General features: G+C 62.9%; 98 protein-coding genes, 1 tRNA gene, 1 other RNA gene and 1 pseudogene (2 of these 101 only partly in view). 28 read left to right on the top strand and 73 right to left on the bottom strand.

Translation table 11 applies throughout. The features are described from left to right. The 29 genes and pseudogenes from pnp to E5X34_RS00890 all read right to left on the bottom strand — a co-directional run. Positions 1 to 899, bottom strand: the beginning of a protein-coding gene (pnp, locus tag E5X34_RS01030) for a polyribonucleotide nucleotidyltransferase (RefSeq protein WP_292559884.1). Its footprint begins 1252 nt before the window's first position; 899 of the gene's 2151 nt are visible here — the first part of the coding sequence; its start codon is at positions 897 to 899; its stop codon lies off the left edge, out of view. Positions 900 to 1263: 364 nt separating this feature from the next. Continuing rightward, the gene (rpsO, locus tag E5X34_RS01025) at positions 1264 to 1575 is read right to left on the bottom strand and encodes a 30S ribosomal protein S15 (protein WP_281035868.1); all 312 of its coding nucleotides are present in this window, start codon (positions 1573 to 1575) and stop codon (positions 1264 to 1266) included. Positions 1576 to 1725: 150 nt separating this feature from the next. Beyond that, a complete protein-coding gene (gene corA / locus E5X34_RS01020; RefSeq protein ID WP_292559882.1) occupies positions 1726 to 2820 on the bottom strand; it encodes a magnesium/cobalt transporter CorA in 1095 nt (364 codons plus the stop codon). 46 nt (positions 2821 to 2866) lie between these two features. Further along, the gene (truB, locus tag E5X34_RS01015; protein WP_292559879.1) at positions 2867 to 3826 is read right to left on the bottom strand and encodes a tRNA pseudouridine(55) synthase TruB; all 960 of its coding nucleotides are present in this window, start codon (positions 3824 to 3826) and stop codon (positions 2867 to 2869) included. Next, complete coding sequence (rbfA, locus tag E5X34_RS01010; protein WP_042647113.1) at positions 3826 to 4242, bottom strand: 30S ribosome-binding factor RbfA; 417 nt, start codon at positions 4240 to 4242, stop codon at positions 3826 to 3828. The genes truB and rbfA overlap by 1 nt, the downstream gene beginning before the upstream one ends. 120 nt (positions 4243 to 4362) lie before the next feature. Beyond that, a complete protein-coding gene (gene infB, locus E5X34_RS01005; RefSeq protein WP_292559876.1) occupies positions 4363 to 6951 on the bottom strand; it encodes a translation initiation factor IF-2 in 2589 nt (862 codons plus the stop codon). Next, positions 6948 to 7598, bottom strand: a complete 651-nt coding sequence (locus tag E5X34_RS01000; RefSeq protein WP_292560743.1) for an RNA-binding protein — start codon at positions 7596 to 7598, stop codon at positions 6948 to 6950. Before E5X34_RS01000 ends, infB begins: the two co-directional genes overlap by 4 nt. A 32-nt stretch (positions 7599 to 7630) precedes the next feature. Further along, the gene (gene nusA, locus E5X34_RS00995; protein ID WP_292559873.1) at positions 7631 to 9226 is read right to left on the bottom strand and encodes a transcription termination factor NusA; all 1596 of its coding nucleotides are present in this window, start codon (positions 9224 to 9226) and stop codon (positions 7631 to 7633) included. A gap of 45 nt (positions 9227 to 9271) precedes the next feature. Continuing rightward, on the bottom strand, positions 9272 to 9898 hold the full coding sequence (gene rimP / locus E5X34_RS00990; protein ID WP_292559870.1) for a ribosome maturation factor RimP: 627 nt from the start codon (positions 9896 to 9898) through the stop codon (positions 9272 to 9274). Between the two features lie 153 nt (positions 9899 to 10051). Next, positions 10052 to 10323, bottom strand: a pseudogene (locus tag E5X34_RS00985) (type II toxin-antitoxin system RelE/ParE family toxin). After that, the gene (locus tag E5X34_RS00980; protein WP_292559868.1) at positions 10320 to 10568 is read right to left on the bottom strand and encodes a CopG family ribbon-helix-helix protein; all 249 of its coding nucleotides are present in this window, start codon (positions 10566 to 10568) and stop codon (positions 10320 to 10322) included. The pseudogene E5X34_RS00985 and the gene E5X34_RS00980 overlap by 4 nt, the downstream one beginning before the upstream one ends. 182 nt (positions 10569 to 10750) lie before the next feature. Then, positions 10751 to 11461 (bottom strand): tRNA (guanosine(46)-N(7))-methyltransferase TrmB, encoded by a 711-nt coding sequence (locus E5X34_RS00975; protein ID WP_292560740.1) that lies wholly within the window; start codon positions 11459 to 11461, stop codon positions 10751 to 10753. Next, positions 11458 to 12723, bottom strand: coding sequence for a methionine adenosyltransferase (gene metK, locus E5X34_RS00970; RefSeq protein WP_292559865.1), 1266 nt, complete (start codon positions 12721 to 12723; stop codon positions 11458 to 11460). Before metK ends, E5X34_RS00975 begins: the two co-directional genes overlap by 4 nt. A 164-nt stretch (positions 12724 to 12887) precedes the next feature. Further along, complete coding sequence (locus tag E5X34_RS00965) at positions 12888 to 13310, bottom strand: helix-turn-helix transcriptional regulator (RefSeq protein WP_095819313.1); 423 nt, start codon at positions 13308 to 13310, stop codon at positions 12888 to 12890. Between the two features lie 139 nt (positions 13311 to 13449). Next, entirely contained in the window at positions 13450 to 15036 is a 1587-nt protein-coding gene (gene lnt, locus E5X34_RS00960; RefSeq protein WP_292559862.1) for an apolipoprotein N-acyltransferase, read from the bottom strand. Positions 15037 to 15132: 96 nt separating this feature from the next. After that, positions 15133 to 15603 (bottom strand): VOC family protein, encoded by a 471-nt coding sequence (locus E5X34_RS00955; protein ID WP_127877350.1) that lies wholly within the window; start codon positions 15601 to 15603, stop codon positions 15133 to 15135. Between the two features lie 73 nt (positions 15604 to 15676). Continuing rightward, the gene (locus E5X34_RS00950; RefSeq protein WP_292559858.1) at positions 15677 to 16753 is read right to left on the bottom strand and encodes a hemolysin family protein; all 1077 of its coding nucleotides are present in this window, start codon (positions 16751 to 16753) and stop codon (positions 15677 to 15679) included. Between the two features lie 27 nt (positions 16754 to 16780). Beyond that, on the bottom strand, positions 16781 to 17278 hold the full coding sequence (ybeY, locus tag E5X34_RS00945; protein ID WP_292559855.1) for an rRNA maturation RNase YbeY: 498 nt from the start codon (positions 17276 to 17278) through the stop codon (positions 16781 to 16783). Positions 17279 to 17290: 12 nt separating this feature from the next. Further along, the gene (locus tag E5X34_RS00940) at positions 17291 to 18283 is read right to left on the bottom strand and encodes a PhoH family protein (protein WP_292560737.1); all 993 of its coding nucleotides are present in this window, start codon (positions 18281 to 18283) and stop codon (positions 17291 to 17293) included. A gap of 136 nt (positions 18284 to 18419) precedes the next feature. After that, positions 18420 to 19829 (bottom strand): tRNA (N6-isopentenyl adenosine(37)-C2)-methylthiotransferase MiaB, encoded by a 1410-nt coding sequence (gene miaB, locus E5X34_RS00935; protein WP_292559852.1) that lies wholly within the window; start codon positions 19827 to 19829, stop codon positions 18420 to 18422. Positions 19830 to 19902: 73 nt separating this feature from the next. Continuing rightward, complete coding sequence (locus tag E5X34_RS00930) at positions 19903 to 20703, bottom strand: 1-acyl-sn-glycerol-3-phosphate acyltransferase (protein WP_292559849.1); 801 nt, start codon at positions 20701 to 20703, stop codon at positions 19903 to 19905. A 26-nt stretch (positions 20704 to 20729) separates the two neighbouring features. Further along, a complete protein-coding gene (locus E5X34_RS00925) occupies positions 20730 to 21224 on the bottom strand; it encodes an N-acetyltransferase (protein ID WP_292559846.1) in 495 nt (164 codons plus the stop codon). Then, positions 21224 to 21913, bottom strand: coding sequence for a tRNA (adenosine(37)-N6)-threonylcarbamoyltransferase complex dimerization subunit type 1 TsaB (gene tsaB, locus E5X34_RS00920; protein ID WP_292559843.1), 690 nt, complete (start codon positions 21911 to 21913; stop codon positions 21224 to 21226). Before tsaB ends, E5X34_RS00925 begins: the two co-directional genes overlap by 1 nt. 135 nt (positions 21914 to 22048) lie before the next feature. Then, a complete protein-coding gene (locus E5X34_RS00915; RefSeq protein ID WP_292559840.1) occupies positions 22049 to 23155 on the bottom strand; it encodes a DUF1513 domain-containing protein in 1107 nt (368 codons plus the stop codon). A 61-nt stretch (positions 23156 to 23216) separates the two neighbouring features. Continuing rightward, positions 23217 to 24311: an imelysin family protein gene (locus tag E5X34_RS00910; RefSeq protein WP_292559837.1), complete on the bottom strand. Its 1095-nt coding sequence runs from the start codon at positions 24309 to 24311 to the stop codon at positions 23217 to 23219. Next, the gene (locus tag E5X34_RS00905) at positions 24311 to 25912 is read right to left on the bottom strand and encodes a di-heme oxidoredictase family protein (protein ID WP_292559834.1); all 1602 of its coding nucleotides are present in this window, start codon (positions 25910 to 25912) and stop codon (positions 24311 to 24313) included. The genes E5X34_RS00910 and E5X34_RS00905 overlap by 1 nt, the downstream gene beginning before the upstream one ends. A gap of 12 nt (positions 25913 to 25924) precedes the next feature. After that, positions 25925 to 26410, bottom strand: coding sequence for a bacterioferritin (gene bfr / locus E5X34_RS00900; RefSeq protein ID WP_292559831.1), 486 nt, complete (start codon positions 26408 to 26410; stop codon positions 25925 to 25927). Next, positions 26376 to 26687, bottom strand: coding sequence for a (2Fe-2S)-binding protein (locus tag E5X34_RS00895; protein ID WP_042639906.1), 312 nt, complete (start codon positions 26685 to 26687; stop codon positions 26376 to 26378). The genes bfr and E5X34_RS00895 overlap by 35 nt, the downstream gene beginning before the upstream one ends. A gap of 62 nt (positions 26688 to 26749) precedes the next feature. Further along, positions 26750 to 28039 (bottom strand): imelysin family protein, encoded by a 1290-nt coding sequence (locus E5X34_RS00890; protein ID WP_292559826.1) that lies wholly within the window; start codon positions 28037 to 28039, stop codon positions 26750 to 26752. A gap of 414 nt (positions 28040 to 28453) precedes the next feature. Between E5X34_RS00890 and E5X34_RS00885 the strand changes: the two genes are divergently transcribed. Continuing rightward, positions 28454 to 29707 carry an FAD-dependent oxidoreductase gene (locus E5X34_RS00885; protein ID WP_292559823.1) on the top strand — a complete coding sequence of 418 codons (1254 nt, stop codon included), beginning with the start codon at positions 28454 to 28456 and terminating at the stop codon, positions 29705 to 29707. 38 nt (positions 29708 to 29745) lie between these two features. Further along, positions 29746 to 29976, top strand: a complete 231-nt coding sequence (locus tag E5X34_RS00880) for a type II toxin-antitoxin system ParD family antitoxin (RefSeq protein WP_292559820.1) — start codon at positions 29746 to 29748, stop codon at positions 29974 to 29976. 56 nt (positions 29977 to 30032) lie between these two features. On the opposite strand, the gene E5X34_RS00875 is transcribed toward E5X34_RS00880, so the two are convergent. Further along, complete coding sequence (locus E5X34_RS00875; RefSeq protein WP_292559817.1) at positions 30033 to 31310, bottom strand: 4-aminobutyrate--2-oxoglutarate transaminase; 1278 nt, start codon at positions 31308 to 31310, stop codon at positions 30033 to 30035. 326 nt (positions 31311 to 31636) lie between these two features. On the opposite strand from E5X34_RS00875, the gene E5X34_RS00870 reads away from it, so the two are divergent. Genes E5X34_RS00870 through E5X34_RS00860 form a run of 3 tightly spaced genes read left to right on the top strand, consistent with a single transcriptional unit; the run spans position 31637 to position 36869 of the window. After that, positions 31637 to 32701, top strand: a complete 1065-nt coding sequence (locus E5X34_RS00870; protein ID WP_292559814.1) for an efflux RND transporter periplasmic adaptor subunit — start codon at positions 31637 to 31639, stop codon at positions 32699 to 32701. Next, positions 32698 to 33771, top strand: coding sequence for an efflux RND transporter periplasmic adaptor subunit (locus E5X34_RS00865; protein ID WP_292559812.1), 1074 nt, complete (start codon positions 32698 to 32700; stop codon positions 33769 to 33771). The genes E5X34_RS00870 and E5X34_RS00865 overlap by 4 nt, the downstream gene beginning before the upstream one ends. Continuing rightward, positions 33771 to 36869 carry an efflux RND transporter permease subunit gene (locus tag E5X34_RS00860; protein ID WP_292559809.1) on the top strand — a complete coding sequence of 1033 codons (3099 nt, stop codon included), beginning with the start codon at positions 33771 to 33773 and terminating at the stop codon, positions 36867 to 36869. The genes E5X34_RS00865 and E5X34_RS00860 overlap by 1 nt, the downstream gene beginning before the upstream one ends. On the opposite strand, the gene E5X34_RS00855 is transcribed toward E5X34_RS00860, so the two are convergent. The 12 genes from E5X34_RS00855 to ffs all read right to left on the bottom strand — a co-directional run bounded on the left by E5X34_RS00855 (position 36866) and on the right by ffs (position 48427). Further along, entirely contained in the window at positions 36866 to 37195 is a 330-nt protein-coding gene (locus E5X34_RS00855; protein ID WP_292559806.1) for a hypothetical protein, read from the bottom strand. The two genes, E5X34_RS00860 and E5X34_RS00855, sit on opposite strands and share 4 nt — an antisense overlap. A 38-nt stretch (positions 37196 to 37233) precedes the next feature. Continuing rightward, positions 37234 to 37983, bottom strand: coding sequence for an ABC transporter ATP-binding protein (locus E5X34_RS00850; RefSeq protein ID WP_292559802.1), 750 nt, complete (start codon positions 37981 to 37983; stop codon positions 37234 to 37236). Continuing rightward, positions 37980 to 38816, bottom strand: a complete 837-nt coding sequence (locus tag E5X34_RS00845) for an ABC transporter ATP-binding protein (protein ID WP_292332542.1) — start codon at positions 38814 to 38816, stop codon at positions 37980 to 37982. The genes E5X34_RS00850 and E5X34_RS00845 overlap by 4 nt, the downstream gene beginning before the upstream one ends. Then, positions 38813 to 39733, bottom strand: coding sequence for a nickel transporter permease (gene nikC, locus E5X34_RS00840; protein WP_292559799.1), 921 nt, complete (start codon positions 39731 to 39733; stop codon positions 38813 to 38815). The genes E5X34_RS00845 and nikC overlap by 4 nt, the downstream gene beginning before the upstream one ends. After that, a complete protein-coding gene (locus tag E5X34_RS00835) occupies positions 39730 to 40797 on the bottom strand; it encodes an ABC transporter permease (protein WP_292559796.1) in 1068 nt (355 codons plus the stop codon). The genes nikC and E5X34_RS00835 overlap by 4 nt, the downstream gene beginning before the upstream one ends. A gap of 18 nt (positions 40798 to 40815) precedes the next feature. Continuing rightward, on the bottom strand, positions 40816 to 42447 hold the full coding sequence (locus tag E5X34_RS00830; RefSeq protein WP_292559793.1) for an ABC transporter substrate-binding protein: 1632 nt from the start codon (positions 42445 to 42447) through the stop codon (positions 40816 to 40818). A gap of 258 nt (positions 42448 to 42705) precedes the next feature. Beyond that, on the bottom strand, positions 42706 to 43980 hold the full coding sequence (locus E5X34_RS00825) for a lytic murein transglycosylase (protein WP_292559788.1): 1275 nt from the start codon (positions 43978 to 43980) through the stop codon (positions 42706 to 42708). A 172-nt stretch (positions 43981 to 44152) separates the two neighbouring features. Beyond that, positions 44153 to 44758, bottom strand: a complete 606-nt coding sequence (gene recR / locus E5X34_RS00820) for a recombination mediator RecR (RefSeq protein ID WP_126079441.1) — start codon at positions 44756 to 44758, stop codon at positions 44153 to 44155. A 99-nt stretch (positions 44759 to 44857) separates the two neighbouring features. Further along, positions 44858 to 45844 (bottom strand): cell wall hydrolase, encoded by a 987-nt coding sequence (locus tag E5X34_RS00815; RefSeq protein ID WP_292559785.1) that lies wholly within the window; start codon positions 45842 to 45844, stop codon positions 44858 to 44860. A 216-nt stretch (positions 45845 to 46060) separates the two neighbouring features. Then, a complete protein-coding gene (locus tag E5X34_RS00810) occupies positions 46061 to 46384 on the bottom strand; it encodes a YbaB/EbfC family nucleoid-associated protein (protein ID WP_112127993.1) in 324 nt (107 codons plus the stop codon). Positions 46385 to 46406: 22 nt separating this feature from the next. Then, positions 46407 to 48224: a DNA polymerase III subunit gamma/tau gene (locus tag E5X34_RS00805; protein ID WP_292559781.1), complete on the bottom strand. Its 1818-nt coding sequence runs from the start codon at positions 48222 to 48224 to the stop codon at positions 46407 to 46409. 106 nt (positions 48225 to 48330) lie between these two features. Beyond that, positions 48331 to 48427, bottom strand: an RNA gene (ffs, locus tag E5X34_RS00800) — signal recognition particle sRNA small type. Between the two features lie 181 nt (positions 48428 to 48608). Here ffs and E5X34_RS00795 point away from each other — a divergent pair. From E5X34_RS00795 to E5X34_RS00780, 4 genes are all read left to right on the top strand, one after another. Beyond that, positions 48609 to 49028 (top strand): HIT family protein, encoded by a 420-nt coding sequence (locus E5X34_RS00795; RefSeq protein WP_112127995.1) that lies wholly within the window; start codon positions 48609 to 48611, stop codon positions 49026 to 49028. 35 nt (positions 49029 to 49063) lie between these two features. Continuing rightward, positions 49064 to 50005 (top strand): NAD(+) diphosphatase, encoded by a 942-nt coding sequence (gene nudC / locus E5X34_RS00790; protein ID WP_126062883.1) that lies wholly within the window; start codon positions 49064 to 49066, stop codon positions 50003 to 50005. 10 nt (positions 50006 to 50015) lie between these two features. Continuing rightward, positions 50016 to 50321, top strand: a complete 306-nt coding sequence (locus tag E5X34_RS00785; RefSeq protein WP_292559777.1) for a Dabb family protein — start codon at positions 50016 to 50018, stop codon at positions 50319 to 50321. Positions 50322 to 50482: 161 nt separating this feature from the next. Continuing rightward, positions 50483 to 50734 carry a type II toxin-antitoxin system Phd/YefM family antitoxin gene (locus tag E5X34_RS00780; protein ID WP_292559774.1) on the top strand — a complete coding sequence of 84 codons (252 nt, stop codon included), beginning with the start codon at positions 50483 to 50485 and terminating at the stop codon, positions 50732 to 50734. A 24-nt stretch (positions 50735 to 50758) separates the two neighbouring features. On the opposite strand, the gene E5X34_RS00775 is transcribed toward E5X34_RS00780, so the two are convergent. After that, a complete protein-coding gene (locus tag E5X34_RS00775) occupies positions 50759 to 51622 on the bottom strand; it encodes a prephenate dehydratase (protein ID WP_292559771.1) in 864 nt (287 codons plus the stop codon). Positions 51623 to 51632: 10 nt separating this feature from the next. Further along, entirely contained in the window at positions 51633 to 52361 is a 729-nt protein-coding gene (locus E5X34_RS00770) for a 3-deoxy-manno-octulosonate cytidylyltransferase (protein ID WP_292559768.1), read from the bottom strand. A 193-nt stretch (positions 52362 to 52554) separates the two neighbouring features. Here E5X34_RS00770 and E5X34_RS00765 point away from each other — a divergent pair, with 193 nt between their 5' ends. The 7 genes from E5X34_RS00765 to E5X34_RS00735 all read left to right on the top strand — a co-directional run bounded on the left by E5X34_RS00765 (position 52555) and on the right by E5X34_RS00735 (position 62002). After that, complete coding sequence (locus tag E5X34_RS00765) at positions 52555 to 53217, top strand: cytochrome c family protein (RefSeq protein ID WP_292559765.1); 663 nt, start codon at positions 52555 to 52557, stop codon at positions 53215 to 53217. A gap of 158 nt (positions 53218 to 53375) precedes the next feature. Next, entirely contained in the window at positions 53376 to 55256 is a 1881-nt protein-coding gene (locus tag E5X34_RS00760) for an extracellular solute-binding protein (protein WP_292559763.1), read from the top strand. Next, complete coding sequence (locus E5X34_RS00755) at positions 55256 to 57133, top strand: extracellular solute-binding protein (protein ID WP_292559760.1); 1878 nt, start codon at positions 55256 to 55258, stop codon at positions 57131 to 57133. The genes E5X34_RS00760 and E5X34_RS00755 overlap by 1 nt, the downstream gene beginning before the upstream one ends. Positions 57134 to 57163: 30 nt before the next feature. Next, entirely contained in the window at positions 57164 to 58258 is a 1095-nt protein-coding gene (locus E5X34_RS00750; RefSeq protein WP_292559757.1) for a microcin C ABC transporter permease YejB, read from the top strand. Continuing rightward, a complete protein-coding gene (locus E5X34_RS00745) occupies positions 58258 to 59397 on the top strand; it encodes an ABC transporter permease (RefSeq protein ID WP_292559754.1) in 1140 nt (379 codons plus the stop codon). The genes E5X34_RS00750 and E5X34_RS00745 overlap by 1 nt, the downstream gene beginning before the upstream one ends. Beyond that, a complete protein-coding gene (locus E5X34_RS00740; RefSeq protein ID WP_292559752.1) occupies positions 59394 to 61022 on the top strand; it encodes an ABC transporter ATP-binding protein in 1629 nt (542 codons plus the stop codon). The genes E5X34_RS00745 and E5X34_RS00740 overlap by 4 nt, the downstream gene beginning before the upstream one ends. A 38-nt stretch (positions 61023 to 61060) precedes the next feature. Continuing rightward, positions 61061 to 62002: a glyoxylate/hydroxypyruvate reductase A gene (locus tag E5X34_RS00735; RefSeq protein ID WP_292559749.1), complete on the top strand. Its 942-nt coding sequence runs from the start codon at positions 61061 to 61063 to the stop codon at positions 62000 to 62002. A 12-nt stretch (positions 62003 to 62014) separates the two neighbouring features. On the opposite strand, the gene E5X34_RS00730 is transcribed toward E5X34_RS00735, so the two are convergent. From E5X34_RS00730 to E5X34_RS00720, 3 genes are all read right to left on the bottom strand, one after another. Then, entirely contained in the window at positions 62015 to 62542 is a 528-nt protein-coding gene (locus E5X34_RS00730; RefSeq protein ID WP_292559746.1) for an AAA family ATPase, read from the bottom strand. A gap of 75 nt (positions 62543 to 62617) precedes the next feature. Continuing rightward, positions 62618 to 63007, bottom strand: coding sequence for a hypothetical protein (locus E5X34_RS00725; RefSeq protein ID WP_292559744.1), 390 nt, complete (start codon positions 63005 to 63007; stop codon positions 62618 to 62620). 74 nt (positions 63008 to 63081) lie between these two features. Continuing rightward, positions 63082 to 64026, bottom strand: a complete 945-nt coding sequence (locus E5X34_RS00720) for a methyltransferase domain-containing protein (protein ID WP_292559741.1) — start codon at positions 64024 to 64026, stop codon at positions 63082 to 63084. 160 nt (positions 64027 to 64186) lie between these two features. Here E5X34_RS00720 and E5X34_RS00715 point away from each other — a divergent pair, with 160 nt between their 5' ends. After that, positions 64187 to 65197, top strand: coding sequence for a ligase-associated DNA damage response exonuclease (locus E5X34_RS00715; protein WP_292560734.1), 1011 nt, complete (start codon positions 64187 to 64189; stop codon positions 65195 to 65197). A gap of 244 nt (positions 65198 to 65441) precedes the next feature. Continuing rightward, positions 65442 to 67040: a cisplatin damage response ATP-dependent DNA ligase gene (locus E5X34_RS00710; RefSeq protein WP_292559738.1), complete on the top strand. Its 1599-nt coding sequence runs from the start codon at positions 65442 to 65444 to the stop codon at positions 67038 to 67040. A 163-nt stretch (positions 67041 to 67203) separates the two neighbouring features. Here E5X34_RS00710 and E5X34_RS00705 read toward each other — a convergent pair whose 3' ends face one another. After that, on the bottom strand, positions 67204 to 68400 hold the full coding sequence (locus E5X34_RS00705; protein WP_292559736.1) for a hypothetical protein: 1197 nt from the start codon (positions 68398 to 68400) through the stop codon (positions 67204 to 67206). Positions 68401 to 68733: 333 nt separating this feature from the next. Here E5X34_RS00705 and E5X34_RS00700 point away from each other — a divergent pair. Next, positions 68734 to 68809: transfer RNA gene (locus tag E5X34_RS00700), tRNA-Thr, on the top strand. A 166-nt stretch (positions 68810 to 68975) separates the two neighbouring features. Here the strand turns inward: E5X34_RS00700 and E5X34_RS00695 are convergent. Together E5X34_RS00695 and E5X34_RS00690 are read right to left on the bottom strand one after the other, a co-directional pair. Further along, positions 68976 to 69656: a redoxin domain-containing protein gene (locus E5X34_RS00695; protein ID WP_292559734.1), complete on the bottom strand. Its 681-nt coding sequence runs from the start codon at positions 69654 to 69656 to the stop codon at positions 68976 to 68978. Between the two features lie 19 nt (positions 69657 to 69675). Beyond that, complete coding sequence (locus tag E5X34_RS00690) at positions 69676 to 72978, bottom strand: adenylate/guanylate cyclase domain-containing protein (protein ID WP_292559731.1); 3303 nt, start codon at positions 72976 to 72978, stop codon at positions 69676 to 69678. A 391-nt stretch (positions 72979 to 73369) separates the two neighbouring features. Here E5X34_RS00690 and E5X34_RS00685 point away from each other — a divergent pair, with 391 nt between their 5' ends. Continuing rightward, positions 73370 to 76276 carry a trifunctional glycosyltransferase/class I SAM-dependent methyltransferase/polysaccharide deacetylase gene (locus E5X34_RS00685; protein WP_292559728.1) on the top strand — a complete coding sequence of 969 codons (2907 nt, stop codon included), beginning with the start codon at positions 73370 to 73372 and terminating at the stop codon, positions 76274 to 76276. A 59-nt stretch (positions 76277 to 76335) separates the two neighbouring features. Here the strand turns inward: E5X34_RS00685 and E5X34_RS00680 are convergent, their stop codons facing one another. From E5X34_RS00680 to E5X34_RS00670, 3 genes are all read right to left on the bottom strand, one after another. Continuing rightward, entirely contained in the window at positions 76336 to 77721 is a 1386-nt protein-coding gene (locus E5X34_RS00680; protein ID WP_292559725.1) for a hypothetical protein, read from the bottom strand. Positions 77722 to 77867: 146 nt separating this feature from the next. Next, positions 77868 to 78386, bottom strand: coding sequence for a GNAT family N-acetyltransferase (locus E5X34_RS00675; protein WP_292559723.1), 519 nt, complete (start codon positions 78384 to 78386; stop codon positions 77868 to 77870). 176 nt (positions 78387 to 78562) lie between these two features. Continuing rightward, positions 78563 to 79558 carry a hypothetical protein gene (locus E5X34_RS00670; RefSeq protein WP_292559720.1) on the bottom strand — a complete coding sequence of 332 codons (996 nt, stop codon included), beginning with the start codon at positions 79556 to 79558 and terminating at the stop codon, positions 78563 to 78565. Between the two features lie 31 nt (positions 79559 to 79589). Between E5X34_RS00670 and E5X34_RS00665 the strand changes: the two genes are divergently transcribed. Continuing rightward, the gene (locus E5X34_RS00665) at positions 79590 to 81005 is read left to right on the top strand and encodes an adenylate/guanylate cyclase domain-containing protein (RefSeq protein WP_292559716.1); all 1416 of its coding nucleotides are present in this window, start codon (positions 79590 to 79592) and stop codon (positions 81003 to 81005) included. A 22-nt stretch (positions 81006 to 81027) separates the two neighbouring features. Here E5X34_RS00665 and E5X34_RS00660 read toward each other — a convergent pair whose 3' ends face one another. The 8 genes from E5X34_RS00660 to E5X34_RS00625 all read right to left on the bottom strand — a co-directional run bounded on the left by E5X34_RS00660 (position 81028) and on the right by E5X34_RS00625 (position 92033). Next, positions 81028 to 81507, bottom strand: a complete 480-nt coding sequence (locus E5X34_RS00660; protein WP_292559713.1) for a class I SAM-dependent methyltransferase — start codon at positions 81505 to 81507, stop codon at positions 81028 to 81030. Between the two features lie 186 nt (positions 81508 to 81693). Then, positions 81694 to 82875: an ABC transporter permease gene (locus E5X34_RS00655; protein ID WP_292559710.1), complete on the bottom strand. Its 1182-nt coding sequence runs from the start codon at positions 82873 to 82875 to the stop codon at positions 81694 to 81696. Next, entirely contained in the window at positions 82872 to 83870 is a 999-nt protein-coding gene (locus E5X34_RS00650) for an ABC transporter permease (RefSeq protein WP_292559708.1), read from the bottom strand. Before E5X34_RS00650 ends, E5X34_RS00655 begins: the two co-directional genes overlap by 4 nt. Positions 83871 to 83872: 2 nt before the next feature. Further along, positions 83873 to 85771, bottom strand: coding sequence for an ABC transporter substrate-binding protein (locus tag E5X34_RS00645; protein ID WP_292559705.1), 1899 nt, complete (start codon positions 85769 to 85771; stop codon positions 83873 to 83875). After that, positions 85768 to 87663 carry an ABC transporter ATP-binding protein gene (locus tag E5X34_RS00640; protein WP_292559703.1) on the bottom strand — a complete coding sequence of 632 codons (1896 nt, stop codon included), beginning with the start codon at positions 87661 to 87663 and terminating at the stop codon, positions 85768 to 85770. The genes E5X34_RS00645 and E5X34_RS00640 overlap by 4 nt, the downstream gene beginning before the upstream one ends. A gap of 148 nt (positions 87664 to 87811) precedes the next feature. Then, a complete protein-coding gene (locus E5X34_RS00635) occupies positions 87812 to 89152 on the bottom strand; it encodes an adenylate/guanylate cyclase domain-containing protein (RefSeq protein ID WP_292559699.1) in 1341 nt (446 codons plus the stop codon). Positions 89153 to 89418: 266 nt separating this feature from the next. Beyond that, on the bottom strand, positions 89419 to 90762 hold the full coding sequence (locus tag E5X34_RS00630; RefSeq protein ID WP_292559696.1) for a nucleotide sugar dehydrogenase: 1344 nt from the start codon (positions 90760 to 90762) through the stop codon (positions 89419 to 89421). Between the two features lie 110 nt (positions 90763 to 90872). Further along, a complete protein-coding gene (locus E5X34_RS00625; RefSeq protein WP_292560731.1) occupies positions 90873 to 92033 on the bottom strand; it encodes a DUF3095 domain-containing protein in 1161 nt (386 codons plus the stop codon). Positions 92034 to 92125: 92 nt separating this feature from the next. On the opposite strand from E5X34_RS00625, the gene E5X34_RS00620 reads away from it, so the two are divergent. Both E5X34_RS00620 and E5X34_RS00615 read left to right on the top strand, forming a co-directional pair. Next, positions 92126 to 93214, top strand: coding sequence for a glycosyltransferase family 4 protein (locus E5X34_RS00620; RefSeq protein ID WP_292559693.1), 1089 nt, complete (start codon positions 92126 to 92128; stop codon positions 93212 to 93214). Further along, the gene (locus E5X34_RS00615; RefSeq protein ID WP_292559691.1) at positions 93211 to 93987 is read left to right on the top strand and encodes a polysaccharide deacetylase family protein; all 777 of its coding nucleotides are present in this window, start codon (positions 93211 to 93213) and stop codon (positions 93985 to 93987) included. Before E5X34_RS00620 ends, E5X34_RS00615 begins: the two co-directional genes overlap by 4 nt. 50 nt (positions 93988 to 94037) lie before the next feature. On the opposite strand, the gene E5X34_RS00610 is transcribed toward E5X34_RS00615, so the two are convergent. The 3 genes from E5X34_RS00610 to E5X34_RS00600 form a co-directional block, all read right to left on the bottom strand. Further along, complete coding sequence (locus E5X34_RS00610; protein ID WP_292559688.1) at positions 94038 to 94892, bottom strand: MBL fold metallo-hydrolase; 855 nt, start codon at positions 94890 to 94892, stop codon at positions 94038 to 94040. 131 nt (positions 94893 to 95023) lie between these two features. Then, positions 95024 to 95476 carry a cyclic nucleotide-binding domain-containing protein gene (locus E5X34_RS00605; RefSeq protein WP_042639150.1) on the bottom strand — a complete coding sequence of 151 codons (453 nt, stop codon included), beginning with the start codon at positions 95474 to 95476 and terminating at the stop codon, positions 95024 to 95026. Positions 95477 to 95663: 187 nt separating this feature from the next. Further along, positions 95664 to 98378 carry an ABC transporter ATP-binding protein gene (locus E5X34_RS00600; RefSeq protein WP_292559685.1) on the bottom strand — a complete coding sequence of 905 codons (2715 nt, stop codon included), beginning with the start codon at positions 98376 to 98378 and terminating at the stop codon, positions 95664 to 95666. A gap of 158 nt (positions 98379 to 98536) precedes the next feature. Between E5X34_RS00600 and E5X34_RS00595 the strand changes: the two genes are divergently transcribed. Next, the gene (locus E5X34_RS00595) at positions 98537 to 99208 is read left to right on the top strand and encodes a class I SAM-dependent methyltransferase (protein ID WP_292560728.1); all 672 of its coding nucleotides are present in this window, start codon (positions 98537 to 98539) and stop codon (positions 99206 to 99208) included. Between the two features lie 151 nt (positions 99209 to 99359). Here the strand turns inward: E5X34_RS00595 and E5X34_RS00590 are convergent, their stop codons facing one another. The 6 genes from E5X34_RS00590 to E5X34_RS00565 all read right to left on the bottom strand — a co-directional run bounded on the left by E5X34_RS00590 (position 99360) and on the right by E5X34_RS00565 (position 107009). Further along, positions 99360 to 100490, bottom strand: a complete 1131-nt coding sequence (locus tag E5X34_RS00590; protein WP_292559683.1) for a glycosyltransferase family protein — start codon at positions 100488 to 100490, stop codon at positions 99360 to 99362. Then, positions 100487 to 101731: a glycosyltransferase family 4 protein gene (locus E5X34_RS00585; protein WP_292559681.1), complete on the bottom strand. Its 1245-nt coding sequence runs from the start codon at positions 101729 to 101731 to the stop codon at positions 100487 to 100489. Before E5X34_RS00585 ends, E5X34_RS00590 begins: the two co-directional genes overlap by 4 nt. A gap of 1 nt (position 101732) precedes the next feature. Then, positions 101733 to 102947: a glycosyltransferase family protein gene (locus E5X34_RS00580; RefSeq protein WP_292559678.1), complete on the bottom strand. Its 1215-nt coding sequence runs from the start codon at positions 102945 to 102947 to the stop codon at positions 101733 to 101735. Positions 102948 to 103274: 327 nt separating this feature from the next. After that, positions 103275 to 104183: a formylglycine-generating enzyme family protein gene (locus tag E5X34_RS00575; RefSeq protein ID WP_292559675.1), complete on the bottom strand. Its 909-nt coding sequence runs from the start codon at positions 104181 to 104183 to the stop codon at positions 103275 to 103277. Between the two features lie 82 nt (positions 104184 to 104265). After that, entirely contained in the window at positions 104266 to 105771 is a 1506-nt protein-coding gene (locus tag E5X34_RS00570) for an arylsulfatase (protein WP_292559672.1), read from the bottom strand. 446 nt (positions 105772 to 106217) lie between these two features. Next, positions 106218 to 107009, bottom strand: coding sequence for a hypothetical protein (locus E5X34_RS00565; protein WP_292559669.1), 792 nt, complete (start codon positions 107007 to 107009; stop codon positions 106218 to 106220). Positions 107010 to 107233: 224 nt separating this feature from the next. Here E5X34_RS00565 and E5X34_RS00560 point away from each other — a divergent pair, with 224 nt between their 5' ends. The 4 genes from E5X34_RS00560 (at position 107234) to E5X34_RS00545 (ending at position 112801) form a co-directional block, all read left to right on the top strand. Further along, positions 107234 to 108208, top strand: a complete 975-nt coding sequence (locus E5X34_RS00560; protein ID WP_292559666.1) for a helix-turn-helix domain-containing protein — start codon at positions 107234 to 107236, stop codon at positions 108206 to 108208. Positions 108209 to 108450: 242 nt separating this feature from the next. Further along, a complete protein-coding gene (locus tag E5X34_RS00555; protein WP_292560725.1) occupies positions 108451 to 108720 on the top strand; it encodes a hypothetical protein in 270 nt (89 codons plus the stop codon). Between the two features lie 263 nt (positions 108721 to 108983). Then, entirely contained in the window at positions 108984 to 111206 is a 2223-nt protein-coding gene (locus tag E5X34_RS00550) for a mechanosensitive ion channel family protein (protein WP_292559663.1), read from the top strand. A 149-nt stretch (positions 111207 to 111355) separates the two neighbouring features. Beyond that, positions 111356 to 112801: an adenylate/guanylate cyclase domain-containing protein gene (locus E5X34_RS00545; RefSeq protein ID WP_292559660.1), complete on the top strand. Its 1446-nt coding sequence runs from the start codon at positions 111356 to 111358 to the stop codon at positions 112799 to 112801. A 35-nt stretch (positions 112802 to 112836) separates the two neighbouring features. Here E5X34_RS00545 and E5X34_RS00540 read toward each other — a convergent pair whose 3' ends face one another. The 3 genes in view from E5X34_RS00540 to E5X34_RS00530 are tightly spaced (at most 13 nt apart) and all read right to left on the bottom strand, a layout consistent with a single transcriptional unit that may run on beyond the window. Next, positions 112837 to 113907, bottom strand: coding sequence for an adenylate/guanylate cyclase domain-containing protein (locus E5X34_RS00540; protein ID WP_292559657.1), 1071 nt, complete (start codon positions 113905 to 113907; stop codon positions 112837 to 112839). Between the two features lie 3 nt (positions 113908 to 113910). Next, the gene (locus tag E5X34_RS00535; RefSeq protein ID WP_292559654.1) at positions 113911 to 114405 is read right to left on the bottom strand and encodes a Rab family GTPase; all 495 of its coding nucleotides are present in this window, start codon (positions 114403 to 114405) and stop codon (positions 113911 to 113913) included. Between the two features lie 13 nt (positions 114406 to 114418). Next, positions 114419 to 115343, bottom strand: the end of a protein-coding gene (locus E5X34_RS00530; RefSeq protein ID WP_292559651.1) for an OmpA family protein. 2123 nt of this gene lie beyond the right edge of the window; 925 of the gene's 3048 nt are visible here — the last part of the coding sequence; its start codon lies beyond the right edge, outside the window — the gene reads right to left on this strand; its stop codon occupies positions 114419 to 114421.

Raw genomic sequence — 115343 nt, 5'->3', positions numbered from 1 at the left:
TTGAAGACGCTGCCGATCTGCTCGGAAGTGTACTTGGCTTCCTCACCCTCGGCCGGAGCGAAGGCCGCCTTGACCTTTGCCTTGACGGCGTCGACCGCGGCATAGCGCGACTGCTTGTCGGTGATCTTGTAGGCCTCGCGAAGCTCGTCGCCGACGACCTTCAGCATCTCGGCTTCAAGCGCGGAATAATCCGGCGCGGTGAAGTCGCGCGGCTCCTTGGCGGCGACCTCGGCCAGCTTGATGATGGCATCGATGACCGGCTGGAAGCTCTTGTGGCCGAAAACGACGGCGCCGAGCATCAGGTCCTCGGAGAGTTCCTTGGCCTCGGATTCGACCATCAGCACGGCGTCGGCGGTGCCGGCGACGACGAGGTCGAGCTTGGATTCCTCCATCTCGTCGATATGCGGGTTGAGCACATATTCGCCGTTGATATAGCCGACGCGGGCGCCGCCTATCGGACCCATGAAGGGCACGCCGGAAAGGGTGAGCGCGGCGGAAGTGGCGACGATCGAGAGGATGTCCGGATCGTTCTCGAGGTCATGCTGCACGACGGTGACGACGATCTGGGTGTCGTTCTTGTAGCCGTCGGCGAAAAGCGGGCGGATCGGGCGGTCGATCAGGCGGGAAACCAGCGTTTCCTTTTCGCTCGGACGGCCCTCGCGCTTGAAATAGCCGCCCGGGATCTTGCCGGCGGCATAAGTCTTTTCCTGGTAGTTGACGGTGAGCGGGAAGAAATCGAGGCCGGGCTTCGGCTCCTTCATCGAGACGACGGTGGCCAGAACCACGGTCTCGCCATAGGTGGCCAGCACCGCGCCGTCAGCCTGGCGCGCGATCTTGCCGGTCTCCAGGATGAGCGGACGGCCGCCCCATTCGATTTCCACTTTGTGATGATTGAACATATCTTGTCCTTCATATGCGGAAAGGGCCGCACCGTCCTAACGGTCGCGGGTTCTCCCTTCCCTGGCTTCCTTCGGGCAGCCACGGGCAAGACAGCGGGAAGCTCGATAGATCCGCCTCAAGGCCGAACGAGCGTCCTGCAATCCTGCCCCATGACCGTCCATGGGCGGTTCCGGATAGCCCTCTGCGGTCCGGAACCCGATTGGCCGGCTTGTCGGCCGGCCTTGCGCATGACGCCGGAAACCCTGTCTCCGGAACGCGCCATGCGCGCAGGCGAATTTCCTTTTCAGCATTGCGGCAGCGGACCATCCGATGCGCCAATGCGCGACCGGCGGGCTCCCCTTGGAGAGCCCGCCGGTCAATTGGTCAGCGACGGAGACCGAGCTTGTCGATCAGCGTCTGGTAGCGCGCGTCATCCTTGCGCTTGAGGTAGTCAAGCAGGCTGCGGCGCTGGGAGACCAGAGCAAGCAGGCCACGGCGGGAATGGTTGTCCTTCTTGTGGTCCTTGAAGTGCTCGGTCAGGTTCTTGATGCGCTCGGAAAGGATGGCAACCTGGACTTCCGGAGATCCGGTGTCGCCCTTGGCGGTTGCAAATTCGGTCATCAATTCCTTCTTGCGATCGGCAGTGATCGACATCGAGCTTTTCCTTATCTGTTGGAGGAAACGGGACGCCCACAGCCGGGATGTCGTCCAGCAGGGGCCAGTGCAAGCGACGCGTCAGGGCGCGAAGCTGCGGCGCATATAGTGCAATTCCGGAAAAAACACCAGCCCAATTGTCAAGCCGGCTTGTCGCAGGTTCAGGTTGCGAAAAAGGGGAGAATTCAAAGGCTACAACCACTTCTTCCATTTGAAGAACGCGATCAAGCCGACCGCGACGATCGCCATGAACACAAGCGAGGCCGGATAACCGTAATAGGCCTTCAGCTCGGGCATGTTCCAAGGCGAGCTTTCCGGATCGAAATTCATGCCCCAGACGCCGACCAGGAAGGTCAGCGGCATGAAGATCACCGAGACGATCGTCAGATAGGAAATGACGTCGTTGGTGCGGGCCTGGGACAGCGAGAGATGCATCTCGATCAGGCCGGTGAGCATGTCGCGCTGGTTCTCGACCAGCTCGATCAGCCGCAGCGAATGGTCGAGCGTGTCGTTGAAGAAGATCTTGGTTTCAGCCGTCACGAAGGGCACGTCGTTGCGGATCAGCGTCGCCAGCGCATCGCGCATCGGCCACAGCACGCCCTTGAGCACGTTGGCGTCACGCCTGAGTTCATGCAGCTGCCGCATCTGATGCTTGTGCGGCTTGTTCAGCATCTCATCCTCGATGCCGTCGACCAGTTCGCTCGCCGCCTCGATCGGCGGGAAATAGCTGTCGACAATGGCATCGATCAGCGCATAGGCAAGATAATCGGCGCCGCGCGAGCGCAGCCGGTTCGGCATCGCGGCTGCGATGCGCTTGCGCACCGGATCGAACGGATCGCCCTCCCGTTCCTGGAAAGTGACGACGAAATTTCGGCCGAAGAACAGCGAGATCTGTTCGTAGCGATGCGAGGTGACATCGTCGATCATGCGCATGACGACGAAAGCATGGTCCTCGAAGAAATCCACCTTGGGCCGCTGTCCAGTGTTGACGACGTCCTCCAGCGCCAGCGGGTGGAGGTTGAAGATACGGCCGATCTCCTCGATCAGCGGAATGTTGGCAAGCCCCGTGCAGTCCAGCCAGACGACAGGCCATTTCTCGCAATGGGTGTTGAGGTCGTCGATCGAGGCATTGTCGATGGTTTCGTATTTCTGCGGCGAGATCAGTGTCAGCCGAAGCTCGCTGCGCCGTGCCGCCGGATCGGCGATCAGCGTGCCGGGCGACGCCCCGACCGGCGGCCGGCGGGTTCTCAGCGGCGCCCTCTTGTTGCCTGTATCAGCCTTGGCCATGAGATCCCTGAAGCGTCGGCACCCAGTGGAGCTTAGACGACCGGATTCACCCGGCAAAGACCCGCTTGGGCTTGAACATGCCCTGCTCGATAGCGCCGATGGCGACGAGCCTGCCGCGCGCGGTGGCGCAGGCCTCCTCCGCCTCGACCGGCGCATCGCGGCCGCGAATGATGACGGGATTGCCGAGGCGGATCTTCGTCGCCGCGTCGTCGCTGACCGCGACCTGCGGCAGGCAATCGAGAGCCGCCGCCGTTTCGACCAGCAGCGCATCGATGGCGCTGAAATCGACCGGGACCTCAGCTTCGTCCGGAACAGCTTCGCCTTTGCCGCCGAAACGGGCCGCTTCCAGTTCGGCTACCGTGACGAAATCGTCCGGCGTGAACGGCTCGACCTCGACGCGGCGCAATTCAGCGATATGGCCGAAGCAGCCGAGATCGCGGCCCATGTCGCGCGCCAGCGAGCGCACATAGGTGCCCTTGCCGCATTCGACCTCGAAGGCGGTCTTGTCGGCACTGTGCTCGATAATATCCAAACGGCCGATTTCAATTTCCCGCGCGGGTATCTCGACCGTCTCGCCGTCGCGGGCGAGATCATAGGCGCGCTCGCCGGCGATCTTGATGGCCGAGAATTGCGGCGGCGTCTGCATGATGATGCCGGTGTATTTCGGCAGCAGCGCCCGCAGCTCGGCCTCGGCCGGGCGCCGATCGGAGCTGTTGGTCACCGGGCCTTCGAGGTCGTCGGTCGAGCGCTCCTCGCCCCAGGCGACGGTGAAGCGGTAGACCTTGGCGCCATCCTGCACGTAGGGAACGGTCTTGGTCGCTTCGCCAAGCGCGATCGGCAGCATGCCGGAAGCGAGCGGATCGAGCGTGCCGGCATGGCCGGCCTTCTCGGCCTGAAACAGCCATTTAATCTTGGAAACGGCCTCGGTCGAGCCCATGCCGACCGGCTTGTCCAGCACCACCCAGCCGGAGACCGGCCGACCCTTCTTCTTGCCGCGCCGCGCCACTATTCCTCGTCCTTGTCGTTGTTCTTGCCGTCGCCGAGATCGCGCGCCACTTCGGGCGATTTCAGCAGTTCATTGATCTTCGCGAAATTGTCGAAGGATGTGTCGAGGCGGAAGCGGAACTCCGGCATATACTTCATCTGCCTCAACGCGCCGGACACACGGCCGCGGATGAACTTCGCGTGCCTGTTGAGCGCCTCGACCACGGCATTGTCGTCAGCCGCGCCAAGCGGCGAGACGAAGGCGGTGGCGATCTTGAGATCGGGCGACATGCGCACCTCGGAGACCGAGACGACGCTGTTCTCGATCACCGGATCGATGATCTCGCCGCGCTGCAGCGTTTCGGAAAGGGCATGACGCACCTGCTCGCCGACGCGCAGCATGCGCTGGGAGGGGCCTGACGTTGTCGAACGTGACATTTTTCGGTCCTGAAATCGTGAAGCGCGGGATGGGACCACGCCACATGTCTCAAATGCATGAGCGGCCTGGGTGGCAGCCTTGCGGCCGCCGCCCGTTTCATTTCGGCGAGTATACCCGAATTAGAGCGTCCTGCTCACCATCTCGACGCGGAAGCATTCGATGACGTCGCCGACGCGCATGTCCTCGTAGTTCTGGAAGGCCATGCCGCATTCCTGGCCGCCCGGCACTTCCGCAACCTCGTCCTTGAAACGCTTGAGCGTCTTCAACGTGCCTTCGTGGACGACAACGTTGTCGCGGATCAGGCGCACGCCCGCACCACGCTCGACCTTGCCTTCGGTGACGCGGCAGCCGGCGATCTTGCCGACCTTGGAGATGTCGAAGATCTCGAGGATCTCGGCATTGCCGATGAAGGTCTCGCGCCGCTCCGGCGAAAGCATGCCGGAAAGGGCCGCCTTCACATCGTCGACGAGGTTGTAGATGATCGAGTAGTAGCGGATCTCGATGCCCGCGGCCGCTGCCGCGGTGCGCGCCTGCGCGTTGGCGCGGACGTTGAAGCCGATGATCGCGGCACCTGACGTCTCGGCCAGCGAGACGTCGCTTTCGGTGATGCCGCCGGCGCCCGAATGGACGATCCGCACCCTGACCTCGTCGTTGCCGAGCTTTTCCAGAGCGGCGTTGATCGCCTCGATGGAGCCCTGCACGTCGCCCTTGATGACCAGCGGGAATTCCTTCAGCCCGCTCGTCTGCAACTGCGACATCATCTGTTCAAGCGAGCCGCGCTGGCCGGCATGCTTGGCCACAGCCTTGTCGCGCGCCAGGCGCTGACGGTATTCGGTGATCTCGCGGGCGCGGGCCTCGTTGTTGACGACGGCGAAACGGTCACCGGCCTGCGGCGTGCCCTGAAGGCCAAGCACCTCGACCGGCATCGCCGGCGGCGCTTCCGGCACATGCTCGCCGCGGTCGTCGACAAGCGCGCGCACACGGCCCCACTCGTTGCCGGCGACAATGATGTCGCCCGGCATCAGCGTGCCGGTCTGCACCAGAACGGTGGCGACCGGACCGCGGCCCTTGTCGAGCTTGGCTTCGATCACCGCGCCTTCGGCGGTGCGGTCAGGATTGGCCTTGAGGTCGAGAACTTCGGCCTGCAGCAGGATCGCTTCGAGCAGCTTGTCGAGATTGGTGCCCTTGGTCGCCGAAACCTCGACGTCCAGCACCTCGCCGCCCATCGATTCCACGAACACCTCGTGGCGCAGCAGTTCGGTCCGCACCTTCTGCGGATCGGCGTCGCGTTTGTCGATCTTGTTGATCGCCACGATGATCGGCACGCCGGCCGCCTTGGCGTGGTTGATCGATTCGATCGTCTGCGGCATCACGCTGTCGTCCGCCGCCACCACCAGCACGGCGATGTCGGTGACCTGGGCGCCGCGGGCGCGCATGGCCGTGAAGGCGGCGTGGCCGGGCGTGTCGATGAAGGTGATCTTCTGACCGTTCTTCTCGATCTGGTAGGCGCCGATATGCTGGGTGATGCCGCCGGCCTCGCCGGAGACGACATTGGCGTTGCGGATGGCGTCGAGCAGCGAGGTCTTGCCGTGATCGACATGGCCCATGATGGTCACGACCGGCGGACGCGACACCAGGTCCTCGGGACGGTCGGCGATGTTGAACAGGCCTTCCTCGATGTCGGACTCCGCAACGCGGCGGACGGTGTGGCCAAACTCGGAAGCGACCAGCTCGGCCGTGTCGGCGTCGATGACGTCGCCCGGCTTCAGGATCTGGCCCTGCTTCATGAAGTACTTGACCACATCCACGGCGCGCTCGGACATGCGTTGCGCCAGTTCCTGGATGGTGATGGTTTCGGGCAGGATCACTTCGCGCATGACTTTCTCGCGCGGCTCATTGTGCATCGCGCGTTTGAATTTTTCCTGGCGGCGGCGCATTGACGACAGTGAACGGCCGCGCGCATCTTCGTCCGACAGCGCGGTGTTCAGCGTCAGCTTGCCGCGGCGGCGATCTTCCTCGCCCTTGGTCGGCTTGGCGGGCCGCGCCACTTCCGGCGTTGCAAGGCGCCGGGCAGGCGCGCTGGCGCCTGCGCCACCGCCCGCACCTGTGCGCCTCGGCTTGGCCTCTTCCTCGTCATCTGCCGTAGCGACATCGGCCGCCTGCGGCGCGCGACGGCGAGCCTCTTCCTCGGCACGACGCCGCGACTCGGCCTCGGCCTGCAGGCGTGCTTCCTCCTCTGCCTGACGGCGCGCGGATTCGTCGCGCTCGCGCTTGCGGCGTTCCTCTTCCTCGGCGCGGCGCTTGGCATCCTCCTGAGCGCGCTGGCGATCCTCGGCCTCGCGGGCCTTGGAGCCTTCCAATGCCCTGCGGCGCGCTTCCATCTCGCCGCGTGACAGTTCGTTCAGGACCATGCCCGAACGTTCCGGCGGCGGAGGCGGCGCCTTCTGCGCTTCCTGCACGACAGGCGCGGCGGCAACAGAAGCGGGCGCGGCGGGCTTCGGCGTGAACACGGACGGCGCCACCGGCTCCGGCTTGTCGCCAGGCAGCGAGAACTTGCGCTTCTTGGTCTCGACGACGACCGACTTGGTGCGGCCATGCGAGAAGTTCTGGCGCACGGTGCCCTGCTCGAGGCCGGGGCGCTTCAGCGTCAAGGTCTTCTTCGGCGTAACGCTCAACGTCTTGTCGTCGCCCGATTTCGTATCGTTCATTCCATATCCTCTGCGGCATCATCTTCGTCGGCAACGGCCGCAAGCATTGCCAGATCGTTCGGGGTACCGCCCCGATATCGGTCGAGCGCAACAACGCGCTTCTCAACCGCCAGTCCCGCGTCCTGCGCGAGGACGGCAGCATGTATCACATTTGTACCCCCCAATGCCAAGCTCAACTCGGCCTCGGAGAAAAGTTTGTAGGCAAGGATGGCAGGACCGCCGAGATGGACGGTCGCCCGCCGCGCCTGACTGATCTTGCGGACGCCGTCGTCCGACGCCTCCGCCGCATGCAGAACGAGCAGGGCCAGCCCGTCGCGCACAGCACCCTCGACCTTGGCGGCGCCAAGAACGACGGCGCCCGCCTTGCGGGCAAGGCCAAGCATACCCAGAGCGTATCTGGAGAGCAGCCCGTCGACCATGCCGCCGAGATCGGACGGGACGGTCACCTGCGCCTTGAATGCGCGGGCAAACAGGTTCTTCGCCGCTGCCTTCTCGATATGTAGGCGATCGGCGGTGACCCAGCAACCGCGGCCGGGCAGATTTCTCTTGATGTCCGGAACGACGGCCGAATCCGGGCCGACGACGAAGCGGATCAGTTCATCCGCTTCGGCCTGCCTGCGCGTAACGATGCAAGTGCGATCGTTCATCTCGTCCACGGGCTTTGCGATTGGTGGTCACCTCACGCACCGACGGTTTCGCCGACCGCTGCCTCTTCGGCGGCGAGTTCTTCCTCGGTGATCCAGCCGGCCCGCCTGCGGGCGGCGAGCACCATCTGCTCGGCCTCGGCGCGCGAGACGCCATGAGAGGCGAGAACGCCCGGATAGACCTTGGTCTCGCCGTCCTTGCGCTCTTTCCAGCCGATCAGGTCGTCGGCGGCATAGCCGGCGAAATCCTCGATCGTCTTCACGCCGTCCTCGCCAAGAGTCACCATCATGGCGGTGGTGACGCCGGGGATCTCGCGCAGCTCGTCCTTGACGCCCAGCGCCTTGCGCTTTTCGTCATGCTCGGCCTCGATCTTCTCCAGATATTCGCGGGCGCGGGTCTGGATTTCCGAAGCGGTGTCCTCGTCGAAGCCGTCGATGGAGGAGATTTCGCCCGAGTCGACATAGGCGACTTCCTCGACGCTGGTGAAGCCTTCGGAAGCGAGCACCTGGCCGACCATCTCGTCGACGTCGAGGGCTTCCATGAACAGCGCCGAACGCTCGACGAATTCCTTCTGGCGGCGCTCGCTCTCTTCCTGTTCGGTCAGGATATCGATGTCCCAGCCGGTGAGCTGCGAGGCCAGGCGCACGTTCTGGCCGCGGCGGCCGATGGCCAGCGAGAGCTGGTCGTCCGGCACCACCACCTCGATGCGCTCGGCATCCTCGTCGAGCACCACCTTGGCGACCTCGGCCGGCTGCAGCGCGTTGACGATGAAGGAAGCGGCCGAAGGCGACCACGGGATGATGTCGATCTTCTCGCCCTGCAATTCGCCGACCACCGCCTGGACGCGGCTGCCGCGCATACCGACGCAGGCGCCGACCGGATCGATCGAGGAATCGCGCGAGATGACGGCGATCTTGGCGCGCGAACCGGGGTCGCGGGCGACCGACTTGATCTCGATGATGCCGTCGTAGATTTCCGGCACTTCCATGGTGAAGAGCTTGGCCATGAACTGCGGATGGGTGCGCGACAGGAAGATCTGCGGGCCGCGCTGCTCGCGGCGCACGTCGTAGACATAGGCCCGCACGCGGTCGCCATACTTATAGTTCTCGCGCGGGATCAGCTCGTCGCGGCGGATGATGGCCTCGCCGCGGCCGAGATCGACGATGACGTTGCCATATTCGACGCGCTTGACGGTGCCGTTGACGATCTCGCCGATGCGATCCTTGTATTCGTCATACTGGCGATCGCGCTCGGCCTCGCGCACCTTCTGCACGATGACCTGCTTGGCCGATTGAGCGGCGATACGGCCGAAATCCATCGGCGGCAGCTGCTCGGCGATGAAGTCGCCGAGCTGGGCGTCGGGGTTGCGCTCGCGCGCCGTGGAAAGCGCGATCTGCGTGGCGTAGTCCTCGACCTTATCGACCACTTCCATCAGCCGCTGCAGCTTCATCTCACCGGTGTTCGGGTTGATGTCGGCGCGGATGTTGGTCTCCTGGCCGTAGCGCGAGCGCGCCGCCTTCTGGATCGCATCGGCCATGGCGGCGATGACGATCGACTTGTCGATCGACTTTTCACGCGCGACCGCATCGGCGATCTGCAGCAGTTCAAGCCTGTTGGCGCTTACAACCATTGTCTTTCTCCCGATTCGCCTCGGACTTGCAGCCCGGCGGCGCTATCAACTTTCCTGTTCGGTTTCGTCTTCCTCGGCGGCGTCTTCCGCTTCGCCGCGGCGTTTCCTGGCTTCCTTGCGCGCCCGGTTGTCCTTCGACAGGGCATCGCGGATGAGATCGTCGGTCAGCACCAGCCGGGCCTCGGCGATAGCGTCATAAGGCACGCGCACCGCCGGTTCCTCGCCATAGGCCGCCTTGTCGCGCTCGATAAGGATGCCATCGGCGTCGGCCTCGGCGATCTTGCCCTTGAAGCGCTTGCGATCGCTGACGAGGAGGGACGTCTCCAGCTTGACCAGGTGACCGGTCCAGGTGGTGAAATCCGACTTGCGCACCAGCGGCCGGTCGATACCGGGCGAGGACACTTCGAGATGATACGCCTTTTCGATCGGATCCTCGACATCGAGGGCCGGCGACACCGCGCGGCTGACCTCTTCGCAATCCTCGACGGTCATGGTGCCGTCCTCGCGCTCGGCCATGATCTGCAGCGTCAGCCCGTTCTGACCGGTCAGTTGCACCCGCACGAGACGAAAGCCGATGGCCTTGAGCACCGGCTGCACGATCAGCGCAATGCGCGCATCGATGCCGCTTTCGCGGATGATACGGTCGTCGGCCTCGCTTGCCGCTGCAGTCATCGGATCCCTGTCGCTTTTGGCTTCCGGCCGGCAGGTAACAAAAAAGAGCGGGACCGGGTGGACCCACTCTTCGTCATACCGACCAAGAATTTGAGGCTGATATAGACGATTGCCGCCGGTGTTTCAAGCCTGCCGGCAAGGCTTCGGCGATGTCTACAATTGTCGCGGCCATCGCTGGGCTGCATGCATCACGGTGAGTATCTCGATCTCGTCGCCGACAACACGGTAGGGAATTATGTATGGGATATCAGCCAAGACCAGCTCTCGTGTCCCTTTTCACCCGCCCGACGCGGCCCATCGCAGGATGTTCGGCAAGATTGTCCACGGCGGAAACAATGCGGGCAACGACCCGTGCCGCGGCTGTTGGATTGTCCAATCTGGTCGAGACGGCGCGCTGCGCGCTCTGCCCGGCGAATCCGCTTCATCGTCCGGAGGCCGGCTTGACGTATTTCGCTATGACGCCGACCAGATTCTTCTCGCTTGCAAATTCCCCTCGATCGGCTTCCTCGAGGCCGGCCTCGATCTCAGCAAGCTGCCATTCCTGCCGGGCGACATAGTCTTCGATCGCCTGGGCCGCCACGTAGGAGCGGGAGCGATCCACCTTTTCGGCCAATTGGTCGAGCTTGGCCACGGTCTCATCGGGAAGCCGCACGGTGAAAGCGCTCATCATCTCGTCTCCCTTAATTCTGGTTCACCATGAATGTGGTGGAACCAAAATCATCGCCGCATCCGCTTCCGGCAGGCGCATCAAGATCCGGTATTCCTTGCGTTCGATCGGGGCGGCCACAGCTGCCTCCTTATCGGCAATGCAGCAGCCTGCAGCGCTAAATGCAATACAGAGACTCGGGCTACCTATTTCCGGATAAAGGTCAGATAAGCCGGCCGCCGTCCTTCGCGGATGGCCTTGGCCTCGTAACGCGTACCGGGCCAACCTTCATAGGGCTGGTGCCAATCCGCAGCCTCTCCAGCCTCCCACGCGAAGGCGCCGTGAGCGCGGCAGGCAAGCAGCGTCCAGTTCACATAGCTGTCGATGTCGGAGGCGAAGCGGAACCTGCCGCCCGGCTTCAGGACGCGAGCGAAGCGGCCGAGATTGGCTGCGCCGACGAAGCGGCGCTTCCAGTGCTTCTTCTTCGGCCACGGATCGGGATAGAGCAGGTCGATGCCGTCGAGCGAGGCCGACGGCAGCCAGTCGAGCAGGCGCGTGGCGTCGTCGTCATAGACCCTGAGATTGCCAAGCGGCGTCTTGCCGAGCGCCGTCATCATCTTGGCCATGCCATTGACGAAGGGCTCGACGCCGATGAAGCCGATCCCCGGCGCTTCCTTGGCGCGGTGCAGGAGATGCTCGCCGCCGCCAAAGCCGATCTCCAGCTGCAGCGCCGAAACCTCGGCTTTGAACAAGGTCCGTAGATCCGCCGGCGCCTCCGCCGTCAGGTCGAGCCGGTATTCGCGCAAGCCGCTTTCCAGGGCGATCGCCTGCTGCGGGCGTATGGTCTTGCCGTGCCGGCGGCCGAAGAATCCTTCGGTCGCACGGCTCGGCCTGTCCTTTGCGTTCGCTGGCGTCAGGCGGCGACGGCGTCCTTGAGCGCCTTGGCGAGATCGGTCTTTTCCCAGGAGAAGGAACCGTCGCGACCGGCCTTGCGGCCGAAATGGCCGTAGGACGAGGTTTTTGCGTAGATCGGCTTGTTGAGATCGAGGTGACGGCGGATGCCCGACGGCGACAGGTCCATCACCTTGCGCAGCGCCTCCTCGAGCTTCGATTCCTCGACCTTGCCGGTGCCGTGCAGGTCGACATAGACCGACAGCGGCTGGGCGACGCCGATAGCGTAGGAGAGCTGGATGGTGCAGCGGTCGGCGAGCTTGGCCGCCACCACGTTCTTGGCAAGGTAGCGCGCCGCATAGGCCGCCGAACGGTCGACCTTGGTGGTGTCCTTGCCCGAGAAGGCGCCGCCGCCATGCGGTGCCGCGCCGCCATAGGTGTCGACGATGATCTTGCGGCCAGTGAGGCCGGCATCGCCGTCAGGCCCGCCGATGACGAACTTGCCGGTCGGGTTGATGTACCAGTTGCAGTCCTCGGCGATCTTCAGGTCACCAAGCGCCTCGCGGATATAGGGCTCGACGACCTTGCGGACCTTTTTGGAGTCCCAGCTGGCATCGAGATGCTGGGTGGAGAGCACGATTTGCGTGACTTCCGCCGCCTTGCCGTCGGCATAGCGCACGGTAACCTGGCTCTTGGCGTCCGGGCCGAGCTTGCCGGCCTCGCCATTGCCTTGATGGCGCGCGGCGGCAAGCAATTCGAGAATCTTGTGGCTGTAATAGATCGGCGCCGGCATCAGGTCGGGCGTCTCGCGGCAGGCGTAGCCGAACATGATGCCCTGGTCGCCGGCACCTTCCTCGCCCTGGCGGTCGGCGGCATTGTCGACGCCCTGGCCGATGTCAGGCGACTGGCCGTGCAGCAGCACGTCGATCTTGGCGGTCTTCCAGTGGAAGCCGGACTGCTCGTAGCCGATCTCTCTGATAGCCTTGCGGGCGACCGACTTGAACTTGGCCGGGTTGACCACGGGGTGGCCGGACGCATCCTTGAGGACGTTGCCCGCCTTGTCCTTCTTCAAAAGCGTGTCGGGGACGCGGACCTCGCCGGCGATGACGACGCGGTTGGTGGTGGCCAGCGTTTCGCAGGCGACGCGGACCTTCCACGGATCCATGCCTGTCTTCTTGGCTTCGCGATAGACCAGATCGACGATTTCGTCGGAGATGCGATCACAAACTTTGTCGGGATGACCCTCGGAGACGGATTCCGAGGTGAAGAGATAATTCTGCCGCGTCACGGGTGTCCCCTCTTGAAAAAAAATCGGCAGGTTGCCGATTTTTGGCGCCACGTGTTAGCGGTGCCGGGCGCCGCTCGTCAAGCGGCGCGACGGATCTGGCATGAATGTAGGCAAGGCAGGCTATGCCACCAGCGGCGGGGCGCCGCCGGCGGCACAGGTAAAAATCAATCGGCGTCCTCGGCGGAGAGCGCCTTCACCAGATCAATGATGCGGCGGCGCACCTTCACGTCGCCGATCTTGACGAAAGCCCGGTTGAGCTGAAGCCCTTCGGGACTGCCGCAGAATTCGATGGCGAAGGCCATCGAGGAGTCTTCGGCAAATCCCCGATTGCCGCCACCGGTCTCCTCGCCCGGGGCATCCTCGAAAAAGAAGGCGACGGGAACGCTCAGGATGGAGGCGATCGCCTGCAGGCGGCTGGCGCCAACCCTGTTCGTGCCCTTCTCATACTTCTGGATCTGCTGAAAGGTGATGCCGAGATTTTCACCCAGCTTTTCCTGGCTCATTCCAAGCATATTGCGACGCAGCCGAATGCGACTCCCGACATGAATGTCGATCGGATTCGGCTTCTTCTTGTTCTCTTCTGTCATTTTTTCCTCGCCGAATTTTTCCGGCTTTTTCTATTTTGTTCCGCCCATATGAAGCCGGAGCCACCTGCCCCAACAGAACCCTCCAACCGACTTCGAAAAATTTTAGGCGTTACAGTATGAGTTTCTAATGTGCCGACTGTCAATTCACCCGTAGCCGCTGCCTTACATTCAAGGTGAAGGCCATCAGCGCAAACAGCAACATGATCAGCAATCCGTTAATGCGCCGCTGTTCGGGGGACAGGAGGGCGCGCCCGGAAACCGGCACATGCGCGTCGATAGCGCCGCGCGCGTTGACGGCAAGCGCATCGATGATGCGGCCGCGCGAATCGACAATTGCGGAGATGCCGTTGTTGGCCGCGCGCAGCAGCGGCAATCCGTTCTCCACCGCGCGAATCTGAGCCTGCCTGAAGTGCTGATACGGGCCCGGCGTGTCGCCAAACCAGGCGTCATTGGTGACGTTCACGATCACGTCAGATGACGCAGCGTCGACGGCGACGAGATCGGGAAAGATCACTTCGTAGCAGATGAACGGCGCGGCACGCAGGCCGCCCGGCAGACTGATCGGATGCCGCTCGTTGCCGGCGGCGAAATTCATCGGTCCGGCAACGAGCTGGCCTATGCCGAAGCGTTGGAAGAGATCGGCGAAGGGCAGGTATTCGCCGAAGGGCACCAGATGCACCTTGTCGACGGCATCGACGATCTCGCCTTTGTCGTTGATCGCCACCACGGAATTGTAATAGCGGCTGCCGGCGCTCGCCGATCCGCCCTCTTCGCGCACGACGCCGGCAATCAGCATCTGGCCGTCGGCCAGCATATCGCCCAAAGCCGTCAGCGCGTCCGGACGCTCGGTGAACAGGAATGGCACCGATGTTTCCGGCCACAGGATGAGCTGCGGCTTGGCATGGCCTTCTTCCGGGGCTTTCCCCGATATCCCCAGCAAAGTCGCGAAGATGCGGTCGCGCACCGAGGCGTCCCACTTTTCGCTGAGATCGACCGACGGCTGGACGATGCGAACGTCGATCGAGCGGGCCGGCTCGACCGGGGCCGCGAGCCGGGCGTAGCCGAAGCCGACATGGCCGGCGACGAGGATGACGAACAAGGCAAGCCCCAGCCTCAGATGCCGGCGCGCCGCGACCAGCGCGGGCAGCGAAAACACGAAAACCGCGAGCGCGTTCATGCCGATCATGCCGGTCACCGACACGCTCTGCATCAGCAGCGGCACCGGCATCGCCGCATAGCCGACGGCGTTCCAGGGAAAGCCGGTGAAGAGGAAATCGCGCAGCCATTCGGTAAGGCCGAAGCCGAACGCAAGCGCGGCGATGCGGCCGATATCGCTGCTCCAGAACAGCCGCGCTACCACGGCGGCGAAGCCATAGAAGAAGGCGAGCGCGAAGGGGATGCCGACAACGGCGAAAGGCAAGGCCCAGGCGAAGCTGTCGGCCTCGACCAGCAATGCCTGGCCGATCCACCACAGGCCGGCGAGGAAGTAGCCGAAGCCGAACCACCAGCCGGTGGCGAAAGCCGGCCTCAGGCGCCGGAACCAGCCATCGGAAGCCTCGCCGGTGGCGCCGTCGAGCAGCCAGACCAAGACCGGGAACGAGACGAAGCAGACCGCGAAGAAATCGTAAGGCGCCTGGGCAAGCACCGCCAGCGCTCCGGCGGCAAAGGCCACCAGCGCCCGCCGCCACCCCCACAGCAGAATTATCCGGCCGGCAAAGCGCTGCATCCAGCTTCCCAAGTCGCGCGAATCAGGAGTTAGAGGTTTAACAGGCCGAGCCGCGCGATCCAAACCCAGATAAGCGCCGCCTGATACACCGTAGCGCTATCTGTGCCAGCCCTCGATCCGCAGGCCGGTCAGTCGCTCGGCCTCGTCCTTCGACACGACGCGTACGGTTCGGGTGAATGTCCAGACATGGCCTTCGGGGTCGCGGGCGCGATATTGGCGCTCGCCGTAGAAATGATCCGCGGGCTCCTCGACGATCTCCGCGCCTGCCGCGCGCGCTTTCTCGCAATGAGCGTCGATATCCTGCTGCAGACGGACATAGACGGCTTGCGTATTCTTGCCGCCGACGGAGACGGGACTGGCGATACGCTCATCCCATTCGGAATCGACGATGATATAGCCGTCGCCGAAGCGCATTTCCGCATGCACGAGCCGACCGTCGGGATCACTCACCAGCATGCTCGGCTCAAAACCAAAGGCCGCCTGCAGAAAGGACAAAGCCGCGCGCGGATCGCGGTAGAAGACGCCTGAGCCCAGGACCGCATGCTTGAACGGATCGTCGGTCGGCATGCCGCTCCACGTTCTTTTTACGCAATTCCGGACGGAAAACCGCTACGCACTTTTCCTGGAATTGCTCAGGGGGTCAGGCCTGTTCGGTGCGGGCGGCGCGGCGGCGCTGCCGCTCGCCCTTCGGGCTCTGCACGATGCGCACACGCTTGACGCGGCGCGGGTCTGCGTCGAGCACGTGGAACTCGAAGCCGGGAATGGCCTGCACGACTTCGCCCCTGGCCGGGACCCGGCCGAGCGTGTTGAAGATCATGCCGCCGATCGTGTCGACATATTCGCCGTGCTCGCCGGCGGCGAAATCCTCGCCGATCATCTTGGCGACCTCGTCGATCTCGGCCTTGCCGTCGACGACGAAGACGCCGTCGCCAGTCTGGGTGATCATCGGCTCGTCGTCGTCATGCTCGTCCTCGATGTCGCCGACCACCATCTCGACGATGTCTTCCAGCGAGGCGAGGCCGTCGGTGCCGCCATATTCGTCGATGACCAGGGCCATCTGCGTGCGCGTCGTCTGCATGCGGCCCATCAGGTCCGAGGCCAGCATCGAGGGCGGCACGAACAGCACCTGGCGGATCAGATTGAGATCGCCGATGGTGCGCGCGAGATCGACCTGCGCAAGGTCGAGCGCGCTCGTCGCCGGCGCCTTCGCCCTGGTGCGGCCCTTCTTGACGCGGGCGACCTTGGTGATGTGGGCGAGCACATCGCGAATGTGGACCATGCCGCGCGGATCGTCCAACGTCTCGGAATAGACCGGCATGCGCGAATGGCCGGACTGCTCGAAAAGGCCGAGCAGGTCGCCAAGCGTGGTGTTGATCTCGACCGCCTCGATATCGGCGCGCGGCACCATGACGTCCTCGACCCGCACTTCGCGCAGGCGCAGGATGTTGTTGAGCATGGCGCGTTCGCCGGGCGAGAAGGATTCCGCATCGGTCGTCGTTTCGGCGAGCGCGCCGGCGATCTCCTCGCGCAGGCTGGTGCCGTTGCGGTGCCGGAACAGGCCGAGCACGCGGTCGAAGAGCGAAGGACCGGCATGCGTCGGCTCAGCGGCCGCGCTGCCGGTGGGAATACTCGGACTCGAGCCCTCTTCCGTCTTTTCGGAAGGCTTGGCAGCACTGCCGGCGTCCGGGCGGGCGGCAGTTTCTGGTGTTTCGTTCATCGCCATCAGGTCAATTGAGCTTTTTTGTTACGCGTAGGGATCGGGAATGGCAAGCCTCGCAAGCGCGGCGCGCTCGATCGCTTCCATCTCCTCCGCCTCGGCGTCGGTCTCGTGATCATGGCCCAGCAAGTGCAGCAGGCCATGGATAACGAGATGGGTGATATGGTTCTCAAGCGGCTTGTCTTCCAGTGCGGCCTCGCTCGCCACCGTCTCGGAAGCCAGCACGATGTCGCCCAGCATCGGCGGCAGCTTGCCGCCTTTCGGAAACGGAAAAGCCGGAAAAGACAAGACGTTGGTGGGCTTGTCCTTGCCGCGCCATTCGGCGTTGAGCGTCCGGATATGAGCATCGTCGGAAAAGACGACGCTGAGCTCGGAGACGCCGGTCGCCGCGGTTTCGGCAAAGGCGGCCGCAACGGCGCGATCGACCAGGCGCGTCAGCTCGGCTTCGGCAGGCCAATCGCCGGCCTCGACGAAAATATCGATATCGACCGGCGTCTCGCCGCTTAATGCTGGATTGTCAGCCATATAGCCTTTTGATCAGCTTTCGGCGCCCAGGCCCCGCGCCAGCTTGCCGTCGCGGTCATAGGCCTTGACGATCTCGGCAACCAGCGGGTGGCGCACCACGTCGCCTTCGTTGAAGCGGACGGTGACGATGCCAGGCACGCCGTCGAGGATGCGCAGCGCCTCGACCAGCCCCGACTTGGTGTTGGGCGGCAGGTCGATCTGGGTCGGGTCGCCGGTGACGATCATGCGCGAGCTCTCGCCGAGACGGGTCAGGAACATCTTCATCTGCATCTGCGTGGTGTTCTGCGCCTCGTCGAGGATCACAGCCGCATGCGCCAGCGTGCGGCCACGCATGAAGGCCAGAGGCGCTATCTCGATCACCTCGGCCGCGATCGCCCGCTCGACCTTGTCGGCCGGCATCATGTCGTAGAGCGCGTCGTAGAGCGGCCGCAAATAGGGGTCCACCTTCTCCTTCATGTCGCCGGGCAGGAAGCCCAGCCGCTCACCGGCCTCGACCGCGGGGCGCGACAGCACGATGCGTTCGACCATGCCGCGCTCCAAGAGCATCGCCGCATGCGCAACCGCCAGATAGGTCTTGCCGGTACCTGCCGGGCCGATGCCGAAGACCATTTCGGAGCGCTCCAGCGCTCGCATATAGGCGTCCTGCGTCAGCGAACGGGCGTAGATCGTCTTCTTGCGCGTCGATATCTGGGCGGCCGAAACCTTGCCCTTGCGCTCCATGGTCGGCAGCGTCAGCTGGTCGTCCGCGGCAATCGCCATGCGCACGGCGCCGTCGACATCCGACTGGCCGATGTCGACGCCCTTCTGCAGGATGCCATAGAGCGTATCCAGCGCGCGGCGCGCCTGTTCGGCGGCCGAAGCCGAGCCCTTGATTGCAAGCTGGTTGCCGCGCGAACGGATATCCACGCCGAGCTTCTGCTCGAGCCGTGCCAGGTTCTCGTCGAACTGGCCGTAGAGGGCGCTGGCAAGCTTGTTGTTGTCGAAGGTCAGTACGATGTGCGCCATGTCGGAAGCCCCGGACGCCTGGTTCTGGGGCGGATTCTTCAGTTCGGCAGCGCTCAACCGTCTCTCCTCATCTGCCGAGGCTTCTGGCTATGCATGTCGTTGTCCCAAAACCGCGGGCACTTTTGGGCGACATGCATCAGACCAACTCGGCGAACAGGCTGTTGGGGCCTGTCTTCGTGATTCGCACATCAATAATGTCACCGATTCCACCGGCCTTGTCGTCAACAATCACCGGGTTCAGCCATGGCGAGCGGCCAAGAATCTGACCGGGGCGGCGACCTGGCTTCTCGATCAGCGTGCTGATGGTTCGGCCGACCACGCTGGCTATGAAATTCTGCTGCTGATCGTTGATCAGCGCCTGCAGGCGCTGCAGCCGTTCGTCCTTCACGGTTTCGGAAAGATGACCGTCCATCTCGGCGCCCGGCGTGCCAGGACGTGGAGAATATTTGAAGGTGAAGGCCGAGGCGTAGCCCACTTCGCGCACCAGTTTCAGCGTCGCCTCGAAATCCTCGTCCGTCTCGCCGGGGAAGCCGACGATGAAGTCGCCCGACATGGCGATGTCGGGACGGGCGGCGCGAATGCGCTCGATGAGGGCCAGATAGTCGCGTGCCGTGTGCCTGCGGTTCATTGCCTTCAAAATCCGGTCGGAGCCCGACTGCACCGGTAAATGCAGATAGGGCATCAAGGCGGGCAGGTCACGATGCGCGGCGATCAATTCGTCGTCCATGTCGCGCGGATGGCTGGTTGTGTATCGCAGCCGCGCCAGTCCGGGGATTTCCGCAAGCCGGAACAGCAGGCGGCCGAGACCCCATTCCTCGCCATTCTCACCAACGCCATGCCAGGCATTGACGTTCTGGCCGAGCAGGGTCACCTCGCGCACGCCGGCCTCGGCCAGCCGCTCAGCCTCGGCGACGATCTGTGCCACCGGGCGCGAGACCTCGGAGCCGCGCGTATAGGGCACTACGCAGAAGGTGCAGAACTTGTCGCAGCCTTCCTGCACCGTCAGGAAAGCGGTGACGCCTCGCCTGGCAAGCTCGGCGTGCTTGGGCTGCGGCAGATGCTCGAACTTGTCCTCGATGGCGTATTCGGTCTCGACGATCTTCTCGCCGCCACGAACCCGCGCCAGCACGTCGGGCAGCCGGTGATAGGTCTGCGGGCCGATGACCAGATCGACCGCCGGCGCGCGGCGGATGATCTCGGCGCCCTCGGCTTGCGCCACGCAGCCGGCGACGCCGATCAGCAATTCACGGCCGGCCTCGGCGCGCTCGGTCTTCATGTCGCGGATGCGGCCAAGCTCGGAATAGACCTTTTCCGCCGCCTTCTCGCGGATATGGCAGGTGTTGAGCAGCACCAGATCGGCGTCCTCGACGGCGTCGGTGGCGACATAGCCGTCGGCGGCCAGCGCATCGGTCATGCGCTGGGAATCGTAGACGTTCATCTGGCAGCCATAGGTCTTGACGAAGACCTTTTTTGCCGTGCGGTCAGTGCCGGCCGAGCGCTCGGCGGCAGCGCCGATGCCGTGGCTTTCAATCGTGTTCAGTTCCATCGGGCGGCTTCTAGCGCCTTTCCGTCACAAAAAACAGACGATTCTGCCCGAAGCGCGCCGCGCAGCCCCGGACTCACCGGCTTTTGGCCGGATCGGCGAGGATGCCTTGCATCATCTCGCGCACGTTGGCTTCCATCAGCCTTGCCGTTTCCTTGCGGTTCGAGCCCTTGGAGAACGGCACCGGCTGGCCGAAATGCACCTCGGCGTCGATCGCGCCTTCCGCAAGCAGGGTTTTGAGATGCGGCATCAGATCCTGGTCGCCGATCCAGGCGGTCATCGGCCGATGGCGGCGGCCCATCGGCATGCCGTGCAGGCGCGTGTAGGCGATCGCCACGGGCTGGATGAAGACTTGTTCCGCAGTGCCCTCCGAGATCGCCATCGAGGCCGCGCCGAACAAGGTGCTCTTGAACGGCAGCACGAGGTTGCCGTCACCGGTCGAGCCTTCGGCGAACAGCACCATGGCATCGCCTTTCGCCATCCTCTTGGCGATCTCGCTGGCCTGGTCGCCGGAGGTGCGCTTGCGCTCGCGCTCGATGAAGACGGTGCGCTGCAGCTTGGACAGCATGCCGATCAGCGGCCAGCCCTCCATGTCAGCCCTGGCGATGAACTTCACATCGACGAAGGAGCCGAGCACCATGATGTCGGTCCAGGAAATGTGGTTGGCCGCCACCAGCAGAGGGCGGTCCTTGCCCAAGCTGCCCGTCACATGCACCCGCATGCCCAGCGCCCGCAGGATCATGCTGTGCCAGATCTTCAGGATGAAGGTCTCGGGCCAGAGCCCCGTCTTCATCGACAGGATCTGCAGCGGCACCAGGACCAGTGAACAGACGACGACGTAGAAGAGCGCCAGGAAAATCCGTGATTTCTTGATCATTCGCTCCGGCCCCAACCGGACTGTGGCTAGCGAAGATCGCGGCGCATGACAAGCGCGCCGGTCGGGCCGTGCTCGGTCGAACGGTAATAGTTCGGGCGATGGCCGACCTGGATGAAGCCGAGCCTGCGGTAAAGCCCGATCGCGGGCGCATTGGTCTCATCGACCTCGAGGAAGAGCGCTTCGGCACGCTGCGCGTGGAGCTCGCGCAGCACGGCGTCCATCAATTGCCAGCCAAGGCCCTGACGGCGATGGCTGCGGGCGACGGCCACGGTCAGGATCTCGCCCTCGCCGGCCGCGAGCCGGGCGAGCACGAAGCCGACCGGCGGCTTGGAGCCCTGACCTGTTTCCCGCGCCGCATAGCCGAAGACCGTGTCCTGTTCGAGGAGTGCCGCAAACTCGCCGTCGGTCCAGGGCCGGACGAAATCCTCGCGATGCAGCACCGAGACAGCGGGGCTGTCGGCGACCGTCAGCGGTTCCAGCGCATAATCCCTGCGGCGCGGCTGAAAGAACGGAATGCGCATCAGGGCTCGGTTCCCTTGTCCTGCCTTGGCAGAATGAAACCCGCCTGCGGCTTGGCGTCGGCGCCGCGCAGATAGAGCGGCTTCGGTTTCTCGCCCGGGTTTTTGGCCGAGGCCAGCCTGGCATAGGTTGCGATGTCGGCCGTGGCAGCGACGGGACCGATGTCAAAGGCACGACCTGCCGACTGGGCAATCTGCGGCGCGGCGGTTCCGACAAGGATCGCGTCGGCGTTGATAGCCATGGTCACTGCCTCAGCAAGCGTGGCTACGGATGGTCCGTAAGTTTCGACTAACGCTTCATCATAGAGCGCCGCATGGATTTCCTCGCGGCCGGCATCGAGCGCGGCAAGCACCGCGCGCCCGGGAAAGGTGCTCGCGCCCTCGGCAGCCAAGGCTTCCAGCGTCGTCACGCCGATCGCCGGGATTTTCAGCGCCAACGCCAGGCCGCGCGCGGTCGAGACGCCGACGCGCAGGCCAGTGAAGGAGCCGGGGCCGATCGAGACGGCAACGGCGTCTAGGTCAGGGTAGCCGGCCCCACTTGCTTCAAGCGCGGTCTCGATGACGGCCATCAGATGCTCGGCATGACCCTTGCCGAGATCGCGCCGCTCGCGGCCAAGCTCCTTCCCCGCGTCTGCGTCATAAAAACAGGCGGCGCAGAGACTGGCGGCGCAGTCGATGGCAAGCAACTTCATACGGGCAGCTTCATAGGCCGGTTAACGAACTGATCGAAACACAATTCCCTCTGCCCGGCATGGGCCGCCGCCGCAAGGGCCAGGGCTGAGAAATGTTAAGCGGCTTTGCTTACCAGCCTCCAGGGGCCTCGGTTATCAAACCGGGGCCGCAATGCGCAGTATGTGGTTGTCCCAGACATAATCCGGCTCGGAACGGATGGCGCCGGTGCCGCCGACGATCTCGCCGGCGCCGGTCGTCGCCATGAAGCCGGCGCCGTCGGGCGCAAGCCCGCAGACTTCGACCAGCGACCTAGTCGCGACCACGCTTCCGCTGGCGGCATCGATGACGGCCAGCGAATTGCCCTCCGGCGAGGTGACGGCGACCGTACCTGTCGCGGCATTGGCGGCGACCGAGCCGATATAGTTGCGGAAGCCGGAGAGCACGTCCTGCGGCATCTCCACGAGCTCGAGCTCCTTGCCGCGCGCGGCACGGCCAACCAGCGCGGGGCGGTCTGTCGCCGGCCCGCGATACTGGCAACCGAACCAGACGGTGCCCGCCTGGTCGCGGTCCATATGGCGGATCGAAAGCTGATGCAGCGCCGGCGGCAATTCGTGCTTTTCGATCAGGTCGCCGGTGATGCGGTCGACCAGCGTGTAGGAGGGCTTCATCGTCGCGATGTTGAGCTCGGCACGGCCGTAGTCGGGATGGGTTTCGATGCCGCCATTGGCGATGGCCAAAGTGCGGCCGTCGCCGAGCAGGAGCAGCTCGTGCGGCCCCATGCCGTAGGTCGGGAACTCGCCGACGCGGCTGAACCTGGCCTTCGCGTCATAGACGCCGACGACACCGGCCGCGTTGTCGAAGTCGTTCTCCGTCGCATAGAGCAGCGCGCCGTCGGGCGAGAACACGCCATGGCCGAAGAAATGCCGGCCGGCAATGCTGGCAATGGTCAAAGGCTTGTCGCGGCCGGCATGGTCGAAGACGACCGCGAAAGTGCCGGGCTGCCGGGCAAAAACGACCGAGCGTTTCGACACCGGATCGAAAGTGACGTCATGGCCGCGATCCGGCAGATCGACCGTGTGCAGGATTTTCCCCGCTTCGGAGAGCACGGCTGCGCCAAAACTGCCGCCGCGCTTGACGAAGGCCGTGGCAAACACAGCGTCGGCGGCCAGCGTTTCGGCCCAGGCGCGCGACGCCATGGCGGCGGCAAAGCCAGCGCCTGCGGCGCGGAGGAAATCGCGGCGGTCGATGAGGGGAGTTCTCACGGGACGATCTCCCTCGGAGCATGACCTTGTCCAAAAAGTCTGCAACTTTTTGGGGTCATGCTCAGTCCCCATCCAGCGACGAGAAGCCGGCGGTCAGGCCGAACTCGGCGGTCATCCTGGTGCCGATCAAGGTCGACAGGCTCGAGGTGATCAGCGCGAAATGTTCGAGCTTGTCGCGCAGCGCGGGGTCGGCGAGCGCCTTGTCGATCGGGCCGGGGATCGATTTCGCTGTTGTCACGCCGTTACTGAGCTGGATGTGGATGGACTCGGCCATCCACTGCGCGTCGGCGGGCAGCGCATCGCCTAGCTTGGAAGCCTGGAACAGCTGGTCGATGCCGGAGAGATTCCCGGCCAGCGAGGCCGCCGTGTTCCGCGAGCGCCAGTAAATCGCCTGCTTTGGCTTGTCGGCGTCCGGCTTGGCGCCAAGGAAGCCCTTTAGCCGCACATCGCGGATCATGTCCAGCTCGTTGATGAAGACGCCGACCAGTTCCGTCACCGCTTCGTTGCCGTCGCGGTAGAGCGGGTTCTTCGGGCCGGGATTGGCCCAGAGCGAAGCGAAGCCATCGGGCTTTTGCCAGGCATCGCGCACCTCGCCGGCCATGGTTTCGACGTTGCCGGCGACCGCCTTGCCATAGGCGCAACGATAGGGCTCGTCCTTCCCTGCAAGCGTTTCGGCGCCGTCGCCATAGAGCACATATTCGAGCGCGCCGAGGCCCTGCATGGCGACGCTCTTTTGCGCCAGTTGCACAGGATCAGTGGCTGACGGATCCTTCGATGCGAGCGTGGCCTGCACTTGCCTCAGGCCGATGCTCTTGCGGTCCGGCCAATAGAGCATGCGTTCCAGCCGGTTGTTTTCCTTGATCGGCCCGAAGGCGATGATCTCGGCCACCGACCAGGCCTCGACCGCGCCGGAAAACGCCGAGCGCGCCGCTTCGAGATTAATTTCGGACGGCGCTTCGCAAAGCTGGCGCATCGCCTTGGTCAAGCCCGCCGCATGCTCGTCAAGACTGGCATAGGCGGGGCGGACGAACCCATCGATCGCGCGTTCGATGACATCGAAAGCCTTGACCGCGGCCGATGCCGGCAAGGCGGCGGCTAGAAATAGCGCAAGAACAAGGACCAGGCATTTCGACATCAGAGCGACGCGTTTCAACATCACAGGGACTCCAGGAATTTGATCAGCGCCTCACGGTCGACCGCGGCCGCCTCGGCAAAGCGGTCGCGCGCCTTCTGCCCCTCGCCGCCATGCCACAAGATCGCCTCGGCGAGCGTTCGGGCGCGGCCGTCATGCAGATAAAAGGCGTTGCCGTTGACTGTCGCGGCGAGCCCAATACCCCAGAGCGGCGGCGTGCGCCACTCGCTCCCCGTGGCTTCTCCAACCCGTTGTCCGTCCGCAAGGCCCTCGCCCATGTCGTGCAGCAGGAAGTCGGAATAGGGCCAGATCAGCTGGAAGGCCTGCGCCTTGTCGGGCGTGCCGCGCATGGTGACGAATTTCGGCGTGTGGCAGGCAATGCAGCCCATGTCGTAGAACTGCTTCTTTCCGGCGAGCACTTGCGGTGTGGCGATGTCGCGCCGCGCCGGCACGGCCAGATTCTGCGAATAGAAGGTGACGAGGTCCATCACCGGCGGCGGGGCTTCGGCCGTGCCCAGCCGCTGCTGCACGCCGTTCGGCATGGCCAGGCAATCCTTCTCGGCCTCCGTGCAGTCGCCCCAAGGCTTCGGCATTTCCGGAGTCGAGATGCCGATATCGCCGGCAAAAGCATCGGCCGCCTGCTGGCGGATCGAGGCGGTCTGCGCCTTCCAGCCGAAGCGGCCCAGGGTCACCGCACCGCTCAGCTCGTCGCGCACGATGTTCGGCCGCCCCGAAAAGCCATCGCCGTCGCGATCGTCCGGATCGGCATGGGCGAGGATATCGGCCGGCGCGATCTGCTCGATCAGGCCGAGCCCGATCATCGGCGGCGTCAGGCGCGGCGACAGCGTGGTGCGCGGATCGAGCGGACCGTAGCCGGGATTTTCGACAGAATAACGCGGCTTGCGCAGCGAAACGACCGCGCCGTCGCCGAGCGTGACCTTCTGCTCCTGGTAATCAACGCGCATCCTGCCTTCGCCCTTGAGGCCCGGGACGGCGAGTTCCTGCAGTTGGGAGCCGTAAACAGGATCAGGAAAGTTCAGCACCTTGTGGTCGGCGAGCGCTGCTTTTTCCTCTGCGCTGCTCGCGTCGCGCGCGAGCCTGAGGAACATCGACGTCGATCCGGCATCACCTTGCGGCGGGCGGCCGCGGCCATCCTTCAGATGGCAATTCTGGCAGGCGCGCTCGTTGAACAGCGGGCCGAGGCCGTCGGAAGCCTGAGTCGACGACGGCGACGACACCCAGTTCTTGCGGAAAAGCGCATTGCCGAGCTTGAAATTGCCCTCTTCCTCGAAAGTGATGTTGGCTGAGGACTGCGAGAAGGCATCGCGGTTGACGTCCTTCTCCGACGTGCCGGCTCCGCCCTGCATCAGCTCGAACGGCTCAGGCCTGGTGAAGTCGGTCGTTGGCCTGGTGACGGCCAGAACCCGCGCCTGGTCCTTCGGCGTCAGGTCGGTGCGGCTCGTCGGCAGAGCGGCCGGCTCGCCGGCCAGCGTGGGTGCGGAAAGCATGATCGCCAGCAAAAGCGACGCCCCGCGACCGGTCCGGTATCGCGGGCTCTTCTGAAGCGGCAAGCCGTCGATTGCGGCCCGCCGGGCGCGGCGCGAAACGTCTACGGGGCGCCGCATTCCCGCATGTCCTTACTCCGCCTCGTTGGCCGAGTCGGCATTGAGCAGGCCGTACTTCTCCTCGCCGATAGAGGCGAGCAGGTCGAGCTGCGTTTCCAGGAAGTCGATATGACCTTCCTCGTCGGTCAAAAGGTCCTCGAACAGTTTCATCGAGACGAAATCGCCTTCGTCGTGGCAGATCTCGCGCGAGCCCTTGTAGGCGGTGCGCGCGTCATATTCGCCGGCCAGATCGGATTCGAGCACTTCCTTGACGTTCTGGCCGATGCGCAGCGGCGCGACGGACTGCAGGTTCGGGTGGCCTTCGAGGAAGATGATGCGCGCGATCAGCCGGTCGGCGTGATGCATTTCCTCGATCGATTCCGCCCGCTCCTTCTTTGCCAGCTTGGTGTAGCCCCAATCCTCGAGCAGACGGTAATGCACCCAATACTGGTTAACGGCCCCAAGCTCCAGAAACAAAGCTTCGTTAAGCCGCTCGATGATCTGCGGTTCGCCTTTCATGGGTTCTGCTCCCGTATTGGCCGCGCAAGCCTCTCACGCGATCCAGGTGTGAAACGATGTCCACGTCCCCCACCTGTGAGCGGGCGTGGTAGTTCTCGGTGACCCGAATGATCGTTTCCACCACATTTGGGAAACAGCCGCAACAGCGGCCGCGCTTGCGCATCGCGTGGTAGACCTTCGCGGGCACGATCAGTTGCCAGGGATCCTCGTCCAGCAGGCCGATGATCGTCTGCTCGATCTCCTTCTCGGTGATGATGTTGCAATGGCAGATCAGCATTTCACTTGCTCTGGCTGACGGCGCCGGTCCGGCGCCGCTTGGCTGGTGGCTACGTTTAAACCTTACTTGAACACCTTGTCAGGCGCGTCGAGGCTGTCGGAACCCTCGAAGGCGATCTGGTTCAGCTTGAGCGAGCCGACGGCGCGCTCGATCGACTTGGTCTGGTCGATCAGCGCGTCGATCGCCGCCTGCACGGTGGCGTTGCCTGCAGTGTTGCCCTCGGCGATCTGCTGGTCATAGGCCTCGCCGGCCAGCGCGCGCGCCTTGATGGCCTCCATCTTGGCGACGGTGGTGTCGAGCTTGCCCGACAGCTCCTTGTCGATCGCCGGATCGGCGGCCTTCACCATGTCGGACACCGACGGACCCGAGACCACGGAGCCGTCGAGCCGGGTGTAGCTGGCATGATAGGCGGCGCGGATGCCGATCGCGTCATAGAGATGCGAGTTGTAGGTGTTGTCGGAGAAGCAGTCGTGCTCCTCTTCCGGATCGTGCAGCAAGAGGCCGAGCTTCATGCGCTCGCCCGCCAGTTCGCCATAGGAGAGCGAGCCCATGCCGGTGAAGATGGTGGAGATGCCGGTATTCGCGTCACCCTCGGTGAGGTTCTTGCGCGCCGCGCCGTCTTCCTTCCAGTTGTTGACCATCTCCTGCAGGTCGGACACCAGAAGGTCGCTCGCCGATTTCAGATATTCGGCGCGGCGGTCGCAATTGCCGCCCGTGCAGTTCTTGAGGTCGTAGTCCGTATAGGGCCGCTCGCCGGCGCCCGGACCGGTGCCGTGCAGGTCTTGGCCCCAGAGCAGGAATTCGATGGCGTGATAGCCGGTCGCGACATTGGCCTCGACGCCCCCGGCTTCCTGCAGCGTGCCGGACAGGAAATCCGGCGTCAGCTTCGAGGCGTCGACCTTCTTGCCGTTGATCTCGATTTCCTTGTTGGCGATGACGTTGGCCGTGTAGAGCGCATTCTCGTCCGACTCGGTGCCGTAGCTCTTGGCGACATAATCGATCAGCCCCTCATCCAGCGGCCAGGAATTCACGCGGCCTTCCCAGTCGTCGACGATCTTGTTGCCGAAGCGATAGACCTCGGTCTGCTGGTAAGGGATGCGCGCCGCCTTCCAGGCTTCGCGCGCGGCGTTCAGCGTGTCGGCGGAGGGGCTGGCGATAAGCGCATCGACAGCCTTGTCCAGCGTCTGCGCCGTGGTCAGCGAATCCTCGTATTTGGCCAGGGCGATGTCGGCATAGGTCTTGATCACCGCCTTCGCGTCGGTCCCGGCTTTCGCCGGCAACACGAACACCGCCGCCGTCAGTGCAGCCGTGGCGCAGATCGCAGCCAGCCTGCCGCCGTTACGTGCCGTCATTATCCTTCTCCAGTTCTTTGGAAATTCAATAGAAGGCGCCCACCCGCGCCGAGGCATGAGCACGCCGGGAAAAATGGTGGCCGCGCCGATGCGCGGTTCGCGATAGAAAGACACCCACTTGCCTCCAATCGAAAGGGTTCAAGGCCCAGACATCAAAGGGATACGCTTTGCGCGCAGCTCTCCATAAAGCGATGGAGAAGCCGGGAGTCAACTGGCACGACAGAAATAATTCAATTGAAACAACAGTTTAGAATTATTCTAAACTACAAATGTCAACTTTTAAACCACGACTGCCTCGCCAACTCGATTGACAGACAGCCATTCTGGGTGCGACCCGATCCTCGGCTCTTGCGGCGGCGGCAGACAATCGCCACCTGGCGCAAGGGCTTAGATTTGCAAACAAAAAGGATTGCGATGACCAACGGGGTTGTGATTGTCGGTGCGGGCCATGCCGGCGTGCAGGCCGCCGCCAGCCTGCGCGAAGAGGGCTATGAAGGGCCCGTCGTCTTGATCGGCGACGAGCGGGAACTGCCTTATCACAAACCGCCGCTGTCCAAGACCTTCATCAAGGATCCCGAGGCCAAGCCGCAGCCCTTGCGTGGCGAGGCCTTCTATACCGGCAACACCATCGATTACCGGCCCGGCGTGCGCATTGACAGCATCGATGCCCGCGCGGGACGGTTGAATGTCGCCGGCGGTGGAACGCTCGGCTTCGACCGGCTGATCCTTGCGACCGGGTCGCGGCCGCGCCTGCTGAAGCTCGATGGCGCCGGCCTTGCCGGCGTGGTTTCGCTGCGCTCGCTGGCCGATGCGCGCCTGATCCGCGAGTTCAGCGCGCAAAGCGAGGACGTGGTCATTCTCGGCGGCGGCTTCATCGGGCTGGAGATCGCGGCGACGCTGAGGGCCGCCGGCCGCAACGTCACCGTCGTCGAGGCCGTCGACCGGTTGCTCGGCCGCGCCGTGGCGCCGGTCATCGCCGCACATGTGCGCCAACGCCTGGAGGCGATCGGCGTGCGCATCCTAACCGGCACCACTGTTGCCCGGCTGGAGGGTGACAGCGGCCGCGTCTCGGCAGCGATCGCCTCAAGTGGCGAACGCCTGCCGGCTCAGATGGTGATCATCGGCATCGGCGTCGTGCCCAATGTCGAACTGGCCGAAGCCGCTGGGCTCGCCATCGGCAACGGCATCCGCGTCAACCAGCATATGCAGAGCACGATCCCCGAAATCCTCGCCATCGGCGACGCGGCCGCCTACCGCCACTGGTTCACCGGCGGCGACGTGCGGCTGGAATCGGTGCAGAACGCCACCGACCAGGCGCGGCTCGCCGCGCGCACCATCCTCGGCCATGCCGAGCCCTTCGCCGCCGTGCCGTGGTTCTGGTCGGATATCGGCGACATGAAGCTGCAGATGGTAGGGCTGACGCAAGGCGGGGACAGCCATGTGGTGCTCGGCGACCTCGCCGAGAACAAATTCTCGATCTACCACTATGCCGGCGACCGGCTGCTCGGCATCGAATCCGTCAACCGCCCGGCCGACCACATGCTTGGCCGCAAGATGCTGGGAGCGGGCTTCTCGCCAACGCCGCAGACGGTCGCGGGTGGGCCGGACGCGCTGAAGGCGGCGCTTGCGGCCTTCAGTCAGGACGAACCGGCCAGGGCCAGCGCGTAGAGATTGCCAATTTTTTCTGCACGCAACAAAATGCCGGCATGGGCACAATCAAAATCTCACTGCCGACAAGCTTGAAGCATTTTGTCGATCAGCAAGTGACGGAACGGGGCTTTGGTACGAGCAGTGAGTATGTGCGTGAATTGATCCGCCACGATCAGGATCGTCACCATTTGCGCAGTCTGCTTCTCAAAGGCGCATCATCCATGCCGACCGTCCCGATTGACGATGACTATTTCGCAGCACTGTGCAGGCGAGCCCGGGGCCGATAGACTGGCATACGGGTGCTGCACGCCAGGGTGATTGTTCAGGAGAATACGGGCCACCCTCAGGCCGCCCGCGCGTCGCGGATCGAGCTTTCCAGAATATCCAGCGCCTCGGTCATGACGCCGTCCTGGATGGTGATCGGCGACAGGAAGCGGATGACGTTGCCGTAAACGCCGCAGGTGAGCAGGATGAGGCCCTTGTCCAGCGCCTTCAGCCGCACCGCGTTGGCGAATTCGGCCGACGGCAGGCCTTTCTTCACATCGTTGAACTCGACCGCGTTCATGAAGCCCGGGCCGCGGATGTCGACGATCTCCGGCGCGTCCTCGCGGATCGATTCCAGCCGTTGCTTCAGCCTGGCGCCCAGCGCATTGGCGCGGTCGCAGAGCTTTTCTTCCTCGATGACGTCGAGCACGGCGTGCGCGGCGGCGACGCCGATCGGGCTGCCGCCATAGGTGCCGCCCAGTCCGCCGGGGCCAGGCGCGTCCATGATCTCGGCGCGGCCGGTGACGGCCGACAGCGGGAAGCCGCCGGCAAGGCTCTTGGCCATTGTGGTGAGATCGGGCGCCACGTCGTGATGGTCCATGGCGAACATCTTGCCGGTGCGGGCAAAGCCGGTCTGCACCTCGTCGGCGACGAGCAGGATGCCATGCTGGTCGCAGATCTTGCGCAGTGCTGCCACGAAATCGCGCGGCGCTTCGTAGAAACCGCCCTCGCCCTGCACCGGCTCGACAATGATGGCGGCAACGCGGTTCGGATCGACATCGGCCTTGAACAGCCTGTCGAGCGCGGCGAGAGAATCGGCGACCGAAACGCCATGCAGCGCGACCGGGAACGGCGCATGGAAGACATCGGCAGGCATCGCGCCGAAGCCGACCTTGTAAGGTACCACCTTGCCGGTCAGTGCCATGCCCATGAAGGTGCGGCCGTGGAAGCCGCCGGAAAAGGCGATGACGGCCTGGCGGCCGGTGGCGCTGCGGGCGATCTTGATGGCGTTCTCGACCGCCTCGGCGCCGGTGGTGACGAAGATCGTCTTCTTGTCGAACTTGCCGGGCAGCATGCCGTTCAGCCGCTCGGCGAGATGAACGTAGCTCTCATAGGGCACGACCTGGTGGCAGGTGTGGGTGAAGCGGTCGAGCTGCGCCTTGACCGCCTCGATCACCTTCGGGTGGCGATGGCCGGTGTTGACCACGGCGATGCCGGAAGAGAAGTCGATGTAGCGGCGGCCTTCGACATCCCAGATTTCCGAATTCTCGGCGCGATCGGCGTAGATCTGCGTCGTCATGCCGACGCCGCGCGAGATCGACTGGTTCTTGCGTTCGGAAATGGCTGAATTCTTCATGTTGTCCCTCATCGGGCCATCCCTCATCGAGATTGGCCCGTTCCCGTTTGATGCCGTTGAAATCCCTTCTGGCCTTATTTCATGTTTTGCTCAAGTCGGCACCATGGCCCAGTCGATTGGGCCTGCGAGAATGCCCTTAACCAGGCTGACGAAACACGCCCCGGAAAGAGTTTCCTTTTGCCGCCGATCGATTAATCTCCTTTCATCCGCGACGTGCCGCCGTCAGCAGCGGCCCCCACGGCTTGAGGGGAACCATGAGCAGGAAAGCGACATCGTCCGCCTTGCCGTCTTCGCCACACCGCCATCCTTTTCGTTCAAAAACGCTGTTGCTGCTCGTTTGCGCCGGCGCTGCGGTTTCGATGTCCGGCTGCCAGAAGCAGCAGGCGGCGGAAAAGAAATTGCCGGTGGTGGTGACGACGCAAACTGTCGCCCTCGCCGACTACGCGCCGCGAACCTCGCTGACCGGGGTGATCGCGGCCCGCACACTCAACAATCTGTCGTTCCGCGTCGGCGGCCGGGTCGCCGAGCGTCTGGTCGATGTCGGCCAGCATGTCGACCAGGGCGCGGTGCTTGCCCGGATCGACCCGCAGGAACAGGAGTCGGACCTGCGCTCGGCCCAAGCCGATCTCGACGCGGCGCAGGCGCAACTCACCCAGGCCGAGGCCACCTACCAACGGCAAAAGACGCTGCTTTCGCAGGGTTTCACAACGAGGCGGGATTTCGACAGCGCGGACCAGGCCCTGAAAGTGGCGCAAGGCAGCGTCGACGCGGCGCTAAGCGCCTTGGCCAATGCCAAGGAAAACCTGTCCTACACCGAACTCAAGGCCGGGGCCCCCGGCGTCATCACGGCGCGCCAGGTCGAGGCCGGACAGGTGGTGCAAGCGGCGCAGACCGTGTTCACCATTGCCGAGGACGGCGACCGCGACGCCGTCTTCAACGTGCACGAGACGCTGGTTGCCCAGACCCCGCCCTCGCCTGCGGTGACGATCACGCTGCTGTCGGACCCGCAGGTGCGCGCGGTGGGCAAGGTGCGCGAGATTTCGCCGGCGGTCGACACCCAGTCCGGATCGATCCGGGTCAAGGTCGGCATCCCTGACACGCCGGCCGGCATGCCGCTTGGCGCAGCCGTGATCGGCACGGTCAGCGCCAAGCCGGTCAGGGCCATCCTTTTGCCATGGCAGGCGCTGACATCCGCCGCCGGCAAGCCCGCCGTCTGGATCGTCGACCCGTCTAGCAAGGCGGTGACGGAGACGCCGGTCGAGGTGCTCGCCTTCGATTCAGGCATCATCGCCGTCGACAAGGGATTGCAGGAAGGACAGAGCGTCGTCACCGCCGGCGGACAGTTGCTCAGCACCGGACAGACGGTCGAGATCGCTGGAGCCAGCCAATGAACCGGTTGCGGCACGTCGCTCCCCTGCTCGTCCTTGCCGCGCTCGCCGCCTGCTCGCGCTCGGAAGAGAAGCCGCCGGAGGTCATCCGGCCGGTGCTTTCGGTGGTGGTCGAGCCGAAGACCGTCGAAGCCTTTGGCTTCGCCGGTTCGGTCGAGCCGCAATACAGTGCCGACCTCGCCTTCCGCCTGCTCGGCCGCGTCGTCTCGCGCGACGTCAAGGTCGGGGACCTCGTCACCAAGGGCACGACGATCGCGGCGCTCGATCCGACGGCGCTGGAGCTTGCCGTCCAGGCCTCGAAAGCCGATCTGTCGAACGCGCAGGCACAGTTCATCAACGCAGCCGCCAGCGAGGATCGCCAGCGCCAGCTGCTGGCCTCGGCCAACACATCGCAAGCCACGTTTGATGCCGCGAAACAGGCGCGGCAGGCCGCGGAAGCCGGGGTCGAGCGCGCCAACGCCGCTTTGGCCAAGTCGCAGGAGCAGCTCGGCTATGCCCGGCTGTTCTCCGATTTCGACGGCGTCGTCACCGCTACCGGCGCCGAGGTCGGCCAGACGGTTTCGGCCGGACAGACCGTCGTCACCGTAGCGCGTACCGACCCGCGCGAGGCGGTGGTCGACATCCCCGATCAGCTGACCGGCGACCTCACCGTCGGCATGCCCTTCGAGGTGGTCCTGCAATCGCTGCCGACGATCAAGACACAGGCGAGGCTGCGTGAGATCGCCCCGCAGTCGGAAGGCGCCACGCGCACACGGCGCGTGAAGCTGACGCTGGTCGATCCACCGACGGCGTTCCGGTTGGGCTCGACAATCACGGCGACGCGCGTGACCAAGGTGGACCCGACGATCGAACTGCCGATATCGGCGCTGCTCGAAAAAGACGGCTCGGAGAAAGTCTGGATCGTCGATCCGCAGTCCTCCAGCGTGAGCACGCGCGAGATCAAGGTCGCGTCGAAGAACGGCGGCAGCTTCACGGTGGCCGGAGGGCTCGAGGCCGGCATGCGCGTCGTCACCGCCGGCGTCCATAGCCTGAGCGAAGGCCAGAAGGTGAAAGTGCCGGAGGGCGGCGTCTGATGAAGGGCTTCAACCTCTCCGACTGGGCGCTCAGTCACCGCTCCATGGTCTGGTATTTCATGCTGGTCTTCGTGGTGGCCGGCATCTTCTCCTATCTCAATCTTGGCCGCGAGGAAGACCCCGCCTTCACCATCAAGACCATGATCATCCAGGCCAACTGGCCGGGCGCTTCGGTCAAGGAGACGGTGCAGCAGGTGACCGACCGCATCGAGAAGAAGCTCGAGGAGCTCGACAGCCTCGACTACACCAAATCGGTCACCACTGCCGGCCAGACGGTCATCTTCGTCAACCTGAAGGACACCACTAAGGCGCGCGACGTCGTGCCGAACTGGCTTCAGGTGCGCAACATGGTCAACGACATCAAGGCGCAGCTTCCGCAGGGCGTGCAGGGACCGTTCTTCAACGACCGCTTCGGCGACGTCTACGGCAACATCTACGCCTTCACCGCCGACGGGCTGACGCCGCGCCAGCTGCGCGACTATGTCGAAGATGTCCGCACCAAGATCCTGACCGTGCCGAATGCCGGCAAGGTCGATCTGGTCGGCGCGCAGGACGAGGCCATCTATCTCGAGTTCTCGACGCGCCAGATCGCGGCCCTCGGCCTCAACCAGCAGCAAATCGTCGCCAGCCTGCAGGCGCAGAACGCGATCACGCCGTCAGGTGTCATCCAGTCCGGGCCCGAGCGGATCAGCGTGCGCGTCGGCGGCCAGTTCACCTCCGAGGAAAGCCTGCGGGCCATCAATTTGCGCGTCAACGATCGCTTCTTCCGGCTGAGCGACGTGGCGACGATCCGGCGCGGCTATGTCGACCCGCCGACGGCCCTGTTCCGCTTCAACGGCCAGGACGCGATCGGGCTTGCCATCGGCATGAAGCCCAACGCCAATCTGCTGAAATTCGGCGAGGCACTGCATGAGGAGATGCAGAAGGTGCTGGCCGACCTGCCGGTCGGCGTCGGCGTGCATCTGGTGGCCGACCAGCCTGTGATCGTCGAAGAGGCGGTCTCGGGCTTCACGCGGGCGCTGTTCGAGGCCGTCGCGATCGTGCTCGCCGTCTCCTTCATCAGCCTGGGGCTACGCGCCGGCTTCGTCGTCGCACTGTCGATCCCGCTGGTGCTGGCCATCACCTTCACAGTGATGGCCTATCTCGGCATCTCGCTGCAGCGCATTTCGCTTGGCGCCCTGATCATCGCACTCGGCCTTTTGGTCGACGACGCAATGATCGCGGTCGAGATGATGGTGGCGCGGCTGGAAGTCGGCGACAATCTGCGCAAGGCGGCAACCTACGTCTACACCTCGACCGCCTTTCCGATGCTGACCGGCACGCTGGTGACGGTCGCCGGCTTCATCCCGATCGGCCTCAACTCCAGCGCCGCGGGCGAGTACACCTTCACGCTGTTCGTCGTCATCGCGGTGTCGCTGCTGGTGTCATGGATCGTGGCGGTGCTGTTCGCGCCGCTGCTCGGCGTCACCATCCTGCCTGCGACGATGAAGGAGAAGCACCACGACCAGCCAGGACGCTTCACCTCGCTGTTCCGGCGCGTGCTTGTCTTCTGCGTGCGCCGGCACTGGCTGACGATCATCGTGACGGTGCTTGTGTTCGCCGCCTCGGTCGCCGGCTTCGGCCTCGTGCAGCAGCAGTTCTTCCCGCCCTCCGACCGGCCGGAGCTGATCGTCGACTGGAACTTGCCGCAGAACTCCTCGATCACCGAGACGCGCGACCAGATGGAGCGCTTCGAGCAGCGGGCGCTGGCCGGCAATCCGGACATCGACCACTTCTCCTCCTATATCGGCGAGGGTGCCGTGCGCTTCGTGCTGGCTTATGACGTGCAGCCTGCCAATCCCTATTTCGGCCAGACCGTCATCGTCACCAAGAACATCGAGGCGCGCAACCGCGTGAAGCCGGCGCTGGAGAAGCTGCTGCGCGAGGAGTTCGTCGGCACCGACGCGTTCGTCAAATTGCTGGAGCTCGGCCCGCCGGTCGGCAGGCCGGTGCAGTACCGCGTCGGCGGTCCCGATATCCAGGCGGTGCGGGAACTGGCGCAGCAATTCGCCGGCGTGATCTCGGCCAATCCGAAGCTGGCCGCCCCCACCTTCGACTGGAACGAACCGCAGCGCGTGCTGAGGGTCGACGTGCTGCAGGACAAGGCGCGCCAGCTCGGCATCACCTCTTCCGACATCGCCAGCGCGCTGAACAGCACGGTGGGCGGCTCGACGATCACGCAGGTGCGCGACGCGACCTATCTCATCGACGTCGTGGCGCGGTCGCGCGCGGCCGAGCGCGGCTCGATCGAGACGCTGCAGAACATGCAGCTGCCGACCGGCAACGGCGAGTCGATCCCGCTCGCCGCCGTCGCCAACTTCCGCTACGACCTCGAACAGCCGACGGTCTGGCGGCGCAACCGCACGCCGACCATCACGGTGCGCGCCGGCCTGGTCGGCGACGTGCTGCCGGCGACCGTCGTCAACGAGCTGAAGCCGTCGGTGGACGCCTTCATCGCCAAGCTGCCGCCCGGCTATTCGGTCGAGACCGCGGGTTCGGTCGAGGAAAGCGCCAAGAGCCAGGGCCCGATCGCGGCCGTGGTGCCGTTGATGCTGTTCATCATGGCGACCATCCTGATGGTGCAGTTGCAGAGCTTCCAACGCCTGTTCCTGGTGGTGGCGGTGGCGCCGCTCGGCCTGATCGGCGTGGTGGCGGCGCTCGTTCCCAGCGGCGCGCCGTTGGGCTTCGTCGCCATCCTCGGAGTCTTGGCGCTGATCGGCATCCTGATCCGCAACTCGGTCATCCTGATCGTGCAGATCGAGGACCTCGTCGCCGAAGGCAAGGACCGCTGGGCGGCGGTGGTCGAAGCGACCGAGCATCGCATGCGGCCGATCGGGCTGACCGCCGCGGCTGCAAGTCTCGCGCTGATCCCAATCGCGCGCGAAGTGTTCTGGGGACCGATGGCCTACGCGATGATGGGCGGCATCATCGCCGGCACGGCGATCACGCTGCTCTTCCTGCCGGCGCTTTACGTGACGTGGTTCAGGATCAAGGAGCCGGAGGATGGGCAGGAGCCGCCGGTTCTCGATGCCGGCGAACCGACAAAAAGCCCAACTTAACTGCCCTCCGGATCATAGTTGTCGTTGAAGCCCACGGGCGGCGATTTTGCACGCTGCCAAGGCGACGATTTCGAGCTGCGCCATGCGTGCCAGCCCTCAGGCAAATCGGCTAGTTCGAGAACACTCTCATCTCGCTCAACCACTTCTTGCAGGCCGACGAGCATTACGTCGCGCTTATCCCAATCTCGATTGTCGCTGCTGTAGAATAGCCAACTCCCATCGTCCGCCTCGTGCGAAACGTATGAGATCCAGTCGCCGCTTCTAAATATGCTTCGGTCAGAAATCACCGCGACGTTGGGCGGGTCGTCGAATTTCCATTCCCCCATAGAACTCCTCAAACATCCTGGGTGTGCTCAAGAGCGACTCACGCCGTCCGCACGAACCCCTCACTCGCCCTGAGCAGATTACGCGTATAATCCTCGCTGACCCGATGGCCGATCAGCTGGCTCGCGGTAAGCGTTTCCACCGCCTCGCCGTTCTGCATCACCATCAGCCGCTCGCACATATGAGTGATGATGGCGAGGTCGTGGCTGACCATCAGGAAGGTGAGCTTGCGCCGCCGCCGCACCTCTTCGAGAAGGTTCAGCACTTCGGCCTGAACGGAGGCGTCGAGCGCCGAGGTCGGCTCGTCGAGCAGAAGGATTGAGGGTTCGAGGATCAGCGCACGCGCGATGGCGACACGCTGGCGTTGGCCGCCGGAAAGCTGGTGCGCATAGCGGAAGCGGAAGCCCTTGCCGAGGCCGACCTCGTCCAGCGCGCGCCCGATGCGCTTCTCGCCGTCGGAAATGCCATGGATCGCCAGCGGCTCCTGCAGCAGGCGGTCGACTGTCTGGCGCGGATGCAGCGAGCCGTAGGGGTCCTGGAACACCATCTGCACTTCGCGGTAGAAGGCCTTGTCGCGGGTTCTGCCGAGGGTCTTGCCGTTGACGGTGATGGTGCCCGAGGCGACAGGCGCAAGGCCGGTGATAGCCTTCAGCAGCGTCGACTTGCCGGAGCCGCTTTCGCCGACCAGGCCGTAGGATTCGCCTTCGCGCACTTCCAGGCTTACGCCCTTCAGCGCGCGAAAACGGTCGAAGACCACTTCCAGCCCTTGGATGGCGATGGCGGCCGTCATGCCGCCCACTCCGGCTTGCGGTCGAGCACCGGCAGCGGATGGCGCTCGAAGCCGATCCTCGGCATGCAGTTGAGCAGGCCGCGCGTGTAGGGGTGCTGGGCATCGCGCAGTTCGGACGCCTTGATCTGCTCGACCACCTTGCCGGCATACATGACGACCACGCGGTCGCAGAAGGACGACACCAGGCGCAGATCATGCGAGATGAAGATCAGCCCCATGCCGCGCTCGGCGACGAGCTTGTCGAGGATCTTGAGCACGTCGAGCTGCACGGTGACGTCCAGCGCCGAGGTCGGCTCGTCGGCGATCATCAGCTCCGGTCCGGTGACCAGCATCATGGCGATCATGGCGCGCTGGCCCATGCCGCCCGAGACCTCGTGCGGGTAAAGGTCGAAGACGCGGGCCGGATCGCGGATCTGCACCGCCTGCAGCATGGCTAAAGCGCGCTCGCGCGCCTCTGCCTTGGAGACCTTTTCGTGGGTGCGCAGCGTCTCAACAATCTGGCGGCCGATGGTCATCACCGGATCCAGCGAATATTTCGGATCCTGCAGGATCATGGCGATGCGGTTTCCCCGCAGCGACCGGCGCTGGCGAGGCGAGATCGAGAGCAGGTCGATGCCGTCGAAGGCGAGCTTCTTGGCCGAGACCTCGGCCTGCGGCGGGGTCAGCCCCATGATGGCGCGGCCGGTCTGCGATTTGCCGGAGCCGCTCTCGCCGACAATGCCGAGACGCTCGCGGCCGAGCGAGAAGGAAACGCCGCGCACGGCCTGCACGAGCCCGGTGCGGGTCGGGAAGGTGACGCGCAGATCGTCGACTTCGAGGAGCGTGTCGCTCATTGGTCCCCACTCCGGGGATCAAGCGCATCGCGCAGGCCATCGCCGAGCAGGTTGAAGCCGAGGCTGACGATGAGGATGGCCGCTCCGGGCGCCGCTGCCACCCACCACTGGTCGAGGATGAAGCGGCGGCCGGACGCGATCATCGCGCCCCATTCGGGCAGCGGCGGCTGCGCGCCGAGACCGAGGAAGCCGAGACCGGCGGCGGTCAGGATGATGCCGGCCATGTCCAGCGTCACCCGGATGATCAGCGAGGAAATGCAGAGCGGCATGATGTGGCGCAGCACGATGCGGAAGGGCGAGGCGCCCATCAGTTGCACCGCCTTGATGTAATCGGAGTTGCGCACCGTTAGCGTTTCAGCGCGGGCGATGCGCGCGTAGGGCGGCCAGGAGGTGATGGCGATCGCCAGCACCGCGTTCTCGATGCCTGGGCCGAGCGCGGCCACGAAGGCGAGCGCCAGCACCAGCTTGGGAAAGGCAAGGAAGATGTCGGTGACGCGCATCAGGATCGTGTCGGTCCAGCCGCCGGCGTAACCGGCGACGGTACCGACCAAAAGGCCGATGGGCGCGGCGATGATGGCGACGAGGATGACCACATAAAGCGTCCAGCGCGCGCCATAGACGATGCGCGAATAGATGTCGCGGCCAAGGTCGTCGGTGCCGAACCAGTGCGCAGCGCTCGGCGCCAGCAGGCGGGCGTTCTTCAGATCGCCGACGGTCGGCGAATAGGGCGCCAGCACGTCGGCAAGCGCGGCGACCGCCACCAGCGCGATGATGATGAGCATGCCGACCAGCGCCAACCGGTTCGCCGAGAAGCGGCGCCAGGCGACATAGGCGCGGCCTAGCCTTGCCTGCAGGCGCGAGGCCGGCCGGTCGCTGAGCAGCCATTCGCGCCTGGATTGGATGGTTTCAGCGCTCATCCGATCTTCGTCCTCGGATCGAGCAGCCGGTAGAGCAGATCGGACAAGAGGTTGATGGCGATGAAGACCGAGCCGATGGCGATGGTGCCGCCAAGCACGGCATTCATGTCGGCGTTCTGCAGCGAGTTGGTGATGTAAAGGCCGATGCCCGGCCAGGAGAAGACGGTCTCGGTCAGCACCGAGCCCTCGAGCAGGTTGGCGTAGGAAAGCGCGATCACCGTCACCATCGGCACCGCGGCGTTGCGCAGCGCATGGCCCCAGATGATGCGCGTCTCCGACAGGCCCTTGGCACGCGCCGCGACGATATATTCCTGCGCCAGCTCGTTCAGCATGAAGGAGCGGGTCATGCGGCTGATATAGGCGAGCGACAGATAGCCGAGCAGCGCGGCCGGCAGGACGATATGACGCCAGGCGTCGTGGAAGACGTCCCACTGCCCCTGGATCGCGGCATCGAGCAGGTAGAAGCCGGTGATCGGCGTGAAGGTGTATTCGTAGACGACGTCGAGCCGCGCCGGGAAAGCGATCCATTGCAGCTTGGCGTAGAACAGCACCAGGCCGAGCAGCCCAAGCCAGAAGATCGGCACGGAATAGCCGATGAGGCCGACGACGCGGGCGATCTGGTCAATCAGGCTGCCGCGCTTGACGGCGGCCAGCACGCCGAGCGGCACGCCGATGACGGCGCCGATGATGGTGCCCAGCGTCGCCAGCTCGATGGTCGCCGGAAAGACGCGGCGGATGTCTGACATCACCGGATTGGTGGTCAGCACCGAGGTGCCGAAGTCGCCCCTCAGCGCTGCTTTGACATAGAGGTAGAACTGCTCGATCCAGGGCAGGTCGAGACCCATCTCGCGGCGCGTGCGTTCGACGACGGCGGTCGGCGCGCGATCGCCGAGGACGGCCAGCACCGGATCGATCGGGATAACGCGCCCGATGAAGAAAGTCACCGCGAGCAGGCCGAGATAGGTCGTCACCGCGACGACCAGGAAGCGGCCGAGCGAGGATAGGATGCCGACGGCACGGGCGCTGCCGCGCCCTGCCGCCGCCTGGTTTTCAGCTACGCTCACGAGGGGCGTCCGAGGACGCTATTCCTTCGAGACCGGACCGACGAAATTGGTGTCGAAGCTGGGGCCGAGAGCGAAGCCCTTGAGGTTCTTGCGCAGGCCCGCCACTTCCAGCTGCTGATGGATGATGACGAAGGGGCTGGTGTCGAGGATCTTCTTCTGCAGATCCTTGTACATGTCGGCGCGCTTGGCCGAATCCTTTTCCAGAAGCGCTGCCTCGGTCTCCTTGGTCAGGTCCGGGATGTCCCAGGCATTGCGCCAGGCCAATGTCTTGATCTTGGCGGCGTCGGAATTATCCGGATTGGAGGCGAAGGTCTGGGCATTGGAGTTCGGATCGAAATAGTCCTGGCCCCAGTTGCCGATATAGATGTCGTGGTTGCGGGCGCGATATTTGGTAAGCGTCTGCTTACCATCGCCTGGGATGATCTCCAGCTGGATGCCGGCCTGGCCGAGCGTCTGCTGGATCGATTCCGCCATGCCGGTGGTCGGCTGGCCGGTGCGAACGTCCATCGTCACCTTGAAACCATCCGCCAGGCCGGCCTTGGCGAGCAACTCCTTGGCCTTGGCGATGTCGAGCTTGAACGGGTTGTCATCGATCGCGCCAAGGTCGCCCTTGGGCAGGAAGGACTGGTGGATCTCGCCGATGCCCTTGAGGATGGTGGTGCTCAGCGCGTCATAGTCGACCAGATATTTGAACGCCTGGCGAACTTCCGGCTTGGCGAGGTTCGGATTCTTCTGGTTGAGGCTGATGTAGTAGACCGTGCCCTTCGGCGCGCTTGTGGTGGTGAGGTCGGCATTCTTGGCGATGGCGTCGAGGTCGTTCGGCTCGAGGTTGCGGGCGACGTCGATATCGCCCGCCTCCAGCGCCAGGCGCTGGGCCGAGCTTTCCTTCATGTTGCGGTAGATGACGCGGGCGAGCTTGGCCTTCTCGCCATTGTAATTGTCGTTGCGCTCCAGAACGACGGCCTCGTTGGCGCGCCATTCGCGCAGCTTGTACTGGCCCGAACCGGCATAGCCGGTCTTCAGCCAGGCATTGCCGAAGTCGTTGTCCCATTTGTAATCGGCGCTCGGCGTGACGGCGGCGACATGCTCCTTCACCAGCTTCGAGTCGACGACGGAGGCCACGGTGGCGGACAGGCAGTTGAGCACGAAGCTCGGCGCGTAAGCCTTGTCGACGACGAACTGGAAGGTGGTGTCGTCGACCGCCTTGGCCTTCTCGGTGACATTGTCGCCGCTGATGCCGAACTGGTTGATGATGAAGGCCGGGCTCTTGTCGAGCTTGATGGCGCGCTCGAAGGAATAGGCGACATCGGCGGCGGTGATCGGATTGCCGGACGCGAACTTCATGCCGGACTTGAGCTTGAAGGTGTAGGTCAGGCCGTCGTCGGACACCGTCCAGCTCTCGGCGAGGTCGGGCTTGACCTTCGAGGTATCGCCGAGGTCGAGGCGGACCAGCAGATCATAGGTGTTGCCGGTGACTTCGGCGGTCGACAGCTCGAACGCCTCGCCCGGATCCATCGAGATGATGTCGTCGATGGCGAAGCCTTCGACCAGCGTGTCGGCGGGCGTGACCGCGAAAGCGGGCGTCGCGAGCAGCGCGGTCATCGCCACACCTGCAAGCAAGCTACGGACGGCAAACTTTTCCAGCATCATGGTGATCGTTCCCTGTTCTTGTTGACCTGAGTTCCCGGCTCAGGGCGTATTGTTCTCAGCAAGGCCGGCAACGGCTTTGACGGCTTACCGTCGTGGTTTTTGTCCAGTTGGTCAACTCCCTATTCGATGCCGTCCGCGTCGCAACAATTGAGATGGCGTATCGGACCAGACGGGCGGCAATGGGTCGACCCATGCGCCGGCTAATTGCAGCCGCCGATCGAGAAAAATCTGCCTGTGTTCGAGCCTTGGAAGTCGCCGCTATTTCAACTGCGTGACCAGGCCTGCATCGGGGAAACAGGTGGCGGGCTTGCCGTTCTTGGCCTGCCAGATGCCGATCGAGCGGCGCGTCTTGAAGCCGGGCAGGCCGTCGGCGCTGCCGACATCATAGCCCTTGGCCTCCAGCGCCCGCTGCAGCGCGGCGATATCCGACCTGTGCAGATCGCCGACCGGCCCCCAACTGCCGGCAAAGCTGGCGTCGCCCTTGGCGATGCGGTCGGCGGCATGGCCGATGAACAGGCCGTAGAGATCGCTGTTGTTGTATTGCTTGATCACATAGAAGTTCGGCGTGACGATGAAGGCAGGTCCGCTGCGCCCGGCCGGCATCAGCAGAAGGCCTTCGGCCTTTAATTCGCTTGCCTGAAACGCCTTGTTGTCGGCGCGCCTGATGCCCATCGCCACCCAGTCGGAAATCTTCTTGCCCTGGTCGGGTCCTTCGAGCGCACAGGAAACGTTTGCCGGCACGATCACCTCGACGCCCCAGCCGCGCCCCCTCACCCAGCCATAGTGGACGAGGTAGTTGGCGATCGAAGCGAGCACGTCGGGCGTCGAATTCCAGATGTCGGGCCGGCCGTCGCCGTCGAAGTCGACGGCATGTTTCAAGAAAGAGGTCGGCATGAATTGCGGCTGGCCGAGCGCGCCGGCCCAGGACGACTTCATCGCGTTGACCGGCGCCAGCCCGCGCTCGACGATCTCGAGCGCCGCCAGCACCTCGGTGCGGAAGAAGTCTTTCTTCGTCGACATGAACGCCTTGGTGCCCAGCACCTCGAAGGCATCGTAGGGCATCTTGGCCGCGCCGAAGCCGGTCTCGCGGCCCCAGATCGCCAGCACGATCTCGCCCGGCACGCCATATCGCTTCTCGATCAGCCCGAGCACTCTTGAATTGGCGCTCTCGCGCGCCCGCCCGCCCGTAGTGACGGCGCGGATGATCTTCTCTGCAAAATAGTTGGCGGGCGGGCCGAACTCGGCCTGATGCTGCTTCTGCGGCGTCGCCGGCTTTTCGCCGGGCAGGACGAGATCGGGCAGCTTGAGGTTCGGCTTCACGCCGAGGAAGGCCTCGTCGAAGGTCTTTTTCGAGATGCCTTTGGATTTGGCTTCGGGCCAGAGATCGGTTTGAAGCCAGGCCTGGAACTGATCGTCGATGGAGGTGGCGTAGGAGGGGATGGTGAAAAGCCCGATCAGTGCGAACAACAGAAATGCGAGAGCAAGCTTGTGAAAGCCGCGTTCTGTCGCGCCCCCCTCTGTCCTGCCGGACATCTCCCCCACTTGGGGGGAGATTAGCTGTTTCGCCGCCGCGCCTCTTCCTGCGACGTTGAAGATTGGCGAAAGCCGGCGTGACATCTGATCTCCCCCCTTGTGGGGGAGATGTCCGGCAGGACAGAGGGGGGCGCGAAGGAATGCTGTCATCTCCAAGTCCCCCAAAATCCCCTCAAAATGCCGTCCTCGATCGCAGCGCCGCGGCCAGCGTGCCTTCGTCGAGGTAATCGAGCTCGCCGCCGACCGGCACGCCATGCGCAAGCCTCGTCACCTTCACATCGAAGCCTGACAACTGATCCGTCAAATAATGCGCGGTCGTCTGCCCCTCGACCGTCGCGTTGACCGCCAGGATGACTTCCTTCACCTCGCCGCCGGCGACGCGGTCGACGAGCGAGCGGATGTTGAGCTGGTCGGGCCCGATGCCGTCGAGCGGCGACAGCGTGCCGCCGAGCACATGGTAGCGCACGTTCATGGCGGCCGCGCGCTCCAGCGCCCAGAGGTCGGAGACGTCCTCAACGACGATCAGCGTGCCTGCGTCGCGGCGCGGATCGGTGCAGATCATGCAAGGGTCGGACGTATCGACATTGCCGCAGGTCGAGCAGATGCGCACCTTGTCGACCGCCTCGCCCATGGCGGCGGCCAAAGGCTCGAGCAGTTGCTCCTTCTTCTTGATGAGATGGAGCGCGGCGCGCCTGGCCGAGCGCGGCCCAAGCCCCGGCACCTTGGCCAGCAGCTGGATCAGGCGTTCGATTTCCGGACCGGCGATTCTCTTCGACATCGCCTTGATCTAGGATTTTTCCGAGCGGTTTGGAACAGCCGCAACGACGCAGGGCCCGCCATGCTGCCATGACGGGCCCTGTGTTGGATGCAATCGGGTTCAGTTGGTTTCGAGCGGCCGGTCCTGGCTGACGATCATCGCGCCGATGGCGTCGGTGTTCTCAGGCGTCGACTGGAAGCCCATCGACGCTTCCTGCGGCGCATTGGGCACCGAGGTGATGTAGCGGCCCTTGAGCGTGCCGCCGAAACGCGAGGCGTCCGGCTCGGCCATCGGCTCCTGCATCGCCACGACCGTCGGCTTCTGCGCGAGGCGGCCGGACTTCTGCGACGGCACAGCAGCGGCCGTCACATAGGTCTGTTCGGCCGGAACGATTGCCGCCTTGGCCGGAAGCGTCGGTTCGGCAGCGTTCATCGCGGCCTGCTTGGCCGGATCCTGCCGCACGATCGTCTTGACCACCGGCTCGGCGGAAGCCACCAGCACGGGAGCGGTCGGGTCGATCTTCTGCTGCTTGTCGGAGGCCATGGCGACCATCGGCTCGTCCGGCAGCGGCTGCCAGTTGCGGCCGCGCTTCTCATAGAAGGCGTTGCCGCCGGCCACCATGGTGTAATGCATGTTCTTGTAGGGGAAACGCAGGCCGGCGGTGTGGAAATACATCGTGTTCTTGAGCTTGGCCTTGCGCTCGCCTCTCAGCACCGCGTCGGCGGCTTCCTCGACATCGGGCAGCGCCCTGGAATTCATCGGCCGCGTCAGCACGCCGGGCGCGAACTGACCTTTCTCGCCGACGACCTCGCAGATGGTGCTGCCATGCTGGCCCGAGCGAAGACGGTTCATCACGACCGTGCCGACGGCGATCATGCCGTCGCGGCTCGACCGGTTGGACTCGAAGAACATCGCCCTTTGCAGGCATTCCTTATCCTTCAGCGAGTGGCTGGAGGAACGCGTGAGGAAGCTCGGCGTCAGCGCGTCGGTCAGTCCCGACACCGACATGCCATGGGAGGAAGTGGTCTGGCTGCAGCCGGCCAGGAGCAAGGGGGAAGTGACGATGCCGATAAGCAGCAGCGGCGTCTTCCATCGCGTCGCGATCACCAAAAAAGCCTCATGTCCAAGATGCCAGCCCGCCCCGAGATGTGGCAAGAATGAGACTCTTTCAGGCAAAAAGATGGCTAGATGGTTAGCGACTTCTGGACTTGGGTAAAACTTTATGAAAGCCGCGAAATGAGCCCGTGAGCATTGCCGGCAAATGGTTAATATTGCCGTACAGGCTCGATTTTCGTTCATAATCAATTAACTGGCGAGGCCGCCTCAGAACGGCAATTTCATTCCGGGGGGAATCGGCAGGCCCGCCGTCAACGCCTTGGTCTTCTCCTGCATGACCTGCTCAACCTTACTTTTGGCGTCATTGTGGGCGGCCAGGATGAGGTCCTCGAGGATCTCGGCTTCATCCGCCTTGATCAGCGAAGGATCGATCTTCAGCGCCTTCATCTCGAATTTGCCGGTGAGCGTGATACTGACCAGGCCGCCGCCAGCCTGGCCGGTGGCTTCAAGCGTGGCGATCTCGTCCTGCATGGCCTGGAACTTGGCCTGCATTTCCTTCGCCTTGCCCATCAGGCCGAGAAGATCTTTCATCGGGTGGTCCTCTAAGATTGTTTCAGATTTCGTCGTCGTCGGACGCGGGCTCGACCGGAACTTCGGCTTCGGCCTCTTCCACGTCCGGAACATCCGGAATGCGCACGTCGATGATCTTGGCGCCCGGGAAGCGGGCGAGGATGGCCGCGACAGTCGGATCCGCCTTGGCGTCGGAGAAGGCATTCTCGCGCTTCGTCGTCTCCATCTCGGCCAGTGTCTGGCCGCCCTCCTCCTTCGACAGCGACACCAGCCAGTTGCGGCCGGTCCAGGCGCGTAGCTTGGAGGTCAGGTCGTTGAGCAGCATCTTCGGCGCGTCGTCGGTCAGGGTGACGTCGAGACGGCCAGGCTCGATGCGCACCGGCCGCACGCAGCGTTTCAACAGCACCTTGAAAGCGATGTCGCGATTGGCGTCGGCGAGCGCGACGATGTCGGCCAGCGACTTCACCGGAACGACAGGCGCTTCGGCAACCGGCGCCGGTTGTGGAACATAGGCCTCCGGCACAGGCTGCGCCTCGACCAGCCGCATGGTCTGGGCGCCGCCATTTGAACTGGGCATCCGCGCCTGCGCCACGGCACTGGCGCCGCCGGCATTGCCTGGACTTGCCGATGCGCCATTGGCGCGCGGCGCGCCATTCGGCAGCGGGCCCGCGCCTTCCAGCGATTTCAGCGCCTCGTCCAGCGTCGGCAGGTCGGCGGCATGCGCCAGCCTGATCAGCACCATCTCGCCGGCGCTGACCGGCCGGTTGGAGGACTGTACCTCGGGAATGCCCTTGAGCAGCATCTGCCAGGTTCGCGACAGCACGCGCACCGAGAGCGTGCCGGCGAATTCGGCGCCGCGCCGGCGCTCGTCCTCGGAAAGCGACGCGTCGTCGGCCGCGGCCGGCACGAAGCGCAGGCGGGTGACGAGGTGGTTGAACTCGGCAAGGTCGGTGAGCACGGCGGCCGGATCGGCGCCGGTGTCGTATTGCGCGCGGAATTCGGCAAGCGCCGCCGCCACATCGCCTTTCATGACATATTCGAACAGGTCGATGATGCGGGCGCGGTCGGCGAGGCCGAGCATGGCGCGCACCGCATCGGCGCTGACGGTGCCGCTGCCATGGGCGATCGCCTGGTCAAGGATGGAGAGCGAATCGCGCGCCGAGCCCTCGGCGGCCCGCGCGATCATCGCGAGCGCATCGTCATCGACCGAAATGCCTTCCTTGGCGGCGATCGAGGACAGATGCCCGACCAGCGCGCCGGCATCGATGCGCCTCAAGTCGAAGCGCTGGCAGCGCGACAGCACCGTGATCGGCACCTTGCGGATCTCGGTGGTGGCGAAGATGAATTTGACGTGCGGCGGCGGCTCTTCCAGCGTCTTCAACAGGCCGTTGAAGGCCTGGGTGGAGAGCATGTGCACTTCGTCGATGATGTAGACCTTGTAGCGGGCCGAGACCGGCGCGTAGCGCACGCGGTCGATGATGTCGCGGATGTCGTCGATGCCGGTATGGGAGGCGGCGTCCATCTCGATGACGTCGACATGGCGGCCTTCCATGATCGCCTGACAATGCTCGCCGGGGACCGAAAGGTCGACGGAGGGCTGGTCGACGGTCGCGGTCTTGTAGTTGAGGGCACGCGCGAGGATGCGCGCTGTCGTCGTCTTGCCGACGCCGCGGACGCCGGTCAGCATCCAGGCCTGGGCGATGCGGCCGGTGGCAAAGGCATTGGTCAGCGTGCGGACCATCGGCTCCTGGCCGATCAGCTCGGAAAAATTCGAAGGACGATATTTACGCGCCAGGACGCGATAGGCTCCGGCCTTGCCGGTCTCCAGGCTTTCCGTCCCCAAGTTTCCGGCTTCGCTCATTCGCCGTCAAAAGCTCCCAGGACCGCGACGGAAGGCGGCCGATTCCTGCGCATAGTCTCGCCCGCACGGCTTGGCGCCGTCAATGTCGCGGGAGAAAGGCGAAGAGGTGGGAGGCTGGAACAATGACCCGTTCCGGGCTCGTTAGGGCTGCTTCCTTCCGGACCTGACCCGGTTGGCGAGTGGATCGTCCACCACCAACCTCCCGCGCTCCATATCGGCAATTCAACGGCGAAATGCAAGGGGAGAGCCGGAACCCGCGGCCATATGGAGACCGGAAAGTCCTTCAAATCGCCAAGAGCGGTCAATGAATCGCTTGCAGCCACCTTGCCGCCGCTCTAGCGTTCGTTGGTTTGAAGAATGCTACAAGGAACAAAGGAAACGCCCATGCTGCCTGGCCTCAAGGCCGGTTTCACGCTGGACGCCCGTCTGGAGGCGGACAGCGAGCAGCTTATGTGGCTTGGCCTTTGCGAACTCAGATTGATGAATGATCGCCGCTGGCCGTGGCTGGTGCTGGTGCCGCAGCGTCCGGGCATCGAGGAGTTGCACGAGATGACGCCGCTCGACCAGGCGATGCTGACCTTCGAGACCAATATGGTGGCGCAGGCGCTGAAGCGGGTGACCGGCTGCACCAAGATAAACACCGGCGCTCTGGGCAACATCGTGCGCCAGCTGCATGTCCATGTCGTCGCCAGATCCGAGGGCGATCCCGGCTGGCCGGGTCCGGTCTGGGGGCATGGCATACGCGAACCCTACCAGCGCTCCGACATCAGGCGGTTTGCCGAAACGATCAAGGCGGCGCTATAAGCTGACCAGTGTCCACCAGCATATCCCGAGTCCCCATGAGCTTCCGCCTGTTTGACGCGCCCTTGCGCGAGCCGAGCCAGTTTGTCGGTTTCGCCGGCAACCGGATCGACCGGCAATCCGAGAACCGCGCCGACGACGCGGTCGAAAAGGCGCTGGCCGACCAGACCACGCGGCTGATGCTTATGCATGCCGGCCGGCTTTACCTCAAACTCGACGACGGCAAATTCGACCCCTGGTTCAACGTGGCCGAGAGCGAGACCTTCGATGTCTCGCTCGACCGTGGCGTGCTGCTCGGCTTCTCCGAGGAAGGCCCGGTGCTGGCCGTGCCGGCGGGGATCGAGCCGGAAAATCTCCCCGAGACGGTCAAGGCGATCGACTATCGTTCCGTCTATATGCAAGGGCTGATCGACGAGGCGGCGGCCGGCGCGCTGGCGCAAGGGGCGGCGCTGCTCGCTTGGCACGCCAGCCACGCCTTCTGCTCGAAATGCGGGAACCGCTCGGAGATGCGCGCCGGCGGCTACAGGCGCCACTGTCCGGCCTGTGGCACCGACCATTTCCCGCGCACCGACCCGGTGGCGATCATGCTGACGGCAACGCGCGAGAAATGCCTGCTGGGGCGCGGCCGGCATTTCGCCCCGGGCATGTATTCAGCGCTTGCCGGCTTCATCGAGCCGGGCGAGACGATCGAGGCGGCGGTGCGGCGCGAGACGCTGGAAGAGGCCGGCATCCGGCTCGGCCGCGTCGTCTACCACGCCAGCCAGCCCTGGCCGTTCCCCTATTCGCTGATGATCGGCTGCTTCGGGGAGCCGCTCAACGAGGATATCCAGGCGGACCTCAACGAGCTCGAGGACTGCCGCTGGTTCTTCCGCGACGAGGTGCGCACGATGCTGGACAGGACGCATGCCGACGGCCTGATCACACCGCCGAAAGGGGCGATCGCCCATCACCTCATCCGCGCCTGGGTCGACAGCGAATAGGAGCGCAAGAATGATCCGTCATACCGTGGTGTTCAGCTTGAAGCACGAGCCGCATTCGCTGGAGACAAAGCGCTTCCTGCACGACGCCAAGAAGATTCTGACCGGGATCAAGGGTGTCACGCATTTCGAGCAGCTGCGGCAGGTGAGCCCGAAAAACGACTACCAGTTCGGCTTCTCGATGGAGTTCGCCGACCAGGCGGCCTACACGCGCTACAACGAGCACCCCGACCACGTCGCCTTCGTGCGCGACCGCTGGGTGCCGGAGGTGGAGAAGTTTTTGGAGATAGACTACGTGCCGCTGGGCGCGGTGATCTAAGCGCAGGTCGTCGTTAGGCAACGGCGGACTGCCATGGCATTCCTAGCCCGGTGGGAGTTCCTGTCACACTCGTGGAGCGGGCTACGATTTGTACACTCAACCTCGCTATTCCTGCTCAAAAGGTTTAGGTGTGGTTGCGCAAGCAAATCTTGCGAATTGGTATGATCACCACGCTTTCAAGTCGCGAACTCAATCAAGATTTTGGCCGTGCAAAACGCGCTGCAAAGGATGGCCCGGTGATCATCACTGACAGAGGGCGGCCAGCGTATGTCCTGATGTCTTTCGATGAGTACAAACGGCTTACCGGTAAAACGCGGTCGCTCGGTGACATGCTGGCTGCTCTGGCCGCAGGCGACTCTGACCTGCCGGTTCCGCCCCGCACGGAATATGCGCCACCAGTAGACTTGTCCTGATGCTGTAGCTCGATATTCGTTACCCTAATCCGCCACCTTCCACTGCTCGCGCGAGGCGCTCGCCGGATAGACGCCGAGGATGCGCATCTCGCGTGAGAAGAAGCGCAGCTCGTCCAGCGCCAGCTTGACCAGCGGATCGTCCGGATGGCCTTCGATGTCGGCGTAGAACAGCGTCGCGGTGAAAGCGCCTAACTGGTAGCTCTCGAGCTTGGTCATGTTGATTCCGTTGGTGGCGAAGCCGCCCATCGCCTTGTAGAGCGCGGCCGGGACGTTGCGGACGCGGAAGATGAAGGTCGTCATCATCTTGGCGTCCGGCGTGGGCCGGTCCACCCATTGCTTGTTCTTGGTCAAGACGACGAAGCGGGTGACGTTGGAATCGGTGTCCTCGACATTCTTCTCGATGATGTCGAGGCCGTAGAGCTCGGCAGCCAGAGCCGGCGCCAGCGAAGCCATGGTGCGGTCCTTGATCTCCGACACCATCTTGGCCGAACCCGCCGTGTCGCCGGCGATCACCGGCTTCCAGCCGTTCTTGCGGATGTATTTGCGGCACTGGCCCAGCGCATGGATGTGGCTGTGCACCGTCTTGATCTCTTCGCGCTTCACCCCGGGCAGCACCATCAGCTGGAAATGGATCGGCAGGAAATACTCGCCGACGATGTGCAGCTTCGATTCCGGCAGAAGGTGATGGATGTCGGCGACGCGCCCAGCGATCGTGTTCTCGATCGGGATCATGGCGAGCTCGGCCTTGCCGGTCTCGACCGCGTTGAAAGCGTCCTCGAAGGTCGGGCACGGCAACGGGTCCATGGTGGGGAACATATTGCGGCACGCCGTGTCGGAATTGGCGCCGGGTTCGCCCTGGAAGGAGATTCTGTTGTTCTTTGCGGTCATGCGGATGGTCTCAGCTTGAAAGGATCTGCCTGGCACGTTCCAAGTCGTGCGGCGTGTCGACGCCAAGCGGCAGCGATTTGACGATCTCGGCGTCGATGCGCATGCCGGCTTCCAGCGCGCGCAATTGCTCCAGCCGCTCGCGGCGCTCCAGCGGCGAGGGCTTGAGCGCCACGAAGCGTTCGAGCGCGGCGCGGCGATAAGCGTAGAGGCCGATATGATGGTAGAGCGGCCCCTCGCCCCAGGGCGCGGTGGCACGGGTGAAATAGAGCGCTTTCAGCCGTGTCGCGGATCGCGGCGAGCCGACGATCTTGACCACATTGGAATTGGTCTTCTCCTCGTCGCGCACGATCTCGACGCCGAGCGTGGCGATATCGACCGATCTGTCCTCAAACGGACGCAGCGACGCGCCGATGATCTCGGGGTCGATTGTCGGCAGATCGCCCTGCACGTTGACGATCGTTTCCACTTGGCTTCCGGGGTCGAGGGCCGTCAGCGCCTCGAAGATGCGGTCGGAGCCAGATTCGTGATCCATGCGGGTCATGACGGCCTCGAAGCCATGCGCCCGCACGGCCTCCGCGACCGCCTGCGTGTCGGTCGCCACCACGACGCGGCCAAGCCCGGCCTCGGCTGCGCGGCGGGCGACATGGACGATCATCGGCGCGCCCGCAATGTCGGCCAGCGGCTTGCCCGGCAGACGCGTGGAGGCCATGCGGGCGGGGATCAGGATCAAGGTTGACATCGGATTTTGGAGCGGTCGAAAAACAGGGATGGAAAAGTGGCAAAAGGTCTCACTGGAAGCGCCCTTATAGGTGTTGCAACGCCAGAGCAAAAGACCTAGTTTCCGCCCGATTTGGCTGGCCTTTCAGGGCAGTTCGCGATACCGACGGACGGAGTGGACGGGACGGTCCGCCGGAAAAGGGAGCAAGGGGCGTATGGATTCCAACGAAGTCAACAAGCTGCTCGGCGGATTTATGGGAACCTGCTTCATCGTCTTTTCGATAGGCCTCGTCTCGGACGGGCTGTTCGCCTCGCCCGCCCCCGAAAAGCCCGGCTTCGCCATCGAGGCGCAGGAGCCGACCGAAGGCGGCGCGGCCGCGCCGGCCGCGGCCGAAAAGCCGATCGCCGATCTGCTCGCCAGCGCCAGCGCCGATGCGGGCGCCGCCATCTTCAAAAAGTGCCAGGCATGCCATTCCGGCGAAAAGGGCGGCCCGAACAAGGTCGGTCCGGATCTCTGGGATATCGTCGACCGCCCCGTCGCCGAGCACGAGGGCTTTGCCTATTCGTCCGGCATGAAGGATTTCTCCAAGGGCGGCCAGGAGCACTGGACGTACGACAACCTCAACCACTTCATCACCTCGCCGAAGAAGTTCGTGAAGGGCACGGCGATGGGCTTCGCCGGCCTGCCGAAGGAAGAAGACCGCGCCAATGTGATCGCCTATCTGCGCACGCTGTCGGACAATCCGAAGCCGCTGCCGCAGCCGGGCGCCGCCGCCGACGCCTCGGCAAAGCCGGCCGAAGCCGCCAAGCCGGCGGATGGCGCCGCCAAGCCGGCCGAGGGAACCGCTCCAGCCAAGCCCGCGGCGCCTGCTCAATAAACAATTTGTAATGGTGATATCCTCAGAAAAGCCGGGTTCGTCCCGGCTTTTCTGTTAGGAAAGCTGCATGGACAGCGACAAAGGCCGTCCCTTGCGGTTTCCACCGCCGTCAAATGATCTAGATTGCGGGTGGTTGGAACTAGCGACGAGGAGAACGCATGAAGGTTGGCCGATTCCGCACGCTTTTCGCATCGGCGCTGGCGCTCGCCTTCGCCTCGAGCCTGCAGGCCAGCTTCGCCGATGAGTGGCACACGACGTCCTCGCTGATCGGACCTTCCAAATACGGCGAGAGCTTCCAGCGCTACGACTACGTCAATCCGGATGCGCCGAAGGGCGGTACTTACAACTCCGTTGTTGTGGGCACCTTCGACAGCTTCAACCCTTACATTGTGCAGGGATCGCCGGCCGCCGGCTTCGCAGAGTTCGGCGGCGGCCTGCTCTATGACACGCTGATGGATCAGGCGACGGATGAGGGTAGCGTCAGCCACCCTCTGATTGCCGAGGCCTACAAATATCCGTCGGATTATTCGTCTGCGACCTATCGGCTCAATGCTCAAGCCAAATGGCATGACGGACAGCCAATCACCGCCGACGACGTGATCTGGTCGTTCCAGGTGCTGAAGGCCAACAGTCCGATGTACAGCCGCTATTTCGAGAACGTGACCGAGGCCGTCGCTATTTCGGACCGGGAGGTCGAGTTCCATTTCAACCAGAAGGGCAATCGGGAACTGCCCAAAATCCTCGGCGACCTCGTCGTCTTGCCGAAGCACTGGTGGGAGAGCACCGACCCCACCGGCAAGAAGCGCGACATAACCAAGTCGACGCTGGAACCGCCGCTCGGCTCCGCCGCCTACAAGATCGCAAGCTTCAAGCCGGGCTCGGAGATCGTCTGGCAACGCGTTCCGGATTATTGGGGCGCCAAGCTGCCGGTGAAGATCGGCCGCGAGAATTTCGACATCCAGCGCTTCACCTACATCCTGGACGACAATGCCGCATGGCAGGCCTTCACCAAGGGCGGATTTCAGGATCTCAAACCGGAGAACAGCTCGAGGCGTTGGGCGACATTCTACAATTTCCCGGCGATCAAGGCTGGCGACGTGATCAAGAAGGAGTTCAAGACCACCTCGCCCGAGCCGATGCAGGCTTTCATGCTGAACGAGCGGCGCCGACTATTCCAGGATCGTCTTGTGCGGGCAGCACTGACATATCCATTCGATTTCGAGACGATGAACCGCACGCTGTTCTACAACTCGAACACGCGTACCCAGAGCTATTTCCAGGGCACGGAACTTGCGTCGAGCGGGCTGCCGCAAGGCAAGGAACTCGAAATTCTGGAGAAATATCGCGACAGGCTGCCGCCGGAACTCTTCACGCAGGAATTCAAGCTGCCGGTCTATGATTCCCCGCAAGCGGAACGGAAATACCTGAAGCAGGCGGTCGATCTCTTCGCCCAGGCAGGCTGGGTAATCAAAGACGGCAAGATGGTGAACGCCAAGACCGGCGAGCCATTCAAATTCGAAGTCCTCGGCGCGGCCGACACGGACCAGGTGATTTCCGGCCCTTGGATCGCTAATCTGCGCAAGATCGGTGTCGATGCGACGCTGCGCATCATCGATCCGACGCAGTACATCAACAGGCGCAACAATTTCGACTACGACGTCATCATCGGCCAGCTTGGCCAGTCGGAATCGCCTGGGAACGAGCAGCGAGACTTCTGGAGTTCGAAGGCGGCGGACACGCCAGGATCGCGCAACTATTCCGGCATCAAGAACCCGGTCGTAGACGCGCTCGTCGACCGCATCATCTTCGCCACCGACCGCGACGATCTCATCGCCACGACCCATGCGCTCGATCGCGTCCTGTTGTGGAACTACTATACCGTGCCGCAATATTACCGCGCAGTGGTTTGGCTTGCCTACTGGAACAAGTTCGGCATGCCTGAGAAGCAGCCCACCTACCGGGGCGCCGACATCGATTCCTGGTGGATCGACCCCGCCAAGGAAAAGGCGCTGGCAGCCAAATATAAGGGGCTCAATTGATGGAGCGGCGGACTTTGCTTCCTCGCCGCGACTTCCTGGCGCTGGGCGCCGCAGCCACTGCCGCAGCGCTGCTGCCGGGCCGTGCCTTTGCCGACACCCCGACCGGCGTCAAGCTGCACGGCCTGTCGGCCTTCGGCGATCTGAAATACAAGCCCGATTTCACGCATTTCGACTATGTCAATGTCGATGCGCCGCAGGGCGGCACCTTCAACTTCTCGCCACCCAATTGGGGCCAAAACCAGAGCCCGCAGACCTTCAACACGCTGAATTCGTTCGTCCCCAAGGGCGATTCCCCGCAGCGCATGGAAATGTGTTTCGATTCCTTGATGGTGCGGGCGATCGACGAGCCGGACGCGGTCTATGGACTGATCGCCGACGGTGTCACGATCTCGGACGACCGTAACGTCTTCACCTTCTCGCTGCGCCCGCAGGCTCGCTTCCATGACGGCACGCCGCTCACCGCCGACGACGTCGCCTTTACCTACAAGCTGCTGAAGGACAAAGGGCATCCGGATTACGCGCTGTCGCTGACGCATCTGGATGACGCGGTGGCGAAGGATACCCATAAGGTCGAGCTCAAATTCTCCGGCAAGCAGTCGGCCCGCACCATCCTCAACGTGGCCGGATTCCCGATCCTTTCGAAGGCCTTCTTCACCGCCAATCCCTTCGACTCCTCCCAGCTCAATCCGCCGCTCGGCTCAAGCGCCTACAAAGTCGGGCGCTGGTCGGCGGGCGCCTGGATCGAATATGAGCGCGTGGCCGACTATTGGGGCAACGGCCTGCCGGTCAACCGCGGCCAGAACAATTTCGGGCGCATCCGCATCGAATTCTACCAGGATCGCACGGCCGGGTTCGAGGCCTTCAAGAAGGGCGAGATCCTCTACCGAGAGGAGTTCACCTCGCGCGTCTGGGCAACGGCCTACGACTTTCCCGCCTTCACCGCCGGCAAGGTGATCAAGCATGAGTTCCCGGCCGAAACCACGCCTTCCATGCAGGCCACCGCGGTCAACCAGCGGCGCGAGCAATTCAAGGACCCACGCGTGCGGCAGGCGATCGCGCTCTGCTTCGATTTCGAATGGACGCGGCGCAACTTTTTCTATGGCTCCTATCAGCGCTCCCAATCCTGCTTCGAGAAATCCGACTTTCGGGCCGCGGGCATGCCGTCGCCGCAAGAGCTGGCGCTGCTGGAACCACTGCGCGACCAGCTGCCGCCGGAGACCTTCGGTGAAGCGGTGACGCAATCGCCATCGGACGGGTCCGGACGAGACCGCAAGCAACTGAGCGCTGCGCTGAAATTGCTCGCACAGGCTGGCTGGAAACGCTCCGGCGATTTCGTGCTCAATGACAAGGGCGGCCGGCTGGCGGCTGAATTTCTGGTCGACGACGAGACCTTCGTGCAGGTCTATTCGCCCTGGGTCGCCAACATGAAGGCCATCGGCATCGATGCCTCGATCCGCCTGGTGGATTCGGCGCAGTACCAGCTCAGGCAATCGACATTCGATTTCGACCTGCTGTCGGCCGCTTTCAATTTCAGCGCCACGCCGACCCGCGACGACCTGGAAATTTTCTTCCACTCACGCAGCGCCACAGTGTCGGGCTCGCGCAACCTGTCGGGCATCGCAAGCCCGGCGGTCGATGCGCTGATCGACGCCGTCGGCGCCGCCAAGGACCGTGAAAGCCTGACCACCGCCATGCGCGCGCTGGACCGGGCCTTGCGCGCGCGGCGCGATTGGATTCCAAGTTGGTATCTGGCGAATCACCGAAGCGCCTATTGGGACATGTTCGGCTTTCCAGAGCAGAAACCCGATTTCGGCTTTCCGGTCGAGACGCTGTGGTGGTTCGACAAGGGCAAGGCGGCAAAGATTGGCAAAGCCTGACATCATCATCCGCGCGGGGCCCGTCGCCTGATGGGCGCCTACATCCTGCGCCGCATTCTTCTCATGATCCCGACGCTGTTCGGCATCATGGCGATCTCCTTCGCGGTCATCCAGTTCGCGCCGGGCGGCCCGGTCGAGCAGGTGATCGCCCGGCTGACCAACCAGGGCGGCAACGACCGCCTCGGCAGCGGTGGTGGCGACGCGGGCGGCGGCAATCTCGACGTGGCCGGCGATGTCGGCTCGAAATATCGCGGCGCGCAGGGACTCGATCCCGAATTCATCAAGAAGCTGGAAAAGCAGTTCGGCTTCGACAAGCCGCCGCTCGAGCGTTTCGGCATGATGCTGTGGAACTATATCCGCTTCGATTTCGGCGACAGCTATTTCCGCGACATTTCGGTGCTGAACCTGATCCTGGAGAAGATGCCGGTCTCCATCTCCATCGGCCTGTGGATCACGCTTTTGTCCTACCTGATCTCGATCCCGCTCGGCATCCGCAAGGCGGTGAAGGATGGCTCGACCTTCGACGTGTGGACCAGCGGCGTCGTCATCGTCGGCTATGCCATTCCCGGCTTCCTGTTCGGCATCCTTCTGATGGTGCTGTTTGCCGGCGGTTCGTTCTGGGACTGGTTCCCACTGCGCGGCATCGTGTCCGACAATTGGGACCAGCTCTCCTGGCCCGCCAAGATCGCCGACTATTTCTGGCACATGACGCTGCCGCTGACGGCGCTGGTGCTGTCGGCCTTCGCCACGACGACGCTGCTGACCAAGAACTCCTTCCTGGAGGAGATCCGCAAGCAATATGTCGTGACGGCGCGCGCCAAGGGCCTGTCGGAACACAAGGTGCTCTATGGCCACATCTTCCGCAACGCCATGCTGATCGTTATCGCCGGCTTCCCCGGCGCCTTCATCTCGGCCTTCTTCACCGGCTCGCTGCTGATCGAGAACATCTTCTCGCTCGACGGCCTCGGCCTGCTCGGCTTCAAGTCGGTGATCGACCGCGACTATCCGGTGGTGTTCGCCACGCTCTACATCTTCTCGCTGCTTGGTCTGTTCGTCGGCCTTCTGTCCGACCTGATCTACACCTGGGTCGATCCGCGCATCGACTTCGAGCGGAGAGACATCTGATGGCCGAGGCTGCGATCGAAAGCGCGCCGCCCAGGCCTCGCAGGCCATTCCTGTCGCCGCTCAACCAGAGGCGGCTGCAGAATTTCAAGGCCAACCGGCGCGGCTACTGGTCGCTCTGGATCTTCCTGTTCCTGTTCGTGCTGTCGCTGTTTTCCGAGCTGATCGCCAATGACAAGCCGATCATCGCCTTCTACAAGGGCGAGATCCTGTTTCCGGTCCTGGTCGCGTATCCGGAAGAGAAGTTCGGTGGTTTCTACGCCGTCACCGACTATCGCGACCCGGTCATCCAGGACGAGATCAATGCCAATGGCTGGATGATCTGGCCGCCGGTCCGTTACTCCTATCAGACCGTCAACAACGCCATTCCAGAGCCGGCGCCGGCAAAACCATCCTGGTTGTACGACAAGAACAAGCGCTGCGGCCAATACCCGAAGGGAGAGGCCGACGAGAACTGCGTGGTCGGCAACTGGAACTGGCTGGGCACCGACGACCAGGCCCGCGACGTGCTGGCGCGGGTGCTCTACGGCTTCCGCATCTCGGTTCTGTTCGGGCTGATCCTGACGCTCGGATCATCGCTGATCGGCGTCGCGGCCGGCGCGGTGCAGGGCTATTTCGGCGGCTGGACCGACCTTCTCTTCCAGCGTTTCATCGAGATCTGGTCGGCGATCCCGGTGCTCTACCTGCTGCTCATCGTCTCGGCCATCCTGCCGCCCGGCTTCTTCATTCTGCTCGGCCTGATGCTGCTGTTCTCGTGGGTCGCCCTGGTCGGCGTGGTGCGGGCCGAATTCCTGCGCGCCCGCAACTTCGAATATGTCAACGCGGCGCGCGCGCTCGGCGTGCCAAACCTCACCATCATGTTCCGGCACCTGTTGCCGAACGCCATGGTGGCGACGCTGACCTTCCTGCCCTTCCTGCTCTCTGGCTCGATCTCGACGCTGACCTCGCTCGACTATCTCGGCTTCGGCCTGCCGCCCGGCTCGGCCTCGCTCGGCGAATTGCTGAAACAGGCGCAACGCAACCTCAACGCGCCCTGGCTCGGCATTTCCGGCTTCATCGTCATCTCGCTGATGCTGTCCCTGCTGGTCTTCATCGGCGAGGCGACGCGCGACGCCTTCGATCCGCGCAAGACGTTCAAATGAGCGAAGCCCTGCTGTCCGTACAAGATCTGAGCGTCGCCTTCGCGCAGGGCGGCAAGCAGTCCATCGCCGTCGACCATGTCTCGTTCGACATCGGCAAGGGCGAAACTATTGCCCTGGTCGGCGAATCCGGCTCGGGCAAATCGGTATCGGCGCTGTCGGTGCTGAAGCTTCTGCCCTATCCCGCCGCCAGCCATCCCTCGGGCAAGATCCTGTTCGGCGGCGCCGACCTGCTCGCCATGAACGAGAAGGCCTTGCGCGGCGTGCGCGGCAACAAGATCACCATGATCTTCCAGGAGCCGATGACCTCGCTCAACCCGCTGCACACGGTCGAGCAGCAGATCGTCGAGGTGCTGCAACTGCATCAAGGCCTGCGCGATGCTCCGGCCAGGGCGCGCACGCTGGAGCTGCTCAACGAGGTCGGCATCCGCGAGCCGGAAAAACGTCTCGATGCCTACCCGCACCAGCTTTCCGGCGGCCAGCGCCAGCGCGTCATGATCGCAATGGCTTTGGCCAACGAGCCGGAGCTTTTGATTGCCGACGAGCCGACGACGGCGCTCGACGTCACCGTGCAGGCGCAGATCCTCCAACTGCTCGCGGAGTTGAAAAGCCGCAAGGGCATGTCGATGCTGTTCATCACGCACGACCTCGGCATCGTCAGGAAGATCGCCGACCGTGTCTGCGTGATGACCAAGGGCAAGATCGTCGAGACCGGACCGACCAAGGAGATCTTCGCCAACCCGCAACATCCTTACACCAAGCATCTCTTGGCCGCCGAGCCGAAGGGCAAGCCGCCTGCGGCAGATCCGGGCGCCAGGGCCGTCATGACGGGCAAGGATATGAAGGTCTGGTTCCCGATCAAAAGGGGCTTCTTCCGCAAGACCGTCGACCATGTGAAGGCCGTGGACGGTATCGACGTCACGGTGCGCGCCGGCCAGACGTTGGGCGTGGTCGGCGAATCCGGCTCGGGCAAGACGACGCTCGGGCTGGCGCTCGCGCGGATGATCTCCTCTACCGGCACGATCAACTTCAACGGACGCGACATCAACCAGCTTTCCTTCGGCGCCATGCGGCCGCTCAGGCGCGAATTGCAGATCGTCTTCCAGGATCCGTTCGGATCCCTCAGCCCGCGCCTTTCGGTTTCCGAGATCATCGAGGAAGGGCTGAAGATCCACGAGCCCAAACTCTCGGCCGACCAGCGCGACGACAAGGTGGTCGCCGTGCTGAACGAGGTCGGCCTCGATCCCGAAACGCGCCATCGCTACCCGCACGAGTTCTCCGGCGGCCAGCGCCAGCGCGTGGCGATCGCGCGCGCCATGGTGCTCAATCCGCGCTTCGTCATGCTCGACGAGCCGACCTCGGCGCTCGACATGAGCGTGCAGGCGCAGGTGGTCGACCTTTTGCGCAACCTGCAGGCCAAGCACAATCTCGCCTATCTCTTCATCAGCCACGACCTCAAGGTCGTCCGCGCCCTTGCCAATGACGTCATCGTCATGCGCAATGGCAAGGTCGTCGAAGCGGGACCTTCCGAACAGATCTTCGGCAGCCCGCAGACCGACTACACGCGCGCGCTGATGGCGGCGGCCTTCAAGATCGAGACGGCGCCGACCGGCGTGGTCAGCGAATAGGCTCGGCTGGATTGACGTAACAAGGACTGAATCCGCAAATGGAAAAAGGCAAAATCCTGCTTGCCGTCACGGCGTTTCATCCGCAGCGCTGGCATCAACTGCTGGCGGCCGAGCGCGAGGTGGTGCTGGAGCCGTCCGGCGCCAACGATCCCTCGATCGCCTACGCGGTGGTGTGGAAGCACAAGCCGAACCTGCTCTCCGGGCTGCCCAACCTGCGAGCCATCTTCTCGGTCGGCGCCGGGGTCGACCATATCTTTGCCGATCCCGGCCTGCCCGACGTGCCGATCGTCAGGGTCGTCGCCGACAATCTCACCCAATACATGACCGAATATGTCGTCTGGCGGGTGCTCGATCACCATCGGCACGGCATGCTCTACCGGGCACAGCAGCCGAAGAAGATCTGGCACGAGCCGCCGCAGCGCCCGGCCGCCGACATTTCCGTCGGCATCATGGGCCTCGGCCATCTCGGCCGCGCGGCGGCATCGGTGCTTATGTCGCTCGGCTTCGCCGTGAACGGCTGGTCGCGCACAGAGCGGCCTATGAAAGGTGTTTCGACCTATGCCGGCGAAGCCGGGCTGATCCCGTTCCTCAACGCCACCGATATCCTTGTCGTACTGTTGCCGCTGACGCCGCAAACGCAGGAGATCATCAACCACGGCCTGCTGAAGGAACTGCGCCGGCGCAACGGGCTTGGCGGCGCCGTGCTGATCAATGCCGGTCGTGGACGCCTGCAGAAGGACGCCGACATCGTACGCGCGCTGGATGACGGCACGCTGAAGGAAGCAAGCCTCGATGTGTTCGAGGTCGAGCCGCTGCCCAAGACAAGCCCGCTGTGGAGCCATCCGAAGGTCTTTATCACGCCGCACGCGGCGGCGACCTCGGACCCGGCCCATCTGGTGCCAGCCATGCTGCGGCAGATGGATGCGTTCGAGCGCGGCGAAAAGCTCGAAAACCTGGTCGACCGCGAGGCCGGGTACTGATTGCCGGTCCCGTTATTTGGTCAAACCCCAGTCGTGGAAGCATTGCTTGATCGCTTTGACGGAGGTGAGTTGCAGCTTCGGCAGGTCGAGCGCATCCAGCATCGCACTGTATCGCTTGCGATTTCGCGGCGTGGTGACGGCGATATGGCGGATCATGTCCCATTTGATGCTGTCGCGGCCGCCTTCTAGCGCGCCGTGCCTGCCGGTCTCGAACAGGGATCGCCGGAAATAACGCAGCAAGCTCATGGGCGTGGAGACGTCCAGCAGGATCAAGCCGGTCGCGCGCCGGAAACGCTGCGGCATGCAAATCGAGTAGTTGCCGTCCATCACCCAGCGCTCACCGGCGATGGCCGCATCGTGCAGGGCGATGAATTCGTCCCTTGGTCGCTGCTGCCAATCCGTATTGGGCAGATTAAAGAGCTGATCGAGGTGAACAGCTTCCAGGCCGCGCTTGCGCGCGATCGCGTTGGCGAGGGTGGACTTGCCGCTGTTGGACGGTCCCAGGATGCAAATGCGGTCGCCGAGGTCTGAGAGGTTCATCGGTTGGTCTTTCAAGCGCGATCAAACGCTCGTCGATGCAGCAGAGCGCCCAAGCGGAATGCGGATATCGAACGCTCAGGAAGGCTGCGAGCCGGGCAATCCGAACGTCTCTTTCTTCTTCGGCTTGCCGCAGTCGCGGCGCTCGATCGAGCGGTTCATGGCGTCGATCTCACCGCTCGCCTTGTTGCTGACGCGCTGCGCCTTGGAGCGCATATCCGGCGTGAACGGGCCAAAGCCCATCGCCGGATTGGAGAAGCTCGGCTTGGCCGTGATCGGCAGATTGTTCTGCTGCGCCAGTTGATTGCGCTGCGCCAGCAATTGATCGCAAGGCACATCGTCATATTGCAGTGAGGATTGGACGTCCTCGTCCTGGCGCTCAGCCATCGAAGTGCCGCCGACACAGCCGGCAATCATCAGGCCGGCAATCATTAGGCAAGACGCCAACGCAGCCATGGTCCAGCGCATGGATTTCTCCTCGTGATGTCTGCCCCGCGCCACCCCGACCATGCCATTCAGGCTTTTTCGCAGCAAGGCCGGGCTCATGAGAGTGCCGGATTGCTCACCCCGGCAGATGCGGCGGGAAAGCCGGCCATAATGGCCAGGCCCTCGACGGGATCATGCCGGTCGTGCCGGATAACCACGCGTTCCAGAGACAGGACCGCAAGCCCGTTGGCCGAGAGCACGCGCCGCGCATAGGCCTCGGAATGGGCGTAACGCCGCGACGGCCGCAGGGCGAAATCATCGCCGCCGGCGAGCGTCTCGAGCGAGAAGGCGAACAGGCCATTCGGGGCAAGTATGTCCGCGACCGCGCCGACCATGCGTTCGAGGGCGCCGAGATAGATGAACACGTCGGCCGCGACCACGAGGTCGGCCCTATCGCCGGTGTGGCAGAAATGCTGTAGATCGGCCTTGGCCAGCAGGTCGTAGATGCCCTTGGCCTTCGCTTTCTTGAGCATGGCGGCCGAGATGTCGTAGCCCTCCAGCCGGTCGACGAACGGGCGCAGCCTTTCGCCCATCAGGCCGGTGCCACAGCCGAGGTCGATGGCCAGCCGGAACCGGCCGGGCCTTGCCTTGCGGATGGCCTGGCCGAGGAAGTCCGGCAGACGATAGCCGAGCTTCCCGACAAGCGACTCCTCGAAACTGTCGGCGTAGTGATCGAACAAGGTCTCGACAAAGGCGCTGGGAGGCGCCGGGGCGGCGGGCGCCTTGCCGATCAGTTGAAGCTTGAGCGCGGCGCCGAGGCGATCCGCGGGGTCCAGCTTCAGCGCCATGGCCCAGGCTTGCCCGGCCTGGTCGAGCAGGCCGGCCGCCTCCTGCATCTCGCCCAGGCGAAACCAGCCGGCGGCCCATCGCGGCGCCAGCTCCAGCGCGCCGAGCAGAAGCTCCGCCGCCTGCGCCGGCTCGCCCGAGGCGAGCAGCATTTCGGCGAAATCGGCGCGACGGTCGGCAGTCAAATCGCCCGACGAGGCCTGGAGCGGTTTCATTCCTGAAGAATCCCACCGTGATGCGGAGCTGGCGGCTGGCTCCAGAGCATGATCCCGAAAAGTGGGTGCCGGTTTTCGGGATCATGCTCCGGTCTAAGATGAGTCAGCAGTCTCTTGCAACGGGCTTCCCGCGCTGAATTTAGCCACTATGTTCAAGACCATGCGCGCCAGCGACCTGCTCAAACCCCGGCCGGAAGGCCTCTATTGCCCGCCCGGCGACTTCTTCATCGATCCGGTGCGGCCCGTCGAGCGGGCGCTGATCACGCATGGCCATTCGGACCATGCGCGCTCCGGCCACCGCTCGGTGCTCGCCACGCGTCAGACGCTCGACATCATGGGACTGCGCTATGGCGAGGATTTCGCCGGAACGACGCAGGCCGCAACGCTTGGCGAAACACTCGACATGAACGGCGTCGCCGTCACCTTCCACCCGGCCGGGCATGTGCTGGGCTCGGCGCAAATCTGCGTCGAGCACCGGGGCATGCGCATCGTCGCTTCCGGGGACTACAAGCGCCAGAAGGACGCCACCTGCCTGCCGTTCGAGCCGATCCGGTGCGATGTCTTCATCACCGAGGCGACCTTCGGCCTGCCGGTGTTCCGGCATCCGCCGGACCATGAGGAGATCGCGCGCGTGCTGAAATCGGCGGCGCAGTTTCCCGAACGCTCGCACCTGATCGGCGCCTATGCGCTCGGCAAGGCGCAGCGTGTGATGCGGCTGTTGCGCGACGCCGGCTACGACAAGCCGATCTATATCCACGGTGCGCTGGCCAGGCTCAGCGAATATTATCAGAGCCAGGGGATCGATCTCGGCCAGCTTGAGCCGGCGACGGTCGAAAGCGGCGCCAAGGCCGATTTCGCCGGCGCGATCGTCGTCAGCCCGCCCTCGGCCTTCGCCGATCGCTGGGCGCGGCGTTTTCCCGACCCGATCTCCTGCTTCGCCTCGGGCTGGATGCGCATACGCCAGCGCGCCAAGCAAGGCGGCGTCGAGCTGCCGCTGATCATTTCCGACCACGCCGACTGGGACGAGCTGATCATCACCATCAAGGAAACGGGTGCTGCGGAAATCTGGGTCACGCATGGCCGCGAAGAGGCGCTGGTGCGCTGGTGCGAGCTGGAGGGCATCGCGGCAAGGCCGTTGCATCTCGTGGGCTATGAGGACGAGGGCGATTGATGGCCGAAGTGGTATCGCCAATCGCTGCCGTCGCGCTCTACGGCGCCCCTCTCTGGCCTGCCGGCCATCTCCCCCACTTGGGGGGAGATCAGATGTCGCGCCGGGTTTCGCCAATCGCCAAAGTCGCGAGAGATGCGCCGGCGCTGAAACTGCCAATCTCCCCCCTTGTGGGGGAGATGTCCGGCAGGACAGAGGGGGGCGCGAAGGAACGCAAACTTCGCCTATTTGCGTGGCGCCCGCTCCCATGAACCGCTTCGCCGAGCTCCTCGACCGTCTCGTGCTGACGCCGTCGCGCAACGGCAAGCTGACGCTGCTCAGAGATTATTTCCACAGCGTCGAGGACCCCGATCGCGGGCTGGCGCTGGCGGCGATCACGGGCGATCTCAACATCGCGGCGGTGAAGCCGGCGATGCTGCGCGCGCTGGTGGTGGAGCGCATGGATCCTGTGCTGTTCGGCTATTCCTACGACTATGTCGGCGATCTCGCCGAGACCGTGTCGCTGGTTTGGCCGCAGCCGCAAGGACACATCCCCAATCACATGCCGACGCTTGCCGAGGTGGTCGGCAGACTGCAGGCGGCAAGCCGCTCCGACGGGCCGAAGGTGCTGGCGCGGCTGCTCGACGACGCCAGCATCTCGGCGCGCTTCGCCATCATCAAGCTGGTGACCGGGGGGTTGCGCATCGGTGTGTCGGCGCGGCTCGCCAAACAGGCGCTGGCCGATCTTGGCAAGGTCGATGTCAGCGAGATCGAGGAGCTCTGGCACGGGCTGACGCCGCCCTACGCCGAGCTGTTCGCCTGGCTGGAAGGCCGGGCGGACAAGCCGAGGAGCGCGGCGCTTGCGCTGTTCCGACCCGTGATGCTCTCCAACGCCGTCGACGACGGCGACCTCGAAAAGCTCGACCACGGCGCTTATGCGGCGGAGTGGAAGTGGGACGGCATCCGTGTGCAGGCGGTGTGCGAGGGCGGCGTGCGCCGGCTCTATTCGCGTACCGGCGACGACGTGTCCGGCGCCTTTCCAGATCTTGCCGCGGCGATGAATTTCGAAGCGGCGCTCGACGGCGAGCTTTTGGTCGGCGACCCTCGCGAGGCGACCGGAACCTTCTCCGACCTGCAGCAGCGGCTCAACCGCAAGAGCGTCTCACCAAAGATCCAGCAGCGCTATCCGGCCTTCATGCGCTGCTACGACGCGCTGCAGATCGACGGCGAGGATTTGCGCTCACTGCCTTTCGCGGAGCGCCGCAAGCGTCTCGAGGCCTTCGTCAAGACGCTCGATCCCAGCCGCTTCGATCTCTCGCCGCTGGTCGAGTTCCCCGACTGGGAGACGCTGGAACGGCTGCGCCAGACGCCGCCGCATCCGATCATCGAAGGGGTGATGCTGAAGCGCTGGGATTCGCCCTACCTTGCCGGCCGGCCGAAGGGCCCGTGGTTCAAATGGAAGCGCGATCCGCACACCATCGACGCGGTGCTGATGTATGCGCAGCGTGGCCACGGCAAGCGTTCCAGCTTCTATTCGGACTACACGTTCGGTGTGTGGTCCGGCCCCGCGGGCTCGGAAGAGCTGGTGCCGGTCGGCAAGGCCTATTTCGGCTTCACCGACGAGGAGCTGAGAGAGATCGACAAATATGTGCGCGACAACACGATCGAGCGTTTCGGCCCAGTGCGCTCGGTGCGCGCCGACCGCAGGAACGGCCTGGTGCTGGAGGTGGCATTCGAAGGACTCAACCGCTCGACCCGGCATAAATCGGGTGTCGCGATGCGCTTTCCCCGCATCTCGCGGCTGCGCTGGGACAAGCCGCCGGCGGAAGCCGACAGCATCGAGACGCTGCAGGCGTTGCTGGACTGACAGCTCGCAAGATTCGACGTCGGCGCTGTCACCCCGCCTGGCGCTTCGGGCCGACCTCCCCATCGAGAGGAGGTAGGGGTGGCGCGACTTTCTACCTCCCCTTGATGGGAGGTCGCGCCTAAGGCGCGGGTGGGGTGGTGCGCCAGCGTCGACTGCTACACAATCACTGCGCGATCGAAACACGTATCTCGTAGATATCGACCGATTTGCCCTTCTGGTCGATGTCGGAGTTGATGGCGATGGTGCCGGCGGCGCCTGGATGCTTGTCCGGGAACTGCACGTCGAACAGATATTCGTTGCGTTCGTGGCCGACGGCGTAGCGCTTGCGGCCGCAATCGCCGAGATCGCCGAAATTGCAGTCGACCGATATCTGCGTCTCCTTGCCCTCTTCCGAGCGGGCGACGACGTCGAACATGGCGTGCTTGCCGACAAGCTTCTCCAGCACGCCCTGGCCGACATCGAAGGCAATGGCCGAACCGGAAGCGCCGGAGCGGATGCGCAGGAACTGGCCGGTGTCGTCCTTCATCACGTCGGCGCCGGCGTCGGACGGCGTGCTGACATGGGTCGGATCTGCGGGCGAGAAGACGTTGATCCAGTTCTTCGACTGGTCCGCCTCGCCCGGCTTCTGAGGCGAGCCGGTGTCGCCCGGCTGCGAGGAGTCCTCGCTGTCAAGGGTCGGCGTCGGTTCCGGCGGGCCGGTGTCGAGCTCGGCCGCCGTCTTGAAGACGCCGGTCTGCTTGGCGAAGTAGAGACCGATGCCGGCAGCGGCGAGCAATGTCGCGACGACGAAGATCGCGGTCAGCGGCAGGCGCCGGCCCCTTACCCGCCGCTCGTCACGATCGGGCGTGACCTCGGCGCCGTTGCCGACGGGGGCACCCGGCGAATCGTCGAGCGACGGCGCATCGGGCAGCGCCGTCTCGTCCGGCATGATGTCGGGCACGCGCGGCAGCACGCGCGAACGCGGCTGGTCCGAGGCATCTGGCTGCACCGGCCCGTCGACGGTGATCGAGGGTGAGCGTGCCGATTGCGACGGCGGCAGCGGCGCGTCAACCGACGGCGCGGCCGAAACGGCCGGGGCCTCGACGCGGGGCGCCGGCGCGCCATTGCCGGCCGGCACGACATTTTCCGGCGGCAACGTCACATCGGGGACGGCCGGCAGGAACTCTGATTCGATCTCGGTGATCTTGGCCTGCACCGCCTTGCGGCGGCCGATTGCGGCCTCGACCGTGATGTTCGGATTGGCCTGCAGGACGCGGTCCAGCGCGGCAAAAGCCGATCGATAGACCTTCTCTCGGAACGCCCGGTCCTCGGCATTGCCTTTCTCGAAGGCATTGCGGATAGCTTTCTCGATGGGGTCCAAGCGAGCTCCCTCTGCGCGTTCGCTCACAGTTCCCTGATCGTTAGCCGCAGGCGGCCAATCGATCAACTGGCGAGCGGCTGCCTTGCCGGCGTATCCAACGCCATTTCGGCGTTTTTTGCTGGAGAATCAACATTTTTCGTCGCGAGCACTCCGGGCGATGGAGCCGTGGAGCAGCCGGCTTGGACGCCACCGCGGGCTGCGGCCGCTGCCGTTGCGCGGTAACCGTAGATGGGAATTGCCGGCAAAGAGGCCGGAATTCGCCGCTGCCCATCTTGAATTAGCGAGCAGTTGAGTCTATCACGCAGCCCATTCTGGAAGCCTGACGCTTCCCGGGCCGCTTTAGCTCAGTTGGTAGAGCACATCATTCGTAATGATGGGGTCGCGTGTTCGAGTCACGCAAGCGGCACCAAAAATTCAAGCACTTAGCCGATCGCCTCGCTCGATTTGTCCGAGTGGTGGCCGTAGTTCTCTCCCAGCATCTGCAGCGACGGCGGGCGCTGCCTTCAACTGCGCCCAAAGACGACAGAAAGCATTGCCGCTTTTTGTTCGGTGTCGTGTTTACCCCGTTCGCAAGTCTATTGGGCGACTTGGGACACGGCTGACATCAGTTCCCGCGGGCTCGGCGCCGCGAACATGTATCGCCCACCCTCCGGAACTTCCGTGAAGCTCCAGCGGACGATCCCCTGCCGGTCCAGTAGGAACTGGCCGATCAGTTGTCCGTGTCCCGTCGCCATCATCTGCTCGTCGGCTTCGGTCACTTCGTAGTGGTCCCTCTTGTCGAGGAATTCGCTGGCCGCAAAAGGATCCATGGGACCGGGCAACTCGCCTGGTATGTCGACCCGCATATCCTTTGCCGCTGCCATCGAGACCTTGTACGGCCAGTTCGTCTCGTCTTGGGTGAATTCGAGATTGGGCAGTCCAAAGGCACGATGCGAAGCGCGTTCTGGGTCGGAGGCCGCAAGCAGATTCGGCATCGGGTGGTAACGGAAATAGAGTCGCGCCCGCTCGATCGGCGTGTTGACCACCGTCAGGCTTCCCACGCCCTTTTTGCGCAGCTCCGGATCGAGCCGCGCCTGGGCGGCGATATGGCGTCGGCAGAACGCGCAATGCAGACCTCGAAACAGGCCGACCAAGACCGGTTTTTGTCCGCGAAAGTCGTCAAGCGCAATCTTGCCGTCCTGGGTGATGGCGTCGAGCACCACGTTCGGCGCACGGTCGCCCGGTTGAAGCGGTATCAAGTCAATGCGCGCTGACATTTCCAACCTCCCACCCCGGCTAGTCGAGAAAAGGCAGCACCACAAGCCCTTCCGGGTCGAGCCCGTGCTGGGCGCATATACCCTGCGCCAAGGAAAAGTAGCGTTCGGCCTCGGCCAGATTGTCGAGGTCGAGATTGAGCGTTGCGAGACCATCATAGCACGGAAACAGCAGTTGCGGTTCGCCCGTTTCGCGAGCTACGTCCAGCGCTTCGTGGAATAAGCCAATCGCGAGTTCCGGACGGCCGTTGCACTGGTGGATCTGCCCAAGCACGATCAACGGCACAGACAGGTGCTCGCGCTGGTCGAGCGCCCGGTCGATCTCGATGGCCTTCTCGGCAGCAGGCACGCCCTCCGTCGGACAGCGATCCGTGAAGGTACAACAGGCGACCGCCAGATTGGTGAGGAGGCGCGCCTGGTATCCCAAATCACCAATACGGCGCGCCACGTCAAGACCGCGCCGACAGACCTCCATCGCCTTTGCCGGGTCGATGGTCGTGTAAAGCACGCCGAGATTGGTGTAGCCGCGGCAAGCCGTACCCAGTAGACCGGCGGCTTCGGCCAATTCGATGCTACGCTCGACCTGGCCAACGGCTTCGCGGTCTCGTCCAAGGCGTGCCAACGCGACAGCCTTGGTATTGAGCGCCTCGGCAGTCACAAGAGTGGCATCACGCCCAATCTCTGAGACATGCTCGGTTGTCAGCGTGCGTACGCAATCCAGCGCCGCGTCCGCCCATTTTGCCGCGAGAGCGTTCTCTCCGCTACGGAACGCCTGTCGGCCACGTTCTTGCCAGAGATGCGCCTGCTCAATCGGGGCATCGGCGCCATCGAGCAGCGCTGCCGCTTCGGCGTAGCGCGATTGCGCGTTGTCCCGCTTGCCGACGTCCCAGAGCAGCCGACCGATCTTGCGCAAAACGCGCGCCGAACCGACGCGATCGGCCGACGCGCGATATGCCTGCAGCACCGTTTCGTAGTGTTGGTGCGCGACGTCGCGACGGCCTAACGGGCCGCTCAAGTCGGCAATGCGCTCTGCGATTGCCAGTTTGAGCGGTGTTTGCCCTGTCTCGCCCAACGCAATCAGTGCTCGCTCGTAGAAACGAAGGGCGTCGTCGTTGGCGTATATCGTGCGGGCGCGATCGCCCGCCGCCTGCAGGTAGTGCGCGCCCCTCTCCCGCTCGGCGCTCTGTGCGAAATGATGACCGAGCGCGGTCAAATCCTCGAGCCGTTCCGGCTTGTCGCCGCATAGTTTCTCCAGGGCAGCACCGACCCGCCCGTGGATGTCGGTCCGGCGTTGCAGGAGAAGGTTCTGGTAGATCACGTCCTGCAGCAATGTTTGCGTAAAGCGGTAGCTTTGCGATGAAACCGAGCCTGATCCGGCAACCTCCTCGATGATTTCCGCATCGCAAAGCAGTTCGGAGCCGGCTTCCAGGCGGCCGGGGTCGGCTGTCACGGCTTTCAGAAGTGCCGCATCGAAGCGCGGGCCGATTACCGCCGCTTCCTGCGCCAACCGGCGCACCTCCTGGGGCAGCCGGTCGACGCGGGCAAGCAACATTGCCTGGATAGTGGCGGGAATGCCGGTTGCGATTTCGCCTGCCACAGTCCGCCATCGCTGGCCCTCGCGCACCAGGACACCGCGATCGATAAGGCCCCGCACGATCTCCTCTATAAAAAGCGGATTGCCGCCCGCACGCTCGAGGATCTGGTCGACAAGGCTGCCTGTGGAGCTTACCCAGTTGTCGCCGAAAAGCGCCGCCAGCAGGCTGTGTCCCTCATCATCACTGTTGAGCGGCGATAGCCTGAGCGCTGTGTGGCTGACCCGACTTGAGTTGAGCTGGTCGCTGTCCGGCGCCGGACGATGCGTGACCAGCAACATCAACCGCGTGCGTTCCAACCTGTCCATCACGAAACGCAGTGCCTCGAGCGACGCGGCGTCAGCCCAGTGCAGGTCTTCGACGACAATCAACAGCGGCGATAAAGCAAGCCGCCGTTCGATGATTGTGCGGACCGCGTAGAGAATTTGCCGACGCAACTGCTCGGGCTCGACATGCTGCAGGGTGGCATCGGGGTCGCCAAGGCCAAGCACAATGTAAAGCAGAGGCATCAGCCGCTGCGCCTCCTCGCCCTGCAGGCCAAGATCGGCGAGCAAGCCTGCAAGCTTGCCCCGCATTTCCTGCCCATTGTCGTTTTGCATCATCCCGGCGGCGCTGCGCACCACCGCGCCCAAGGCGCCAAATGATTGTTCACCCAGCGGTGAGCACGTCGCCTGCCGCACGGCGACGTTGCGAAAACGATCCTCGTCGCCGACGCGGGCGACGAACTCCTTCACCAGCCGCGATTTCCCGATACCGGCTTCTCCGACAAGGCGGACAAGCTGGGCCGAGCCGCCGCACGCCTGGTCAAGGCTGGCCAGCATTCTATTGAGCTCCGCACCGCGGCCTATTATCGGCGCGCTCAGGCCGAGCACCTCGAGCCCACGCGCTGCACGCGGCGTCGCAAGCGGTGCATCCAGTCGATGGACGAGCACGCTGCCAGCCTTGCCGCGAAGCGCGACATCGCCCAGCGACTCATACGAGAACGCATGGCGGGTCAGCCTGTGGGTGAGCTCGCCGACCAGCACCTCACCCGGTGCGGCCAGCGATTGCAGGCGTTGCGCCGTATTCACCGTGTCGCCGGTCACCGAATAGGATTTGGCGGTGCCGATGCCCAATCCTCCAGTAACGACCGGACCAGTGTTTATGCCGATGTGGAGTAACAGAGGCGAGCCGGAGTGGGAGGTGCTTTCGCCGAGCCGCGCCGTCCGGGCGATCATGTCGAGAGCGGCGCGAAGCGCACGCTCCGGATCGTCTTCATGTGCGACCGGCGCACCGAATAAAGCGAGCAGCGCGTCGCCGATGAATTTGTCGACGAAACCACCAAAGTTTCGCACGGCCGCCGTCAATTCCTTGAACAAGTCGTTCTGCAACGCTTGCATGACCTCTGGGTCGAGCTGCTCGCTGAGCGTCGTGAAGCCGCAAAGATCCGCGAACAGGACCGTTACCGTTCGGCGATCGGCGTCAGCGACGGGGTACAGCCCATTTTCGCTATCGACGTTAGCAAGCAGCGACGGAGTTCGAGAAGGCGGCACAATGGTCCGGCTTGGTGTCGGAGCGGGACGCTCGACGGCCTTTGCGGACGCACCGACGGCTGCCCCGCATTTCGGACAGAACTCGAAATCAGGTGCGCAAAGGTAGCCGCAACCGGCGCATGGCACGGGCTGGCGCTTGCCACACTTCGGACAGAAGGCGAAACCGCGCTCAACCTCGAAACCGCAGCCCAAGCAGTCCATGGAACAAGACCTCACTTGCGGCCGTGACGGCGTGATCTCGCTACGCGCTTCACGGCCAGGGTGCTCACAAGGATGGACCGATCGCGGCCGACCAGCAAGCGGTTGCGCAATTTGTCTCGCCCCGGCGTATGATTGCGGCTCTGGGCGGTCGGCATGAGCGCTTGCCATCCAAGCCTGTCTTCAAGTTTCTATTGCCTGCCTCCAATTCACCTCGATCTTGACAGAGCGGTGCTGCCATCCGATGCCGTTATTCCCGTTTTAGACAGTGCCGACCCTCGCCGAAAAGAACGAAAGCTCGATGATTCAGGACAATGCTGCCGCCGCCTATGTTTCGCGACCCTTGTTATACGCTCGAACCAGGCGCGGGTAAGACCGCGTGGCGCATAACCCCTTGATTTCCATTGTCGTTCCCGCGCACAACGCGCAGGCAACCCTGGCACGCGCACTCGATTGCCTTCTCGATCAGGAAATAGCGGATTGGGAAGCGATCATCGTCGACGACGCCTCCACGGACCGCACCCCCACGATCATCGCCGCTTATGTAGAGCGCGATGCCCGGTTTCGGACGTTGGGGTCCTGCGCGTATAGCGCCGCAGGCGCGCGCAATAGCGGGATTTCGACAGCGCGCGGCCAGTGGCTGATGTTTCTGGATGCCGACGATTGGGTGGATGCCAGCTTCCTCGCCAAAATGCTGGCCGCACTGAAAACCGCTCCCGATGCGGTGGCCGCCTATTGCGGTTCCCGGCGCGTGATGCCCGATGGCGAATTCACCCCGTCGAGCATCTCGCCGGAGGTCGCAGTCCAGCCCTTCGAAACATTCGCCCGCCAGTGTCCCATCCGCACGCACGCGGTGCTGGTCGACCGGGAGACTATCGTCAAGTTGGGCGGTTTCGATGCGTCGCTGCGCACCTGTGAGGACTGGGATCTGTGGCAGCGCCTCGCACGTCTCGGCAAAAATTGGGTGATGGTCGACGAGCCGCTCGCTTTCTATCAGATCAGCCCCAACGCGCTCTCCCGCAATTCGACGCAGATGGTGGCAGATGCGGAAATCGTTATCGCCCGCGGCTTTTCTCCTGATCCCAGGGTCAAACACCCGGCATCGGCTCACGCCAATGGGGCGATTGAGGCCAACGGCGGCACAGCTTCCGAAGCCCTCGCATGGTTCGCGTTGTGGAACGCCGCGTCGGATTGCGGCCGCGGCTCGCGCCCGATCCACCCACAGTCCCTGCGCGCGCTCCCGGTAGCACGCAAGTGGATGCGTGAGATCGCCAAAGTGGCCCTTGATGGCCTTATGGAGGGAAGCCTGTCGGTGCCGGCGCAATTGGCAGCCAAGTGGGACAGGTTCGGCAGAGCCCTCACCGAGTTGACCATCGAACTCGGCAAGCTCTGCGGCGACCCCGGACGGGGTCGCCGCATCCAGTACCACCTTGAGCAAATGCTACTCGACGGCGACGACCTTGCCGCGCCGCGCAGACTGGGGCGGACACTCGGAATTCGCGTCGACGCTCGAAATCCGACCTCGACCGAACTTCCGGAAGGAATCGATCAGATCTATGCCTATTTGATGCTCGATGGCAGGATCGAGGCTCGCGCGCAGTTCGGCGTGCTCGGGGAAGTGACAAGACGTCATTGGATCGAATTGATCCTGAATCTCGTGCCCCCTCAGCAGCTTGCACCGCAGAAGGGCGCCGGTGCCGATGCATTTGCAGCCGAAGCATTGTCGTCCACGGCGGAAAGCCGATCCGATCGGGACAGCCATTTCGGCAAACTCGCGCGACTGACCGCGGAGGCGCAGGAACTGGTTCGGTCGAGCGCCGAACCTGCAGAGCCTCTTGCGGCGCCGCGCCGGAAACCGGCCGCGGATGACCACGACAATGATCGCACGTCATTCTGGAACCGCCATTTCGCGAATGAGGATCCCTGGAACTACGGGTCGCCCTATGAGCAGGAAAAATATCAGCGGCAGCTCGAAATTCTGCCTGCTGGTCGCATCGAACGGGCGCTTGAGCTGGCTTGCGCGGAGGGCCACTTCACGCGGCAGCTGGCGCCGCGAGTGGGCCATTTGACCGCAACTGACATCTCTGCCGTAGCCATCGGGCGGGCGCGCGCGCGATGTAGCGATCAGCCGAATGTCGAGTTCGGCGTACTGGATTTCTCTGCGGACGCGCTACCGGGCGAGATGGATCTGATCTTCTGTTCGGAAGTACTCTACTATCTGGATGATCTCGCCGAGTTGCGGCGCATCGCCAAAAAATTCGCTGAGGCGCTGGCGCCTGGCGGCAGTTTCATCAGCGCACACGCATTCGTGCTGCGTGACAATCCTGAAAGGACAGGCTTCGACTGGAACACATTCGGCGCGCAAGCGATCTCAGAGACGTTGGCAGCGGCCGAAGGCCTCGTCCTCGAGCAATCGATCGAGACCGAGCTCTATCGCATAGACCGTTTCCGCCGTCTGTCGCCAGGCGACGTGGCGACGGAACCGGTGATCGAACATGCGCCAATCCGCGCGCCCGTCGGAATAGGAGTCGCGCGAAATGTCGTCTGGGGCGGGGCGCGGGCCTTGCGCCGCGACGTCGCACGCAGCGAGCGGCGGCAGCGCATCCCTGTCCTCATGTATCACAGCGTCGCCGACGATGGTCCCGCCGCCCTCGCCCGTTTTCGGTGCACGCCCGCCGCATTCGCCAGCCAGATGGCATGGCTGCGCGCCAATGGCTTCCACGCGATTAATTCCGAACAGCTTGAACGGTTCATCGCCGACCGCCAGCCTTTCGTTGGCCGCCCGGTGCTCATCACCTTCGATGACGGCTTTCAGAACTTTGCCGACCATGCCTGGCCGATCTTGCGCGCTAACGACCTGACCGCGGAAGTGTTCCTGGTGACGGACTTCGTGGGTGAAAGCGCACTATGGGACGCAGCCAGCGGTCCGCCGACCCCACTTATGGACGCCGGGACGGTGCGACGCCTCGCGGGCGAAGGTGCGTTCTTCGGAAGCCATCTGGCGACGCATCGCGCGATCGATGGTCTGTCTACCTCCGACCTGGCCGGCGAGCTCCTGCGCTCGCGTATGTTCATAGAACGATGGACCGGTCGGCCAACCACGGCGTTCGCGGCACCCTACTCCGTCACCGACCGACGGCTTGGCCGGCTGGCCAAGGAATGCGGCTATCGGATCGGCTTCGGCGGCAGACACGGGCCGGCGGACCTCGATTGCGATCCCATCGACCTTCCGCGCATTGAGATCCGTGGGGATCGCTCGCTCGATGACTTTGTCGCCATTCTCGAGGCGGCGCTCAAGTGAACGGTAAACTTGTCAGTGCCGTCGCTTGCGGTTGCGCGGTAGGAAATTGGCCCTAAGGTTCAGGTCGCCTTGATCGCTGCCTTGCCGATCTTGCGCCATCTAGCGTTTTCGCGAACCAGCTTCAGGTCCTCGGTCGTCTCGGCAAATGTCCGCGAACGGTATTGCCTGAGCAGGTCCGGAAAGAGCGCCCCTTCCGGCAAAACGGCAAGCTGCTCGCGGACCGAAATCTTTTCATCGATGACTCGCATGCCCCAGGCATTTTCGCGCACCTGCAGCTCCGCAGCCAGATCGCGCTCTTCCGGCACGTTTTCGTCCAGCGCTGCCAGCAGGATCGAGTGGAAAAGCGCCACATAGCCAATCTGTCTCAGACCGCCCACGACCCGCACCCGCGGCAATATGGCAAGGACGAGGAACATCAGGAACAGGTTCGGCAACAGGACACCGTCAAGCAGCGCCTGCCTGAGATGCTGCCGCTCGAACGGAACGGAAAGACCATGCGGCCTGTCGGGCTCGATCAGGTGCCCGTTCTGCAGTACGAGCTTGCGCACGCGCTGCTCGCGGATGCCCCAAAAATAGTCCGTGGTGTTGGGCAGGAACCTGCCGAATGGCCCCGATGCCGCCTCTTGCAAGGCATGGTCGAGACGCCGGCGTCTTGCGGGCTGGGTGAGCAGCCTGGAAAGAAGGTTGCCGTCATCGTCCAGATGCCGGGCCATGGCAGAAGCAGCGAGCCGATCATCGATGAAGACGGGAACGGCCATGCCGGAACGATCCCAATTGGCGACCAGATCCTCGTTAAGGGTCGTCAGCGCATCGGCGGCGGTTCCAAACACCTTGTCCTGGCTGGCAAGCAGTATGCCAAGCCAGCGACTGACATCCGTTTCATTGCCCACCGCCTCGAGCGCGTGCTTGTTGAGGGAGACGGGACCGGCCACGCAGGTGCTCTTGCGGCAGAGTTTATGGCGCCCCATGCCGAACAGGTTGACCTTGTCGTCGCCGACATCGAGCCATCCCGGCCCCTCCCGGCCGACTGTCTCCATGGTCATCGTCGTTCCCGTGAAACCGACAAAGGCCGACAGCCCGTTTTCGACCGCGCCGAGCCAGGCAAGCAGGAGGGCATCGAAGGTGATCCGATCCATCAGAAGCAGGCAGTGCAGGCCGGACTGAATCACCGGTCTGTGCTCGAACTGTTCGAGGACCTTGCCGATCTCCTCAGGCGGCATGATCACACGAAGACGCTGATACAGGACTTCGCGCAGGATCGAGCGGGCGGCGATTGCCGGGCCCGATACAGGTCTTGCCACCGGCCGCCACAGATGGCGGGCGTAGTCGGAAACCGGGGCATTCCAGTTCTGCTCGATGTCGCACACGACTTCCGGGCAGAGCAGCGACAGCGCGGCCAGAATTTCCGCCGGAGGCGCGGGGGACGGATCGAACACGGCGGTCATTGATCCCGTCTAGCCGCATGTGGTGCAAACGCCAAGGGAGATCACAGCGGATCCTGAAGCATTCCAGGAAAAGCGTGTAACGGTTTTCCGTCCGGAATTGCTTAAAAACAAAGAGATAGAGCGTTTCCGCGAAACGCTGAAACGCTTTAGAACCGCAGCCGAGCCATGCTCAGCAGGTCGTGATACTGCCCGTCGGTAAAACCGGCCTTCACATGCCGACCTTCGACCTTGAAGCCGTGGCTGGTGTAGAGACGGACGGCCGGTTCGTTGTCGGCATAGACGGTCAATTCGACCCGCTTCAGGGCTCGCCAGTTGTCGGCCACGTCAAGCAGCGCGCCCAGTATGGCAGAGCCGATGCCCTTGCCGACAAAGGCATCGTCAAGGCCGATATTGATCTCGCCAATATGCGAACGGCGCGGCGAGCCCTGCACGACCAGGCTGCCATGGCCGACGACCTTGCCGTCCAGCTCCGCGACGATCCAGGTGGTTTCCTGGCCGGACTTGGCGATGCGCCGCTCCACTTGCTCCACCCTCTCGAAAGGCATCCGGAGCGTGCCCGAGCGGAAGCCCGGCATATTGAAGATGGCGCAAAGCGCCTCTGCATCGCTTGGCCGGACGGGTCGGAGCAGCGGCTGGATCTTCTCGGAGGATGGCGTGCTGGTCATGGCGTTCTCGGCTAGAGCAATTCCAGGAAAAGTGTAAGCGGTTCTCCGTCCGGAATTGCGTCAGAACAAAAAGATAGAGCAGTTCCCCATTTCCTTTGAAACGGTGAAATGCTCCAAGGCAATCGGTCCGGCACGATGCACCGGACGTCACTCGAAAATCCAGTCGTCTCCGTAATCTATGATGCCGGTTGCGAGCTGAAATATCGGGAGGCGGCGTGGAGCTTGAAGACACCACTGATGCCGATCCAGCCGAAAAGGGCGAGCCAGCATAATGTCTTTGTCGCCGTCCAGTCGATCCGGTGCACCGCAGCGTCGGTGATGACCAGGCCAAGGATGGCAAGCAGGCCAACCAGAAACTGCGCCAGGCCGAGCACCAGCAGTTCCTCGCGCGGCGCGTTTTTCCAGAGGAGATATGCACCGCCGGCGCCGGCGAGGAAGATGGCGCTGTAGACCTGGGCGTGGAAGGGATCGACCGGCCATGGCCAGCTGCTGCTGACCACCCGGGGAACCAGCAACATGCCGATGCCGTATAGCCCAAGGATCGCCGTTTCCGCTGACATGTAGCCGCGCCATGCGGGGGTCAAGGTCACGCCTTTTGCCGAAGGACGCGCCCTGGCCCGCCACAGGAACAGCCCGGATACCGCGGCCGAGGCAAGATAGACCAGGAACCAGAGCCAGGCCGCTTTTCGTTCGAAGTTGAAATAGCCGAGATTAATGAACGAAGCCGCCGACACGATGACGGTGAAGATGAAGGCCATGACGAGCACCAGCCTGCCGGGCGACCAGCGATTCCAGAACAAGAGCGCCGCCATCACCGCCATTTCGGCGGTGTAGAAGCCGCCGAGGAAACGGGCGCTGAACGGCGTGACGGGCCAGGGCCAGCGCGGCTTGACCAGCGCGGGCGCGAAAAACAGGCCAGCGCCCACGATCAGGACGACGATGACAGCCGCGGAGAAAAGGCGCAGGGCCGCGGGAAATGGCGGGTTGTCGGATGTCGGCATGGGAGAGAGTCCCCGAGATGGATGCCCGTCGACCATCATAGTGCTGCTTGCGGCCGGTGAAAATCTGCCGAATGGAATTGAACCGTCATCAGGCTTGTCTATTCGAATGGCCGCACGGTCCGTTTCGCAGTAAAATGTAGCGCTCAGACCAAAGGGCGGTCCGGTCAACATGACTCGGGGCGCATTTTCCGGAGCCTGCACAATGAACGAAGCTCAGGATCTGTTCTTGCTTCTGCGGCAATCGGCCGATGTCGATCCACTGGCAATCGATGCGATCAAGCGAACCATCGCGGAAGGCGAGGACCGCGAACTTTGCCGCATCAATGCGCTGGCCTTCGCCGGCAAGCATGGCCTCGACGAGGAGCGCGCCATCGGCGCGTTTCTCCATGCCGCGCGTGTAGGCATCTTCGACATTTCCTGGAATGTTCTGTGCCCCGGCTGTGGCGGCGTGCTCGACACCAACGCCACGCTGAAAACGGTGCAGAAAGACGAATACACCTGCACGCTGTGCGCCGAAGGTTACTCGCCGACCCTCGACGAGATGGTCGAGGTGACATTCACCATCAGTCCACGGATACGCAGGATTGCCGCCCACAATCCGCACGAGCTGCCGTTGGTGGAGTATTTCCGGCAGATCTACTGGGCGTCCGGCGTCGATCTGCCGGACGTAGACTTCGCGAAAACGATGGAAGAGATCTCGCTGGAGGACATCGAGCTGGCGCCCGGCGAAAAAGCGGTTCTGCCCGTACAGCTTCCATCCGAATTCGTCATCGTCTTCGAGCCGGTCACCCATTCGGTGCAGTTCATCGACGTGAAGGGCGAACCGACGAAGGAGCGCCGAAGCCTCTCTCTGGTCTTCGACCGCGACCATGTCCAGAGCCAGACGCTGGAGATGCAACCCGGCCCATTGCGCATTTCGCTGGAAAACAGGACAGACACCCGGGTGCTGCCGACAGTCTTCATCGCCGGCCATGGCTTGCATGATTTGCTGCGCAAACGCCGGCCCTTCCTGACCGCCAAGCGCCTGCTCACCAACCAGACGTTTCGCGATCTCTATCGCACGGATACGCTCGACATCAACCAGCGCCTGAAGATCACCAGCCTGACATTTCTGTTCACCGACCTGCGCGGATCGACCGCGCTCTATGAGCGGGTGGGCGACCTTTCGGCTTTCGATCTCGTGCGCGCGCATTTCCAGGTTCTGAACGAGATCGTGGCGGCGGAGGCAGGCGCGGTGGTGAAGACGATCGGCGATGCAGTGATGGCGACCTTCGCGACGCCTGACCGGGCGATTGCCGCGGCCCTCAGGATTCGCGAAGCCATGAGTGCGCTCAACGAAAAGAGCGGGCGCGAGGATCTGCTGCTCAAGATCGGGGTCCATGCGGGCCCCTGCATTGCCGTGTCCATGAACGAGCGACAGGATTATTTCGGCCAGACGGTCAACATTGCTTCACGGGTCCAGAACCTTGCCAACGCACAGGCGATCTTCGCCACTCGCGCGGTGGTCGACGACAATCTGACCGCCGATCTGTTGCGCAGGAAAGCTCTGAAGCCGGAGCCCCACGAGGTCTCGCTGCGCGGCATTGAGCGAGAAATAGCAGTGTATACGATCCCCTGAAGACTTGGGTCGTCTCAGCCCGTCAAACGCGCCGGCAGATAAAATAACGATCGGCGGGCACTGAACACGGCAACGTGAGGGGTTGCAACAGCGGGTGATCGAGCGGCGTGCCGCTGACTGCGATGCCGCCGACGCGAAGCAGGCGCGCGGTCAGATCGGGAAGCCAGGTAGCGGTCACGGCGTCGCGATCTTCATAGCCGGTGCCGATGTCGGCATGAACAAGAGCGGCCTCGATGCCAATGAACCTGATCGCCGTCTCGCGTATTTCGCCGAGCACGAGGTTTTCAGCTTCGGGAATGGAGCTGGCGTGTGCGGCAAGTGCGCGGTCGAACGCTACGATCCGGCGTCCGGGAAGTCGCTCGCGCAGATGATGAAACGTCCGGCCATTGCCGAGGCCGAGTTCGAGGATGGGGCCTTCGATCTTCGCCACCTCCGCGCAGACTTGATCGAGAATGTCGCGCTGCGCAGTCAGCCTGCGGATGAAACTCTCGAGGCGACTCATAAGCGTTTGTGTGTCCTGAACCAGCTCAAGAGACTGGCAATGCCCGCGACTAGGGTGAAACGCAAGAGTGACGTGTTAGGCCGATCGAGCTTCGCCGCATATAGAGGCGAATGGCGAATACTGCAACGGACAGGCCGCCGACAAGCTGGGTGGAGTCCGCGGCAAGCGCGCGGCGGGTTAGCGATGTCACTTGTAGGGGTCCGCGGCATCCCGTAAGCCGTCGCCGAGAAAGTTGAACGCCAGGATGACGAGAATGACGGGGAGGATCGGCAAAAGCAGCCATGGATAGAACGCGATCACGCTGACGCTGCGCGCCTCGGTGAGCAGGATGCCCCAGCTGGTTATCGGCGCCCGCAGGCCGAGTCCGAGGAAGCTCAGCGCCGTCTCGCCCAGAATCATGCCGGGTATGGAGATCGTCGCCGTCGCGATCAGATGCGACATGAAGCCTGGAATTAAGTGTCGCCGGATAATGCGGCCGCTGCTGGCGCCCATCAATTGCGCGGCCAGAACGTAATCCTCTTCGCGCAAGGCTAGAAGCTTTGAGCGCACGGCCCGCGCCAGTCCGGTCCAGTGGAGCAGCCCGAGGATGACGGTGATGCCGAAATAAATCAGGATCGGACTCCAGGTTATCGGCATGATCGCCGCCAGAGCCAGCCACAGCGGAATGCTGGGGATCGATTGCAGAACCTCGATTATCCGCTGAACGATCAGGTCGAAGATACCGCCATGATAGCCGGCCAGCCCCCCGATGACGATGCCAAGGAGGAAGCTGAAAGCGATGCCGACGAGGCCGATCGTCAGTGAAATGCGCGCGCCGTAGATGATGCGCGAGAGCACATCGCGCCCCAGCCTGTCGGTGCCGGCCAGAAAGAGCTGGCCGTTCTCGGCAGGGCAGACAAGATGCCTGTCACCTTCGATCAGGCCCCAGAACCGGTAACTGTCGCCCTTGCAGAAGAAACGGATCCGCTGAACATCATCCTGATTGTCCATATAGTTCCGCTTGAGCGTGTCCATATCCAGCGTCATCTGGCGGCCGTAGACGAACGGCCCGACGAACTGGCCGTTGTGGAACAGGTGCACCTGCTGCGGCGGCGAATAGATGTAGTCCATGTTGCGCGTGTGCAGATTGTAGGGCGCCAGGAACTCGCAGATCAGTATCCCGAGATAAAGCGCTACCAGGAATATGCCGGATATTAGGGCAAGCCGGTGCCGCCGGAATTTCCACCACATCAGCCGCAACTGCGAGGCCTGAAAGACCTTCGACTGCTCCGGCGTCATCGCCTCGACCGACTGCAGGTCAAAGGGCGCAATGGAAACGTAATGTTGCAGCGGAGCACCCGGAGCGGGCAGCGGAGATTGCGTGTTCATTTGGTGCTGCCGCCCTGCAACCGAATTCGTGGATCAAGCAGCGCCAGCGCCAGGTCGGAAATCAGGACACCGATGACCGTCAGGAAGGCGAGGAACATCAGGAACGATCCTGCCAGATACATATCCTGGCTTTGCAGCGCCCTGATCAGCATCGGCCCGGTAGTTTCCAAGGACAGCACGATCGCGGTGATTTCGGCGCCGGAGATGATGGCCGGCAGGATGGAGCCTATGTCTGAAATGAAGAAATTGAGCGCCATGCGCAGCGGATATTTGACCAGCGCCTTGAAGGGATGAAGGCCCTTGGCGCGCGCGGTCACGACATATTGCTTGTGAAGCTCATCGAGCAGATTGGCGCGCAGCCGCCGGATCATGCTTGCCGTGCCCCCGGTGCCGATGATCAAGACCGGGATCCAGAGATGGGCGAGGATCGATTTCGCCTTGGCCCAGCTCATCGGCTCGCCGAGATATTGCGGGTCCATGAGATGGCCGATGGACGTGCCGAACCAGATGTTGGCGAAATACATCAGGATCAGCGCCAGCATGAAATTCGGAATGGCAAGGCCGAGAAGACCGAAGAAAGTCAGGCCGTAGTCGCCCCAGCTGTATTGATGGGTGGCTGAGTACATGCCGATCGGAAAGGCGATGAGCCAGGTGAAGATGATCGTGACGAAGGAAACCAAAATGGTCAGCCACATTCGGTCACCTATGACATCGCGAACCGGCAGCTCATATTCGAAGGAATAGCCGAAATCGCCGTGCAGCATTCCGCCGACCCAGTAGAAGTAGCGAATGACCGGCGGCTTGTCGAAACCATACTCCTTGCGCATCATCTGGATGCGATCGGAATCCACCGCTTCGCCCTGAGCCCGAAGCTCTGCAACATAGCTGTCGAAATAGTCGCCCGGGGGAAGTTCGATGATCGTGAACACCAGCGCCGATATGATCAGCAGCGTTGGAACCATCACAGCAATGCGCCAGACAATGTATCGAAGCACGCTCAGGACTCTCCAAGCCAGAATGTGTCCATCATATAGACACCGAAATAGGCGGTCGGGTCGTAGCCGTAGAGCGCCTTGTCAGGCAGATTGCGCAGCCGCGAGGACGCCAGAACCGGCTGATGCGTTCCGTTCACCGTGCCGATCGAAAACACCTGATCGGTGTAGATCGACAGCATTGAATTCCAGATTTCGGCGCGCTCCGCGGCTTCGGTCGAAACGTTCCAGCGCTTGAGCAAAGCCATCAACTCGACGACAGGCGGAAGATCGGGCGCCTCGCCGACCGTGCCATGGGACAGGTAGTGAGCACCCCAGAGCGGCCATTGCAGCTGGTCGTCCATGGTGGGGGCCAACTGGGACGGGTTCATGTCGGCGGTCGGCACACCATTGTCGATGCCCGACCAAATCGACATCATGATCTCGCCACCTAGCGCGCGGCTGCGGAAGATGTCTCGCTGCGAAGTCCGGACGAACAGGGCGATGCCGACCTGCCGCCAGTGATCGGTGACGAGTTCGAGCGCGTCCGTTTCCAGCGTGCTTTCGCCGGCCGTTTCCACGATGACCTGCGCCGGGCGTCCATCGGGGAGGATCCGCAGACCGTCATCGTCGCGCGCCTTAAGCCCGACCTCGTCGAGCAGCGCATTGGCCTTGTCGGGATCATGGGCAACCCAGGCTTTCGCGAATTCCGGCCGGTAGAGCGGGCTCTCCGGCAGGACCGTATCGGCACTTTCCTGCGCCAATCCGTAGAACACCGCCAAATTGATCTCGCGCCTGTCCACTGCGAGCGAAAGCGCGCGGCGCACGCGCACGTCGCGAAGAAGGCCACGCCACACCGGGTCGGCACAATTGAGGTTGGGCAGGAGCGCCAGCCGCGAACCCTGCGTGCGTTTCCACAGATGCATCTTCACCGGGTAGCGCTTCTCCGCATCCTTCAGGAAGGAGTAATCGGCAAAGTCAATTCCCATGCATTGCAGGTCGCTCTCGCCGGCACCGGTCTTGGCGGAAATGATTGCCGATGAGCTGACATTCATGACCACCCGGTCAACATAGGGCAGCTGCCGGCCATTCTCGTCTATTCGATGAAAGAACGGGTTCCGCTCGAAGACGAACTGCTCGGCCGGCGGCTTGGTCCGGTTCTGCCAGGGATCGAGCGTCGGCAGTTCCGGGTTCTCCGGGCGATACTGGCGCGACATGCGGATATGCAGGAGCGTCCATTTCTTGGCCCTGTTCTCCTCCATCAGGCCGGCAAGCCGGAATGGATCCTGGTATTTCTTGTGGAACTGCTTGAGATAGGTGGCCGGCAGAACAAGCGATAGCGGCGAAGCGGCAGCGAGCTTGGGCAGGAAGTCTGGATTAGGCGCATCCCAGCTATAGCGGACCGTCAACGGATCGACGATCTCGAAGCGTGGCGGCTTGCCGTCCACCAGCAGGGTCGGGGGGAGCCCGCCTTGCGTAAGCTCATCGTTCAGCCAGACATCTTCCCAGCAATAGCGAAAATCCTCCGGGGTCAGCAGGCTGCCGTTAGACCATTTATGTCCTTCCCGTATCTTGAAAGTGAAGACGCGATCGTCCGCCACGTCGAAACTTTCGAGAATGTCGGGTTGCAGGTTGAGCTTTTCGTCATAGCCGACCAGGCGAGCATATCCGTAGATCGTCATCAACCGGATATCTTTCTGGCTCCCGATGATCGTGCGCAGGGTGCCGCCATACTGGCCGGGCTGCCGGCCCATCGCAGCGAGGTTCACCACGCGCGGGCTCTTGGGTAAGCGTTTGGCGAGTGCCGGCAGCGCCAGCGCCTTCAGCAGCGGCTGAAGAAATTCCGGCTCCAGATCGCCGGCGCGCAACGTGCTCGGCACAAATGCCGAAGCCATGAGTCCAAGGACAGTGCGCCGGCTGATCAATGGCGTAGCTCGCTGACATCGGCCGAACGTCGGGCCAGCACGAGGTGGCCGCCGCCAAGATCGAGCGGCGACAACATATTCTCTTCGCCCTCGTCACGGAATTGCGGTCCCCAGGCGCTGCTGTCGGAAGCGCCGCTGAGTTTCAGTGTCTTGAAATCCATCGGCCTGTCGAGATCGGGAAAAGGCACTGCGGCGACCAGTGAGCGCGTGTAGGGGTGGATCGGTTTCCTGAGCAGGATTTCGCGCGGCGCAAGCTCGACGATACGCCCGCCGCACATCACCGCGATGCGGTCTGCCATGTAGTCCACCACCGCCAGGTTGTGGGATATGAAGAGGTAGGTCAGTCCCAGTTCCTTCTGCAAGTCCTTCAGAAGGTTCAGAATCTGCGCCTGGACAGAGACATCGAGCGCCGAAACCGGCTCGTCGCAGATCAGCAGTTCAGGCCCCAGCGCCAGCGCGCGCGCGATGCCGATACGCTGACGCTGCCCGCCGGAGAAACTGTGCGGGTAACGCTTGATGAAGCGCGGATCGAGCCCGATTGCCTGCATCAGGCTCTTGACCGTGGCTAACCGGGACGCGGCATTGCCGCGCTGATGGATTTCCAGCGGCTCGCTCAAGATGTTCTCCACCGTCATGCGAGGTGAAAGCGACGAAACCGGATCTTGGAAGACCATCTGGATTTTCGCGCGCAGCATGCGCAGGGCCTCTCCCTCGCCTGCCAGGACGTCGATCGGTCCAGCGCGGCCGTTGAAGATCACAGAACCACCGCTAGGGGTGACAGCCCGCATGAGAATCTTGCTGACGGTGGTTTTGCCGGAGCCGCTTTCGCCGACCAGACCCAGGCATTCACCCCGCTTGATGTCGAAGCTCACGCCGTCGACGGCGCGAACAGAGGTTTGATGATCCCCACCGAACCATCCGGACTTGCGGATTGTGAAGGTCTTTGTCAGATCCCTGACCGACAGCAGGATGTCGTCCGGCCCCTTCGATGCCGGTGCGGTCTGCTTGCCGAGCAGGTTTCCGACATTCACCGGCACCTCGCGCAGCGCCTTTAGCCTTTCGCCAGGCTTCAGGTCGAAATGCGGTACGGCTGCCATCAGGCCCTTAAGGTAAGGATGGCCTGGCCGACGGAATATCGCCTCGACGGGTCCGGCCTCCATGATCTCGCCATGGTACATGACCACCACCTCGTCGGCGACATTGGCGACCACGCCGAGGTCGTGCGTTATCAGCAGCATCGCCATGTTCAGCTTGGTCTGAAGCCCGCGCAGCAATTGCAGGATCTGCGCCTGGATGGTGACGTCCAACGCCGTCGTCGGCTCATCGGCGATCAACAGGGCGGGCCGGCAGATAAGCGCCATGGCGATCATGGCGCGTTGACGCAATCCTCCCGAAAGTTCGAAGGGATACATGTCATAGGCGCGCTTGGGATTGGGAAAGCCGACGAGGCTGAGCATTTCCTCGGTCCGCGCCCTGCGCTCCGCTCGAGCCATGGGCGTATGAATCTGCAGGGATTCGCTGACCTGGTTGCCGATCGTGTGCAGCGGCGACAGCGATGTCATCGGCTCCTGAAAGATCTTGCCGATGCGGCTGCCTCTCAACGCCCGGATTTCGGGCCCATCACGCGGCATCTTGAGGATATCCTGCGTCGTGCCGGGCTTTTCAGGATCGGAGAACAGGATCCGGCCGCGAACATGGGCTGTGTTCGGCAAAATGCCCATCACGGCCTGGCTGAGAACCGATTTTCCGGAACCGGACTCGCCGACAAGCGCAGTAACCTTACCGGGCAGGACGCGAAGATTTGCGCGCCTGACGGCATGCAACGGCCCCCCCATGATGGCAAAAGAGATGCCAACGTCTTCGATCCGCAGCAGATCGACACCCGAACTCATTCTCACACCAGCCCCACTCTGGCACCTCTCCAGAAAGCGAGACTAGCGCATTGCCAGCGCAGAGCAACTTGGATTCGAAGCGGTCGCCAGTGGCGGAACCGACGACCGAACTGGCCACCAAAGGCGATCGGGCCAGATCGCCGCGGTTTTACTGGAGCTTGCTCGGGTCGCCCGCCGCCAGCCGCGCGGCATCGCGATGAAGCAGCATGACCTGCTCGGCGTCCGATCTTCGGCCGTGAACCGGCTCCGGCGCACCTTCTTCATCGGGTGCGAGGGCTCCCGACAGATCGGGTGAAAGCACCGTCAGCTTCTGCTTGATGCCAGCCAGTTCCTCGTGGCCGAGCGTCAGCCAGTTGTTGGCACCGCAATAGCCGGCGAAGTCTTTGCTGGCCAGAACGCTGTGCGGATATTTCTTGGTCAGGGTCTGAAGGCGCTGGACCTCGTTCACAGCCGAGCCGAAGACAGAGAATGTGAGCCGGTCGGTAAGCCCGACATTGCCGAACATCACATTGCCGACATGCAGGCCGATACCGAATTTGATGTCGGACAACCCCTGCTTCTTTCGGCGCAGGTTGAGATCAATCATGCGCGCGCTGGCCTTGTGCGCGGCCGCAAGCGCGGCCTGGCAGGCGATCTCGGACTGCAAACGGTGCCGTTCGCAAGGGTAGACGGCAATGAAGCCATCACCGATGAAACTCATGATCTGACCGCCGTTTCGATTGAAAGGTGCGGCAACAGCGTCGAAAAACTGGTTCAGCGTATCGATATAGACTTCCCGGCCGGAGGTTTCGGCGAGCCTCGACGACCCCCGCATATCTCCCATTACCAGTGCGGCCCGGATTGTATCGCCCTCGCCGCGCTTGATCTGGCCGTCAAGCACGCGCCTGCCAGCATCGCCGCCGAGATAGGTGGTCATCATGTTGTCGGCGAGCTTGGTCAGCACCGCCATCTTGGTGGCAATAGCGAGATGGCTCTGGATGCGCAGCAGCGCCGAAATCATGCTGTCGCTGAAACCCGCGGCGCTGTCGGTGGACCAAGAGCCCATCATGCCCTGACTGGCGTTGCCGCTGAAGGGATGGACGAAAGCCATGTAATCGGTGATGCCCATAAGCCGGAGGTCATCGAAAACAGGAAACTCCGAGACCACCGACGGGTCGAGCCGGCGTCGCAGATGGTCGAGCTTATTGCTGAGCAGATGGTAGTATGGGCTGGTCAGGAATCTCTCAGACGGCACACCGGGCTCCTTGCGGAAGCCTTCCACTTCCATGCCCTGGCCGCGAACCCAGGTGAAGCCAAGCGCGTCATAAAGCGGGTGAAGCATCGAAAAGCTCAAATGCACCCGCTTAAGCGGCAGGCCGGCAGCAGCCAGCCGTTCGCAAAAGCCATTTACCAATGTTTCCAGATCGTTGCCCGCCAGCGCCGATTCGTTCAGCCAATCGGCAACCTTATCCATGAGAATCGTGGAAATTTCTGCGTACGATGTGCTCATGCTATCTCGAAACCCGTCGGAAGACGGAACCATTATCCTCTGATCTGTCATAACACAGTCTGTCAACGACCCAACGATAAGACACCCGAAGTCAACAAGGCCGGCCTCGGCGGCAAAAGCGACGAAGAATATCCCGAATGACTATCCTTCCGGCCAAGGGGAAGGCGTAAATGCATCTGTGTTCCGTGGCGTTATGTGGCGAGGCAGCCGGCGGAGTGCAACCACGATCCTGACACCGCGCAAGAAATTCGCCGGCTCAGATGCCGTCAGGCCTTCACAACTGTCTCTCGGTTCAGCCCGAGGCGGCCAAAAACATTGCGCGTGTCGACGATCAGAGGGGCGTGATCAGCGATCGTCTGATAGTCGATCGCGTCGTGGTCGGTTGCAACGACGACGGCATCGAAATCCTTCAGGGCCGCCTCGGTCAATTCGACCGAGCGGCGCCCCTTGATCGCCATATGCTCCCGTGTGGTCGGTATCTCGGTAACATGCGGATCGTGGAATTCCGCCTTGCCGCCCCAATCCTCGATGAGTTCAATGAGCCGCAATGAGGGGCTTTCGCGGATATCGGGCACATTCTTCTTATAGGCGAGTCCGACGATGAGAATGCGTGAGCGGCTGAGCGCCTTGCCGCAGCGCCGGTCCAGCGCCTTCGCCAGTTCATCGACCACATGACGCGGCATGGCCGTGTTGATCTCTGCCGCCAGCTCGATGAAGCGGGTCGGCAGTTCGTATTCGCGCGCCTTCCACGTCAGGTAGAAGGGATCGATCGGAACGCAGTGCCCGCCAAGTCCGGGACCAGGATAGAACGGCATGTAGCCGAAGGGCTTGCTCTTTGCCGCCTCGATAACCTCCCAGATGTCGATGCCCATCGCACCGAGCACGACCTTCAACTCGTTGACGAGAGCTATGTTGACCGAGCGGAAGATGTTTTCCGTCAGCTTGACCGCCTCGGCAGTCGCCGTGGTGGAAACGGGAACGACGGTCTTGACCACGCCATGGTAGAAAGCCTGCACGAGCGTCGCCGCTTCAATGCCGTCGCCTGCCACCACCTTGGGGATCGTCGCGACTTCAAAGCTGCGGTTGCCGGGATCTTCGCGTTCGGGCGAGAAGCCGAGGAAGAAGTCTATCTTCGACCGCAAGCCGGTTTCTTCCAGTATGGGCCTGATCACGTCGTCGGTGGTGCCAGGATAGGTGGTCGATTCGAGCACGACGAGCTGGCCGGGCCGCAGATGCTTGGCGATGGTGACTGCCGTGTTCCTGACAAAGGAGAGATCCGGCTCACGGTTTTTCGTCAGCGGTGTCGGAACGCAGATGATGATGACCTCGCAGACGGCGAGTTCCGAAAAATCCGCAGTGGCGCGGAACCGTCCGCTCGCCACCTGGCCGGCAAGGGCTGTCGACGTCACCGCCTCGATGTAGGATTGGCCGTTGTTCAGGCTCTCGACCTTGTGGGCTTCGATGTCGAAGCCCGAAACCGGGAAGCCGGCGCGTGCGACCGCAACCGCCAACGGCAATCCGACATAGCCCAGTCCGATCACGCCGACTTGCGCGGCGCGCGCCGAAATCCGGTCTAGAAGATGGTCATATGTCGATCGTGAGGCGTCCAAAAATCTGCTTTCCCGTCAATTCGGACAGGCTGTCCGTTCCATGGCGAGGCTGAGGCTCCCGGGACCATGGTCGAGGCATATTGCGGAAGATCGGTTTCCGCAAGCCGTCATCAAACCGGCACCTTCGACTTCAGGCTTGCGGCAGCCATCGCATAGCCGCCGGCAGCGCCATCGATGAAATGAAGGTGATCGCGCTGCAGCGGTGAGGCGACCAGGCATGTCATCAAGGCCGATTTCTGGCGGTGCAGGCCATAGTTGCAGATGCCCGCCTCTTCCGCCTTTTTCAGCCTGTTCTCGATCCGCTGCAAGACATCCGCGTCAACGTCGATGGTCATCTTCAAGCCATCGTCGAACTTCCGGAAGTCCGAATTGCTGGCCACTTCACGTTTATAGACCTTCGGATCGAAACCGCCGATCGTCCAGCCACATCGATCGGTGACAGCCGTAAGCGTCATGAGGAACACAACCCACAGCTTCGTCAGCCACCGTCGTCCAGCCGGCCCGGTGGCCCGCGCTTCGAGATCGAGACCGGCGGGTATCAAACTGTAGTCCGGCCCGTTCATCGGCACAGGGTGACCATCGCGTTCCTGCCTGCCGGCAAGGGCGATGATGTCGGAAACCAGCAATTGAAAACCGCGCAGGTCGCGCGACACCCCCGGTATCGCGATGATCGAGACGATTTCGCCGTGCCGGGCCTCGATAGGGTTCCAGCGGCAGGAGAGGCCGGTCAGGTCTGGCCGCGCGCCGGCCGGCGCCGGATCGATGCGGTAGCGCCCCGCTTTCATCTCGGCTTCCGCCCAACTGCCCCCGCCGCCGGCGAACATGGCGTAGAAGACCGCTTCGGAGGCTTGGAACCTCGCCACGCGGACGTCGAGGCCTTGCGCTCTGATATCGGTTATCGGCACGATTGCGGCACGCAAGGTCAGGTCCAGTTCGTCCGCCACCCACCTCTGTACAGCGGCAAGCGCGTTGCGGACGATCTCGAGCGCCGAGCCGGGAAACGCCACGAGCGCGCCGTCGCCGCCAAAGACAAAGGGAAAATCTTGCCGGCCCAGCGCATTGAGCAGCGCCGAAATAACGCTGGCGCCGGCCATATTGACGGTTTTATAGCGCCCAGCCTCGATCGCCTTGGTCGAGCCGACGATGTCGGCGGTGGCCAGCGCCCAGTCTTCGGGGAGAGGCCGATAGTTGTCGATATCGGCAACGCTTTCGAACTTTGCGAAGACCGGCAGAGAAGCGACAAACGGGTCGGGCGCGGCAGCTGTTTCCATAAGCATCAGATAGCACATTCCACTGCTTGAAGGTGACGACGATCATGCTTCGAAATTGACTTGGGCTGGCTTTGCGATGATAGGGTCCGGCGATGCGAATTGCCTTCTACGCGCCGCTGAAGTCACCCAACGATCCCGTTGCCTCCGGCGACCGCCAGATGGCAAGGGCGTTGATCAAGGCGCTTGAGCATGGAGGGCATAGCGTCGAATTGGTAACCGAATTGCGCTTCTATCTACGCGAACCGGAGTCGAAAAGTTTCGATGCGCTCAAGATCGAGGCAAAAGGGGAAACCGCGCGGTTGACAAGGCTTTGGGATCGTGACGGCAAGCCCGACCTCTGGTTTACCTACCATCCCTACTACAAGGCGCCCGACCTGATCGGGCTCGAGTTGGCGTCGGCCTTTGGCCTCCCCTATGTGACAGCGGAAGCCTCCTATTCGAGCCGGCGCAACGCCGGTTTGTGGGCCGATACGCAAGCGTTGGTGGCGCGAGCCGTCGAACAGGCGGCGCTGAACATCTGCTTCACGCGAAGGGATCGCCAGGGACTGGCGGATGCGGTACCTGGCGCCACTTTCGCCATGCTTTCGCCCTTCATCGACACATCGGGATTCCGTGAAACGCCGGCGCCGGGTTGTCCGACACGCCTCGTTACCGTCGCCATGATGCGCCCGGGCGACAAACTCGGAAGCTATCGCATGCTGGCGCAAGCGCTCGGTTCGATCGGCCACCTGCCCTGGACCATGTCGGTCGTCGGCGACGGGCCTGCCCGTGAAGAGGTCAAAGCGCAATTCGCCGGCTTGCCCGCCGATCGCATCGAATGGCTTGGCGCGATCGAGCCAGCCGCGGTGCCTGATGTCCTCTACAGCGGCGGAATTTACGTCTGGCCGGGTTTCGGCGAGGCCTATGGCGTTGCTTATCTCGAAGCGCAGGCCGCCGGCCTTCCGGTGGTGGCTCAGGACATCGCCGGCGTGCCGGAGGTCGTGCGGGATGGCCAGACAGGGTTCCTCACCCCGCCGGGCGATGTGCCGGCGTTCGCTTCCGCCATTGAAAGGCTTCTGGCCCGTAACGACGAAAGGACCGTCATGGCTGCAGAAGCCAGACATTTCATCCTCGAAGAACGCTCCCTCAGTGCTGCGGCAGCGCGTCTGGCCGAACTTCTTGCGAAGATCCAGGTTTCATGACATCCGATCAGATCTGGCAACCCTTGGCGGAAGAACTGGCGCGCTGGCAACGGGCGGACCGCAAGGCAGAGTTCTGGCTGCGCGACGATGACGCCGTGGATCCGACGCCTGCGCTTGATCGGCTGCTCGACCTCGCCGGTGAGGTCGCGGTCCCGGTCACTCTGGCCGTCATTCCGGCCCTGACTGATGAGAAGCTTGCCGCCCGGCTTTACAAGGCGCCGCATGCCGCAGTCGCCATCCATGGCTGGGCGCACCGAAATCATGCGCCGGAGGGCCAGAAAAAGCAGGAGCTCGGCCCGCACCGGACACGCGAGGCGGTGCTCGATGATCTGGCTCGCGGGCTGTCGCGCATAACCGGCCTGCACGGCGCACGTGCCGTTCCGATGCTTGTCCCGCCCTGGAACAGGATCGACGCCGGCTTGGTATCCGAGCTTGGATCGATAGGATTTGCGGCATTGTCGGTCTATGGGCCGCCGAAGCCGGCTTCGCTGGCGGTCATCAACAGCAATGTCGACATCATGGATTGGCATGGCACGCGCGGATGCCGCGATCACGGCATATTGGTTCAGACGATCATCGCGCAATTGCGGCACGCATTCGACGACGGCGAGCCGGTCGGCCTGCTCACCCACCATCTCGTCCATGATGAATCGGCCTGGCTTTTCCTCGAACGGCTGTTCACGGTCACCGCACGGAGTGAGGCCTGCGCATGGCTTCCGATCAGGACATTGATCCGGCGCGGCGCCGGTAGAGCAATTCCAGGAAAAGTGTGAGCGGCTTTCCGTCCGGAATTGCGTGAAAACAAGAAGAGAGAGGAAACAGCTCAGCGCGCTTTGTGCGATAAGATTGGAAATTCGAGCGTCTGGCCATCCCGCGCGGCGAAAGCGCCGGCAAACCTGTCCTTGGCCAGTTTCTCCATCTCGTCCAACTCATTGTCGGTGCGCGACGGATCGTGGTGAAACAGCGCAAGCCTCCGCGCGCGGGCGGCCTCACAGAGCTTGACACCCTGTTGCCATGTCGAGTGCCCGTTGCCGCGGTAGCGCTCCATTTCCTCCTCGGTGTAGGTGCAATCGTAGATGACGAGGTCGGCGTCTTCGATGAGGTCGAGGATCGCCTGATCGAGCTTGCCTGGCTCGTGTTCGGTGTCGGTGATCACCGCCACGACGCGGCCGCCCCATTCGACCCGATAGCCTATACAACCACCGGGATGGGTGAGACTTCCAGTTCGGATCACCACCCCTTCGCGCGGCCGAAGCACGTCTCCTGATACGAAATCGCGGCAGTCGAGGCTTGCCTTGCAGACGTCCAGTCTCACCGGAAACCAAGGCGGCCGCATGAACTCATCGACCATCTGGCGGGTCGTCATGCGTCCTGCAAGATGCCCGGACCAGAGCCTGACTTTGACGGTGCGGTCATAGATCGGCTTGAAAGCAGGCAGCCCGATGATGTGGTCGTAGTGGCAATGGGTGAAAAACAGGTCGAAATCGGTCACGCCCGACGTCCGAAGCGCCCAGCCGGCAGGCCGCAAGCCAGAGCCCGCGTCGAAGAGAAGCGTATGCTTGCCGCATCGCATCTCGATGCAGATCGTGTTGCCGCCATAGCGAGAGAATTCTGGCCCCGATACCGAAATGCTGCCGCGGACGCCCCAAAACCTGACCAGGAAAACGTCGTCGTCCATGCAAGCCCTTCGTGGTACCCCTCGGCCATCGTAGCCAAACAACTGCTGCTAGGCGAGACGGGTTTTCCTCTTGGTGACCCTTTCCGTGAGAGGCCAGTGCCATCACGACGGCAAGAATCGGCGCAAATCATTCATTGTTTGGCGCTTCGTGCGTCGATCAGATCCGCAGTCGTATGGCTCAAGCGATCGGCGAGGACCCGTACCATCTCGATGGTCATGTCCGGGAACTCCCTCATAAGCCTCAGGAAATGATCCTTTCGGATTCTCAAGGCTTCCAGCGGACTAGCGGCTCTAACGGTCGCTGTGCGATAGACGTCGCACAATATGGCAATCTCGCCAACGATCGAATTTGGCACCAGTTCGGCCACTTTTATCGATCCACCGTCGGAATCGACCAGAATATCCGCCCTGCCTGAAAGGATGACATAGGCGGCGTCTCCCTCGTCGCCCTGCCGGAAAAGGATCTCGCCGGCGCCGTAGCTCACGCGATCGGACGTGAACGCGAGCAGCTTGAGCTTTGCCGGCTCTATGCCGGAGAACAAGGGAACGCGTTGCAGCATTCCAACCTCATCCTTGAGCAGCATTGTCCCAAACCTTCCCAAAATTCACGTCTGCGAGACTAGAACAACCGACGCCCAGATGAAATCAGTTCCGTTTCCGGGTGGCAATACGAGCCACTTGAGGCGGCGAGCCCAACTAGCCGAAAGCTCAATCCCTTGACCTTGCAGCAAGTTCCCACCGGCGGAATGACCCATCTGAATGTCCAATGCACTATGACAGCAGTTCCTTGAGAATACCGCCCCCTGCCAAAAGCGTCTCGTGTGTTCCGTCTTCCACCAAACGACCCGAGTCGAAGACGACAACCCGATCGAACATCATCGCCATTGTTGGATTCGTCACGACCCACACGATTGCCGGCGAACGGCCGTCGCGTCTGGCTTCCTCGAGCACGTTTTGCAGCACCTTCTCCTGCACGCGCTGGTCGAGCGCCGACAGCGGCCGGTTGAGAATGAGAAAATCGGGACGCTTGAGCAGGGCACGGGCAACATCGAGCTTCTGCCGCTGTCCACTGGTCAACCGCCTGCCGCCGGCGCCGACGTTGAAGTCCAAACCGACATCCAGCAGTTCGGCATAAAGCCCCAGTTCATCAAGAATGTCATAGACGATGGAGCGTATGCGGTCCGGCGCGTCGGGATGGTTGCTGCCCAGACGCCCGAACAGGACATTCTCCATGACGGTAGCCGCGGCAATGTACTTGGCGGGATCGTAGCGTTCGACCGCGTTTTGCAGCTCGGGCGGCAGGTCTTCATAGAACCGGTTGCGTGCGGCGACGATCTTGTTCATCAATTCGTCGCTCAGCAAGCCGAAGCGATGCCGGGGCTCGATATAGGCAAAGCTCAAGGTGACGATCATGGCGCGGTCGCTCTCTGAAACCGTCTCGTAGGGACGGTTCTTGAGCCGTTGCAGCAAGGTTTCGTAGGCGGGTATCTCCTCAGCGCTCATGAAGGCGAGTTGCTGGAAGAACGGGTGATCGGGCGGCAGGTCGGCAAACAGCTCGATCGCCTGTTCAGCGATCTCCAAGCCCATTTCGTAGAGCGTGCGATCGAGGCCGGCTTGTCTCAGCACGGAAGCAAAATAGGGATTTGCCGCCAGAGCCCTGTCGGCCAGCTCCGGGCCGGCGGCAGCGCCGAAGAGCAGGTTCTGGCCGATCGTTGCTTCCTTATTGTAGGCGCCCGGTTCGAAAGGAACCACCAGTCCGCTCAATCCTTCGTGTTCCAGCCGGGTTCGCAGCGCCGCACGCAGTTCGACGATGCGCCCGGCAAGCTCCGTGTGACGCGTGAGATCGGCCGAAGAACGCAAGCCTAGATCCAGAATGTCGCGCGACAGAAGAACCGCGTCGAGCACCTGGCGCACGGCTTCAAAGAGGTCGTGCGGGCCGGTTGCCCCGGCGGAAGCATAGTCGATCCAGTCGCTGTGGATATCAAGGTCCGGGTTGCCCGACCGGCGCGCCTCGTCGATGTTCCAGCGCTGCTGGTCCGCCGCGGCACCGTCGTAAGTCACCGATGTCAGCGGCGCATGCTTCAACCCGTAGAGCAGATTGTCGCGGAGGCTTGCCTGGAACAGGAAGACATCCGACGAGGCATAGGACATGCGCCGGCCGGTCACTGCTTCGGGGAGTTCAAGCAGGTCGTCGGCGCCCGAAGCGACCCTTCCGCTTTCGGGCCAGTTCAGCCGTGCGAAGGCTTCTGCAAGCGCCTCCGCTCCACCTGTTGAAGTGCTGACCAGCGCCACCGTCTCACCGGGCTTGACCTGGAGGGAGATACGGTCGAGGAGCATTGCACCGCCATCGTCTGTCATGGACAGACCGATCGCCGACAGGGGGTTGGTCATCGGACCGGGATCGTCGATCGTCAGTGCCCCGATCCGCGGCGCAATGAGACCCTCGACGGTGAATTGTTCAACGACCTGTTGATATTTGACCTGGACATCCTGCCGGTCCTGATCCCAGTCGATCAATTCCTTCATCGGTCCAGGCAGATCCTTGTAGGCGCCGATCACGGCCACGAGCTGGCCGACGTCCAGCCGCCCCTGGATGACCAGATACCCGCCGACCATGTAGAACAGAAACGGCGTGATCTGCGCGAGAAAATTGTTGAGGAACTTCACCATGAATTTCCATTGGTAAAGATCGAAGCGGATCTTGAAGATGAGGCCGAGCCGGGCAGCTATGTCGGCGCGCTCGTAATTCGATGTATCGTGGACGTGAACCGCGCCGATGCCGTCGACGATTTCGCCGACGCGGCCCGAAAGTGCGCGCGCCGTCAACTGCCGTCTGCGCCCGAGCACGATCAACCGCCGCCGCATTCGCGGGATGAGCACGATCTGGATCGCCACGATCACGGCGGCGATCATTCCGAGCCAGAAGTTCTGGACCACGATGAACAGCATGGCCGTCAGCGCCTGGCCGCCGAGCAGCACCGGCTGCAGGAAGGCATCGCCGATGAAACCGCCCAGGGGCTCCACCTCGTCCTTGACCATGGTCGCCACTTCGGCGGATTTCACGCGCTTGAAATAACGCGGCGGAAACCGCAGCACACGATCGACCAGATCGAAGCGGATACGCCGCAGCATGCGTTCGCCGAGGCGGCCCTTGTAGGTGTTGATGTAATATTTGAACAGGCCGTTGATGATGACCAGCAGGAGGAACACAAGGCTCAGAGCAAACAGCGTCGTCGTCCGGTCGAGCTGAAAACCGGAGAAGAACTGGACCTCTCCGATGAACGGCAGGTTGTAGTGCAGCCTCATGAAGGGCTGGGTCGCGCCCGGTTGCTCGAAGCCCTTGCCTTGGATCGGGCCGTTGACGATCAGCTTCGGCAGGTCAAAGGACATGAAATACGGGATCATCGAAAGCAGGACGATGACCAATATCCAGAGCTGCTGCTTCTTGGTGTGCGTCCAGATATAGCGAGCTAGGCTGGGTTCCATATGCGACTGTGGACCTTCAGTTTAAGGAACAAAGTAGAAGCAGCTGGTGAACGGCGCATCGGCAACCATCGCCGGCGACACGTTCGAAGCCTGCGAGGCGCTTGGCGGGGCAAGATTGCGTTGTGTCGCCCGAAATCCCGAAATACAAGACGAATATGATGGATGTCACGCAACCACGCAATGCCGGCATGGACGGGCACGAGCAAGCCTTGGACCTCACGCGGGGAATTGCTGCCTATGTCAACCACCCTCTCGTGGCAGGGCTGGCGCGCGTCATCGCCAAACATCCGAATGCCGATATCGCCAACGCCTTCAACCACAAGCAGGTCGCCTGCAAGATGTGGGCGCTCGACAGGCTGTTCGAAAGCCGCGGCGGCCGGTTCGCGCGCATATGGGTTCTGGGTGGATGGTACGGCATATTGCCGGCAATGCTTTTCAACGACCCTCGCTTCAATATCGATGCAATCGACAGTATCGACATCGATGCCGAAGTCGCGCCAGTTGCCCGGACCCTCAATCGGGAGGCCGGCGACCGGTTCCGGGCGCTGACGGCAGATATGTACGCACTCGACTATGCGGCCGGACCGTCTGACCTGATAGTCAATACGAGCTGCGAGCACATCGCCGATCTGCGCGCCTGGCTTGCACTGCTTCCGCAGGGCACGAATGTACTGCTGCAATCGAATGACTATTTCAGCGAGCCGACGCACATCAACTGCGTGGCTTCACTTTCAGCCTTCAAAGCAATGGCGGCGCTTCGCGAGGTGCGGTTCTCGGGCGAACTGCCGACAAAAAAATATACGCGCTTCATGCTGATAGGAACTGTGTGATGCGTCTCGCCCAAAACTGCGCAGCGGTTTTGGGACAACGACATGCATGAAGACTAAGGCAGATACCAGGAAACGGTATTCCGTCCGGAACTGCGTCAAATCAAAGAGATAGAGCGGTTTGCCGTTTCCATGAAACGGTGAATCGCTCTAGCTAGGACTTGAGGCGCTCACGCAGGATTTGCGCCGAGCGACGCGCGCCTTCCAAATCGAGACGATGCGCGGATGGCGCCGGTCCCGAAAGGGCCTGTTCGATCGCCTGCGCCAAACCTTCAGGCGTCAGGTCCTTTTCCATCAGCACCGTTGCAAGGCCGAGTTCTTCGAGCATCAGGGCGCGAACCGTTTGTTCGGTTTCCCCGCCAGCAGCAAACGGCACGAGCAGGGAGCGACAACCCGCGCGCAGGACATCGCAGACCGTGTTGTAACCCGCCTGCGAGACCGACAGGCGGGCGCCGGTCAGCAGGCTGGCGAAATCCTCGCGGAAACGGAAGATGGACAGGCCCGGCGTGGCATCGCGTGCGATGGCGTCAAACTCGTCTTTCGGCAGGTTGGGGCCGGTGATCAAACACCATTTCCAGCCATTGTTAGCATTCCGGGCCGCTGCGATGGTGGAGCTTACAAGGCGCCTTCCGGCAGCCCCACCGCCAACCGACACCAGAATGTCGAAGCGCTCGGAGGCCGCGGGCGGTGGCGGCGCGGCAACGAGCCCTGTGTAGGTGACCTCGGCCCTGATCGCCCCAGCCAGTGGAAATGTCTTGTCGATGGTGGCGAAAGCCGGATCGCCGTGGACCATGACAAGGTCGAAATGCCGGTTGATGAGATCGACCGTTTCCTCGTTTCGGCCCGGCTTGACGCGCTCCTGAAGGATATCGCGGACAGACGTCGCCAGCAGCGGTCTGGGCGATGTCGCCTCGATGGCCCCGATCAGCGGCAAGAGTTCGAAGCGCATCTGCCGGCGTCCAAATGGAAAGGCCTCGACAATGACGATATCAGGCCTGCAATCCCGGTATGCCTGCAACAGCATCTCTGAACGCCGTTTCTTGAAATCGTCGTCGATGGGTTTGCCCTGCAGGTCGACAAGTCCGGAAAATCCTTCATCACCGGAGGTGACAGGCGGCAGGGTCACAGTTTTTACCTCTGGTGCCGGAAACCCCGCGATCGGCGCTCCGCCGGTCACGACGGTTACGTCAAACCCGTTATCGACCAGTGCCGCTGCGATGCGGCTGGAGCGCGCGAGATGGCCGATACCGAGCAGGTGCTGGACATAGAGGAAGACGCGCTTCAATCGGCGGCCCGCCACTCGCGCTCGAACAGTTCCTTGAGCTGTCCAATGCTTGCCGTATGATCGAAATTGCCGCGCACGCGCCGCTCAGCGGCGTCGCCGAGGCGGGCGCGCAGCACGGGATCACGGATCAGGCGCTCCAGGGCCTGGGCCAGGGCAATTGGGTTTTCCGTCGGAACCAGCAGCCCGGTTTCATCCGGCGATAAAAGCTCGGGCACGCCGGAAATGTCGGTCGACACGCAGGCAAGCCGCTGGCTGGCCGCCTCCACCAGGACATTCGGAAGACCGTCCCGGTCGCCATTTGCGGTGATCCTGCAGGCCAGGGCGAAGATGTCGGCGCAGCGGTAGTGCTCGAGCACCTCCTCCTGCGCAAGCGCACCTTTCCAGGAGACGCGGCCATCCAGTCCAAGCTTTCGCGCCAGTGCCTTGAGCCGTTCCAGTTCCTCGCCGCCGCCGATATGCTCGAAACGCCACGCCAAATCTCCAGGCAAGAGGGCAAGGGCCTTCAGCAGGGTATCGTAACCTTTCTTTTCAACGGCGCGCCCGACACTGAGAATGATGACCGGTTCGCCCGGCGCCGAGCCGTCATGCTGTTTTCGCGCCTCGCCGAAACTGCCGAAGCGATCGAGGTCGAGCCCATGGTAGCTCAGATGCACGGACGAGTTGCCGTTGGCGAGTTCTTTCAGACGATCGAAGCCGGTTTTTGTACAAGTGACCGTCCAGCGCGCCGAGGAAAGCTTGCCGGCCAGATCCCAGTCTGCCGAAGTCCAGATATCCTTGGCATGGGCCGAGCAACTCCAGGGCAGGCTACGAAGTAGGCTGGCATAGCGTGTCACCGATGCCGGCGTGTGCGCGAAATGCGCATGCAACCATTCCGCGTCTTCCGGCCATTCGGCCGCCAGCACGAGCGCTTGCCCGAAGCGGCGCACGCGATTGCGCGTGAAGTCGCGGGGGATATCGGCAGCCAGCGATCCGAGCGCGCGCCAGAAACCCGGCCGCAGCAGATAGGCAAACAGCGAGCGAAGCACGCGCAGCGGCTCTTCATGCAGATATTCCGGCAGATAACGGACGGGCGCTTTGATCTCGTCATGCACGGGGTGGCGTTTTTCGTCGGTCGGTCGCCTGAGCGCAACGAGTATCAGGTCGAACCCCGCGCGCTCAAGACCGAGCAGTTCCTGCGCGATGAAGGTTTCCGACAGCCGCGGATAGCCCTTCAGAACCACGACGATCTTGCGGCGTCGCAACTCAGCTCATTCCTTCAATGACCGAAAGCTGGGGGCTGGCCCGCCGGTCGAACAGTTCCGCGACGATTTCGGAAATATGGGGCAGCCCTTCCAGCCTCAGATGCGGATTGCTCTGGGATGGGCGGGGCCGGTCCGGCAGCGCCACCAGTGCATCGGCAAACCGCTGGGAATCCTTGGCTTCATCCGGCAAAAGCATCTCGATAAGGCCGAGTTCGGCTGCGCGCCGAGCGCGGATCAGTTGTTCCTCGCGGGGTTCAACGCGCGGCACGATCAGCGCCGGCTTGTCGAAAGACAATATCTCGCAATAGGTGTTGTAACCGCCCATCGCCACTACCGCCTTAGCCCCGGCAATCAGGTCTTCCATGCGGTTGTCGAACTCGATGATCTTGATGCAGGGGATCTTGGACCCCTTCTTGAGCAGCTTGTTGCGCTTTCGCGCCGGCATGTAGGGTCCGAGCACGATCAGCGCCCTGTGCTGCAACTGCGGGTTCTGCTGATAGGCATCAATGACGTCGTGGATCAGTTCCGCGCCGTCACCGCCGCCCCCTGTGGTGACGAGGATATACTCACCCTCCGGCCGGTGACCGGGCAACTCGTTCCGTTGCAGGCGCCGTTGCAGGAAACCGACGAACCTCATCCTTGCCCTGACAGCCGGCGGCACATCCAAGCCGGTCAACGGATCGTAGAAATCCGGCGGGCCATAGACCCAGACCTTGTCATAGAACAGGCCTATCTTGCGCATCACATCCCTGCGTGCCCACTCTGCTTCGAGCAGATGCGGCGCATCCATCACCTCGCGCAGCCCAAGCACGAGCGTGGTACCCCGCGTCTTGAGGTAGGACAGCGTGTCCTCGATCTCACCGCGCAGGCCGAGCGGTTCCTTGTCGACGATGAAGATATCCGGCCGGAAGGTCTCGGCCGTATGGCGGATGATCGACTGGCGCATCCTGAGCGTCTCATGCAGATCGATATCCTTTTCCAGCGAGGTGTACTCGCCGTTGCGCAACTTGATGACGCTGGGGATCTTCACGAAGTCGACACGGGCGCGATAATCGAAGGCGCCGGCGATAGGCGCGCCTGAAATGATCAGCACCTGAAGTCCGCGGAAATCCTCGACCAGCGAATGCGCGATGGTCCGACAGCGCTGCAGGTGGCCGAGCCCGAACGTATCGTGGCTGTACATGAGAATTCGAGCGTCTTGTGCGTGCTGGATCATTTCCGAACGTCTTTTTGAATTCTCGCCTTGGGAACCGGGGCGGTTGGGGAAGCCATCCTGGGGCCTAACCGACCTGTTGTGAAACATGAGGGCGCAATTTTCAATTCGTATTACTGAGGAGGCCGCAGATCGCCCCTCACCGTCCGCGAATTCATCGTCTCCCATGCGACCGGCGCGATGCGAAAAGTCAGATGGCGCTGTTCACTCTGACCCAGTTTTCGTGGTGTAGATGGACGGCAACAAGAATCCGAAGCCCTTCATGAAGCTACATTCGCACGAAGTGCTAGGTCCTGTCTTCCCCGACCTGAACATCTCAGCGCGTGCTCGTCACGACGAACGCGCGATGCAACGAAACCCAAGGTGGCAGGTGGAGGTGTCCACGGGCTGCGCCATGCGAGCAGCCGGGCGGTAACGGCGGCAGTAGCTGGGGGCGCACAGGAAAGACCCGCCTTTGGTGACCTTGCGCGGAATCCTCATGTCGGGCGTGAGCGGGTCGTAACTCGCCTCCCGCTCCCCGCCGCGCGGATTGTCCATCGTGCAACAGGGGCTCTCGATCCGGCGGTGCTCCTGATACCAGTCGGTGGTCCACTGCCAGACATTGCCGGCCATGTCATAAAGTCCATAGCCGTTTGCCGGGAACGAGCCGACCGGTGCGGTCCATTCGTAGCCGTCCTCACAGTCGTTGCGATAGGGAAACTCGCCCTGATAAGTGTTGGCCATATGCCGGCCGCCGGGCGTCAGTTCGGCGCCCCAAACGAATTCGGCGCCGTCAAGCCCGCCGCGTGCGGCAAACTCCCACTCGGCCTCGGTCGGCAGCGCCTTTCCCGCCCAGTTCGCATAAGCTTCCGCGTCCTCGTAGGCGATGTGCACGACGGGATGATTGTCTAGCCCCCTTAGGCCGCTGGCGGGCCCGCGCGGATGCCGCCAGTTGGCGCCGCGCACGTAAGCCCACCAGTTGTAATGATTGTTGCGATCAATGCCGCGCGGAGGCCTGACGAACAGGGCCGAAGCCGGCGCCAGTGCTTCGGCGCTGGCTCCGGGATAGTCCGCGGCATTTGCCGGGCGCTCGGCCAGCGTGACATAACCGGTCGCCTCGACGAAGCGCCTGAACTCGGCATTCGTGACGGTCGTGCGATCCATCCAGAAGCCGCCGACGACGACGCGATGCGCCGGCGCCTCTTCCGGATAGTGGCTGTCCGAGCCCATGAGGAATTCGCCGCCGGGGATCCAAAGCATATCGCCGTTTGACGAAATCGCCGGCCTTGCGACAAGTCGTGCATCGGGCGGCCTCGTCGGAACGGCAGAACGCATCCGCCTTTCAATCCCCCGCAGCGAACATTTCTTCAGGGCTTGGCGTCACCAGCGGCGTGAAGTACGTCAGCCGCACGGCTTCCATCAGCAACAGGGGAGGCTTCATCTGGGTCGCGAGCTCGGTGATCCTTGCCTGCAACGCCTTGACTTTGTCAGGATACTTGTCAGCCAGATTGCTGGCTTCCGATTTGTCCTCCGCCAAATTGAACAGCTCTATCCGTTGCGGCAACGCTGCCGCCCACATCAGTTTCCATTCGCCCTCGCGCACCGCACCGGCCATCGGATCGACATTGTAGACAATCTCTTTGCGCGGCGAAGGCTTTCCCTCGCTGATGGCCGGCCACATATCCATGCCGTCCAGAGGTTTGTCCTTGCCGGGCTTGGCACCAGCCAGCCCGGCCAATGTCGGCAACATGTCAACGACGTGCATGAGGCCATTGAAGACGCCAGGTTTGATCTTGCCGGGCCAGTTCATGAATGCGACCGAGCGGGTGCCGCCCTCATAGAGGGTGCCTTTTCCGTCGCGATAGGGGCCGTTATCCGCAGGCAGCTTGCCGCTTACCTTTGAGTCCCCCGAAAACATCGAGTTGGTGACACCGCCATTGTCGCTCATGTAAACGATCAGGGTGTTGTCGCGAATCCCCTTCTTCTCGAGGGCGGCGACGACATTGCCGACCTCGTCGTCGATCACCGAGATCATGGCGGCGTAGGCTCTGCGGTTCTCGTCGGCGATGTTTTTGTTGCGGTCGAGATATTCCTTCGGCGCCTGGAACGGCGTGTGGGGCGCGGTGAACGCGAGATAGAGGAACAGCGGCTTCTTCTGGTCGTGAGTGTTGATGACCCGGACGGCTTCCTGACCGAACAGGGTGTTGTCGAAGCCCGGCTCCTTGAGCGGCTTGTTGTTCCTGTACCAGTCCGCGATACCGTGCGAAGCGTGTTTGAAATGGTCGATCTCGCCGACCGTCGCCCCGTAGAATGAGTCAAATCCACGCTGCTTCGGCCAGTAGTCCGTCTTGGCATGGCCGAGATGCCATTTGCCGCTCATCGCCGTCTGATAGCCCGCGTCTTTGAGGATTTGCGGAAGAAGTGTCTCGTCGAGCGGGAGGCCATAGGTCCCCGCGGCGGGGACGACGCCAACCTGCATGCCATAGCGCAGCGGATAGCGGCCGGTCATGAGGGCGCAACGCGTTGGTGTGCACATTGGCTGCACGTAATATTCTTCGAGCTTCGCCCCGTCCGACGCAAGCTTGTCGATGTTGGGCGTCTTGATGTCTGATCCGTGATAGCCGACGTCTTTCCAGCCTTGATCGTCCGTAACTATGAAGACGATGTTCGGCTGCGAGGGCTGGGCCGCCGCCGGCTGAACGCCGGCGAGCCCGGCGAGTGCGCCTGAAAGGCCGACGGGTACCGCCAATCGCGAAACGGCGGCAGCCGTCCCGGCCATCAATGCATCCCGCCGCGTAATTTTGCTGGTTGTGCCGGCTTCAGCCGGGAAGTCACGATCGTTTCTCATCTTACGCCCCTGCTCTGCTAATTCACGCCGCTGCACTCAAACCCGATTTGCATCTAATTTTCTTGACGCTCCCGCAAAGCAGTCGCCGGCTACACAACAGAGGATTGCTTCAGGGGCACCAGATGCCCTGTGTGCACATCTCTGAAGTGGTTCAGCCAGCCCATGATCCCCACTCGCCGTTCGTCGGCGATATTCCTGCGCTGTTTGATCTCGCGCTATTCGGATTCCAGGTTATTCCTAGTACAACCGTGCCGCTATCCACTTTGCGCAAAGTTTTGACATCCGGGCCAGCATCGCCGGCAATAGGGAGCGCCGCCCAGGGGGATGAGCCTGCCAGGCGGTTTCAACGTTCCGGATGCGGCCAAAAAGGTATTCGACGGCGCAGTTCCTCACTCTCGGCAGTCGCAAGCGCCGCCGGGAACCAGCCACTTCATGTCAATCCGCTATTATCCCGGATGGGCTGGCGAGAATTGATAGGTGAACCCCAGCAATGGACCCTGCTGGGTGAGTTTGTTCACGAAGCCGTCGTGGTTGTAATTGTCGTGTACGGCCCGATAGCCGACGAACATCGACATCTTGTCGTTGAACTGATACCCGGCGCCGCCCATCACGTCCCACATCGATTTGGATCCGGCGCCGAAGCCACCGACGAGGCCCCAGCCGGCGAGGTAGAATCCATTGCCGACATCAGCCTTGAACTTGGCGCCGATCACCGGATCGACCCATGTATCACCGTCGCTCGCCGAGCGGCCGTCCAGCGCACCGCCGTGGAAGTCGAAACTGTTGTCGACCGACCAGAGACGGGCTCCGGCGACAAGATCGAAATTCGTCCCATCCTGATAGTAGACGCTGTAACCACCGAGCGCGGTGCCCATGAACGTGCTCACCGTCGCATCGATGTTGGAGGCGAGGATTCCTCTGGGGGTGCCGATGTTGGCGTCGAGCTTGGCGTACACAATGTCCGTGCTGATGGTGAAAGGCCCATTGCGAGCTTCCGTGAGCCCCATAAAGCCGAATTTGAGGTGGTGCAGCACGTCGCTGAAGCTCACATCGACGTCCTGAGGCGGGAATCCAAAGAGGCCGCTTTCGCCCTTGATTCCAGATGCCCACAGATACGGCGCGACAGTAAAGGTCCAACCGTCGTCCTGTGGCTTGGCGATGTCTGCTGCAAAGGCATTGGCCACACTAAGTACCAATGCCCCGGCCGTTGCCAGGGCGGCCAAACGAAATTTCTTCATCATCGTCCCCCATTTGTCGTTTTTGCTGCCCGACTATCCCAAGCAGAGACTACTCTTCCATATTGGATGAACCCTCGCTTTGCGCTCCGTCAACTTGGCCACACGGCCTATCCCCACTAGGCCGTTGGTCGGCGACCTAAGTGCCAATTGATCTCGCGCAATTTGTGCTTAAGCTATATCTAATACAATCGTCCTGCTATCCAGTTTGCGCAAAAGGACGTGCCTTGACTGCCTGGCCATCATCGCCTTCGTACAGGGATGTGCAACTTGGCCCTGACGACCTCACCAGCGCCGCCTCTGGTCTGCCGGTGAAAATAGACAGGCTTTCGCCCGGCTACGTTCCCTCCCGCATCCGGCAAATCCAGTCTCCCGGCAAGTGGGCGCTCGACCTGCCAGAATTCAATTGCGCCTTCCGCGCCAATGGCGGTTTCGATTCAGGCTCCGTGGCGTTGGTGGCCATCGAGCGGGCCTGTGGGTCGGCGATATGCGGGATCCCGCTTGAAGACGACTTGATCCTCGCGATCCCTGCCGGCACGACCGTGACTGCAACGGTCCGGCCTGGCCTCACTTACGTTGTCGCCATTGTTCCGACCGCAACCTGGATGGAAATCCAGTCGGTTGCCGCGGGAACGGTCCTCGAACAGATCAGCGATCGCCCCTCGGCAGTACGGCTCCCCGCCCACGAAGCGCAAAGAATCCGACGCCTGATGAAGTCGATGGCGGACCACCTCGGGGCAATTGCAAGTGACTCCGTTCTGCCGGAGCAGCCTCCAGGTGCGTTCGTGGAATATCTAGGGATGGTGGCTGACGCCTTCGCGGGCGCAGACAATCGTGAGACCGGGACAACCGGTTCCACGAGTCGTCATTTGAGACAAGCGTCGGCGGCCGAGGATTTCATTCGCACTCATATCCAGGAAGACATACGCATCGTTCGACTGTGCAAGGAAATCGGCGTCAGCCGTCGACAGCTGGAGTACGCCTTCCGCACTACGTTCGCTGTGACCCCGCTCGAATTCATCAGAGCGCTCCGCCTCAACGAAGCCAGACGGCTCCTTACCACGGCACGTGCTGACGGCTTGAGCGTTACCGCAGTCGCTATGGATGTGGGGATCACCCATCTGGGCCGCTTCGCCGCGAATTATCGACTCTTCTTCGGTGAATCTCCCTACGAAACACTGCAGCGCGCCGGAAGATCGTGACTGGGCGCAACCTGCGCCGAGAAATGCTGGTCCCCATGCAAGCGGTTCGATGGAATTTGCGCAATCCGGATAGAAGCCGAAATAGAGAATTAGTATATTCTAAAATGCTGGCCGTAGGGTCGGCAGCGGAGGCTGCGTAGGCCGGAAACAAAAACGCACGGAGCGGTGAGCTCTTGGGAGGATCAAGAATGATGAGACCTAGCTCGAGGTTGACCGGCGCTGCCGGAATCGTGGCCGCCCTGATGTTTGCTGGGCTGGTGGACACGGTTGGCCCGTTCGGCCCCTTTGTCAGCGACGCGCAGGCGCGAGTTGGCCATCCGCTCACGCCTGGCAGCGTCGCAGGCGTCGCGAGGCGCACCACGCGCCGAACGATCCGCCGCTCGACCATTTACGTGGCCAGGCTCCCGGCGGCCTGCGTGAAGACTTCCATCAACGGCACCGTGCTTTGGCACTGCGGCAGCACATATTATCAACCCTATGGCGGACGCTACGTCGTCGTCCACGTAAATTGAGTGGGAGCGAACCTCATCCCTTTGAACATTGTGGATCACATCCAATAGGGCGGGAAGCTTTGAGAGGCGCTTCGATCGCGCGCCCTGGGACGGCGACGTCTTGCACCGCAATGTCGGTTTCTTCAAGGTAGGGCAGTGATGGACGTAGATGTCCTTGCTTACCGATTTGACCGGAAGGTTGCAGCACGATGCCACTCATGATTCGACGATTGGGAGACAGGAAACCAGCGCACCTGGCAAGACGTCTCGGAGATTTGACGGCGATGTTGGTCATGATTGCCCGTCCGCTCGTCTTTGCGGTGGTCGCCCTCTTGTTGGCTGGTCCGGCACAGGCGCAGGCGCCGGCGACCGTCCCGCCTGAAAAGGTCAAACAACTGTTCGATCTTCTCGACGATCCATCAGTGAAGGCCTGGGTGGCCGAACAACGAAAGCAGGATGCCGGTTCAACGGCAGCCCCTGCCGCGGCAGGAGCTTCACCGGCCGGCGCATCGTCCGACGCCGCGGCCGCGCCAGGCCGGATGAATACGATGGCATCCTCGATGCTCGATCGGATCAAGCATCATATCGAAAGAATCGTGCGGACCTTGCCCTCGCTGCCAGGCCAGTTCGCGCGCATTCGGACCGAGACCATGGAGGATATGTCCGGCAAGAGGCCCGCCGGCGTGCTTTTTCTGGTCGCGATTTTTATCGCTGCCGGCCTGGCGCTCACTTGGGCAACGTACAAGCTCACCCGTCCGTTTCGTCTTTGGATCATTGCACAATCGAAAGATACGCCCATTGGGCGGGCCAGGAAGATTGGTGGCCGCACGCTTTACTCCAGCCTGCTGATCGTCTCGTTCGCGCTGGGCAGCGCCGGCGCGTTCATCTTGTTCGACTGGCCAATGCTTATCCGCGAGATCGTGCTGACCTTTCTGATGGCTGCGGTCGCCACAGCGGCGGTGCGCATGTACCTCGCAGCCCTGCTCGTCCCCTCCTTCATGCAGGTCGAGAACGCCGTCGAGGTTCGTGCTTTGCCGGTTACCAACGAAACGGCCGACCATTGGTTCTATTGGGTACCCAGGATCTTCGGCGTCTTCGCCTTCTTCGCCGCCGCGTTCATCCTCTTGCCGGGTCTCGGCATCGATCAGGACGGAATGTTGGTGCTGTCGGTAGGTGCCGATTTCGTACTGCTGCTGCTCTTTCTGATTGCCGTTTGGCGTAGGCCAAGAACACAGCGGAACGATGGGCACGGTCACACCGCAGCGACATGGTCTTTGACTGCTTACTTCGTCGGCCTGTTCCTGCTGCGCATCGCAGGCCTTCCCATATTGTTCTGGTTTACCTTCGCCGCATTCTTCCTGCCTTTCGCAATAGTGCTGACGCAGCGCGGGGTCAATTTCGTCCTGCGGCCGGGTTCGGAAGAGTCTGGCCGGCCTACGATCCCTGCGGTGACGATCGCTGTCATCGATCGCGCAGTCCGGATGATCTTGATCCTGGCGGCGGCTTACCTTCTTGCGCGTGCCTGGGGTCTGGACATGCAGTCGATGCAGGACAGCAACACGACGACCACGCTCATATTGCGCGGCTTGATCAATGTCGTGGTCATTGCCCTTGCCGCCGATTTCGGCTGGTCGATCATCAAAGCCTTGATCGAGAGAAAGCTGGGCATTGACACGCAGCACGCGGAGATCAGCGACGAGGAGATGCCGGTCGTCGATCCGCAGCAGGCGCGGCTGCACACGCTCTTGCCGATCATCCAAAACATTCTGCTCGCGGTGATCGTCGTCATGGCGGTGCTGATGATGCTCGCCTCGGTGGGTATTCAGATCGGCCCGCTGATCGCCGGCGCTGGCGTCGTTGGTGTTGCTGTGGGATTTGGGGCGCAGACCCTGGTCAAGGACGTCATTTCCGGCGTGTTTTTTCTGCTCGATGATGCGTTTCGTGTCGGCGAATACATTACAGCCGGCCGTTATGTGGGAACGGTGGAGAGCTTTTCGTTGCGCTCGGTGAAGCTGCGCCACCATCGTGGCTCGCTGTTCACTATACCTTTCGGTGAACTCGGGGCAGTCCAGAACCAGAGCCGTGACTGGGTTACCGACAAATTCAACATCACCGTCGGCTATGACACCGACATCGACTTCGCTCGCAAGCTGATCAAGCGAATAGGCCTAGAACTGGCGGAGGATCCCGAATTCAAACCCTGGGTGCTTTCACCGATCAAGATGCAGGGCGTACAGGAATTCGGCGAGTACGGTATCGTGTTGAGGGTCAAGGTCACAACCAGACCGGGAGGCGCCTTCGGCATGAAACGCAAATTCTATGTACGCGTCCGCCAGGTCTTCAAGGAGCAGGGCATCGAACTGCCATTCCCGACCGTTCACGTCGAGGGGCTGCAGAGCCCGCATGGGGCAGAGAATGCGCCTGTCGAGATTACACCCGAGTTGAAACTGGCAGTCGCGCAGTCGCACACCAGCCGGCGCAGGAAAAAAGCCAGCACAACGGAGTAGGAAAGCTCCACCAGGAGATAGATCAGGCCGGCGGTTCGACGAAACGTCATGCTGATCCAGGCCGACTGTCGTACAACCAAGGAAGTCAACCCATTCGCATCGCGCTGGTTTTTTAGTAGGCTGTCGCGAGGCAAGGCTGAGGATCGGGCGTGACGGTAGTCGACGATCGTCTTCTCGAAAGCAAGATGACCAAGGTGGAGCAGGCGCGCGCCTGGAGCCCGCGCGTCATCTCGAAATTCGAGACGCTGATCAGGAGCGCCGACGACCACTCGCTCTATCGTGTCAATCCCCTGGCCTTTGCTCGCGACCGCGCAATCGCCGAGCCTGAAGCGATCGACCTCTTCCTTCACGCCGCCCGCTGTGGGCTATTCGACATGAGCTGGGATGTGCTCTGTCCCCAGTCCGGCATGGTGCTCGACAGCTTCGGCGCCCTGCGCACGCTGAAGACCCACTACGTCTGTGGCCTGTGCGACGTGTCGGGCGACACCGACCTCGACGATTTCATCGAGGTCACCTTCTCGATATCGCCGAAGCTGCGGCGCCTGCCGCACCATGATCCCGAGACGCTGCCTGTCGAGGATTTTCACTGGAATCTGCACTTCGGACATGACGGGCGATTACCCGGGCAAGACGTTCGCTTTGTTGACGTTCTGCGCGGCTTCGTTCGGGGCATGACGTTTCTGCCGCCAGGCTCCACCACAGTGCTCCGCGCCGACCTGGGAGCGGGCGCCCTTGCGGGTGTCAACGTGCAGACGCAAGCCGCATTCGCTGTGCCGATATCAGGCGATCCGGTGTTGGCGCCGACGCTTCTGAAGATCGATTATGACGGCAAACGCTTCTTGCCGGCGTTGCCCGCCGTGCCGCCTGGTCCGATTGTCATTGAGGTGACAAACAGGGGGCCGGTGCGAGGTTCATTGCTTGCCATCAACTGGCCGCCCGAGCTTGTCGCGCTGACCACCAAGCCGGCGCTCGATTTCGACCCTTATGTCTCCGGCGGAGCGCTGCTTGCGCGGCAAACCTTCCGCCAGCTCTTCCGATCCGAACGTGTCGACGAGAAGGAGGGGCTCGGCATCCGGCAGATCACCTTCCTGTTCACCGACCTCAAGGGTTCGACCGCCATGTATGAGCGCCTGGGTGACCTCAATGCCTATGCATTGGTCCGCGAGCATTTTGCTCTGGTCAACGCGGCGGTTCAGCAACATTCCGGAGCGGTGGTCAAGACGATTGGGGATGCGGTGATGGCTGCGTTTTCGCAGCCGTCGGATGCGATTTCGGCTGCACTCCACATCTTTGAAGAAATCGATCGTTTCAACAGCGACCATGACGGGCCGGGGATCATCCTCAAAATCGGTGCCCATTGTGGACCGTCGATCGCCGTGACGCTCAACGACAACCTCGACTATTTCGGCCAGACCGTGAATGTGGCCGCGCGCGTGCAGTCCTTGGCGGAAGCCGGACAGGTCTGCATTTCCGAGGCCCTCCATTCCGCGCCGGGGGTCAGCGACATGCTCGCCGGCCATCATGTCGTGGCCTTTGACGCGCCTCTTCGAGGCGTGGAAGGTGATGCTACCGTCTATCGCATTATGCGGGGATAGAAGCGATTTGGATTGCGCCCTCGAAGCACGGCAAATCAGCCGCGGAGCCGCCACATTCGCACACGACCCGTGCCACGCAATTCCGTTTCTCCGAGCGGGTCGCAGGCAAAATCCGGTCCGAGCAATTCGTGGGTTGCATCCGAAATACGGATTTCATCGGGCTCCGCGGCCTTTTGAATGCGCGCGGCGAGATTGACGGTGTCGCCCCACAGGTCATAGACAAACCGCCTTTTGCCGATGACGCCAGCGACGATTGGCCCTGAGTGAATTCCAATTCTAAGGCTTAGCGGTTCTCCTGCGAAGCGTTCGCGCCTGGCCGACTCCCGCAGCTCGAGCGCATAGTTCGCAAGGGCGTGCGCATGATCGGATCGCGCGACGGGCAGGCCGGCAACCGCCATCACACAATCGCCGATGGTCTTGATCTTTTCGCAGCCATGCTGTTCCGAGAGCAGATCCGCCGCCCTGAAGAAGTAATTCAAGATAGCGAGCGTCGTCGTGGCTCCGACGCTCCGCGCTCTTTCCGTGAAACCGACTATGTCGGCAAAAAGCACACTGACCTCCGCGTGGTTGTCTGCAATTTGCTCGTCCGCCTTCAGCCGCTCCGCGATCGAGGCCGGAAGAATGTTGAGGAGCAGGGATTCGGCGCGCCGGTACTCGCGCGACAAACCCTCCTGGCTTTCCCTCAATGCCTCGTTCGTCGATTGCAGCTTCGCATTGAGTTGACGCTCCCTCTCCTGCAGGAGCGTCATTTCATACGCCTTCTGCTGAAGCCGCTGCTGGTGGTCGCGTTCGGGCGTGGCGTCGAGAAAGACCAGCCACACCGAGTCGCCATCGCCAAAGAAGTGAAGGTCCGCGACATGCCCGCCGGGCAGTTCCATCATCGGCATATGAAATGGAAGCTCGGGGCAAGGCAGCAGCCCTTCCATGAATTCAAGCTGCTCGGCAACGGGCTCGTCGATGCGAAGCGACGAGAGCCCGTAAAAGTCGAGGTGGCCGCCTTTTTCTTCTATGCATTGCCGGGCGTCGATCTTCAGATACGCTGCGAAGCGCCCATTGGAGAAGAAGTCGTATATCCAGCTTCTGACTTCTTTCGGCAAACTGGACATGGTCTACTTGGCGACCATCGAAGCAAGCTGACGAAACGCATCGTCGACATGTTCGCCCGAAAGCGCGCTCGTCAGATAGATCTGCCATCCACGTTGCTTGAGTTCGTCGATCTCGCCCTCCGGTATCGCCCACCGATCGGTCAGATCAGATTTGTTGAACAGCAAGATGAACGGCATGGCGCCGAATTCGGCCTCGCACCGTTCGCGCAGCGTGAGCGCCACGGCAAGAGTAGCGGGCCGGGTTCCATCGACGACAAGCACGAGCCCGGTCGCGCCTCGCACATAGCTAACGCGGAACGAGCCGATATCGTCTTCACCGGCCAGATCCCACAAGATCAGGTCAACGGTCTTGTCCGGAAACGCGACGCTCTTCTTGTCGATCTTGACGCCGACCGTGGTCAGGTAATTTTCCGAGAAGATGCTTTGGACAAACCTGCGCACCAGGCTGGTCTTGCCGACGGCGAACCCGCCCAACATGCAGATTTTTTTTTGCAGCATCCTGGACTCCGCACTACTCCAGGTTCACCGTAACCGAAACCCGGCGATTGGTGGAGTTCCCAGTTCGGCTATTTTCATTTTCGGGCACTGCCGGCTCAAAGGTGCCGGCGCCCCGAACCAAGAGCAGTTCCGGAGCGACGCCGCGCTTGTTGAGAAGCGCGCGAACTGTCTCGGCGCGGGCGGCGCTGATCGACGCGTTAGCCGTCTCACGGCCCGTCGTGTCCGAATGGCCGGTCAGCATGAACCGCGCTGTCACGCCTGCCTTGCGGGCATTTTCGGCGAATTCCTTCAACTGATCAGCCAATCTGTCGAGCGCCGGCGTCTGCTCCGGTCCCGGGACAACTCTACCGGAATCGAAGAAAATATCGGTCGTCTGGATGGCCTCTCTCAAATGATTAAGTTCTGCGAGGTTCAGCTCGCTCAGCTGCGAGACATCGAGGACCACTCCGTCCGCCGAAAGTTGGTCGGCGGCGGCCTGCGCCCGGCTGATCCAGCCGGCAGGTGCCTCGCCCACGACAACGATGCGACCCTGGACGATCGAAAGCCGAACCGATTTCGGCGGGGACAGCGAGGCCGTCAGCCGCTTCACCACGAACTTCGGATCAAGACTCTGATAGAACTGCCACTGTGAATGAACGCGGGCGGGATCGACCTGTGTTCCGGAGAGCAGAGCTTGCGGGTCGGCGGCAAGAGGATCTCTCAGTCCGGAAATGTAGAATTGTCCGCCCCTCGCCGATTGCTGAGCGACGATGATTCCCGGTTGGGCCTCAAGTCGCGACACATAATACTGCCAATGCTCCGCCGCGCGCGCATCGGGGCTCACATCACGAACCTTGGAGATGTCGAACTCCGGTCCGCCTTCTGAAAGCTGTCTTGCCGCTGCGCGCGCCCGATCTATCCAGGTGTCGGGAGCCTCACCCTCGGCAACGATGCGGCCA

It is taken from the genome of Mesorhizobium sp. (assembly GCF_004963255.1).
GTDB lineage: Bacteria > Pseudomonadota > Alphaproteobacteria > Rhizobiales > Rhizobiaceae > Mesorhizobium.
The sequence above is the reverse complement of the archived record's forward strand: the minus strand, read 5'-3'. Positions and strand labels throughout refer to the sequence as shown.

What these genes read in the sequence shown, in the direction of transcription:
- E5X34_RS00950 (WP_292559858.1), bottom strand. Translation starts at nt 16,753, where the DNA reads ATGAACGAAACACCAGAAACTGCCGCCCGCCCGGACGCCGGCAGTGCT.
- tsaB (WP_292559843.1), bottom strand. Translation starts at nt 21,913, where the DNA reads ATGAAGTTGCTTGCCATCGACTGCGCCGCCAGTCTCTGCGCCGCCTGT.
- E5X34_RS00640 (WP_292559703.1), bottom strand. Translation starts at nt 87,663, where the DNA reads ATGAGTTCGGGTGTCGATCTGCTGCGGATCGAAGACGTTGGCATCTCT.
- E5X34_RS00875 (WP_292559817.1), bottom strand. Translation starts at nt 31,310, where the DNA reads ATGAAGAATTCAGCCATTTCCGAACGCAAGAACCAGTCGATCTCGCGC.
- nikC (WP_292559799.1), bottom strand. Translation starts at nt 39,733, where the DNA reads ATGAGCGCTGAAACCATCCAATCCAGGCGCGAATGGCTGCTCAGCGAC.
- E5X34_RS00695 (WP_292559734.1), bottom strand. Translation starts at nt 69,656, where the DNA reads ATGTCAGCGCGCATTGACTTGATACCGCTTCAACCGGGCGACCGTGCG.
- E5X34_RS00535 (WP_292559654.1), bottom strand. Translation starts at nt 114,405, where the DNA reads ATGCTGCAAAAAAAAATCTGCATGTTGGGCGGGTTCGCCGTCGGCAAG.
- bfr (WP_292559831.1), bottom strand. Translation starts at nt 26,410, where the DNA reads ATGAAAGGCGAACCGCAGATCATCGAGCGGCTTAACGAAGCTTTGTTT.
- miaB (WP_292559852.1), bottom strand. Translation starts at nt 19,829, where the DNA reads ATGGAACTGAACACGATTGAAAGCCACGGCATCGGCGCTGCCGCCGAG.
- E5X34_RS00570 (WP_292559672.1), bottom strand. Translation starts at nt 105,771, where the DNA reads ATGAGAAACGATCGTGACTTCCCGGCTGAAGCCGGCACAACCAGCAAA.
- E5X34_RS00680 (WP_292559725.1), bottom strand. Translation starts at nt 77,721, where the DNA reads ATGACCGCCGTGTTCGATCCGTCCCCCGCGCCTCCGGCGGAAATTCTG.
- lnt (WP_292559862.1), bottom strand. Translation starts at nt 15,036, where the DNA reads ATGCAGCGCTTTGCCGGCCGGATAATTCTGCTGTGGGGGTGGCGGCGG.
- E5X34_RS00595 (WP_292560728.1), top strand. Translation starts at nt 98,537, where the DNA reads ATGGATGTCACGCAACCACGCAATGCCGGCATGGACGGGCACGAGCAA.
- rbfA (WP_042647113.1), bottom strand. Translation starts at nt 4,242, where the DNA reads ATGTCACGTTCGACAACGTCAGGCCCCTCCCAGCGCATGCTGCGCGTC.
- E5X34_RS00850 (WP_292559802.1), bottom strand. Translation starts at nt 37,983, where the DNA reads ATGACGGCCGCCATCGCCATCCAAGGGCTGGAAGTGGTCTTCGACCGT.
- E5X34_RS00550 (WP_292559663.1), top strand. Translation starts at nt 108,984, where the DNA reads ATGTTGGTCATGATTGCCCGTCCGCTCGTCTTTGCGGTGGTCGCCCTC.
- E5X34_RS00770 (WP_292559768.1), bottom strand. Translation starts at nt 52,361, where the DNA reads ATGTCAACCTTGATCCTGATCCCCGCCCGCATGGCCTCCACGCGTCTG.
- E5X34_RS00780 (WP_292559774.1), top strand. Translation starts at nt 50,483, where the DNA reads ATGATCACCACGCTTTCAAGTCGCGAACTCAATCAAGATTTTGGCCGT.
- E5X34_RS00565 (WP_292559669.1), bottom strand. Translation starts at nt 107,009, where the DNA reads ATGAAGAAATTTCGTTTGGCCGCCCTGGCAACGGCCGGGGCATTGGTA.
- E5X34_RS00865 (WP_292559812.1), top strand. Translation starts at nt 32,698, where the DNA reads ATGAACCGGTTGCGGCACGTCGCTCCCCTGCTCGTCCTTGCCGCGCTC.
- E5X34_RS00605 (WP_042639150.1), bottom strand. Translation starts at nt 95,476, where the DNA reads ATGCTGCTCAAGGATGAGGTTGGAATGCTGCAACGCGTTCCCTTGTTC.
- E5X34_RS00825 (WP_292559788.1), bottom strand. Translation starts at nt 43,980, where the DNA reads ATGTCCGGCAGGACAGAGGGGGGCGCGACAGAACGCGGCTTTCACAAG.
- E5X34_RS00965 (WP_095819313.1), bottom strand. Translation starts at nt 13,310, where the DNA reads ATGACAGAAGAGAACAAGAAGAAGCCGAATCCGATCGACATTCATGTC.
- E5X34_RS00930 (WP_292559849.1), bottom strand. Translation starts at nt 20,703, where the DNA reads ATGATCAAGAAATCACGGATTTTCCTGGCGCTCTTCTACGTCGTCGTC.
- E5X34_RS00555 (WP_292560725.1), top strand. Translation starts at nt 108,451, where the DNA reads ATGTTTGCTGGGCTGGTGGACACGGTTGGCCCGTTCGGCCCCTTTGTC.
- E5X34_RS00675 (WP_292559723.1), bottom strand. Translation starts at nt 78,386, where the DNA reads ATGACCAGCACGCCATCCTCCGAGAAGATCCAGCCGCTGCTCCGACCC.
- E5X34_RS00905 (WP_292559834.1), bottom strand. Translation starts at nt 25,912, where the DNA reads ATGCGGCGCCCCGTAGACGTTTCGCGCCGCGCCCGGCGGGCCGCAATC.
- E5X34_RS00625 (WP_292560731.1), bottom strand. Translation starts at nt 92,033, where the DNA reads ATGGAAACAGCTGCCGCGCCCGACCCGTTTGTCGCTTCTCTGCCGGTC.
- E5X34_RS00725 (WP_292559744.1), bottom strand. Translation starts at nt 63,007, where the DNA reads ATGCGCTGGACCATGGCTGCGTTGGCGTCTTGCCTAATGATTGCCGGC.
- E5X34_RS00760 (WP_292559763.1), top strand. Translation starts at nt 53,376, where the DNA reads ATGAAGGTTGGCCGATTCCGCACGCTTTTCGCATCGGCGCTGGCGCTC.
- E5X34_RS00885 (WP_292559823.1), top strand. Translation starts at nt 28,454, where the DNA reads ATGACCAACGGGGTTGTGATTGTCGGTGCGGGCCATGCCGGCGTGCAG.
- E5X34_RS00540 (WP_292559657.1), bottom strand. Translation starts at nt 113,907, where the DNA reads ATGTCCAGTTTGCCGAAAGAAGTCAGAAGCTGGATATACGACTTCTTC.
- E5X34_RS00855 (WP_292559806.1), bottom strand. Translation starts at nt 37,195, where the DNA reads ATGGGGGAATGGAAATTCGACGACCCGCCCAACGTCGCGGTGATTTCT.
- E5X34_RS00795 (WP_112127995.1), top strand. Translation starts at nt 48,609, where the DNA reads ATGCTGCCTGGCCTCAAGGCCGGTTTCACGCTGGACGCCCGTCTGGAG.
- E5X34_RS01000 (WP_292560743.1), bottom strand. Translation starts at nt 7,598, where the DNA reads ATGAACGATCGCACTTGCATCGTTACGCGCAGGCAGGCCGAAGCGGAT.
- E5X34_RS00615 (WP_292559691.1), top strand. Translation starts at nt 93,211, where the DNA reads ATGACATCCGATCAGATCTGGCAACCCTTGGCGGAAGAACTGGCGCGC.
- E5X34_RS00775 (WP_292559771.1), bottom strand. Translation starts at nt 51,622, where the DNA reads ATGACCGCAAAGAACAACAGAATCTCCTTCCAGGGCGAACCCGGCGCC.
- E5X34_RS00665 (WP_292559716.1), top strand. Translation starts at nt 79,590, where the DNA reads ATGAACGAAGCTCAGGATCTGTTCTTGCTTCTGCGGCAATCGGCCGAT.
- E5X34_RS00610 (WP_292559688.1), bottom strand. Translation starts at nt 94,892, where the DNA reads ATGGACGACGACGTTTTCCTGGTCAGGTTTTGGGGCGTCCGCGGCAGC.
- E5X34_RS00940 (WP_292560737.1), bottom strand. Translation starts at nt 18,283, where the DNA reads ATGGCGCACATCGTACTGACCTTCGACAACAACAAGCTTGCCAGCGCC.
- E5X34_RS00845 (WP_292332542.1), bottom strand. Translation starts at nt 38,816, where the DNA reads ATGAGCGACACGCTCCTCGAAGTCGACGATCTGCGCGTCACCTTCCCG.
- E5X34_RS00655 (WP_292559710.1), bottom strand. Translation starts at nt 82,875, where the DNA reads ATGAACACGCAATCTCCGCTGCCCGCTCCGGGTGCTCCGCTGCAACAT.
- E5X34_RS00710 (WP_292559738.1), top strand. Translation starts at nt 65,442, where the DNA reads ATGAACCGCTTCGCCGAGCTCCTCGACCGTCTCGTGCTGACGCCGTCG.
- E5X34_RS00895 (WP_042639906.1), bottom strand. Translation starts at nt 26,687, where the DNA reads ATGCTGATCTGCCATTGCAACATCATCACCGAGAAGGAGATCGAGCAG.
- E5X34_RS00740 (WP_292559752.1), top strand. Translation starts at nt 59,394, where the DNA reads ATGAGCGAAGCCCTGCTGTCCGTACAAGATCTGAGCGTCGCCTTCGCG.
- E5X34_RS00745 (WP_292559754.1), top strand. Translation starts at nt 58,258, where the DNA reads ATGGCCGAGGCTGCGATCGAAAGCGCGCCGCCCAGGCCTCGCAGGCCA.
- E5X34_RS00750 (WP_292559757.1), top strand. Translation starts at nt 57,164, where the DNA reads ATGGGCGCCTACATCCTGCGCCGCATTCTTCTCATGATCCCGACGCTG.
- E5X34_RS00910 (WP_292559837.1), bottom strand. Translation starts at nt 24,311, where the DNA reads ATGTTGAAACGCGTCGCTCTGATGTCGAAATGCCTGGTCCTTGTTCTT.
- E5X34_RS00580 (WP_292559678.1), bottom strand. Translation starts at nt 102,947, where the DNA reads ATGATCCAGCACGCACAAGACGCTCGAATTCTCATGTACAGCCACGAT.
- E5X34_RS00805 (WP_292559781.1), bottom strand. Translation starts at nt 48,224, where the DNA reads ATGAGCGAAGCCGGAAACTTGGGGACGGAAAGCCTGGAGACCGGCAAG.
- rimP (WP_292559870.1), bottom strand. Translation starts at nt 9,898, where the DNA reads ATGACTGCAGCGGCAAGCGAGGCCGACGACCGTATCATCCGCGAAAGC.
- E5X34_RS00660 (WP_292559713.1), bottom strand. Translation starts at nt 81,507, where the DNA reads ATGAGTCGCCTCGAGAGTTTCATCCGCAGGCTGACTGCGCAGCGCGAC.
- corA (WP_292559882.1), bottom strand. Translation starts at nt 2,820, where the DNA reads ATGGCCAAGGCTGATACAGGCAACAAGAGGGCGCCGCTGAGAACCCGC.
- E5X34_RS00635 (WP_292559699.1), bottom strand. Translation starts at nt 89,152, where the DNA reads ATGAGCACATCGTACGCAGAAATTTCCACGATTCTCATGGATAAGGTT.
- nusA (WP_292559873.1), bottom strand. Translation starts at nt 9,226, where the DNA reads ATGGTTGTAAGCGCCAACAGGCTTGAACTGCTGCAGATCGCCGATGCG.
- E5X34_RS00720 (WP_292559741.1), bottom strand. Translation starts at nt 64,026, where the DNA reads ATGAAACCGCTCCAGGCCTCGTCGGGCGATTTGACTGCCGACCGTCGC.
- E5X34_RS00755 (WP_292559760.1), top strand. Translation starts at nt 55,256, where the DNA reads ATGGAGCGGCGGACTTTGCTTCCTCGCCGCGACTTCCTGGCGCTGGGC.
- nudC (WP_126062883.1), top strand. Translation starts at nt 49,064, where the DNA reads ATGAGCTTCCGCCTGTTTGACGCGCCCTTGCGCGAGCCGAGCCAGTTT.
- E5X34_RS00730 (WP_292559746.1), bottom strand. Translation starts at nt 62,542, where the DNA reads ATGAACCTCTCAGACCTCGGCGACCGCATTTGCATCCTGGGACCGTCC.
- E5X34_RS00670 (WP_292559720.1), bottom strand. Translation starts at nt 79,558, where the DNA reads ATGTTGACCGGACCGCCCTTTGGTCTGAGCGCTACATTTTACTGCGAA.
- E5X34_RS00785 (WP_292559777.1), top strand. Translation starts at nt 50,016, where the DNA reads ATGATCCGTCATACCGTGGTGTTCAGCTTGAAGCACGAGCCGCATTCG.
- E5X34_RS00830 (WP_292559793.1), bottom strand. Translation starts at nt 42,447, where the DNA reads ATGATGCTGGAAAAGTTTGCCGTCCGTAGCTTGCTTGCAGGTGTGGCG.
- E5X34_RS00735 (WP_292559749.1), top strand. Translation starts at nt 61,061, where the DNA reads ATGGAAAAAGGCAAAATCCTGCTTGCCGTCACGGCGTTTCATCCGCAG.
- E5X34_RS00620 (WP_292559693.1), top strand. Translation starts at nt 92,126, where the DNA reads ATGCGAATTGCCTTCTACGCGCCGCTGAAGTCACCCAACGATCCCGTT.
- E5X34_RS00600 (WP_292559685.1), bottom strand. Translation starts at nt 98,378, where the DNA reads ATGGAACCCAGCCTAGCTCGCTATATCTGGACGCACACCAAGAAGCAG.
- E5X34_RS00880 (WP_292559820.1), top strand. Translation starts at nt 29,746, where the DNA reads ATGGGCACAATCAAAATCTCACTGCCGACAAGCTTGAAGCATTTTGTC.
- recR (WP_126079441.1), bottom strand. Translation starts at nt 44,758, where the DNA reads ATGTCGAAGAGAATCGCCGGTCCGGAAATCGAACGCCTGATCCAGCTG.
- E5X34_RS00575 (WP_292559675.1), bottom strand. Translation starts at nt 104,183, where the DNA reads ATGCTTTGGATCCCCGGCGGCGAATTCCTCATGGGCTCGGACAGCCAC.
- E5X34_RS00810 (WP_112127993.1), bottom strand. Translation starts at nt 46,384, where the DNA reads ATGAAAGATCTTCTCGGCCTGATGGGCAAGGCGAAGGAAATGCAGGCC.
- E5X34_RS00860 (WP_292559809.1), top strand. Translation starts at nt 33,771, where the DNA reads ATGAAGGGCTTCAACCTCTCCGACTGGGCGCTCAGTCACCGCTCCATG.
- E5X34_RS00925 (WP_292559846.1), bottom strand. Translation starts at nt 21,224, where the DNA reads ATGCGCATTCCGTTCTTTCAGCCGCGCCGCAGGGATTATGCGCTGGAA.
- ybeY (WP_292559855.1), bottom strand. Translation starts at nt 17,278, where the DNA reads ATGGCTGACAATCCAGCATTAAGCGGCGAGACGCCGGTCGATATCGAT.
- E5X34_RS00890 (WP_292559826.1), bottom strand. Translation starts at nt 28,039, where the DNA reads ATGACGGCACGTAACGGCGGCAGGCTGGCTGCGATCTGCGCCACGGCT.
- infB (WP_292559876.1), bottom strand. Translation starts at nt 6,951, where the DNA reads ATGAACGATACGAAATCGGGCGACGACAAGACGTTGAGCGTTACGCCG.
- E5X34_RS00690 (WP_292559731.1), bottom strand. Translation starts at nt 72,978, where the DNA reads ATGGACTGCTTGGGCTGCGGTTTCGAGGTTGAGCGCGGTTTCGCCTTC.
- E5X34_RS00765 (WP_292559765.1), top strand. Translation starts at nt 52,555, where the DNA reads ATGGATTCCAACGAAGTCAACAAGCTGCTCGGCGGATTTATGGGAACC.
- E5X34_RS00980 (WP_292559868.1), bottom strand. Translation starts at nt 10,568, where the DNA reads ATGATGAGCGCTTTCACCGTGCGGCTTCCCGATGAGACCGTGGCCAAG.
- E5X34_RS00715 (WP_292560734.1), top strand. Translation starts at nt 64,187, where the DNA reads ATGCGCGCCAGCGACCTGCTCAAACCCCGGCCGGAAGGCCTCTATTGC.
- E5X34_RS00955 (WP_127877350.1), bottom strand. Translation starts at nt 15,603, where the DNA reads ATGCCGACCGACGATCCGTTCAAGCATGCGGTCCTGGGCTCAGGCGTC.